General features: G+C 35.5%; 116 protein-coding genes, 3 other RNA genes, 2 pseudogenes and 3 riboswitches (2 of these 124 cut by a window edge). Of the genes and pseudogenes, 27 read left to right on the forward strand and 94 right to left on the reverse strand.

Annotation, left to right across the window (positions count from 1 at the left end):
* Window positions 1-46: the 3' portion of a flagellin gene (locus tag AABL52_RS18590; protein WP_341518170.1), read on the forward strand. Its footprint begins 755 nt before the window's first position; 46 of the gene's 801 nt are visible here — the last part of the coding sequence; the start codon falls outside the window, past its left edge; it ends in the stop codon at window positions 44-46.
* Between the two features lie 92 nt (window positions 47-138).
* Here the strand turns inward: AABL52_RS18590 and AABL52_RS18595 are convergent, their stop codons facing one another.
* The 22 genes and pseudogenes from AABL52_RS18595 to AABL52_RS18700 form a co-directional block, all read right to left on the reverse strand.
* Window positions 139-1,086, reverse strand: a complete 948-nt coding sequence (locus AABL52_RS18595; RefSeq protein WP_341519736.1) for a DNA-binding domain-containing protein — start codon at window positions 1,084-1,086, stop codon at window positions 139-141.
* A 585-nt stretch (window positions 1,087-1,671) separates the two neighbouring features.
* A complete protein-coding gene (locus AABL52_RS18600; RefSeq protein ID WP_000075956.1) occupies window positions 1,672-2,580 on the reverse strand; it encodes a chemotaxis protein in 909 nt (302 codons plus the stop codon).
* Window positions 2,581-2,700: 120 nt separating this feature from the next.
* Window positions 2,701-3,186, reverse strand: coding sequence for a LysR family transcriptional regulator (locus AABL52_RS18605; protein WP_341518171.1), 486 nt, complete (start codon window positions 3,184-3,186; stop codon window positions 2,701-2,703).
* A 250-nt stretch (window positions 3,187-3,436) separates the two neighbouring features.
* Window positions 3,437-3,772 carry a DUF3964 family protein gene (locus AABL52_RS18610; protein ID WP_341518172.1) on the reverse strand — a complete coding sequence of 112 codons (336 nt, stop codon included), beginning with the start codon at window positions 3,770-3,772 and terminating at the stop codon, window positions 3,437-3,439.
* Window positions 3,773-3,821: 49 nt separating this feature from the next.
* Complete coding sequence (flgE, locus tag AABL52_RS18615; RefSeq protein ID WP_000588329.1) at window positions 3,822-5,051, reverse strand: flagellar hook protein FlgE; 1,230 nt, start codon at window positions 5,049-5,051, stop codon at window positions 3,822-3,824.
* A gap of 16 nt (window positions 5,052-5,067) precedes the next feature.
* Window positions 5,068-5,646, reverse strand: coding sequence for a flagellar hook assembly protein FlgD (locus tag AABL52_RS18620; protein ID WP_341518173.1), 579 nt, complete (start codon window positions 5,644-5,646; stop codon window positions 5,068-5,070).
* A gap of 3 nt (window positions 5,647-5,649) precedes the next feature.
* Window positions 5,650-6,756, reverse strand: coding sequence for a flagellar hook-length control protein FliK (locus AABL52_RS18625; protein WP_341518174.1), 1,107 nt, complete (start codon window positions 6,754-6,756; stop codon window positions 5,650-5,652).
* A 10-nt stretch (window positions 6,757-6,766) separates the two neighbouring features.
* Window positions 6,767-7,177, reverse strand: a complete 411-nt coding sequence (locus AABL52_RS18630) for a cytoplasmic protein (RefSeq protein ID WP_144564736.1) — start codon at window positions 7,175-7,177, stop codon at window positions 6,767-6,769.
* A gap of 117 nt (window positions 7,178-7,294) precedes the next feature.
* Entirely contained in the window at window positions 7,295-8,599 is a 1,305-nt protein-coding gene (gene fliI, locus AABL52_RS18635; RefSeq protein WP_098237480.1) for a flagellar protein export ATPase FliI, read from the reverse strand.
* Complete coding sequence (locus AABL52_RS18640; RefSeq protein ID WP_340420870.1) at window positions 8,596-9,282, reverse strand: FliH/SctL family protein; 687 nt, start codon at window positions 9,280-9,282, stop codon at window positions 8,596-8,598. The genes fliI and AABL52_RS18640 overlap by 4 nt, the downstream gene beginning before the upstream one ends.
* Window positions 9,269-10,273, reverse strand: a complete 1,005-nt coding sequence (gene fliG, locus AABL52_RS18645) for a flagellar motor switch protein FliG (RefSeq protein ID WP_063263684.1) — start codon at window positions 10,271-10,273, stop codon at window positions 9,269-9,271. The genes AABL52_RS18640 and fliG overlap by 14 nt, the downstream gene beginning before the upstream one ends.
* 13 nt (window positions 10,274-10,286) lie before the next feature.
* The gene (locus AABL52_RS18650; RefSeq protein ID WP_341518175.1) at window positions 10,287-11,861 is read right to left on the reverse strand and encodes a flagellar M-ring protein FliF C-terminal domain-containing protein; all 1,575 of its coding nucleotides are present in this window, start codon (window positions 11,859-11,861) and stop codon (window positions 10,287-10,289) included.
* 22 nt (window positions 11,862-11,883) lie between these two features.
* On the reverse strand, window positions 11,884-12,183 hold the full coding sequence (gene fliE, locus AABL52_RS18655) for a flagellar hook-basal body complex protein FliE (RefSeq protein ID WP_000701677.1): 300 nt from the start codon (window positions 12,181-12,183) through the stop codon (window positions 11,884-11,886).
* A 17-nt stretch (window positions 12,184-12,200) separates the two neighbouring features.
* Window positions 12,201-12,614, reverse strand: a complete 414-nt coding sequence (gene flgC, locus AABL52_RS18660; RefSeq protein ID WP_000484669.1) for a flagellar basal body rod protein FlgC — start codon at window positions 12,612-12,614, stop codon at window positions 12,201-12,203.
* A 20-nt stretch (window positions 12,615-12,634) separates the two neighbouring features.
* Window positions 12,635-13,106, reverse strand: a pseudogene (gene flgB, locus AABL52_RS18665) (flagellar basal body rod protein FlgB).
* 316 nt (window positions 13,107-13,422) lie between these two features.
* Complete coding sequence (locus tag AABL52_RS18670) at window positions 13,423-13,695, reverse strand: flagellar biosynthesis protein FlgG (protein ID WP_340420871.1); 273 nt, start codon at window positions 13,693-13,695, stop codon at window positions 13,423-13,425.
* A complete protein-coding gene (gene fliS / locus AABL52_RS18675; protein WP_073517848.1) occupies window positions 13,685-14,053 on the reverse strand; it encodes a flagellar export chaperone FliS in 369 nt (122 codons plus the stop codon). The genes AABL52_RS18670 and fliS overlap by 11 nt, the downstream gene beginning before the upstream one ends.
* A gap of 22 nt (window positions 14,054-14,075) precedes the next feature.
* Window positions 14,076-15,473 carry a flagellar hook-associated protein 2 gene (locus AABL52_RS18680; protein ID WP_341518177.1) on the reverse strand — a complete coding sequence of 466 codons (1,398 nt, stop codon included), beginning with the start codon at window positions 15,471-15,473 and terminating at the stop codon, window positions 14,076-14,078.
* Window positions 15,474-15,492: 19 nt separating this feature from the next.
* Window positions 15,493-16,356 carry a flagellar hook-associated protein 3 gene (locus AABL52_RS18685; protein WP_001266399.1) on the reverse strand — a complete coding sequence of 288 codons (864 nt, stop codon included), beginning with the start codon at window positions 16,354-16,356 and terminating at the stop codon, window positions 15,493-15,495.
* 41 nt (window positions 16,357-16,397) lie between these two features.
* On the reverse strand, window positions 16,398-17,696 hold the full coding sequence (gene flgK / locus AABL52_RS18690; protein ID WP_341518178.1) for a flagellar hook-associated protein FlgK: 1,299 nt from the start codon (window positions 17,694-17,696) through the stop codon (window positions 16,398-16,400).
* Window positions 17,697-17,713: 17 nt separating this feature from the next.
* Window positions 17,714-18,166, reverse strand: a complete 453-nt coding sequence (locus AABL52_RS18695; RefSeq protein WP_341518179.1) for a flagellar export chaperone FlgN — start codon at window positions 18,164-18,166, stop codon at window positions 17,714-17,716.
* A gap of 16 nt (window positions 18,167-18,182) precedes the next feature.
* Entirely contained in the window at window positions 18,183-18,647 is a 465-nt protein-coding gene (locus AABL52_RS18700; protein WP_073517845.1) for a YaaR family protein, read from the reverse strand.
* Window positions 18,648-18,790: 143 nt separating this feature from the next.
* Here AABL52_RS18700 and AABL52_RS18705 point away from each other — a divergent pair, with 143 nt between their 5' ends.
* Both AABL52_RS18705 and AABL52_RS18710 read left to right on the forward strand, forming a co-directional pair.
* On the forward strand, window positions 18,791-19,288 hold the full coding sequence (locus tag AABL52_RS18705) for a flagellar motor switch protein FliG (protein ID WP_341518180.1): 498 nt from the start codon (window positions 18,791-18,793) through the stop codon (window positions 19,286-19,288).
* Between the two features lie 39 nt (window positions 19,289-19,327).
* Window positions 19,328-20,110, forward strand: coding sequence for a CheR family methyltransferase (locus AABL52_RS18710; protein ID WP_341518181.1), 783 nt, complete (start codon window positions 19,328-19,330; stop codon window positions 20,108-20,110).
* 33 nt (window positions 20,111-20,143) lie between these two features.
* Here AABL52_RS18710 and AABL52_RS18715 read toward each other — a convergent pair whose 3' ends face one another.
* The 7 genes from AABL52_RS18715 to AABL52_RS18745 all read right to left on the reverse strand — a co-directional run bounded on the left by AABL52_RS18715 (window position 20,144) and on the right by AABL52_RS18745 (window position 28,293).
* Window positions 20,144-20,860, reverse strand: a complete 717-nt coding sequence (locus tag AABL52_RS18715) for a hypothetical protein (RefSeq protein WP_341518182.1) — start codon at window positions 20,858-20,860, stop codon at window positions 20,144-20,146.
* Between the two features lie 27 nt (window positions 20,861-20,887).
* Window positions 20,888-22,234 carry a transglycosylase gene (locus AABL52_RS18720; RefSeq protein WP_341518183.1) on the reverse strand — a complete coding sequence of 449 codons (1,347 nt, stop codon included), beginning with the start codon at window positions 22,232-22,234 and terminating at the stop codon, window positions 20,888-20,890.
* A gap of 29 nt (window positions 22,235-22,263) precedes the next feature.
* Entirely contained in the window at window positions 22,264-23,910 is a 1,647-nt protein-coding gene (locus tag AABL52_RS18725; protein ID WP_341518184.1) for a flagellar motor switch protein, read from the reverse strand.
* A gap of 188 nt (window positions 23,911-24,098) precedes the next feature.
* Complete coding sequence (locus AABL52_RS18730; protein WP_098237472.1) at window positions 24,099-26,111, reverse strand: chemotaxis protein CheA; 2,013 nt, start codon at window positions 26,109-26,111, stop codon at window positions 24,099-24,101.
* A 129-nt stretch (window positions 26,112-26,240) separates the two neighbouring features.
* On the reverse strand, window positions 26,241-26,609 hold the full coding sequence (locus tag AABL52_RS18735; RefSeq protein ID WP_000940577.1) for a response regulator: 369 nt from the start codon (window positions 26,607-26,609) through the stop codon (window positions 26,241-26,243).
* Between the two features lie 150 nt (window positions 26,610-26,759).
* Complete coding sequence (locus AABL52_RS18740; RefSeq protein WP_000977946.1) at window positions 26,760-27,437, reverse strand: OmpA family protein; 678 nt, start codon at window positions 27,435-27,437, stop codon at window positions 26,760-26,762.
* Window positions 27,438-27,459: 22 nt separating this feature from the next.
* Window positions 27,460-28,293, reverse strand: a complete 834-nt coding sequence (locus AABL52_RS18745; RefSeq protein ID WP_097843325.1) for a flagellar motor protein MotP — start codon at window positions 28,291-28,293, stop codon at window positions 27,460-27,462.
* Window positions 28,294-28,465: 172 nt separating this feature from the next.
* On the opposite strand from AABL52_RS18745, the gene AABL52_RS18750 reads away from it, so the two are divergent.
* Window positions 28,466-29,068, forward strand: a complete 603-nt coding sequence (locus AABL52_RS18750; protein WP_000400772.1) for an HD domain-containing protein — start codon at window positions 28,466-28,468, stop codon at window positions 29,066-29,068.
* 25 nt (window positions 29,069-29,093) lie between these two features.
* On the opposite strand, the gene hfq is transcribed toward AABL52_RS18750, so the two are convergent.
* Both hfq and AABL52_RS18760 read right to left on the reverse strand, forming a co-directional pair.
* On the reverse strand, window positions 29,094-29,282 hold the full coding sequence (hfq, locus tag AABL52_RS18755) for an RNA chaperone Hfq (protein WP_000400659.1): 189 nt from the start codon (window positions 29,280-29,282) through the stop codon (window positions 29,094-29,096).
* 53 nt (window positions 29,283-29,335) lie between these two features.
* On the reverse strand, window positions 29,336-29,554 hold the full coding sequence (locus AABL52_RS18760; protein WP_341518185.1) for an aspartyl-phosphate phosphatase Spo0E family protein: 219 nt from the start codon (window positions 29,552-29,554) through the stop codon (window positions 29,336-29,338).
* A gap of 239 nt (window positions 29,555-29,793) precedes the next feature.
* On the opposite strand from AABL52_RS18760, the gene AABL52_RS18765 reads away from it, so the two are divergent.
* The 6 genes from AABL52_RS18765 (at window position 29,794) to AABL52_RS18790 (ending at window position 34,438) form a co-directional block, all read left to right on the forward strand.
* Window positions 29,794-29,913, forward strand: coding sequence for a YjcZ family sporulation protein (locus tag AABL52_RS18765; RefSeq protein WP_098872753.1), 120 nt, complete (start codon window positions 29,794-29,796; stop codon window positions 29,911-29,913).
* A 166-nt stretch (window positions 29,914-30,079) separates the two neighbouring features.
* Window positions 30,080-30,547, forward strand: coding sequence for a VOC family protein (locus AABL52_RS18770; RefSeq protein ID WP_340420881.1), 468 nt, complete (start codon window positions 30,080-30,082; stop codon window positions 30,545-30,547).
* Between the two features lie 7 nt (window positions 30,548-30,554).
* Window positions 30,555-31,769: an MFS transporter gene (locus tag AABL52_RS18775; protein ID WP_341518186.1), complete on the forward strand. Its 1,215-nt coding sequence runs from the start codon at window positions 30,555-30,557 to the stop codon at window positions 31,767-31,769.
* Between the two features lie 128 nt (window positions 31,770-31,897).
* Entirely contained in the window at window positions 31,898-32,347 is a 450-nt protein-coding gene (locus tag AABL52_RS18780; protein ID WP_000459091.1) for an ArsR/SmtB family transcription factor, read from the forward strand.
* 19 nt (window positions 32,348-32,366) lie between these two features.
* Window positions 32,367-33,587, forward strand: a complete 1,221-nt coding sequence (locus AABL52_RS18785; protein WP_340420883.1) for an MFS transporter — start codon at window positions 32,367-32,369, stop codon at window positions 33,585-33,587.
* Window positions 33,588-33,712: 125 nt separating this feature from the next.
* Complete coding sequence (locus tag AABL52_RS18790) at window positions 33,713-34,438, forward strand: sulfite exporter TauE/SafE family protein (RefSeq protein WP_098259031.1); 726 nt, start codon at window positions 33,713-33,715, stop codon at window positions 34,436-34,438.
* A gap of 145 nt (window positions 34,439-34,583) precedes the next feature.
* Here the strand turns inward: AABL52_RS18790 and AABL52_RS18795 are convergent, their stop codons facing one another.
* The 6 genes from AABL52_RS18795 to AABL52_RS18820 form a co-directional block, all read right to left on the reverse strand.
* Complete coding sequence (locus AABL52_RS18795) at window positions 34,584-35,195, reverse strand: hypothetical protein (RefSeq protein WP_000361345.1); 612 nt, start codon at window positions 35,193-35,195, stop codon at window positions 34,584-34,586.
* Window position 35,196: 1 nt separating this feature from the next.
* Entirely contained in the window at window positions 35,197-35,742 is a 546-nt protein-coding gene (locus AABL52_RS18800; protein ID WP_002071176.1) for a sigma-70 family RNA polymerase sigma factor, read from the reverse strand.
* Between the two features lie 187 nt (window positions 35,743-35,929).
* On the reverse strand, window positions 35,930-36,514 hold the full coding sequence (locus tag AABL52_RS18805; RefSeq protein ID WP_000709441.1) for a DJ-1/PfpI family protein: 585 nt from the start codon (window positions 36,512-36,514) through the stop codon (window positions 35,930-35,932).
* An 86-nt stretch (window positions 36,515-36,600) separates the two neighbouring features.
* A complete protein-coding gene (gene nfsA, locus AABL52_RS18810; protein ID WP_341518187.1) occupies window positions 36,601-37,335 on the reverse strand; it encodes an oxygen-insensitive NADPH nitroreductase in 735 nt (244 codons plus the stop codon).
* Between the two features lie 229 nt (window positions 37,336-37,564).
* The gene (locus AABL52_RS18815) at window positions 37,565-37,882 is read right to left on the reverse strand and encodes a DUF4870 domain-containing protein (protein ID WP_000678049.1); all 318 of its coding nucleotides are present in this window, start codon (window positions 37,880-37,882) and stop codon (window positions 37,565-37,567) included.
* Between the two features lie 147 nt (window positions 37,883-38,029).
* Window positions 38,030-38,608, reverse strand: coding sequence for a YdcF family protein (locus tag AABL52_RS18820; protein WP_000727384.1), 579 nt, complete (start codon window positions 38,606-38,608; stop codon window positions 38,030-38,032).
* Window positions 38,609-38,768: 160 nt separating this feature from the next.
* On the opposite strand from AABL52_RS18820, the gene AABL52_RS18825 reads away from it, so the two are divergent.
* The gene (locus AABL52_RS18825) at window positions 38,769-39,434 is read left to right on the forward strand and encodes a DUF421 domain-containing protein (protein WP_000923941.1); all 666 of its coding nucleotides are present in this window, start codon (window positions 38,769-38,771) and stop codon (window positions 39,432-39,434) included.
* A 35-nt stretch (window positions 39,435-39,469) separates the two neighbouring features.
* Here AABL52_RS18825 and AABL52_RS18830 read toward each other — a convergent pair whose 3' ends face one another.
* The 4 genes and pseudogenes from AABL52_RS18830 to AABL52_RS18845 all read right to left on the reverse strand — a co-directional run bounded on the left by AABL52_RS18830 (window position 39,470) and on the right by AABL52_RS18845 (window position 42,236).
* Complete coding sequence (locus AABL52_RS18830; RefSeq protein WP_341519737.1) at window positions 39,470-40,825, reverse strand: MATE family efflux transporter; 1,356 nt, start codon at window positions 40,823-40,825, stop codon at window positions 39,470-39,472.
* 131 nt (window positions 40,826-40,956) lie between these two features.
* Complete coding sequence (locus tag AABL52_RS18835; RefSeq protein WP_341518188.1) at window positions 40,957-41,802, reverse strand: MerR family transcriptional regulator; 846 nt, start codon at window positions 41,800-41,802, stop codon at window positions 40,957-40,959.
* 201 nt (window positions 41,803-42,003) lie between these two features.
* Window positions 42,004-42,159: pseudogene (locus AABL52_RS18840) on the reverse strand (zinc ribbon domain-containing protein); the annotation flags it as partial.
* Window positions 42,135-42,236 (reverse strand): helix-turn-helix domain-containing protein, encoded by a 102-nt coding sequence (locus tag AABL52_RS18845; RefSeq protein WP_000599306.1) that lies wholly within the window; start codon window positions 42,234-42,236, stop codon window positions 42,135-42,137. The gene AABL52_RS18845 and the pseudogene AABL52_RS18840, both read right to left, overlap by 25 nt.
* Window positions 42,237-43,080: 844 nt before the next feature.
* On the opposite strand from AABL52_RS18845, the gene AABL52_RS18850 reads away from it, so the two are divergent.
* The gene (locus AABL52_RS18850) at window positions 43,081-44,244 is read left to right on the forward strand and encodes a cation:proton antiporter (RefSeq protein ID WP_098873124.1); all 1,164 of its coding nucleotides are present in this window, start codon (window positions 43,081-43,083) and stop codon (window positions 44,242-44,244) included.
* 63 nt (window positions 44,245-44,307) lie between these two features.
* On the opposite strand, the gene AABL52_RS18855 is transcribed toward AABL52_RS18850, so the two are convergent.
* From AABL52_RS18855 to AABL52_RS18890, 8 genes are all read right to left on the reverse strand, one after another.
* The gene (locus AABL52_RS18855) at window positions 44,308-44,586 is read right to left on the reverse strand and encodes a DUF3986 family protein (RefSeq protein ID WP_341518189.1); all 279 of its coding nucleotides are present in this window, start codon (window positions 44,584-44,586) and stop codon (window positions 44,308-44,310) included.
* Window positions 44,587-44,668: 82 nt separating this feature from the next.
* Window positions 44,669-46,018: an aminotransferase gene (locus AABL52_RS18860; protein WP_141552780.1), complete on the reverse strand. Its 1,350-nt coding sequence runs from the start codon at window positions 46,016-46,018 to the stop codon at window positions 44,669-44,671.
* Between the two features lie 180 nt (window positions 46,019-46,198).
* Window positions 46,199-47,749: a solute symporter family protein gene (locus tag AABL52_RS18865; RefSeq protein ID WP_071721936.1), complete on the reverse strand. Its 1,551-nt coding sequence runs from the start codon at window positions 47,747-47,749 to the stop codon at window positions 46,199-46,201.
* Between the two features lie 2 nt (window positions 47,750-47,751).
* On the reverse strand, window positions 47,752-48,093 hold the full coding sequence (locus AABL52_RS18870; RefSeq protein WP_341518190.1) for a DUF485 domain-containing protein: 342 nt from the start codon (window positions 48,091-48,093) through the stop codon (window positions 47,752-47,754).
* A gap of 247 nt (window positions 48,094-48,340) precedes the next feature.
* Window positions 48,341-48,970: a sterol desaturase family protein gene (locus AABL52_RS18875; protein ID WP_341518191.1), complete on the reverse strand. Its 630-nt coding sequence runs from the start codon at window positions 48,968-48,970 to the stop codon at window positions 48,341-48,343.
* An 82-nt stretch (window positions 48,971-49,052) separates the two neighbouring features.
* Entirely contained in the window at window positions 49,053-49,346 is a 294-nt protein-coding gene (locus AABL52_RS18880; protein WP_000286363.1) for a hypothetical protein, read from the reverse strand.
* Window positions 49,347-49,365: 19 nt separating this feature from the next.
* A complete protein-coding gene (locus tag AABL52_RS18885; RefSeq protein ID WP_340421033.1) occupies window positions 49,366-49,998 on the reverse strand; it encodes a LysE family transporter in 633 nt (210 codons plus the stop codon).
* Window positions 49,999-50,136: 138 nt separating this feature from the next.
* Complete coding sequence (locus tag AABL52_RS18890; RefSeq protein ID WP_340420886.1) at window positions 50,137-50,865, reverse strand: YqcI/YcgG family protein; 729 nt, start codon at window positions 50,863-50,865, stop codon at window positions 50,137-50,139.
* Between the two features lie 266 nt (window positions 50,866-51,131).
* On the opposite strand from AABL52_RS18890, the gene cspB reads away from it, so the two are divergent.
* Together cspB and AABL52_RS18900 are read left to right on the forward strand one after the other, a co-directional pair.
* Entirely contained in the window at window positions 51,132-51,329 is a 198-nt protein-coding gene (gene cspB / locus AABL52_RS18895) for a cold shock-like protein CspB (RefSeq protein WP_001161731.1), read from the forward strand.
* A gap of 119 nt (window positions 51,330-51,448) precedes the next feature.
* On the forward strand, window positions 51,449-51,697 hold the full coding sequence (locus AABL52_RS18900) for a DUF2564 family protein (protein ID WP_000534395.1): 249 nt from the start codon (window positions 51,449-51,451) through the stop codon (window positions 51,695-51,697).
* Window positions 51,698-51,730: 33 nt separating this feature from the next.
* Here the strand turns inward: AABL52_RS18900 and AABL52_RS18905 are convergent, their stop codons facing one another.
* From AABL52_RS18905 to AABL52_RS18915, 3 genes are all read right to left on the reverse strand, one after another.
* Window positions 51,731-51,907: a zinc-finger domain-containing protein gene (locus AABL52_RS18905; protein WP_000358801.1), complete on the reverse strand. Its 177-nt coding sequence runs from the start codon at window positions 51,905-51,907 to the stop codon at window positions 51,731-51,733.
* Between the two features lie 12 nt (window positions 51,908-51,919).
* Window positions 51,920-52,579 (reverse strand): ribonuclease H family protein, encoded by a 660-nt coding sequence (locus tag AABL52_RS18910; protein WP_341518192.1) that lies wholly within the window; start codon window positions 52,577-52,579, stop codon window positions 51,920-51,922.
* A gap of 148 nt (window positions 52,580-52,727) precedes the next feature.
* Window positions 52,728-53,216 (reverse strand): QueT transporter family protein, encoded by a 489-nt coding sequence (locus tag AABL52_RS18915; RefSeq protein ID WP_001026476.1) that lies wholly within the window; start codon window positions 53,214-53,216, stop codon window positions 52,728-52,730.
* Between the two features lie 6 nt (window positions 53,217-53,222).
* Window positions 53,223-53,267, reverse strand: a riboswitch (PreQ1 riboswitch).
* Between the two features lie 132 nt (window positions 53,268-53,399).
* Between AABL52_RS18915 and AABL52_RS18920 the strand changes: the two genes are divergently transcribed.
* The 3 genes from AABL52_RS18920 (at window position 53,400) to AABL52_RS18930 (ending at window position 55,649) form a co-directional block, all read left to right on the forward strand.
* Window positions 53,400-54,272 carry an aldose 1-epimerase family protein gene (locus tag AABL52_RS18920; protein ID WP_341518193.1) on the forward strand — a complete coding sequence of 291 codons (873 nt, stop codon included), beginning with the start codon at window positions 53,400-53,402 and terminating at the stop codon, window positions 54,270-54,272.
* Between the two features lie 71 nt (window positions 54,273-54,343).
* The gene (locus AABL52_RS18925; protein ID WP_000573873.1) at window positions 54,344-54,730 is read left to right on the forward strand and encodes a reverse transcriptase-like protein; all 387 of its coding nucleotides are present in this window, start codon (window positions 54,344-54,346) and stop codon (window positions 54,728-54,730) included.
* 13 nt (window positions 54,731-54,743) lie between these two features.
* Window positions 54,744-55,649, forward strand: coding sequence for a DMT family transporter (locus AABL52_RS18930; RefSeq protein WP_341518194.1), 906 nt, complete (start codon window positions 54,744-54,746; stop codon window positions 55,647-55,649).
* A 2-nt stretch (window positions 55,650-55,651) separates the two neighbouring features.
* Here the strand turns inward: AABL52_RS18930 and AABL52_RS18935 are convergent, their stop codons facing one another.
* Window positions 55,652-55,912: a DUF6123 family protein gene (locus tag AABL52_RS18935; protein WP_001195212.1), complete on the reverse strand. Its 261-nt coding sequence runs from the start codon at window positions 55,910-55,912 to the stop codon at window positions 55,652-55,654.
* A gap of 182 nt (window positions 55,913-56,094) precedes the next feature.
* Here AABL52_RS18935 and AABL52_RS18940 point away from each other — a divergent pair, with 182 nt between their 5' ends.
* The gene (locus tag AABL52_RS18940) at window positions 56,095-56,655 is read left to right on the forward strand and encodes a cysteine hydrolase family protein (protein ID WP_341518195.1); all 561 of its coding nucleotides are present in this window, start codon (window positions 56,095-56,097) and stop codon (window positions 56,653-56,655) included.
* Window positions 56,656-56,688: 33 nt separating this feature from the next.
* On the opposite strand, the gene AABL52_RS18945 is transcribed toward AABL52_RS18940, so the two are convergent.
* Window positions 56,689-57,549, reverse strand: coding sequence for a GNAT family N-acetyltransferase (locus AABL52_RS18945; RefSeq protein ID WP_341518196.1), 861 nt, complete (start codon window positions 57,547-57,549; stop codon window positions 56,689-56,691).
* 122 nt (window positions 57,550-57,671) lie between these two features.
* Between AABL52_RS18945 and AABL52_RS18950 the strand changes: the two genes are divergently transcribed.
* Window positions 57,672-72,704 carry a DUF7507 domain-containing protein gene (locus tag AABL52_RS18950; protein ID WP_341518197.1) on the forward strand — a complete coding sequence of 5,011 codons (15,033 nt, stop codon included), beginning with the start codon at window positions 57,672-57,674 and terminating at the stop codon, window positions 72,702-72,704.
* A gap of 72 nt (window positions 72,705-72,776) precedes the next feature.
* On the opposite strand, the gene AABL52_RS18955 is transcribed toward AABL52_RS18950, so the two are convergent.
* The 6 genes from AABL52_RS18955 to AABL52_RS18980 form a co-directional block, all read right to left on the reverse strand.
* Window positions 72,777-72,917 (reverse strand): FbpB family small basic protein, encoded by a 141-nt coding sequence (locus tag AABL52_RS18955; RefSeq protein WP_001228045.1) that lies wholly within the window; start codon window positions 72,915-72,917, stop codon window positions 72,777-72,779.
* Between the two features lie 338 nt (window positions 72,918-73,255).
* Window positions 73,256-74,122, reverse strand: coding sequence for a 5'-3' exonuclease (locus AABL52_RS18960; protein WP_341518198.1), 867 nt, complete (start codon window positions 74,120-74,122; stop codon window positions 73,256-73,258).
* 131 nt (window positions 74,123-74,253) lie between these two features.
* Complete coding sequence (locus AABL52_RS18965; RefSeq protein WP_000964972.1) at window positions 74,254-74,979, reverse strand: cation-transporting P-type ATPase; 726 nt, start codon at window positions 74,977-74,979, stop codon at window positions 74,254-74,256.
* 343 nt (window positions 74,980-75,322) lie between these two features.
* A riboswitch (M-box (ykoK) riboswitch) is annotated at window positions 75,323-75,488 on the reverse strand.
* Window positions 75,489-75,616: 128 nt separating this feature from the next.
* Window positions 75,617-76,003 carry a DUF350 domain-containing protein gene (locus tag AABL52_RS18970; protein ID WP_000606861.1) on the reverse strand — a complete coding sequence of 129 codons (387 nt, stop codon included), beginning with the start codon at window positions 76,001-76,003 and terminating at the stop codon, window positions 75,617-75,619.
* The gene (locus AABL52_RS18975) at window positions 75,996-77,234 is read right to left on the reverse strand and encodes a glutathionylspermidine synthase family protein (protein ID WP_341518199.1); all 1,239 of its coding nucleotides are present in this window, start codon (window positions 77,232-77,234) and stop codon (window positions 75,996-75,998) included. The genes AABL52_RS18970 and AABL52_RS18975 overlap by 8 nt, the downstream gene beginning before the upstream one ends.
* 3 nt (window positions 77,235-77,237) lie before the next feature.
* Window positions 77,238-77,549, reverse strand: a complete 312-nt coding sequence (locus tag AABL52_RS18980) for a hypothetical protein (RefSeq protein ID WP_098259175.1) — start codon at window positions 77,547-77,549, stop codon at window positions 77,238-77,240.
* 83 nt (window positions 77,550-77,632) lie between these two features.
* Between AABL52_RS18980 and AABL52_RS18985 the strand changes: the two genes are divergently transcribed.
* Complete coding sequence (locus AABL52_RS18985) at window positions 77,633-78,082, forward strand: hypothetical protein (RefSeq protein WP_341518200.1); 450 nt, start codon at window positions 77,633-77,635, stop codon at window positions 78,080-78,082.
* 157 nt (window positions 78,083-78,239) lie between these two features.
* On the opposite strand, the gene ssrS (AABL52_RS18990) is transcribed toward AABL52_RS18985, so the two are convergent.
* The 5 genes from ssrS (AABL52_RS18990) to AABL52_RS19010 form a co-directional block, all read right to left on the reverse strand.
* Window positions 78,240-78,423: non-coding RNA, 6S RNA (gene ssrS, locus AABL52_RS18990), on the reverse strand.
* Between the two features lie 21 nt (window positions 78,424-78,444).
* Window positions 78,445-78,627: non-coding RNA, 6S RNA (ssrS, locus tag AABL52_RS18995), on the reverse strand.
* A 116-nt stretch (window positions 78,628-78,743) separates the two neighbouring features.
* Window positions 78,744-79,577, reverse strand: a complete 834-nt coding sequence (locus tag AABL52_RS19000; RefSeq protein ID WP_341518201.1) for a sulfurtransferase — start codon at window positions 79,575-79,577, stop codon at window positions 78,744-78,746.
* A gap of 2 nt (window positions 79,578-79,579) precedes the next feature.
* Window positions 79,580-79,852 carry a YpbS family protein gene (locus AABL52_RS19005; protein WP_000451812.1) on the reverse strand — a complete coding sequence of 91 codons (273 nt, stop codon included), beginning with the start codon at window positions 79,850-79,852 and terminating at the stop codon, window positions 79,580-79,582.
* A gap of 21 nt (window positions 79,853-79,873) precedes the next feature.
* Window positions 79,874-80,341 (reverse strand): GNAT family N-acetyltransferase, encoded by a 468-nt coding sequence (locus AABL52_RS19010; RefSeq protein ID WP_000117693.1) that lies wholly within the window; start codon window positions 80,339-80,341, stop codon window positions 79,874-79,876.
* A 72-nt stretch (window positions 80,342-80,413) separates the two neighbouring features.
* On the opposite strand from AABL52_RS19010, the gene AABL52_RS19015 reads away from it, so the two are divergent.
* On the forward strand, window positions 80,414-80,668 hold the full coding sequence (locus AABL52_RS19015) for a DUF3931 domain-containing protein (RefSeq protein ID WP_000369740.1): 255 nt from the start codon (window positions 80,414-80,416) through the stop codon (window positions 80,666-80,668).
* 3 nt (window positions 80,669-80,671) lie between these two features.
* Here the strand turns inward: AABL52_RS19015 and AABL52_RS19020 are convergent, their stop codons facing one another.
* Window positions 80,672-84,331, reverse strand: coding sequence for a dynamin family protein (locus AABL52_RS19020; RefSeq protein WP_341518202.1), 3,660 nt, complete (start codon window positions 84,329-84,331; stop codon window positions 80,672-80,674).
* A 549-nt stretch (window positions 84,332-84,880) separates the two neighbouring features.
* Here AABL52_RS19020 and AABL52_RS19025 point away from each other — a divergent pair.
* Window positions 84,881-86,044, forward strand: a complete 1,164-nt coding sequence (locus AABL52_RS19025; protein WP_016134028.1) for a DUF418 domain-containing protein — start codon at window positions 84,881-84,883, stop codon at window positions 86,042-86,044.
* 15 nt (window positions 86,045-86,059) lie between these two features.
* On the opposite strand, the gene pbuX is transcribed toward AABL52_RS19025, so the two are convergent.
* The 13 genes from pbuX to AABL52_RS19090 form a co-directional block, all read right to left on the reverse strand.
* On the reverse strand, window positions 86,060-87,382 hold the full coding sequence (pbuX, locus tag AABL52_RS19030) for a xanthine permease PbuX (RefSeq protein ID WP_016134027.1): 1,323 nt from the start codon (window positions 87,380-87,382) through the stop codon (window positions 86,060-86,062).
* 3 nt (window positions 87,383-87,385) lie between these two features.
* Window positions 87,386-87,979, reverse strand: a complete 594-nt coding sequence (locus AABL52_RS19035; protein ID WP_000866498.1) for a xanthine phosphoribosyltransferase — start codon at window positions 87,977-87,979, stop codon at window positions 87,386-87,388.
* Window positions 87,980-88,085: 106 nt separating this feature from the next.
* Window positions 88,086-88,187: riboswitch (purine riboswitch) on the reverse strand.
* A gap of 116 nt (window positions 88,188-88,303) precedes the next feature.
* Window positions 88,304-89,050: a type I methionyl aminopeptidase gene (locus AABL52_RS19040; RefSeq protein WP_341518203.1), complete on the reverse strand. Its 747-nt coding sequence runs from the start codon at window positions 89,048-89,050 to the stop codon at window positions 88,304-88,306.
* A gap of 154 nt (window positions 89,051-89,204) precedes the next feature.
* The gene (locus AABL52_RS19045; protein ID WP_341518204.1) at window positions 89,205-89,678 is read right to left on the reverse strand and encodes a GNAT family N-acetyltransferase; all 474 of its coding nucleotides are present in this window, start codon (window positions 89,676-89,678) and stop codon (window positions 89,205-89,207) included.
* Window positions 89,679-89,724: 46 nt separating this feature from the next.
* A complete protein-coding gene (gene ypwA, locus AABL52_RS19050) occupies window positions 89,725-91,242 on the reverse strand; it encodes a carboxypeptidase (protein ID WP_341518205.1) in 1,518 nt (505 codons plus the stop codon).
* 100 nt (window positions 91,243-91,342) lie between these two features.
* Complete coding sequence (locus AABL52_RS19055) at window positions 91,343-93,280, reverse strand: ATP-dependent DNA helicase (protein WP_000493698.1); 1,938 nt, start codon at window positions 93,278-93,280, stop codon at window positions 91,343-91,345.
* Between the two features lie 138 nt (window positions 93,281-93,418).
* Entirely contained in the window at window positions 93,419-93,601 is a 183-nt protein-coding gene (locus tag AABL52_RS19060) for a DUF3921 domain-containing protein (RefSeq protein ID WP_000376890.1), read from the reverse strand.
* Between the two features lie 61 nt (window positions 93,602-93,662).
* Entirely contained in the window at window positions 93,663-94,802 is a 1,140-nt protein-coding gene (locus AABL52_RS19065; RefSeq protein WP_000521222.1) for a THUMP domain-containing class I SAM-dependent RNA methyltransferase, read from the reverse strand.
* A gap of 180 nt (window positions 94,803-94,982) precedes the next feature.
* An RNA gene (rnpB, locus tag AABL52_RS19070) (RNase P RNA component class B) lies at window positions 94,983-95,373 on the reverse strand.
* An 87-nt stretch (window positions 95,374-95,460) separates the two neighbouring features.
* Window positions 95,461-95,796 carry a cell division regulator GpsB gene (gpsB, locus tag AABL52_RS19075; RefSeq protein ID WP_000622428.1) on the reverse strand — a complete coding sequence of 112 codons (336 nt, stop codon included), beginning with the start codon at window positions 95,794-95,796 and terminating at the stop codon, window positions 95,461-95,463.
* Between the two features lie 97 nt (window positions 95,797-95,893).
* Window positions 95,894-96,448 (reverse strand): DUF1273 domain-containing protein, encoded by a 555-nt coding sequence (locus tag AABL52_RS19080; RefSeq protein WP_016088607.1) that lies wholly within the window; start codon window positions 96,446-96,448, stop codon window positions 95,894-95,896.
* A 56-nt stretch (window positions 96,449-96,504) separates the two neighbouring features.
* Window positions 96,505-96,948, reverse strand: a complete 444-nt coding sequence (locus AABL52_RS19085; protein ID WP_016088608.1) for a CotD family spore coat protein — start codon at window positions 96,946-96,948, stop codon at window positions 96,505-96,507.
* A gap of 156 nt (window positions 96,949-97,104) precedes the next feature.
* Window positions 97,105-97,608: a YppG family protein gene (locus AABL52_RS19090; RefSeq protein ID WP_016134021.1), complete on the reverse strand. Its 504-nt coding sequence runs from the start codon at window positions 97,606-97,608 to the stop codon at window positions 97,105-97,107.
* Window positions 97,609-97,784: 176 nt separating this feature from the next.
* Here AABL52_RS19090 and AABL52_RS19095 point away from each other — a divergent pair, with 176 nt between their 5' ends.
* Window positions 97,785-97,976: a YppF family protein gene (locus AABL52_RS19095; protein WP_088083495.1), complete on the forward strand. Its 192-nt coding sequence runs from the start codon at window positions 97,785-97,787 to the stop codon at window positions 97,974-97,976.
* Window positions 97,977-98,002: 26 nt separating this feature from the next.
* On the opposite strand, the gene AABL52_RS19100 is transcribed toward AABL52_RS19095, so the two are convergent.
* Together AABL52_RS19100 and AABL52_RS19105 are read right to left on the reverse strand one after the other, a co-directional pair.
* Complete coding sequence (locus AABL52_RS19100; RefSeq protein WP_341518206.1) at window positions 98,003-98,347, reverse strand: YppE family protein; 345 nt, start codon at window positions 98,345-98,347, stop codon at window positions 98,003-98,005.
* 15 nt (window positions 98,348-98,362) lie between these two features.
* The gene (locus tag AABL52_RS19105) at window positions 98,363-98,605 is read right to left on the reverse strand and encodes a hypothetical protein (RefSeq protein WP_001252039.1); all 243 of its coding nucleotides are present in this window, start codon (window positions 98,603-98,605) and stop codon (window positions 98,363-98,365) included.
* Window positions 98,606-98,690: 85 nt separating this feature from the next.
* Between AABL52_RS19105 and AABL52_RS19110 the strand changes: the two genes are divergently transcribed.
* Window positions 98,691-98,867, forward strand: a complete 177-nt coding sequence (locus AABL52_RS19110; RefSeq protein WP_340420899.1) for a phage portal protein — start codon at window positions 98,691-98,693, stop codon at window positions 98,865-98,867.
* Window positions 98,868-99,024: 157 nt separating this feature from the next.
* On the opposite strand, the gene AABL52_RS19115 is transcribed toward AABL52_RS19110, so the two are convergent.
* Window positions 99,025-100,050, reverse strand: coding sequence for a DUF2515 domain-containing protein (locus tag AABL52_RS19115; protein ID WP_341518207.1), 1,026 nt, complete (start codon window positions 100,048-100,050; stop codon window positions 99,025-99,027).
* Window positions 100,051-100,153: 103 nt separating this feature from the next.
* Between AABL52_RS19115 and recU the strand changes: the two genes are divergently transcribed.
* Window positions 100,154-100,756: a Holliday junction resolvase RecU gene (gene recU, locus AABL52_RS19120; RefSeq protein ID WP_016088614.1), complete on the forward strand. Its 603-nt coding sequence runs from the start codon at window positions 100,154-100,156 to the stop codon at window positions 100,754-100,756.
* 65 nt (window positions 100,757-100,821) lie between these two features.
* Entirely contained in the window at window positions 100,822-103,509 is a 2,688-nt protein-coding gene (locus tag AABL52_RS19125) for a PBP1A family penicillin-binding protein (protein WP_341518208.1), read from the forward strand.
* Between the two features lie 23 nt (window positions 103,510-103,532).
* On the opposite strand, the gene AABL52_RS19130 is transcribed toward AABL52_RS19125, so the two are convergent.
* The 10 genes from AABL52_RS19130 to panB form a co-directional block, all read right to left on the reverse strand.
* Complete coding sequence (locus AABL52_RS19130; RefSeq protein WP_064056764.1) at window positions 103,533-104,051, reverse strand: YpoC family protein; 519 nt, start codon at window positions 104,049-104,051, stop codon at window positions 103,533-103,535.
* A 3-nt stretch (window positions 104,052-104,054) separates the two neighbouring features.
* The gene (nth, locus tag AABL52_RS19135; RefSeq protein ID WP_000933021.1) at window positions 104,055-104,702 is read right to left on the reverse strand and encodes an endonuclease III; all 648 of its coding nucleotides are present in this window, start codon (window positions 104,700-104,702) and stop codon (window positions 104,055-104,057) included.
* A 15-nt stretch (window positions 104,703-104,717) separates the two neighbouring features.
* A complete protein-coding gene (gene dnaD / locus AABL52_RS19140; RefSeq protein WP_000728533.1) occupies window positions 104,718-105,425 on the reverse strand; it encodes a DNA replication protein DnaD in 708 nt (235 codons plus the stop codon).
* 121 nt (window positions 105,426-105,546) lie between these two features.
* A complete protein-coding gene (aspB, locus tag AABL52_RS19145) occupies window positions 105,547-106,734 on the reverse strand; it encodes an aspartate transaminase AspB (RefSeq protein WP_000761547.1) in 1,188 nt (395 codons plus the stop codon).
* 18 nt (window positions 106,735-106,752) lie between these two features.
* Entirely contained in the window at window positions 106,753-107,256 is a 504-nt protein-coding gene (locus AABL52_RS19150) for a DUF5590 domain-containing protein (protein ID WP_000758747.1), read from the reverse strand.
* Window positions 107,257-107,263: 7 nt separating this feature from the next.
* Window positions 107,264-107,434, reverse strand: coding sequence for a YpmA family protein (locus tag AABL52_RS19155; RefSeq protein ID WP_000358355.1), 171 nt, complete (start codon window positions 107,432-107,434; stop codon window positions 107,264-107,266).
* A gap of 250 nt (window positions 107,435-107,684) precedes the next feature.
* Complete coding sequence (gene dinG / locus AABL52_RS19160; protein WP_341518209.1) at window positions 107,685-110,489, reverse strand: ATP-dependent DNA helicase DinG; 2,805 nt, start codon at window positions 110,487-110,489, stop codon at window positions 107,685-107,687.
* Between the two features lie 128 nt (window positions 110,490-110,617).
* Window positions 110,618-111,001 (reverse strand): aspartate 1-decarboxylase, encoded by a 384-nt coding sequence (panD, locus tag AABL52_RS19165; RefSeq protein WP_061679513.1) that lies wholly within the window; start codon window positions 110,999-111,001, stop codon window positions 110,618-110,620.
* Between the two features lie 12 nt (window positions 111,002-111,013).
* A complete protein-coding gene (panC, locus tag AABL52_RS19170; RefSeq protein ID WP_341518210.1) occupies window positions 111,014-111,862 on the reverse strand; it encodes a pantoate--beta-alanine ligase in 849 nt (282 codons plus the stop codon).
* Window positions 111,862-112,698 (reverse strand): 3-methyl-2-oxobutanoate hydroxymethyltransferase, encoded by an 837-nt coding sequence (gene panB, locus AABL52_RS19175; protein WP_000853116.1) that lies wholly within the window; start codon window positions 112,696-112,698, stop codon window positions 111,862-111,864. The genes panC and panB overlap by 1 nt, the downstream gene beginning before the upstream one ends.
* A gap of 406 nt (window positions 112,699-113,104) precedes the next feature.
* Here panB and AABL52_RS19180 point away from each other — a divergent pair, with 406 nt between their 5' ends.
* Window positions 113,105-113,494 (forward strand): cupredoxin domain-containing protein, encoded by a 390-nt coding sequence (locus tag AABL52_RS19180; protein ID WP_341518211.1) that lies wholly within the window; start codon window positions 113,105-113,107, stop codon window positions 113,492-113,494.
* A gap of 26 nt (window positions 113,495-113,520) precedes the next feature.
* Here the strand turns inward: AABL52_RS19180 and AABL52_RS19185 are convergent, their stop codons facing one another.
* Window positions 113,521-114,501 (reverse strand): biotin--[acetyl-CoA-carboxylase] ligase, encoded by a 981-nt coding sequence (locus AABL52_RS19185; RefSeq protein ID WP_001192030.1) that lies wholly within the window; start codon window positions 114,499-114,501, stop codon window positions 113,521-113,523.
* On the reverse strand, window positions 114,486-115,343 hold the 3' portion of the coding sequence (locus AABL52_RS19190) for a CCA tRNA nucleotidyltransferase (RefSeq protein WP_341518212.1). 336 nt of this gene lie beyond the right edge of the window; 858 of the gene's 1,194 nt are visible here — the last part of the coding sequence; its start codon lies off the right edge, out of view; the stop codon is at window positions 114,486-114,488. Before AABL52_RS19190 ends, AABL52_RS19185 begins: the two co-directional genes overlap by 16 nt.

The raw sequence follows: 115,343 nt of genomic DNA on the forward strand, positions 1-115,343 counted from the left end.
AGCAAATCAAATTCCGCAAATGGTATATAAATTACTACAATCATAATTGTCATTTCACTCTTTGAAACGATTCCACACAAAACAAAAGGGAAATACATATAAACTATGTACTTCCCTTTTATTTTTCACTTAATACTTCTATGGCGCTACCGTCATAACTTGTCCTCTACGGTCGATCCTTATTTTCATTTTTCCGTCTTGTGCGTTATATAACCCTAGTTTATGTAATTCTAGTTTGCATTCTTGTACGAAGGTTGGTAATTTACGAATTTGATCGACATCCGAGCTTTTAATGAAATACGTTAAATGTTGTGTCATATTTTTCACATCTTGCACAAGCTCTTCTTTTTCTCGTTTTAACCTTTCATTTTCCAATTGTAGTGCTCGTAATTCTCTTTCTAGACTACTTCTATTAGACTCTTCTTTAAAGTGTCCTGCAGCCATGCTAGAAAGCTTATAAATCCCTTCCATAAACTGATGTAGTTCATCTTCTTTTCTTTCACTATGTTGACTAATTGTTTCAAAGTTATCAACGATACCTGATATAACTGTTACGAGGCTTTTTTCATTCTCTTTATGTTGTACTTCCTCTTTTAATACATAATTGTTTTCTTTTTTCATTTCTACGATTGTTTCTTTTACAGGTGTATATTTTCGCTTTCGTCCAGGTTTTTGTTTTTCAATATTTTCAAACGGTATTTCATGTTTTTTTAATTTGTAATACGTATTTTGTAATTGACTTTCTGTTTTCGGGAAAAGATTGAGTTCGTTTTTACTAACGTATTTTGAAATATTAATAATGTTTAAACCGTGACGTTGGCAAAATTGATACACTTCATATAGCAACTCTAGTTCAGACTTCAGCCATGTAATAGCTGATTTTTCATACGCTCGCATCCCGCCATTTTTTTCTATATCTATTTGAAATAATACCATTCTATTATGTAAATCAACTAGTTCTTCATACTTTACTTGGAATTGTTTTTCTATTTTTTTAAATTCCGCTTCTAGTTGCATATCGTTCATTTTATTATTTGACATGTTTTGTAAGAGACTTAATACATTGATTGCTGTGTGGTGATACATAACCTGTGCCACTCCCCCTCATCCTTTCGCAATTCTCATCTGACTCCCATGTCTTTTCAGAAAATAGCAATTTTTACATATCCATATTATAACATTTCGAAATTATCTGTCAAATAATAAACATACAAAAACGTATAGAAAGTATAGTAATAGAAAAAAGGATTTTTCAATTAATATGTATAATTGCATATTAATCACATTTAATTATATTATATGGTATTTAGAATGTAATTTCACCGAAAAAGTTTGCGTTATCACGAAATTTTACTAAAATAATCCAAAGATACGTTTTCTTATATTTTCAAATCAAAAATCTTCAAATGAAGATTTTTCATACATACAACCACAAACACTCCAAAAACATTCCATCTTTTTACCTATACAGAGTATAGAACAATAAAAAGGAACTAACCAATACTACACATGGCTAGTTCCCTTCTCTCCACTAAAAGAATAGAGTTGTAAATAGTGTCTGCAAATCCTCGATCAAAGTCTCACATCGCATGGGGCTCTATTAAGCACTGACCGCACCACACATGGCTAGCTCTTCTATTCCAGCTAAAAAAAGCGCTTTTCCAAACTCTTTTACAACACTAACTTATCTACTAAGCCAATTAACTCTTGAATATCTGGCTTACTTACTTGAGCATTTGCTCCTACAGCTTCGCCTTTATGGAATAATTCATTTGTAATTAAAGAAGAAAAAATAACGATTGGTAAACGATTCGTTACTTCACCATCTTTAATGACTTTCGTTAAATGGTGTCCATCCATTTTCGGCATTTCAATATCCGTAATGAGCAAGTGAATATGTTCAAACATTTTTTCTCCTTGCTCTTTTGCTAGCTTTTCAATTTGTGCTAATGCTTCTGCACCATTGCTGAAGAAGTTCATTTTCGTATATCCAGCTGATGATAATGTTTCTTCTAATATTTGACGAAGCATTGCTGAATCTTCCGCAATATAAATCACTTTTTCAGCACGATCTGTTTTTTGCTCTAATCCTGCAAGTGATTTATTATCATAACCAGTGTTGCTAATTTCGCAAACAATCTTTTCATAATCTAATAGTAAGATGATTTTTCCATCTAGTTTTACAATACCAGATGTCGTTTCTTCTAGTCCCATAGATAATGAAGCTGGTTCATCAATTTGTTCCCATGAAATACGTTGAATACGATGCACTTCATCCACACGGAAAATAACTTTCATTTGGTTTAATTCTGAAATGATAAATTTCGTTTGATCAAGTGGCTTTGTCGATTTTAAATTAAGAGCTGTCGCTAAGTTAATAACTGGTAAAATTTCACCACGTACTTGAACAACACCTTCAACTGCATGATGAGATTCTGGCACAGTTGTAACAGGGAATGGATTAATGATTTCACGTACTTTCATTACGTTAATACTAAATAGGTTTTCACCAACAGTATATGTAACAATCTCTAATTCATTTGTTCCGCTTTCTAATAAAATACTTTGTGCTTGTGACATAAAGGTGTCGCTCCCCTTTCATTATTTCCGTATATCTAATTATTAAGCTTTATTAAAACGAAAAAGTCAACTACCTATATAAAAAATATAGATAGTTGCATGATTTATTTAAAAAGGCGATTAATCTTGTATAAACGAAGCAAGTGCCTCTAATAACACTTCTTGGGCTCCTACAATTTCTGTCGGCATCGCTTCCCATTTTTTCGAAAGCTCTGTTTCTACTCTTATTCTTAACTCTGCGTTCATTTGTTCTAGCACATATTCTTTCGTCGCTATATCAACATCCAGTAGCGCGAGCGCATATAGTTCTGGATCATTTATTTTTTCAAATAATCGTTTTATTACTGCCGGTGCTATATGTTTTAATTTTTCAATATGAATTTCTTTATCCGAAAATAGTAACTCATATTGAATAAACGTAACATTTTCTTTAATCACTTTAAAATAGCAATTATTTTTTTTATCATTTACAAAATAACCGTTCGGATCAGCAATTATACTCTCTACTTTACGAATTAAATCTGGCAAACTACTCGCCGACATTACAGTCCGCTGCTCAACCTCACTGGGCGAAATGAATGTAACGCGATACTTATTCTGCGCCATCCTCCTCACCTCTCCTCTTATAAAAATCTATCATCACAAACGATCCAAAAGGCACTGGTCTGCCATAAAACGATGAACCATCCCAGTAACCTTCCATAGATCCATTTTGCAACTACACTTCACTTACCTCTTCTTCAACTAACCTAGCAACTCTCCATATCTCTGGTCTTAAACAACGGTCGTGCACCTACTAAGCACTGACCGCTACCACACACCGCCAGGCCCTCTCTCAAAACCTAAAAAAAGGCTTTTAAGAACTCTTCAATAACTCGATGTTATTGAACCAAAACGCTATCTGCTGATCCGCAATATCCGGCAACGTAACGAAAAACTCACGGCACTTCATCTCATCTTTAAACAGTTGATACTTCCAAACCTCATCGCTACCAACACTTACGAAATAAAATTCGTGAATACGGCCGATGATTGCTTGTTTTTCACCAAATGAGTACGGAGGGACTTGTTTAATTTCAAATTGATCTGGTAAATATACATGCTCTTCTCGTTCCATTTTTAACACTTGCTCGGCAAGTTCACGTTTATTTTCGAAAAAAGGCAATTGTAAAATTCGCTCTTGTCTTGTCATACGAATAAAAAACCCTTTCTACTACTTTACAATTTTTCTTTATTATATATTATCGAATTAAGTTTACAACTTCATTTAATACTTCATCTGATACTTTAATTACTTTCGCATTTCCTTGGAATCCGCGTTGGTATAACATTAAGTCAACGAATTCTACAGATAAATCTACGTTTGCACCTTCTTGTGCACCACCACGTACTTTACCTGCGCCGTTTTGACCAGATGCACCAAGTGCTAAAATACCTGTTGTATTCGTCGCTGTATAGTTACCATTACCTGTTTTCATTAGTCCGCCTTCGTTCGGGAACATCGCAACAGCTAATTGACCAGCTGACTTCATACTTCCATCAGAGTATTTTACCATTACGTATCCACCGTCAGCAATAAAGCAATCTTTAACAGTTGCTGCTGCTCTACCGTCTACATCTGTTACTGATAATGTTTTATCTGTCGGATGGTTTGTTAATTGACTAAAATCTAAATTTATCGTTCCGCCGTTAAACGGGATAGCTGCTCCTTGTTGTACCGGGTCTGGGTTTCCAACTTTATCAAATTTCAAAGTACCTGTTGAACCTGCCCCTGTAACCTCTTCAAACTTTGGATCTTTTGCCGAGTCATTACGTCTTTGCACTTTATACGTATACTCGTGGTCATTCGTTTTCGTAAATTCTACACGCATCGTCCATGTATTACCCGCATCATCATAAAACGGTAAATCTTGCGTAATTTTACTTTCATTCACCGGGATATTCCCTTTAATTGTACCCTTCGTTGTTTGAATACCACCAATTGCTGTTCCCATCGGAATTTGCAATGGTCCTGGAATGCCAGATAAATCAACTTCACCTGTTGCTGCATTTGCAGGATATGCAAATACGTATTGACCTTCTGTGTTCGTAATATAGTAATTTGAAGATATCCCAAACGTACCTTTACGAGTAAATTCCATATTCCCGCCTGCTGAATCACCTACTACGAAGAAACCATTACCTTCCATTGCCGCTTGTGTTTTACCACCAGTTAACGTAATTGTTCCGTCGCTATAGTCTGTAACCGTTCCGCTCATTTTCACACCGTTACCGATACTTTTTGGATTCGTTCCAGCGTATTTATTGTCACCTTTTGAACCGATAGAATTGTTATATAGTAAATCATCAAACATAGCTTTTTGTTTTTTATAACCAACCGTTTGTGCATTGGCGATATTATTGGAAGTTACACTTAATGCATTTTGTGTTGCATTCATTCCTGTAATACTTGTATATAACGCTTTAATCATAACGTATGGACACTCCTTATAAATTTGTAGTTTTTTCTTCTTCAGTTACTTTTTGATCGTCCTTCTTTGCATCTTCTGGATTCGTTTCTCCAATTGGTTTATCAGACACTCTCTCAACGAAACGAAGAGATACAACCTTATTATCAATAACGAGCTGTACCTCATTATTTTCTGCGAGGCGAACTGTCTCTACTTGGCCAGTGACTTTTTTGCCATCACCGTCAACACCTCTTACATATTTCCCTAAAAACTTCATTCCACCATCAAGCGCTGTTGAATACATTGTCGATTTTAAAGAGTCTACTGCTTTCGTCATATTCTGTACTTGTTCCATAAGAGATAATTGCGCTGTTTGGTTCATCATTTGATTCATATCCATCGCATTAAATGGATCTTGATGTTGGAAACTCGCTAAAAACAATTTTAGAAAATCATCTTTCCCCATTACACCAGGCGTCTTTTGTTCTCCTGCTGATACTCCATTCGTTTGCCCTACTGCCGGTTGTGCACCGTTAACAGATGCGTTCCTATTCTGCGCTCCTGCTTGCAACGGAATATGATTTGTACTCGTTGTATTTAATCCAACTGTTGGCACGCTTTATTCCTCCAATAATCCCGCAAATTCTTTTGATTCTTGTTTCTCATGTTTCGTACTTGCTAATTGCTGCTTTTGCCTTTGTTCTTGTTCTCGCTGTTCTTTACGATTTTCATCTTTATCTGAATAGCTAATTTGAATATTGATTTCTTTTTCTTTTAACTTCAGTCTCAATTCATCAAAAATGATTTCCACACGTTTTTTCGCATCGTGTTTTTCCATTTCTATGTGAACATCAATTTGATCTCCATGTTTTTTCATAAACACTGTTAAAGTACCAAGTTTTTCTGGATTTAACTGAAATAAAACACGTTCTTGTTTCACTACAAACTTTTGCAGCGCCTCTACTTGTGCTTCCATTTTCTTTCCTAAGTCAGGCAATGAAACTTTCTCAGCACCACTATTTGATTTCCCTATAGGATCAGTACTCGCCGCTTTATTTAATAACTCCGCACCCGCAGAATTTGAATCGTTGAATACATCACCTTCTGGCAACTCTATCTTTACATCATCGCTCTCAGCTGTCGGAAGATCTACATCTTTAGACTCTTCTTGTTTCTTTGCAATATTACAAGTCTCTGTTTCTACGACTTTCAATACTTGCATCATTTGCTCCGGCATCTTCACTTTATCTAATATCATTTGCATTGTATCTTCTAAACATATAGCATTTTTGATATTCATATTGGAAAGGAGTTCTTGTAATTGTTGTAATTCACCTGCGGGTAATTCGTTAAGTTTTATATTTCCATATTCTTTATATAGCTCTTGTATTTTTTGTATGTATTGATATAACAATTCTGGCTGCACACGTAATTGCTCAATTGCAACCATTTGCTCAGATACAGCTAATAATAACTGTTCTGTCTCTTTTTTTTCTTCTTTCTTTACATTAGGCTCTTCTTTCGTTGCCGTTTTTTTAGAAAGAATGTTTTCTTTTCTATCTTCTGGTGCATCTTCTCGCTTTGTTTTCTCCGTTTTCGGCTGCTGTTTATTTTCCATCCTCATCGCACGATCGAATGAAGAATCTTCACTTTTGGATTGTACTTCTAGCCCTTTGTCTTTTTGCGGAGGTAAACTTTGTTGCACCGGTAATACAGACTGTATCACTACATTCACCTCATCCATTCATACACATTTTCAAATCAAGAAGCATTCTTTCTTCCTGCTTTTCTCGTACTTTTGCAAGCTTTCTACAATCTTCTTGATACATCTCATCAATGACACGTTCTTTTTCTTTTACTTGTTCTAAAAGGCTTTCATTTTTTCGAATAAAATCTTCTGTTTTTTTAATTTTCCGATTCCATTCTTCTATTCTTTCAGGTGAAAACGTATGTGAGGAAAGCATACCAGCCATAATACGTTGCCCAGTTTGTACGACTTTACTACGCGATTTCACAACATATAAATCATATTCTTTTTTTTGTTCTATTTTTCTTTTTTCAGCTGTTAATTCATACACTTCTTTCAAAATCTGTTCTTTTTCTTGATTTATTTGCAATTTTATCGTGTCGTATTGCTGCTTATCCACCTGTTTTCATAGCCCCTTCCTATTATAACGCTCTCTTTTTCTATTATATAGTTTTTTTACAAAAAAATCTGTGAAATATTAAAAAACAAAAAAATAAGACCTGCAGGGCGCGAGGTCTTATACAATATGGTGCACTGCTTGAACGATATCATCAAATTGGAAACGATCTGATCGACCTTGTTTTAAAAATGAATTTATACCTTCTACTTTATTTTTACATTCAAAAACATAAGCATTTTCTTCATTTTCTTGAATCGTTCCTAATTTGAAATATAATTCATTTTCTTTATAAATAGATAAAATTTTTCTCATTTCATTTGCCAGTTGCCAATGGGTTGGCGAAACGATTTCTTCCATAATCCTACTTACTGAATCTAGCACTGAAATAGCAGGGTAATGACTGAGCGTTGCAAGCTCACGTTTTAATACAATATGTCCATCTAATATACCACGTGCTAAATCTGGTACAGGACCGTTTAAATCGTCTCCATCAACGAGTACAGTATAAATACCTGTTATAGACCCCTTTTGCGTTTTCCCGGATCGCTCTAACAGCTTTTTCATATAACTTTCCATTAAGAGTGTTTTACCACCAATCGGTAACTCTTTAACGGCAATATCAACACTTCTACGCGCATCAGCAAAACGAGTAACAGAGTCCATCATAAGTAATACGTTATTGCCTTGGTCTCGGAAGTATTCAGCGATAGATGTTGCAAGCTTAGCTGCGCGAAGTTGCATAAGGTGACTTTCATCTGACGTCGCTACGACAACGACGCTTTTCTTCATGCCTTCCTCACCTAATTCTTTTCGAATAAAGTCTTTTACTTCTCGGCCACGCTCTCCTACTAAACTAATAACGTTTATATCTGCTTTTGCATTTTTGGCAATCATTCCGAGTAAAGTAGATTTACCAACACCTGATCCAGCGAAAATACCAATCTTTTGACCGATGCCAATTGTTAGCATAGAATCAATGGATTTAATTCCGGTTTCAAATACATCAGTAATCTCTTCCCGTTCAAATGCATGAATAGGCGGAGCATCTAACTTTATTTTTTGCAACGGAATATTTTCAACGTTCTCATTTAACACTTCGCCATTTGCACTTAACACTTTTCCGAGTAAATGATTTCCACGAGGGATAACAACATCTTCATCAATTAATGTAACGGAATCTCCGTAACATACCTTTTCTGTCTGTTCAAATGGGAGTAACATATTGTTTTCTTTTTCAATCGCAATTACTTCACATAAGACGCTATGTTCTCCAACGAGACAAACATCTCCGATTTTCGCCTTTGGCCCTTTTGCTACGAAAAACTGCTCTTGTACACTATGAACTTTACCGACTTTCGTATAAAACGGCGTTTCAATAAATGTATTCCATTTTTGGTTTTCATTCATTAACAATCGATTCATACATTTTGCTCCTCAAACAACTTCTCTTCTTCCCATTTCTGGCGAAGCTTCGCAAATATAGGTGCAAATTTAAATTCAAAGAACTCTTTCTCTTCTTCTAGAACAAATTCACCGAACTGTAAGGAGAAATCGTATTTCCATTCTACTAATTGTAGTAACCAATACTCTTTCGTATTTTCCTTCTCTTCTTGAATACGTTCAAAAGTTTCTGGATGTACGGTAATAACTAGTTTTTCAAACGAAGTAGGCAATGTTTGAACGATGCCCGTTAATATAGGTAACACATCAAGTAATCTAGCATCTACTGCTTGATTCACAATTTTTTCTGCTAGTTGAAAAGATTGATCCCATAACAATTCCGTCCATTCGTATGCTGTTTCTTGTTGTTCTTGTTGAAACTGCGTATGTGCCGATTCTATCTCTTTCATCTGCTGCTGAACATGCATTCGAAATTGTTCTTGATCATGTAATAACTGCTGACGTTCTTGTTCTAACATTTGTTGTTCTTGCCTTAGCTGAGTCATTTCCATATGTAACGATTGTTGCTGCGCAAGAAGCTCTTCATGATCTACTTGGATTTCTTCTTCTACGTGAGCTACTATTGGTTTTGGAAATTGTAATTCATACGTTTCTTCAGAAAAAGAAACAGAATTCTTCGGAATTCTGTTTTTAAATAAGGACATCATCTTCACCTCTTTGAACGATAATTCTTCCTTCTTTCTCTAGCTTTTTCACCGTACCTGTAATTGTTTGCTGCGCTTTCTCAGCATCCGTCATCTTAAGCGGTCCTAAGCCATCTAATTCTTCTAGAATCATCTCTTTACGGTTTGAAGACATACATGTAAATAGTTTCTCTTTAATTTCTTCTTTTGCAATTTTAAGTGCTTTCGCAATGACACCGTTATCTGTAATTTCCTCTAATACACGGCGAAGTGCAAGATCTTCAAGACCAAGTAAGTCTTCAAAGACAAACATATTTTCTTTAATTTTTTCAGATAACTCATAATCAACTTCATCCAGCTTTTGAAAGACTGTTTTTTCAACGCCTCGTGAAACGTTATTTAAAATGTTCACGATTGTTTTTAAGCCATCTGTTTTATTAATTGCACTAAATGCCATATTATTTAATTTTGCTTTTAATAACTCACCAATTTGATTAATGAGTTCACCGTCAACTTGTTCTAGTTTCGCAATACCCATTACCGTTTCTACTCGCTTATGATCTGGCAATCTCTCAATTAACTGCGAAGCAAGCTGCGGTTTAATGTAAGAAGCGATAATTGCAATTGTTTGTGGTGATTCATCATTCAGCACTGTAAGAAGTGGCTCTAAATCTGTAAGTGAATTTAAAAATTCAAATGGATTATCTTTGTTATACCAAAGGTCTTCCAATAATTTTTCAAGCTCATCTTCTGGCATATTTTTAAATATGCGACGAATGTACTCTTTATCTGGAGTGACTAAGTTCAATTCTTTTACATTAAGTTCATATAAGAATTCCCCTAATACATTCTCTAACGTTTCCGGTTTATATACACGAAACTTCGCGATTTCACGAAGTAACACTTCTTTTTCCTCAGCCGTCATATATTCAATGACTTTCGCTGCCACCTCTTCATTTAATGTACGAATGAGGATGGCAGCTTTTTCTTTGGAGGAGATTTCATCTAACATCGTTGTTCCTCCCTTACTGTCCGTTTAACCATTTTTTAATTACTTTTGCAGTACCTTCTACATGTTCCTTCGTAGCATCCTGTACTTGTTCATCTAACGTCGGTTCTTTCGGTTCTTCTGGTTCAGGTTTTGGCTCTGGTACTATTTTCTCTTCAGGAATTTCCATAATACTTTCACTACTTGCAGCAACTTCCTCTTCTGCTAAGTATTCTTCATATTCCTCTTCTTCTTTCTTTCTCTTACGTCTTGCTAAGAAGAACCATAATAGACCAACGAGCGCTAACACGCCTCCTGTAATTCCACCGATTAACCACCAGTTCATACCACCTGCTTCTGGCTCTTTCTTCTTCTCTTCTTTCGGTTGATCAAACTGAACAGTTACAACATTAACTTGACCATTTGTAAAGTTGCCATTTGGATCAGCTTGAAGTCCAGCCGCTGTACCAATTGCTTCTTTGAAAGTTGTCATATCAATTCTTCGTTTTACTAACGTATCATTATCTACCCATACAACAACATTTGTTTTCGTTAATTCTGGATGTTTCTTAATCGTTTCAACTGTTTTATCTATTTCATAGTTTTCAATTTTGTTACCATTTTTATTATCGTAGACGATTTTACCATTTTGATTATTGTTCGTACCGTAGTTTGGCACTTCGCCGTTTGCTGTAATACCAGCACCTTGCTTCGTATCTGCTCCTTCTTGCGCAGTAGAGCTTTCTTCTTGCTCTTGTTTACTACGAAGTACACCTTTATCACCATACTTTTCTGACTGACGTGTGACTTCGTCGTAGTTCACAGATACTTTCGTATTCACTTTATATTCATTCGGCTTAAACATCGTCATTAATGTTGCATCGATATCTTGCTTTAATTTACCTTCAATTTGGTGTTGCATCTCTACTTCTTTCTCATAAGAAGAGGAACTACTAGAATGTGCTTCATCTGCTCCTTTTGAGATAACACCTTTTTTGCTATCGATAACACTCACTTCTTCGGCTTTTACACCAGGAACTGCCGCACTAATCATTTGCTGTACACCCGCAACTTGATCAGCCGTTAATAGTTGACCACGTTTCACACCAACTGTAATCGCCGCTGTCCCCTTTGCTTTTTCTTCATCAAAAATTGTCTCTTTTTCAGGTAATGTAATTTGAACATTTGCTGTTTCTATCGCCGCAAAGTTTCTTACAATATCTTGCTCCAATTGCTTTTTCGTACCGACAATTTGCTTCATTTTTTTATCTTGCTCACTTGAACCGAGCGAGCTTTCTAATAAAATTTCCTCACCGCTTTTTGAATTAAACGGTAAGCCCATTCCATTCATTTCTTTTCGAACCCACGGAGCATCATTCTTTTGCACACGAATCGAACCATCGGCTGCTAATTGGTAATCGACACCTAGCTTCGATAATTCTGCTGTAATCTCTTGCTTGTCTGCATCATTTAAATTTTGATATACAACAACATATTTATCTGGCAAGGTGAAGTATAAAAGTGCTCCTGTTACAATTGCTAAAAGCGCAGCACCAATGACTAACTTATGCCACGTTTTTAACGATTGGAAAACATTTTTTAACTTTTCCATTTAAACACACCCGTCCATTTTCCTAAATTTGCATATTAATTAGTGACTTATAATTTTCAATAAGATTATCACGTACAAGAGCAGCCGTTTTCATTTGAGACTCAGCTTTCTTTTGCTGAATTAAAACGTCATGTGTTTCTCCTACCCCTTTTGTTAGTAAATCATAAACCGCTGTTTGCGCATTGTTTTGTGTTTGATTCATATCTTCCAATAAATCGATAAACTTCTTCCCTTCGACTACAGGTGTTTCTGAAGTTTTCGGTGCACCAATTGACTGAATCGCGCCAAATGGCTGTGTATTTAACATTGGTTGGATTTTCATCTTCCCCTATTCCCCCTCTATCCTCGGCCGATTTCTAAATCTTTATCAAGCATTTTTTTATTCGCATTTAATACACTTGTATTTGCTTCGTACATTTTTTGAGCAACCATTACATTCGTCATTTCAGCAGTCACATCTACATTCGGATAACGTACATATCCTTCTTCATTTGCATGCGGATGCGTCGGATCATACACTAAGTTTTCAGTTTTGTCCGCTTCAATACTTTTTATTTTCACTCCGTTAGTAGGTGCAGCGTCTAACATATTTGCAAAACTATTATTTGATTCAAGTACTACACTACGGCGCTCATACAAATCTGCCCCCGGAGCTGCCGTTGTATTTGCATTTACAATATTATTTGAAGTAACTTCCATCCATTTTCTCGCTGTTGTCAGCCCTGATCCACTTGCATTAATTGCCTGAAACATCGTTGTCTCTCCTTCTACTATTAACGTCCACGCGCTGCTTGGTTAATTGCGTATTGTGTATTAATCGCGTTAATTGAAACACCATATAATTGGTTTGCTTTCATTAAATCTAGCATTTCCGTCGTTACATCCACACTATTTCCATCTTTATTCGTTTGCATTGATTTCGTTTGAATCTTTGCATAAGTATTTTTCGTATTTACTGTCGGTAAGTGCATTTCATTCGTTTGATATAAATCTGGATTGCTGTTTAAATCCGCAGCATTACTCTTATATAATGCACTACTTTTATTCATTTGCTCAGCAAATGTAACGTCTTGTGCTTTATAGCCAGGTGTATTCGCATTTGCAATATTACTAGAAACAGTATTTCGTTTCGTCACTAAATAATTCATATAATGGCTTACATCACTCACTAAATCTGGCATACTCCACACCCTTCCTTTTTAACTTATCATTTTGAACATAATGACCCACTGATGGAAGTTTCACTTCATTATTTAATTTCTTATATGTATTTATTAAAATATTAACTATTATGTACCCTTACATATTTTATTCCATTTTTACATTGTTGTCTTTAGAAAAATACAAAAATATAAAAAGAATATAAAAAAAACTGTATACGCGTAGTAATCTATATAACATTTCAATGTATTTACGATGAGCCAAATCCTATTTTTATATTATTTAGATTACTCCTGTTTTTTTACAGCCATAAAATGAAACCTCAATCAGCGGAACTATTTATTTACACGAAGGAATGGATCCCCTTTTAAAAAGGGGGATCCGTTCCCACACATTATTATTAATATTTACCGTAAAATGAATTTGCTTTCATTCGCCCATCATTTGTCATAATCATTTCTTCCAAAATCTTTTGCTTATCACGAATATGCTGTGCTGCCTTAATGATGAATGGGCTTACTTCTGCCGCAACTCTCTCGCGCGTTTCTTCATCCAATGTCATCATCCAGCGATTTAACATCGCACTCTTCTCAGCAAACTCTCCATCTGACACTTGCAATTCACCGATTTCATTAAAACAGCCGACAAATGCTCGATAAATATCATTGTTCATTTTCAAGCGCTCCGCGGTAACCGTCTATTAAATCTTGCAATACTTTTACAATCGCATCCATATCTTTCGCTTCACGTGTTACTTTCATCGTTTGAATTTGAACGCTAATCCAGTCATATAAACCATAAAGACTATCATATAAATCTTTCGTAATCTCAGGATTTAATTGCAGCTTTAATTCTTCAAAAATACGTTCCAACTTTTCAAGAAGTGCATCTCCTTCTTGTAGTTTAAAAGTATGTAACAGTTCTTCTAAATTACGAAACTCTACAATACATCTTTCATAAATAAAAATTGTATTTTTAATTGGATTACTCGTCATAATATCATTTTGCATATAACGTTGCCATGCTTGCATACGATCACTTCCTCAACTATCATTAATCATCACTTTTTTGTTTTGTCATTGCTTTAATTGTTTTTAGTTGGCTATCAAGCTCAGCTAGTGTACTTTCTAGCTTTTGATACTTCTTCACAATTTCATCTTGCTTTTGCAAGTTTTGTGCTTCAATATCTTTTATCTTTTTATCTAAATCACTTACACGTGAATCAATGCTTTTTACTCGTTCTCCAACTACACCTTTATCACCAAATAATTTCTCAAGTGGTTCTTCCATCATTTTTCCTAATCCGTTAGAACTAAAGAAAAATTGCTTCGCTGCATCCGGCTTCTCTTTTAACGCTTTCGTTAATGCTTCGTCATTAACTTCCATCGTTCCATCTTGCTTTAATTGAATACCAAATGAGAATAAGTAATTACCATCTTGAGAAAATGTTACGACGTTATTCATCGCTTGGCGTACACTTTGCATAATAGTTTGCCCTTGGAAAGCTCCGCCTTTTCCAGCAAAGATATCTATTGTAGAAACAGCTTTATTATAATCCGCTACCATCTTTTTAATAATATTTGATGCATCTGTTACGTTTGAGTCACTTACTGTAAACTTCAGTTCTATCCCTTTTGCTTTCGCCTCTGTTGTCTTCGGATCAACCTCTGTCTTTTCACCATCTGTTTTTTCTTCTACTTTTTCCTCAGTTACTTTTAATAATTCGATTTTCACACCAGGAAGAGCTTCAATTGTATTAGTAGAACTTTTACCTGCTATACCATTAATCGTATATTCAGCATTTTGCGCACTATTGATTTCATGAAGCGCTACGCCGTCATCATTAGCTAAACCTATTTTTTGAAACAATGAAGATTTGTTCCCCTCAAAATTAATTACTCCATCTTCGCCTTCTTTTTTTGAGGTCATGAAAATTTTATTCCCAAGTGTATATGCTGATACGCCGTAATCTCCATCATTAATTTTATTAATTAAATCTTTATATGTCATATCAGATGTTACTTTTAGTTCTTTACCACCTAGTTTTAGTGTTTCATCACTATTAATCTTGGCATCTATATTTTCAATTTGGTCAGAAGCTATTTGATGACGCTGCGCAAGCTGTGTAATCGTCATATTAAAAGTTCCAGCAATCGCACCGCCATCAGCTTTTACATTAATATAACCGTCTTGTGATGTTGTTACCTTTTTCTCATTTCCTTTAAAAGCCGCTAAATTTTTAAATGTTTGCGTGAAAGAACTAAATTCTGATTTTAAACTTGTATATAAAAGTTTATCTTGTGAAAGGCTATTCTTTTCATTTGTATACGGCGTTTTTCTCATATCCAGCGCATTCATTTCTAATTCAACGAAATTAGAAGTATCGATCATGTTATTTCCAAGGTTCCAAATCTGTTGTCTACCGCCAATACCTGTTAACGTTCCTGCCATATTTCTCACTCCTTATTTTTTACATGTAGTCTAAAATACTCGTTTTGCTCATCGTGCTAACCGCTTTAAGCGTCGCTTCATACGTCGCATTAATATACGCCAAATCAGAAATTGCTACAGCTAAATCAACATCTTCAATTTCTTTACGATTTTCTTGAAGCGCTAGATTTTGCTCGCTTAAAATTGTCTTAAACGTATCTACAGTGTTCATCGTTGCTCCTACTTCTGTTGTACGATTAATAACACCATCCAAGTTTTTCTTATTTTCCGCTAAAAACGGCTGTAACGCCTTTTGATCACCACTTTGCATCGCGTCTTTCATCTTTACTAACGTTTGAATAACAGGGGTTAGTAAGTTCTCGCCATTACGAAACGCTTTAATTTCATAACCATCATTCAGCTTCCACATTACATCTTTTTCGCCGCCCTGGTATGTTCCATCATCTGCAAATGGAGGTTTCTCTGCACTATCTCCACCAAACAGATAGCGACCTTGCTCTTTCGTATTCGCTAAATATACAACTTGTTTTAAAATTTGATCGATTTCGGCACCGATTGCCTTTAATTCTTTTTCACCATTTGGTCCATTTAACGCTTGTATTGTTAATTGATCTGCTCTCGTTAAAGATTTCACAATACCTGATAATGTAGTTTCTGTCTGACTTAGTACATTTTTAGAATCCGCTATATCTTTTTGCATTTGTTCAATATTCGCCAACGAATGTTGAATCGCGAATGATTTACTTGCTGCAAGTGGATCTTCGCTCATAAGAAGATTTTTCTTGCCTGAAGTTACTTGATTTCGATGATATTGCTGCTGCACATTTAAATCCATTAGCTGATTCTTTGCCCAGTTTGCATTTTGAAATGTAGATACTCTCATTTCTATCTCCTCCTTACTTATTTTGAATCAATTACTATTCCCTATCGGATAATCGAAAACAGACTATCAAACACTTCATTCATCGTAGAAATAGCTTTAGAGTTTGCTACGAAGTATTTTTGGAAGGCCATTAAATTTACCATTTCCTCTTCCATGTTCACGCCTTCGACACTCATCTTTTCTTGCTGAATACCTTCTAATAAATCTCCATGAATTTTTTGATAACCATTCACTTCACTTTTATCAGATGCTACCTTAACGATGAATTGGTCTAATGCTTTTTTATATGAAAGACCATCTTTATAATCGTCATCTGTAATTCCTGCCAGTTTATTTGCAGTTTCAGCAGATATTTTCATTTTCGAAAAATCATTCGCGAATTCCGGATTTAATTTCAACTCTTTCGCATAATCTCCAACGAAGAAATCTTTTCCCATCACTGTATTTACTTCATTTTTCATTGAACTCATTAAGTCTTCAAGATTTTTCTTATAACTAGCAATCTGTCCTTTCGTATCAACCGCTGATTTTATTGCACCACTAGTTAACGGGATTTCCGAGCCGTATATTTCAACTGACATTGGCTCTTTCGTTTTATTTAATTGGAGCGGATATGTATCTTGTCCATTTACTGTTAAAACACCATTCATTCTAACACTTGCGATATTAGGATTCATAGATTCATAAGATACTTCTATATTGGCGTACTTTGACATTTCTGTAACGATGCGGTCACGTTCGTCTAAAAGTTGATTCGGTACTTGTGTACCAGCCTGCCCAATTTTTTTATTCGCTTCTGCTAAACTAGCAGCAAGACGATTAAATTCATTAACATGTGCTTCAATATCTTCTGTCGTCTGCGCTTCTACTGAATCTAAGTTTTTCGCAAGTTTATTTACCTGACTTGTAAACTTCCCAGTTTCAGAAATTAGCGTATCGTAATAGTTTGATTGATCTGGATTTTTTGCAACTTCTCGAAAAGCATTAAAAAATCCATCCATTAAACTAGATAGTGAATTTTTCCCTGTCGTTCCTACCATAGACTCTACTCGTGATAAAACAGAATTCTTATAATTATAGTAAGCGAGCTGAGATAATTGGTCGTTAAACTGTTTCGTCTTCACTTCATCTGTAATACGATCAACACCTAACGTTTGCACACCATAACCAATTCTCTGTTCCGGCGTATGCCCATTACTTGCTCCAACAGAACCGAAATTCACCGCTTGACGTACATATCCCGGTGTATGAATGTTAGACAAGTTTTGTTTCGTCGTTTGTAATCCCATTTGTGCCGCTAGCATGCCCGATAACGGGGTATTATAATCAGATAATCTCATAATGCTTCACTTCCCCTTTACAATAGTTCGTTCATAAAGATTTGCGAATTATTGTTTCGTTCTAAGTTATATTCAGAAACGGAATCCACAATACTTTCTGTAGTTTTTAATAGTACGTTTAAGTAATATTGATTTTTTAAAAGAATCATTTTTACATTCTCTTCTAATTCAGTTAAGTTTTTTTGTAATTTTTCTATTTTTTCAATTTCTTCATGAGAAAAATACGAAAATAACGCACTTACGCGAAATGATTCCACTCCTTGTTCTTTACAATACTGAACAACCATTTCTTCAAATGAATTTGATAACTTTTTTAAACCATCAATATACTGCAATTGCTCTACTTGCAGTTTTTGAACCGCATTTACATTTTTATGTTTTAAATGCTCATATATTTGTTCTCCAAGCGTTTGAATGTTTTCATATGCTTTTTGAATAATAACGAGCTTTTCATATAATTGTATATACATATAGCTTCCTTCCCTTTTACAAGACTAAATTTACAATTAAACCGTGGATTTCTCCAATTTGATTTAACATTTCTAAATGTCCCGTTTTTGTATTAATTAAATTCATAACATCTTCTAACTCATTCAATCCCACTTCTGCCTGCTTTACAATCGTCATTTTTTGGGAATATCCATAACGTGGATGACGAGACATGACATCTTTATATTGCAATACATTATCAACGTAAAAATTCAAAAATGATTTTACTGTATTTTTGTATTCCATTACGTTATCAAGTGTTAATTCCATTTCAATTTTCTCTTTAATTTCTCCAATATTATCAACAAACGCTTCCATTTGTTCTAACAATTTATCTTTTTTCGGATCTGCATGCAAATTATCCGAAAATGCAAGTCCTGTCCTGACATTTGCTTCTTTCGGCATTTGAGTAGCAGGCGGTATATGCGATAAAATTGGATTATGCGAGATAGAACGCAGCATATATATCACCTATTTATTTTTTTATTTCTTCCTAAAGTTAATCGTAAAATCTAGTTATTTATAATTATACTCTGAACACTAATATTTTGCAGTTATTTTTTATAGAAGATATGTTACAATTTAGCATGAGGTGGCACAATTCTATGAATATTTTTCTTTGTGGTTCAAATCAATTAACAGCATTAGATCAAGAAGAAATTAAAAAATTTTTAACTGACTATGCTCACAAACATAAAATTTACATATTATGTTATAAAACTATTGAAAATGAGGTACTTCGTTTTTTCGTCGAAAACGAAAGACTCGCCCAAAATTTATGCCTTTACACGCTACAACCGTTACAAGCAGTAACAGATGAATTTCAAGAAATCGTTGATTATTTAAAAAAACACGGAGCCGAGTATGTTGCTTTTGATCATCCTTCCGACTCTATTTACCGATCAGATTATATGTTTTTTGTTAAACAAATTATTGAAGATACCGATTTAGTTCTCTGTTTTTATAACGGAGACAAACATACATCTGTCATTCCCGTTGATATTGCAAAAGATGCCGGGATTGATGCTGTCATTTATGATTTACCAGGTTTACATGAAAAGCAAATGAAAAAAAGCTTTGAACAAAAAATTCGTATGATGTAAAGGGGGCGGCACAATATCGTTATTGTGCCCAGTGTAAATATGATAATTGAACAAGATTATGATCATTTTATCGCTAGTTTCAAACAACAATTCAATATGGATATCGCTTCGTATAAACAAGATAGAATGCGCCGTAGAATCGATGCTTTTATTTCAAGAAAAGGCTTTGAAAACTACACTACTTTTTTAAGTACTTTACGTGTCGATCAAAGCTTATTTTTAAGTTTTATTGACTATATTACAATAAACGTTTCAGAGTTTTTTAGAAATAAAGAACGTTGGCAAACGTTAGAAACGAAAGCACTACCAAAATTACTCGAACAAAATAACGGAAAATTGAAAGTATGGAGTGCCGCTTGCGCTGCCGGTGAAGAGCCATATACACTCTCTTTAATTTTAGCGAAACATCTATCTCCATTTCGCTATGAAATACTAGCAACGGATCTTGATTTTCATATTTTAGAGACTGCAAAACGCGCTCAATATACGGAACGTTCTTTAAAAGAATTACCTAGCGATTTGAAAGAGCGTCATTTCACAAAAGAGGATGATATATACTCATTGCATCAAAACATGAAGCAAAACGTCACGTTCAAACAACATGACCTGTTAATGCAGTCGTTCGATACAAATTACGATTTGATTATTTGTCGTAATGTAATGATCTATTTCACAGAAGAAGCAAGAGTTAAACTTTACGAAAAGTTTAGCCGTTCTTTACGAAAAGGCGGTGTGCTATTTGTTGGTAGCACAGAACAAATTTTAACACCCGAACGATTCAATCTTCAGCGTTTTGATACATTCTTTTATGAAAAAATATAAAAGAGGTCGTCACAATTTAATGTGACGACCTTTTTATATAACTCGAATTAAAATAATACAAACAACCCATATAAAGAGAAACAGAAACGTCATGGACCATTTATGTTCTTGCATCGTTTGTTTCAACGCCTGTGATAATTGTGTCATATTCATTTCTGCAAGTGCTCGCCATACACTTGCATCCCGCTCTTTAGCTGTGCGATCCGTGACACTAATTAAAATGGTTTCATTAGATAATTTCGTTATATACGCAGTAATAACCGTTACCATTAAATTTATATTTCCTTCCGACGAATCACTCTCCACGTTAGAAAGGAGTGCACTTACATCTAGTAACGGAATATGTACCTTTCTACCAAATGATAGTTGTACTTCAGCGAAATCATACGTTCCATCTAGCAAAGGCAGTTCTTTTATATGTGCCTGTTTCACAAGCCCTTGCAAGCTTCTCATTATTTGTTCATATACTTTTTCGGTTTGCTTTCCTTCTCCAGATAACACGTGTAACTTTTTAAAAAGTTGTAACACTGTATCCATCTCTTTAGAAAGCATTTCTTTCACAATCTTTCCGTCACCTAAGCTAGCAAGTAAAATTCCGATTTCATTATTTTTCATAATGATTTTGGAATGCCCAGTAAACACTAGGTTACTACGTTCTCGTTCTTTCTGAATCTCATGTTCTGAAATAGCTGCAGGCTGTTTTAATGGTTGTAGCGTCTTATTTTCAATTGTCGTACGTTTAATTTCCATTTAAGCGCCTCCACTACGGTGAAATAATTAGCCCCATTCTTTATTACTCTTTAAAACTAAAAACAGTACGAATAACCCTGACATAATCGCAAACACATTAGAAGCTTGCACTCCTTGTTCGCTATTGTCTTCCTTTTTCTTTTGTGGTTCTTCTATTTGTTCTTTCTTTTTCGAAACAACTCCATTGTCATTTCTACTTTTTTTCTCTTTTTGAGCCTTTCCATCACTTACTTCCTTATGATCCTTCAATGGCTCTTTTATAAAGTAAGTAACATCTTCGTTCTCTTTCAGCGGCTCTTTTATAAAATCGTTTATTTTCTCGTCTTGCTTCGGTATTTGAACAACTGACGGTTTTTCTTCCTCTAGCGGTACCTCTTCTTTCGAGTCTTCCTGCTTCTCAGGTTCTTTCTTATCTTCTAATTTATCTTCATTCTCTCGTTCTTCTACCTTTTTATCTTCTTCTGTTTTTTGCTCCAAAACAGAAACGATATACTCACTTGCCTCAACCCGTTTATTGCCGGCCGCATCCACTACCTCTACAAGTAGTTCGTATGTGCCGATTGGCAACGCATCCGTTATTTCAAATACTTTTTGCCATTCCATATCGCGCTTATTGTAATCTAATAAAATTGTAATCTCTTTATTGTCTTTCCCTTTTAGCGTAACTCGAACTTCTTTCACAACCGATTCTGCGTCTGCCGCCTTAACTCGTACATGTATAGAATCGCCTTGTTTTCGTTCAATTACGTTATCCTTCACCTCGTCAACAGTAACTTTATGCAACTTTGGTAACTCTTTATCTATTGTTGGTGTTTCATTATTTATACGAATAAGAGGAACTTTCACTTCATTTTCTAAAAGCTCTTCTTTCTCATTTTCTTTATAACTTTGAACGAGCTGCAGGTTCCAATCACCTTGCAAATCAAAAATCCCGACCTTATAGTTAGCAATCCATCGCTTCGTTTCTTCTTCATAGTTAAAAGATATCCTTCTTTCTTGCTCATACGGATTGCTGTTTTTTGGCAACTGCAACATACCTTTTATACTTTGAATATTTTTCTCTTTTGGCTCTACAACAATCCGCACTTCTTCGCCAACCTGTAATTCTTGCTTATTTACTGTAATAACCCCTTGATCTGTCTCTATCTTTTTTTCGGTTTCTTGTTCATTTTTTTCTTCTTGTTGTTCCTCTTTATCTTGCTTCATTTCCACTTGTTCTGGCTGTTCTTGAACTTCCTTGTTTTCTTCTTGCACATTCACTTCATTTATACTTTGCTCTGGCACATTTTGCTCTTCTGCCTGACTTTGCAGCGGGAAGAGCAAACACACATGTATGCATAGCCAGCATATTAGAAAAAACTTTACGTTTTTCATCCGCCTGTTCAAACTCCTATTTCAACGCCTTATAGTGATTTCGTCACTTTCACTCCGAAAAATCCATCTACATTTACAAGTTCACCATATGCCACCAATACATCATTTACATAAATTCGAATTGGTTCATCAATATCTTCATCTAAAACAACGGCTTCATTTTCTTGTAAACTTAATATATCTTGAATTGTTTTCACTGTACTTCCAAATACAAATTTCACGTTCATTTCTACATTTTGTAGAATGGATGTATCCATATACACTGGCTCAATTTGTTTCACTTCTTTAAATTCAATCGGTTGTACAACAGGTTCTACAACCTCTTCTTCTATTTCTTCCTCAGCAATCTCTTCTTCTGCTTCCACCATTGGATATAGCAGTCGTCTTACCATTTCTTTCGCTTCTGAAATTGGTAAAATTTGATACATTTTTGATTGAAGCAGGTCGCCGATTTCAAGATTGAACGTAATTTGGACAAGCTCATCCACTTCCATTGCTTCTCCCAAATATTCCATCTCTTCTTTTAATGTAACAAATTTCACGTCTGGCGGTGTCATGTCCATTTTCTCTTTAAACATTTCTGACATCGCTGTTGCAGCATGCCCCATCATTTGGTTCATGATTTCTTTAATACCGCTCAGTTCTAATTCACTAAGCTCTTTCTCTGGGTCAATCTCCCCTGTTCCCATCATCATTAAATCTACCATTGTCAAAGCAACATCTTTCGTAAATACGAATACGTTCTCATTTTTTAGGCCTTCGACAAAATCGACATTTAAAATAACAAAAGGAACTGGTACTCCGTCATAATGACGAACATTAATCGCTTCTACATTTGGTGTACTAATCGTAACCGGTTGATTTAATAGCGTTGATAATACAGTTGAGGCTGAACCGATAGAAATGTTCGCAATTTCCCCAAGCACATCTTTCTCTTCTTGCGTTAACTGCTCTTTTTCAACATGTTCTTCTACAATCTCAGCTTTCACTACTTCTGCCGGCTCGTCTTGCTCTTGCTCTTCCGCTTCACCAGACAATTGTAGTAATTTATTTATCATCTGTTTTGTATGTTCAACTGAAACAATTTGTACAAGTTTAGAGTTTACAAGATTATCTATTTTAAGGTCAAATGACACTTTAACAATCGTATTATTTCCAGTTATTCCAGAGATTTTCTCCATCTCTTCTGATAGCTTTACAACTTTAATTGTCGGCGGAGACATGTCTACTGTATCTTGGAAGAATTCCGACATAGACGTCGCTGCGAATCCCATCATTTGGTTCATCGCTTCTTGTACAGCACTTAGCTCTAATTCGCCAAGCTCTTTCCCTTCTTCCACTTCACCTGTCCCCATCATCATTAAATCAGCAATCGATAAAGCAACATCTTGCTGAAGGACAAGTAAATTCTCCATATCTAACCCTTTTGTAAAATGAATGTTTAATACAACATGAGGAACCTCAACATCACTTGTATCATATAAGTCCACTAACTCTACATGAGGAGCAGTTATACTTACTTGCCTATTTAAAATTGTTGATAATACTGTCGAAGCTGAGCCAAATGATATATTTGCGATTTCGCCAAGAATATCACATTCTTGAGGCGTTAAAAGCTCCTTTTCTTTATCTAGCACAATTGTGCTCGTATCCCCTTTTGTGTGTTGCTCAGGCATTTTCCCTGCCTCCTCATTTTTGTTTTTCTATCAAATGAATACACTTTAACTCATTCTATTTTAACAAACTTCCTACACTAATCATAAATATGTATTTATTTCCATTTATATATTAATTTCCTTATATTCGCATAGTTAACAAAAAGCTCCCCAATTGCATACAAGTGGGGAGCTTTCCTTCATTCCTATTATAAACCTTCTGGGTTTAAAATGAGGACCACTCGTCCATCGCCGAGAATCGTCGCGCCAGAGAAATAGTTCGAACTATCTGCAAAGAAGTCGCCTAATGACTTTAAGACTATTTCTCTTTGACCGATAATTGTGTTTACAATAAGTCCATAACTACGATGTGTATTACGAACAATTAACACAGGAACCATTTGACTATCATATGACCCAAACGCCTCATCTACTGTTTTTTCACCAAATACAGTACTTAAATGCTTCACTTCAATAATTTGATCACGATAGTTTAACACGTCTTTTCCTTGTACGGATTGGATGTCTTCTCTCTTAATTCGAATCGCTTCGACAATGTTACCAAGAGGTAGAGCATAGCGCGTGTCATTTGTTTGAACAAGCATCGATTGAATAATAGATAATGTTAACGGAAGCTCAATTCTAAATGTACTTCCTTTTCCTTCCTCTGAATCAATAATTAAATGCCCACCTAGACTATGAATTGTATGCTTTACAACATCTAATCCAACGCCACGTCCTGAAAGATCCGATACTACTTCAGCTGTACTAAATCCCGGTTGGAAAATGAGATCATACACTTCACGATCTGTTAATTTATTTGCCTCAGATTCTGTTACAACACCATTTTTAATCGCTTTTTCTAATACTTTTCCTTTATGAATACCATTTCCGTCATCCGTAATTTGAATAACGACATGATTTCCACTATGAAACGCTTCTAATTTAATCGTACCTGTCTCATTTTTTCCTGCATCACGACGTTGTTCAATAGTTTCAACCCCATGATCAATCGCATTACGAATTAAATGAACGAGTGGATCACCGATTTCATCAATAACAATTTTATCTACTTCAGTGTCTTCACCTGTAATTTGTAAATCGATTTTTTTCCCTAAATCTTTCGCTAACATACGTACCATACGAGGGAAACGATTGAAAACAGTTTCTATCGGTACCATACGCATATTTAATAGTACATTTTGAATATCTTTTGAAATATCACCTAATCGATTTAAATGCTCAATTAACTCCTTGTTTTGAATCGTTTGTGCCAATTCATCAATACGCCCACGTTCAATTACACTTTCTTCAAACATATTCATTAATCGTTCAATTTTTTCTAATTGAACACGAATGGAACGATTCTCACCTTTAGCATTTTTCGTTTTTGCAGCGCTTTTCGTTGTCGTAGCACTTGCTGGTTGCTTCGCTGCCTCAATAGGTGCTTCGACCTGCGTAACTACATCCGGTTGGATCATTTCTTCTACTTGCACAACTTCTTCTGTAGCAAACTTCGAATCTATTTCCTGTAAAGATTCTCCTTGTTTCACTACTACTTTCTCAATTTCAGAAACGTGAAGCACTACCTGTTTTAATTCTTCTACACTACGATCCGTATTCATAAATACTGTGAACTCAAATCCGAAAGCATCCGCTTCGATTTCTTCAATACTAGGAACCGTTTTTTGTATATCACCTATATTTTGCAGAGCTTCAATACACATAATGGCACGTACTGCTTTTAAAATAGCTTGCTGTTCAACAGTTATATGCACTTCATGAGAAACTACATCATCTATGCTTATAGACTCTTGCTCTACATGTTCCGCAATAGTTTCTACATTTCCGTTCAATAAAGCTTCTAATTTATTTTTCGTTGAGACTACATCAATATTACCCATTCCGCCTTGTTGCACATCTGCAACCATTTTCTCTAAATTATCAATGCACTCAAAAATCACATCAATAATATTTGCATGTACAACTATATTCCCATGACGAATTTCATCTAAAACGTTTTCCATTTTATGCGTTAAATCCGCCATTTCCGTAAATTCCATACTCGCAGACATACCTTTGAATGTATGGGCTGAGCGGAATATCTCTCCTACTACACCCATATCAGCAGGATTCTGTTCTAAAATTAGCACATTTTCATTTAGCGACTGCAAATGTTCTTCCGATTCCTCAAAAAATATATTTAGCAGATCTGTTTGCATTTTCATCCCCTACCTGTCTAACAAACATTTCATTTATGTATAACAATTTAGTGTTTTAAAACGAGAAAAAAGGGGGCCACACCTCTTTCCGTTATCACTGTTTTGATTCCTTGTGGCGCCCCTTTTATATTAGCTGTTTGCTACTTTTGTTAAAGCTTCGATTACACGATCTGCTTGGAATGGCTTTACAATAAAGTCTTTTGCTCCACCCTTAATTGCATCTAAAACCATACCTTGTTGTCCCATTGCTGAACAAATAACAACCTTTGCACTTGAATCAATTTTCATAATTTCTTTTAATGCTTCAAGTCCGTCCATTTCCGGCATAGTAATATCTAATGTTACAATATCAGGTTGAAGTTCTTTATATTTTTGAATCGCTTCTACCCCATTCTCTGCTTCTCCGATAACCTCAAATTCAGAATTACTTTTTAATAGGTTTTTAATCATCGTTCGCATAAACATTGCATCGTCTACAACTAAAATTTTATGTGCCATTCTATTTGGTTCTCTCCTTCTATGTATAAATATATCTTAATATTTCACCTTATCATTCTCACTCATTATACAAAATAAAACGATAAAATTTAATATTTTTTTAAAAGAATTTCTGTATTTTTATTATTTTATTACTAAAATAAAAATATACTATTCTTTAATATAAATGACAACGCGACGGTTTTTCTCCCAATTTTGCGGTGAATCATTTGGTACGACTGGTTTTGTATCTGCATATCCTACCGCAGCTAACCTTTTATCCTCCACATTATACACTTCAATTAAATGGTGGATCATATTAGCCGCCCTCGCTGAAGATAATTCCCAATTAGAAGGAAACTTCTCGTTATGAATCGGTCTACTATCTGTATGCCCTTCCACAACAATCGGGTTTGGTACAGATTGAAAAAATCCGACTAATTGACTAATGATCTCTTTTGCTTCAGGTTTAACGTTCGCATCACCCGTATCAAATATTAAATTATCTACTATAACAACGCTCACTCCCGTATCCTCTCGGTATACATTTACTTGACTAATACCGTTACTATCTACATATGCTTTTAACTTTTTGTACAAGTCATCCATTCGCTTTTTTGAGATCATTTTTTCATCATTTTTTTCATGTGAAATATCTGGTATTGTATTTTCCATTACTTTTGCATCAACTTGCTCCACGTCACTAAACTTTTCAAGCATCTTTGATAATTTTACTGTATCTTGCTTTGATGTAGCAACTAGTAATACAAAGAAAGTTAATAATAACATCGTTAAATCTGTAAAAGTCGTCATCCAACGAGGCGATCCCTTTTGCGGTCGTTTCATCATAACCATAACACTCCTTGCAATATTAGGCTGCTCGTTTTACTTTTTTCATCTTTGTTTCATATACATATGTATCTAGTTTCAACTTTAATTTAGAAGGAATTTGTCCACGATACAATTCTGAAATTGCTTCAATAACAAACTTCTTCTCTGTATATAAATCTTCAATACCACGATACACTTTTTCAGCAAGAGGGATTGCAATCATATTTGCAAGTACTGATCCATACAATGTCGTTAACATCGCAACTGCCATCCCTGTACCAATTTGCGATGTGTCTTGCAAGTTTTGAAGCATAATAATAAGACCGATTAAAGTCCCTATCATGCCCCAAGCTGGAGCGAAATCACCAATTTTATCTAATAATGTCGCTCCCTTTCTTAACTCATACACTTCCGTTTCAACATCTTTCATTAATACTTCTTTTAATTCCTCTTCATCATAACCACTTAACATAAGTTGAATTCCTTTTTGAATAAAAGGATTGTCTACTTGCTCTCCATCAACTTCCAAAGAAAGCAACCCGTGTTTTTTAGACTTTTTCGAAAAATCAACAAACAAATCCGTTAACTGTTCTAAATCTTCTTCTCTTCTATGTAAAACAGTAAAAATACTTTTCGTATATTTTTTTATTTCTCCAAATCGATACGCCACAACAATTGTCGCTGTAGTTCCCCCTATGACAATTAAAATAGATGAAACATCTAAAAAGTTTTTAAAAGCTTTTATTCCGCCGCCGCCAATCATAATTGCCGCTATCACTATGGCAAAACCTACTATAATGCCAACTGGGCTAGAAATGTCAAACTTCCTTTTTCTTCTTTGTGGTCTAGCAAATCCTTGATTTTCGTCTCCCATATTCCTGCCCTTTCCTTTTCATTTTTATAAAACATTTTTTTATTTTAATAATGCGTTTTCACATATAATGTTTATTATACGCTCATCATCTATTTATCGCAATATACTCATAAAATTGACACATTTCATTTCCATATTAGAATTATAGTATGGAAATATGAGGAGGATCACGATGGAACACAACATTTTACAAGTCATTGCACTAGCAGAAAAACTAAAATATGAAATGCGACATAGCTGGCTTTCTAACGGACGTCAAGAAAGTGTTGCTGAACATACATGGCGCATGTCTCTAATGGCCATTTTAGTTGAGCCTTATTTAGATCAAAAAGTAAACATTGAAAAATTACTTAAAATGGTTATTATTCACGACCTAGTCGAAGCTGAAGCTGGTGATATTCCTGCTTTTGATACAATGAATAGTCATGAATTACAATTACAAAAACAAAAAAATGAGCAAGCAGCAATTTTAAATATTAAACGAACATTAAAAGGTTCCCTCGGTGAGGAATTATATGATTTATGGATGGAGTTTGAAGCGAAAGAAACGTACGAAGCAAAAGTAGCTAATGCACTTGATAAGCTTGAGGTGAAAATTCAGCATAACGAAGCTGATATTGATACGTGGCTACCAATTGAGCATAAAATGACATTCCAAGTAGCAAAGCATACAAACTTTGATTCTTTCCTATCTAAATTACAAAAAATGATTGAACAAGATGGAGAAAAAAAATTACTCGCTGCCGGCATTGACGTGGAAGCTTGCAAACGATAATAAAAAGACACTCAAATTGAGTGTCTTATTTCATTATCGTTGATACAGCCTGCTTATAAATCAGTTGTTGTTTTCCATCAACTAACATTAAAATAGTAAATTTGTCTATCGCAACAACTTCTCCTACTATTCTAACGCCACTCTTTAAAAATATTGTAACAATACCTTTTTCTTCTTTTATTTGCTTATATAACTCTTCTTGTAAATGTTCCAAATACTGTTCTCTCCTTTTTGTACAATATCTTAATATAAAAAACTTCAAATTATTTATTTATGTACTTTATCTTTTACATTCATAAACTTATTAATAAGTTTATCTAAATCTCGGCTAAATAACAAAACTTTATCATGTTCCAATCCGTGCCTAGCAACGAGTTGAATTAGCTCTTTCTTTTTGTTTTCTATTTTATTGTGTAATTTTCCCATCTCCATCTCTTTACTAAAACTCCCTTTTCCCATAATATTACTTGTAAAATTATAGTACAAATCCTCTCATAAAAAAATATAAAAATGGTTTTTTTTACAATTTTTATATTTTCCCATGAACAAATCGCAAAATATGTAACGATTTCTTCACATATCCCTAGCCCAACATACAATCAAAATGACCATACAGGCATTTGTCTAATTACAAAAGAGACTGGCTCCTTTTCCATACAAAAAACATACTGTATATAGTAGTCCATGAATTATATAGATTAACTTTCTCAAAAGGAGGAAAACATATGAGCTATGGTGGAAGTTGCGCTGGTTTCGGCGGTGGATTTGCTTTGCTTATCGTACTATTCATCCTTCTAATCATCATCGGATGTAGCTGTTGGGGTGGCGGCGGATTCGGATACTAATATATCCTATCCTTAACAAATGAACGAAAAACTATACGAAAACAGCTCATATTTGAGCTGTTTTTTCATACTTTCGTATGAAGTGATATCCCTCTTTTTTGCGATTTTAACTAATAAAAAAACGTTTACTATGAAATTAAGAAATACTTTACTAAGGAGGATTACAATGATTAAAGGTCTTTACGAAGCACATTTACCTGTCCGTACCCTAGAGATATCAATACCTTTTTATGAATCACTTGGACTGAAATTATATAAAAGAGGAGATGATATTGCTTTCTTTTGGATTAAAGAAAATGAAAGTTGGCTCGGTCTTTGGGAAGGCACAGAATACAAAGTTAATTATCATCCCTCTTTACGACACATCGCCTTTCAAGTAAGCTTACATGATTTAGAAAATGCGATTCATTGGCTAAATCAAAAAGGTATTTCAGCACGAAAAGATTTCGGAATGGAACCAATTGAACCGATTGTTTTTCCAGAATTAGCGCATGCCGCCGTATACTTTAACGATCCTGACGGAAATAGTTTAGAATTGATTGCACAATTACCTGTTGGACTCCCTACAGCGGAAAAAGTGTATGTAAGTGAGTGGAAAAAACAAGTTCAAGCATCATCATTACATAAAGATTAATCTCGTTATGTCAGTCTCTTATTCAACACTTCTAAAAACAAACAAAAACTTCAAAAAACTATTTTACGCTCAAACATTAAGTGTACTTGGAGATTGGTTTCATACTGTAGCTTTATTAACATTCATCTATAGCATAACGGGATCTCCGTTTATGATCGCACTCACTTTTATAAGTAAAGGATTGCCTCAACTTCTGCTTAGTCCTTTCATAGGCGGGATTGTAGATCGTTTTTCTAAAAAGAAGATTCTGATTTTTACCGATACTTTACGAGGCATAATCGTCCTTACTTACTTATTTGCACTATATGAAATTGAAATTATTTTCATTTCTAATATATGTTTATCCGTACTTTCTTGTTTATTTGAGCCGGCTAAACAAGCAACCTTAAAAAATATCGTACACCAAAATCATTTCGTAACTGCTAACTCTCTTTCTAGTACAATGAATAGTTTTATGTCTATTATGGGGGCCTCTTTAGGCGGAATCCTTGCACAATCTTTACATATTGAGTTCGCTTTTTTAATCAACAGCCTGTCATACTGTATTTCAGCCTATTTTATTTATAATATGAGTGTCCCTTCTCATGATAATTGTAGCAAGAAAAAAGCATTTTTTACTGATATAAAAGATGGGTATACATACATATTACAAACAAAAATCATTTTAACATTAATTCTTGTCGGCATTTCATGGGGCATTATCGGAGGCGCTTATCAGCTACTTCTAACGATCTATGCCGAAAGAATTTTCAGCACTAACATTGGAATTTTATATACGGTTCAAGGGGCTGGGCTTATGATTGGAAGCCTCCTCGTTAATCTTTATATGTCTCATAATAAAGAAAAAATGAAAAAAGCATTTGGTTGGGCCTATTTCCTACAAGGAATTTTCTTTCTCGGATTCATTTTGTCCGATCAACTTATTATCGGTATCATTACTCTATTCTGTATGCGCATAGCGGGAGGAATCATCGTTCCACTTGATACGACATTACTTCAAACTTACACGAAGGACAATATGATGGGTAAAGTTTTTTCATTCCATTATTCCATTTACGGATCTCTTATTCAGTTATCAATATTTTTTACAGGATGGCTTTTAGAAGTTCTTTCTCCGCAAGTTATTGGTACCTTGTTAGCTATATGCTGTATTTTTATGAGTTTTATATGGCTGTTCTTGTTTTATCGAGGGAAACTTAATGAAGAATCTACTATCACTTAATAGCATGTTTATGTACATGCTATTTTTATTTATGTCGAAATTTAAAGGAAAAAGGCGATTTATTTCCCTTACGTTCTATTTTTTTAGAATGTACAATAAATTTAGATTATAAGAAAGGAGATGCCATAATGTTTGACGATAGACTTACTATTTCAGCTGAGCAGCAGAAGCTCATTTCCAATGCAACTCGCATTCAAATTCTTCACCTTTTAAAAGACGAAGCACTCACTGCAAAGCAAGTAGCTACTAAACTAAATAAATCTGCTGGTAGTGTTCATTATCACGTTCAAATTTTATATGATGGAGGGTTACTTGAATTAGTAGAAACGAAAGAAAAACGAGGAATTATTGAAAAATATTATAAAGCAAAAGCTGCTCATTTCTATATTGAAGAAAGCGGCACAGAAGGAACGAATACAGGTAGTCATATTGTATCTCATTTATTTTTAACTCCAGAGGAATTACAACAGCTTACGTGGGAAGTTTCACAAGTTTTATTACGCTGGGAAAACAAAACCGCTCGTCAATCAAACTCTGAAGAGGAATACGCTATTTCCTGCAAGATTAAAAAACAATGAAAGAAAGGGCCATTTGTTCATGAAAAATAAATTATTATTATTGTCGGGAACAGGGATTTCCCGTTTAGGTGATTTTATGTATCTCATCGCTCTCAACTTAATGGTGTTAAATAGCACAAACTCCCCTGCTGCTGTAGCAGGATTATGGATTGTAGGTCCAATTGCCACCGTTGTTACAAAAATATGGTCTGGTAGTATAGTCGATCGATTAAACAAACGGTCCATTATGCTCATCACAGATATAATTCGAGCAGCTCTTATTGGCTGTATTCCACTATTTGATTCTATTTGGGCCATTTATATTTTTATCTTTTTGACTCGTATTGCCACATCATTTTTCGATCCAGCTTCATTTTCTTATAGAACAATGCTCATACGAGCTGAAGAACGCACTCAATTCAACGCTTGGAATAACTTTTGTACAAGCGGTGCTTTTATTATCGGTCCAGCCCTTGCTGGAATACTTCTCACCACGTACTCAGCATCCTTTGTTATTTACTGCAACTCACTTTCATTTCTACTTTCTACCATTCTCATTTACTTCTTGCCAAACATTACACTACAAACAAAGCAAAACGAAGAGGTTGCAAATACTTTCGTACAAACATTACGAAGTGATTTGAAACAAGTTTTTTCATTCGCTCGAACGGAAACTTACATCATTCTCATATTCGTTTTATTTCAAGCTACTATGCTTGTTTCTATGGCACTCGATTCACAAGAAGTTGTTTTCACAAATCAAGTACTGTTTTTATCCGACATGGAATATAGCATGCTTGTTAGTATAACTGGTGCTGCTTACGTTTTCGGTTCATTTCTTGTCTCTCTCTTTGCCAAACGATTACCAATTCAGCATTGTATCGGATTCGGTATGATTTTCACAGCAATAGGCTATGTAATTTTCGCCTTTTCAAATTCATTTATGGTCGCGGCAGGCGGTTTCATTTTACTTGGCATTTCTTCATCATTTGCTGGTACTGGCTTTATCACATTTTATCAAAATAACATCCCTGTACATATGATAGGACGTATCGATAGCGTGTTTGATTCCATAAAAAATTTCATCCAAATCTTTTTCATTTTAGCAATTGGAGCATCCGCACAATTTCTTTCCGTTCAAATTACTGTAATCAGTAGCTCGTTACTCATTCTTTTCCTTTCCTGCTTATTAGCAATCCGGGTAATGACCCCTTCACGAGAAAAATATTTTAAAGCTACCGGGTCATCATTGGAATATTAACTGCAGCATAAAAAGCGGCTATTTAGCCGCTTTTTCCCCGTATTAAAGGACAGTAAGCCCTCACTGATTAAAGTTTCACTTTATGTTAAAATATGTATTGGATCTGATTATGTAGGAGGGCTATTTTGGAGATTATATTCATTTTCATATGTATTATATTAGTAGCTTCTATTTTACAAACAAGTACAGGTTTTGGCTTTTCTATTATGGCAACACCTTTCTTACTCATGCTATTTCTACCACAAGAAGCTATACAAATAAATATCATTTTATCATTAATTATTTCCATATCACTCATCTGGAAAATAAGAATGGACATTGATTTTATTCTACTGAAAAGATTAATTTTCGGCAGTATAGTTGGTGTTCCTTTTGGTATTATCATTTTCACTTCTATTAACATCAACACATTTAAATTAGCAATTAGCATCCTACTCTTACTATTAACGTTGATGCTAATATGCAACTTTAAGATTCAATCAACAAAATCTAGAGATTTCATAGTTGGCGGATTATCTGGTCTTTTAACGACAAGTATCGGTATGCCAGGCCCCCCCCTGTTACTTTACTTTACAGGAACTGATACGAAAAAAGAGAAATTAAGAGCAACCACTTTAGCTTTTTATCTATTTATATATTTCATTAGTCTACTAACTCAAATACTCTTTACTGGCACAAACAAAACAATTTGGGAATCAAGTTTTTATGCTATCCCTATCGTATTTCTAGGTTTATATATAGGTCAAATTATTTTTAAATGGCTCAATCAACGGATTTTTAAAATATTTACGTACATCCTTTTAAGTTGCACCGGTATGTATCTTCTTATTGAAAGTTTGCATTTGTTATAAGTAAGTTTTTCAAGATAATAGATGCTTTATATTATTACGTGCGGTGGAGTAGTTTACATCATAAAAAACATATTTTAGAGCTACAAAATCATAAATAAAATACTAACTAAACGATAAAAAGCGGCTATTATGCCGCTTTTTATATTCACATTAAATATTTTAAAACTAAAATCCCACCTATTACTATTACAAAGACATTGAAAAAAATCATCCAACGTTTTTCAAATTCCTTATATCTCTCTTCTTTCACTCCATATTGTTTTAGTTTTTCAATTAAAATTGTTAATTTTTGATTATACTCTTCACTTCCTAATTGTATATAATTGTTATTTATTTTAATTCCATATACATTTTTCATTTTTTTATGTTGCGAAACTGCTTGAATTGAGTTTATTAGTACATTGTATTCATTCAACTTTTTAAAATAACAATCTAACGCTACAATTTGTAACCTTGTATTAGTTAAAACAATGTAATAATAAAAAGTAGCACCTGCCGTGAATATATTCGGTATAACTTTAGAATTAACAAATCCTCCTTCTTCCACTAATATTTCACACTCGATTTCTTCTCCTTCTTGTAACTCTTTCCGAACTGATTCTTCCAACATTTGCACCGTTAATTTCTTCAATAATTCCCCGTTTTTCACATAATACTTATCTACATTTATAGACTCATTCGCTTCTTGCTCTAAACGTGCAATTTCTTCCTCTGAATATTGGAGCTCATTTAACATAGATAATAATCTTTTATCCATATTACACACTCCCTTTCCACAGTTTTTGAATTTTTTTCTTCCCACGAGAAATTCGATTGTATATATAATCCGCCGTCACTTTTAATTCTTTCGCAATATCGTCAATGGAATATCCATCAATATACCTCTTCAAAAAGATATATCGATCTTTCTTATTTAAATCTTGAACTATTTCCATAATCTCTTCTTCTTGTTCTATTTCATACCTATCATGAATACCTGTATCTATTTCTACGTCTTTATCGATTTTATTCTCTTTATATATTTTCTTTTTATATTCCAATGCCTTTAATTTAGTAATACCAATCATCCAAGATTTTAAGTTTCCCTTTTCTGTATCAAATTGTTCGATATGAAACCAAATGACAGTAAATACATCGTTATAACAATCATCCACATATTGTTTCTCCATAGGGGTACTTAATGATTTATGAATAATGTATAAAATTAACTTTCCATATTGATCAATTACTTCTTTCAAAGCATCTTGATCACGTTTTTTCATAGCTATAATTAAATCCTCTTCAGAATCGAAAATCATAAACATCTTCCTTCCTCAATTCCCCTTTAGCAGCTGCCTTTACTTACTATTGGTATTTCATTCTCATTTTCTATCACTTTTGTAAAAATTTCTTAATTTTTATTTCTATGTATAATGATAATAAATAAAATACCTAAGTTCAGAAAGGAGTATCTACATTCTGAACTTAGGTATTAACAATTAAATTATTCACTTATACTAACGTTTCATCACAAACCTCTGTTACATTTTTAAAGTATTGCAAGTTCTCCTTCGCTTCAGCTTCATTAAATAAATTGAGCTGCTTCATTATTTCAGTAGCAAATTCAACGTACGCAGATCCTACCGCTGTTATTATTTTTCCATCAACGGTTACATCTTTATTTTGTTTATATTCCCATTCATGTAAATGCGCTAATTGTTTTTCATCTCGTGTTAATGATGTTGAGAATTTCTTCTTATTAAGTACTCCTGACGCATGCAGTAAAGATGTCCCTGCACAAATACCTGCTATCCATTTATTTTGCTTATGTAATTCGTTCACGATAGATAACAACTTTTCATTTTCTAAATGATCAAAAATATGTCCTCCTGGTACAATAAACACTTCATAGTCTGCTACTTCAATATGCTCAATAGAGACATGTGGTTGACACAAAAATCCACCTTCTCCTGTAACTGTTTTTCCGTCTACAGTTGCTGTTATTATTTCAAATTCCTTACTTATCAAAAATAAACTCGCTATATTCACTTCAAATTCCGCAAATCCATCAAATAAAAAGATTAAAGCTTTTTTCATAGTATCTCCTCCCCCTATACTTATTCGAAGATAATCCTATTTCTCCTCCAAAAAAGGCAGACCTACATGCAGGTCTGCCTTTTTACTCATTTCTTATTAAATCCTTTTTCACTTAAAAACTCTTTCATATGCATTCTTTTTTCTTTAGCCATAAACGAACTCATTGATTCCGTCCATGTTACGTTTTTCTTATTTGATGATCTTTCTTTGTAATACGAACTCATCGTTTCATCGTATTCGTTTAATAATTCATCATATTTCTTTTCATTATACCCATTTTCATGAAGGATTGCTGCTACTGGTAAACGTGGTTTCACTCCATGATCTTCATCTGGTACACCAACTGTCATTCCGAATACAGGATATACTTTATCTGGTAAATGAAGCAATTCACTTACTTCCCTCGGATTATTACGAATACCACCAATATAACAAATACCGTATCCTAACGATTCTGCTGCTAGTGCTAAATTTTGCGCGAAAAGTGAAGCATCTACCGTCGCAACGATAAAATCTTCTGCTCCTTCATGCTTTATTTCTGTACCATGCTGTTCACATGCCATTTCAAGTCGTTTTAAATCCGCACAACAAACAAAGAATGCTGCGCAGTCTTTCACGTGACGATTTCCGGATAACTCTGCTAGTTTAGCCTTTAGGTCTTGATCTGTTACATATATAACAGAATACGCCTGTACAAAATGTGAGGAAGCGGCATGCTGCGCAGCTTGTACCATCCTTTCTACTACATCTTTCGGGATTGATTCTTCTTTATATTTACGAACTGAAACGTGTTGCTCCATTTTATATATAATCTCGTTCATGAAAAACACTCCTTTTTTCTCTTCATAATGAAAAATTAACACATCTTTTTCAATATTCACAACTTATAAGCACAAAAAGAGCAATTCTTTTTGAATTGCTCTTTTTAAAACGTCTATCAATACGGTAAATGAAATTATATCGACGATTCCTTGCACAACATCAACCATTCTTCGAATATATCGACTTACCGACAAATACCGACAAACTTACATCGAATTATTCCTTATTTTACGCTGTTTTCAAAACTTTAATACCTTTTACGATATTCCAAATGAAGTAATAAATCCCTACAAGTATGAACACCGCATATGTGATCATCATTCCAATTCCAGCACCATCAGATTGATTGAAGCTTAAGCCATATATGCCGGATACTGCTAAGCCACCAAATAAAACCGCATACGGGAAAATGTGTGACCAAAATGCTTTTTTCGCGTGGTATTTCACTTCATCCTCCGCAACGAAGTATACGATAATTGGCAGTAAAAATGGTGCAAAAAAGATACTAAAGTAACATAGTGAAGATAATATATTATTTCCTTTCATCCGATTCACCTCTAAATGTTTTTGTTATCTTCATTATGTCAGGAATCCATTCTAGAAACTATCGCTTTACCTTTCATAAACATGACATCTTTGTAAGATTTTCATCAAAAATAATCCCGCCTGGATTTCGAGGCGGGATTATTTTTTCTATATTCGATTCATAAACCAATATTGCGTAATGGCTAAATACTCTCGTATATTCGATGGAATGACAATTCGCTTCGGTGTTTCGGCCGGAAGACCTTCTAATTGTAACCCTTGTTTTGCTGCTATTTTTTTCGCTCTAAACATATGGAAATCGTTTGTTACGATCATTCCTTTTTTCATATTGTCTGGAATTAACGGTTTTGAGAATTTAATATTCTCATCTGTACTCGTTGATTTATCTTCCATTATAATGCGGTCTTCTGCAATTTTTTGTTTCATTAATCCATTCTTCATTGCTAATGCCTCTGAAATATCTTCCCCTTTTCCTTTCCCTCCAGATACTATAGCAATCGTTTTCTCATGTGATTGTAAATATTCAGCTGCTTCATCAATACGATATTGCAATGAGTACGATGGTGTCGTTCCGTTTACTTTCGAGCCTAATACAATTATATAATCCGCATCGTAGGTAGCATTCATTTGCCCATGCTTATATATGTTATATTGTAAAAATCCCGCATAAACGGCGCAAACCATTATAATTCCTATCATATACTTAATAATTTTTTTCTTTTTCATATCCATATACTCCTAAGTTCTTTGCTTCTTTCATGATAATATCCATTTATTTGTTTGTATACAGACAAATTCCAATTCACCCTAATTTATCCTCCGGAAAGTAATATTTATATTTCTTTCGGGAACAGTAAGTACAACTTTGCACGAAGGAGTGTCCCTATTGCTTCTCTTTTTATGTAACGTATCGTTCTTTTTCATCTTATTTTTACTATCACTTAAGATGCTCGGTAAGTCAGCTTTAGCACAACTAACTCCTCATGATTTTGGTGCTATTATCTTTTTATCTTATTTAGCTTTTCAGGCCATACCAGTCTCTGGTGCTTTGCAAGCTTTTCTCGGTATGGTCGTTATTACATGTTTGCATTTGCTTCTTACAAAATTAAGCTTACTAAACAAACTAAATCGTTTCATTCTCGGACATCCTATCATTTTAATTAAACATGGTGACATTATTTTTGAGAACTTACAAAAAAGTAGATATCCAATTGCTGAACTACTTTCTAACCTTCGCGTCGCAGGATACCCAAGTGTTCATGAAATTGAATACGCTATTTTAGAAGCAAACGGAGCCATTAGTATTTTACCAAAGCGTGAGCTTGTACCATTAACTCCAAAAGATTTGAACATAGATGTTACGTATGCCGGATTACCAATTGCCCTTATCGTTGATTCGCAAATTCAATACGATAACTTAAAGTTAATTCATAAAGACGAAAAATGGTTATATAAAGAATTAAAAGAAAAGGGCATCACTAATATTAAAAGCGTTGCTTTCGCGTCTGTTCAAGAAACAGATGGATCTTTTGCGATTAGTTTAAAAGAATAGAAAATCCCCTTAATTTCTTAAGGGGATTTTCTTCATTATATCGCTTCTTTCTCTCCCGCCATATTTAATGGAACAGGATGTTTCATACGATTCATCGTAAATACGATAATCGCTGTCAATACTTCAGCTACTGGCATAACGAGCCAAATTCCATTTATCCCAAATAATTTTGGCATAATCCATAATAATGGAATAATAAATAATAACCCTCGGCTTATTATAATAAGCACTGATTTTGTCGTTTGTCGCACGGATTGGAAGTACTCTCCATACACAATGTTATAGCCTAAAAATACATATTGGATAAAGAACAAGCTAATACCCGTTAATGTTAACTCCAATAACTCTGGAGATTGGACATCAAATAGACCAATAATATATTTCCCGAAGAATAATCCGACAATTATTGCAATACCACCAAGTACTACCGCAATTTTTACAGCGAACTTTAATCCTTCGCGCAATCTCTCTGATAAATTTGCGCCGTAATGGAAACTAGCGATCGGTTGTAATGCTGCTCCAACACCGAAGAATAGTAGTAATGTCATCGCATGAATACTATTCACCATCGCATAAGAAGCGACTCCAACTTCTCCTGCATATTGAACGAATGCGATATTAAAACCAATCGTTACAATCGCTACTGTACTTTCTGCTGTAAAGCTCGGGAAACCGATAATCATAATTTGTTTAACTGTATCCCATTCAAAATGGAATTTCGTCCACTTTAAAATACTACTTTTTCTAAAGAAGTGCGTTAATAATACAAGAAAACCGATCGCTGCCGAAAGAATAGTCGCTGAAGCAGCACCTGTTACGCCCCATCCAAAGATAAAAATAAAGATGTAGTCAAACACTATATTTAATACAGCCGTTACAACTAGACCTGCCATCGCTAAATTAGGATTTCCATCATTTCGTATAAATGTACTTAAAATATTTTCTAACACGTATATCATTCCAAACGTTAATAATACGTGTAAATAGTCTAACGCATACGGTAAAATCACTTCGTTTGCACCGAATAAGTATGCTATATCTTCTATTCTCCATAAGCAAATCGCTGCTAACACACCTACGATCATTACTGCTACCGTCATGGATTGCGTAAAAATAGACCTTGCTCTTTCTACTTTATTTTCACCTAGTGCAATGGAGTATAAAGTTGCCCCGCCCATTCCAATCCATAATGAAATAGAGAAGAAAATTGAAAAGGCTGGAATAGCCACGTTTACTCCTGCTAAACCGTTTGCTCCAACTCCTCTACTAATCATAACCGCATCAATCACAATATTAACTGACATTAATACCATTCCAAGAACGGCTGGTATTAAATAAGAAATAAATAAACTTTTTATCGGTTTTTCTCTTAACTTTTCTGTTGTTTCCATCATATAAATGCTCCTTTTTTCAATGCTCTGTTCACAGTTTAAACCTTAAAGTTACTTGAAGGTCAATAGAGAATTTGAAAAATAGGTAACTTAATTATTCTGTTTGATGTCAATTTGTAATGATACGAGTTCTACATCTTATTGCTTTGTTTTTTCATGATAGGAATTTGAATTTCAGTTACTTGCTCCTCTGGATTTTCTGTTACAGACCAATCAATCAATGCAATCTCAATTGCATCTCCACTTACTTCGTATCCTTCTTGATCAATATATTTCATTAATTTCTTATATGTTTCATCCGTTTCTTCATATGGGCCGTGATGATATACACAGGCAAACATACCTTCTTTAATTTCATCTGAGCTATGTACTTGAAAAGGCATGTAATCTAAAAGAATGAAAACACTACTATATGCTTGAAACTCATTTTGCATTAATCCTTTTTTCGCAACTGTTACACCGATATCTCCAGAAAATAAGCTATCATCCATTTGTCTCATATTTTTTTGCAGCGAATGAATATAGTACTCAAACATATCATCTGTCGTATTTGGGGCAACAGCAATGGCTGTAATTTTCCTCTGCGGGATTTCTTTAATTACCATTTGTTCAGCTTTTGCTTTTGTTGCTTCCTCAATTAAATGAATTTTATGCTCCATTTTCGCCAAAGCATACTCAATTTCTCTTTGTTTTTTCAACATCATTTCTTGTTGTTTTTCCAATAAATTGAGTGCATATGCTGGATTTCTTTCATCAATATATTTCTTAATTTCCTTTAATGGAATATTTAATTGGCGTAAAAATTTAATCGTATCTAATAGTGAAAATTGATCGATTGTGTAATAACGATAATTCGTTTGCGGATCTACAGTAGACGGATGAAAGATACCTTTTTCATCATAATAACGTAATGTAGATTCTGCTATATTATGCATTTTTGCCATTTCTCCAATTGTAAAACGTTTGTTTAATAACATATTCCCTTCTCCAATTCATTAATAGCGTAGCCTTATTTCTTCTTATTATATAGTGATTCCGATACGATAAACTTAACTAAATCTATACAATTCAATCAAATTTACACAAGTTAGTGCTTCATCGTGTTCTCGCAGCCCCAAAGGGACGAGGGGTATAACACTCCACACGAGGCAGTATCGTTACCTCCTATTATCAAGCATTTATTTTACCCATCTTGATAAATTTATCGCAGCATTTACATCCCTATCGTGATGGCTATTGCAGGAAACACAACACCACTCACGTATTTTTAAACTCCACTGTCCTTCTGATTGAACTGAATGGTCGTATTTTACGCCGCAACATGAGCAAATCTTGCAGCACCAGCATGGTTTCTAAGCACTTTTTCTTGTTCAGGCGTTGGAATCAGTCTGACCTTCTTCGCCAATATCATCAGAATGTAACTCCTTTAATGAAAGATTTGTTCTTCTAAATCGTAGCGTGTTCCACCAGCATTCTCCTGAGACTACTCGGATGCAAACCTGTTAATTCTGATACTTGACTAACTCGTGAAAATTTCATTATTATTCTCACCTCATTGAATCTAACGTAGCACGTATGTTCGATAAATTCAATGAAGTTTGATAGATTCAATAAAATTTATCTTGTTCAACTAAGGATGCAATTCCTTAGCCAGTTCTCTTATGAACTTCTCCTGTTTTCACATGAGCGCAGACTATATGTTTATCTACTTAGAGATAGAGGATTTTTCCACCACCATAGGCTTGTGATGTACTCTCGTCAGTTATACAAAATAGTCGTTGAACATTGATCTTATCAATATTAACTTAGATGATTCGATGCGGAAGACCCATTGTTCTAATGTTTAGGATTTAACCTTGCACGATCTGATTGATTTTTTCTGCTTCCGCGACATTCACGCTCGCTATTTCTAGCCACGTTGTAGTTCAATCAGCTTTAGGGATTGCCCGCCCTCACTACTAGCCAATCACTTGACTAGTAGGGCTTACTGATATATTTAATTAACTTTCGTTATACTTGGTTAAATACATCGTAACAGTTAGTTACCCTCCATACCTAAATCGAATCCTATCATGAAAATCTGCTATTTTTTCATTGATTTTTCATACATTTTATTATATATTAATTACAGGTTCAAATTACGAGTTCAAAAGAACTTGTAATCAGACCCTTTGTTTAATGGGTTTTACATATTTTCATTAGGCAAATTCCGAGAAATCGTAAGATAAAAATAAAAATGATGAGGAGAGGATCCGATGGATTTCGAATTTTTCTTTCAAATTGCACTTATTTTATTAAGTACAAAGCTTGCTGGTGATCTTAGTGTTAGACTAGGTCAACCTTCTGTACTAGGTAAATTAATTGTCGGTATCGTTATCGGTCCAGCTATATTAGGTTGGATTGAAAATTCAGAGCTTCTAACACAATTAAGTAATGTCGGTGTTATTCTTTTAATGTTTATGGCTGGTCTTGAAACAGACTTAGAGGAATTAAACGCAAATCGTAATTCTTCTTTAGCAGTTGCACTGGGAGGTATCGTTCTACCATTCGTAGGTGGTTACGTTTCTGGTCTTGTTATGGGGATGGAACAAGGAAATGCTGTATTTTTAGGATTACTTCTATGTGCGACAAGTGTTAGTATTTCCGTACAAACACTTCGTGATTTAGGAAAGATGAAAACACGTGAAAGTACAACTATGCTGGGCGCGGCTGTATTTGATGACATTCTTGTTGTTATTTTATTAGCATTTGCAATGAGCTTCTTAGGTACAGACGATGTTAACTTAACAATGGTTATCTTGAAGAAAGTTGTATTCTTCGCTTCTATTATTTTAATCGGATGGAAAGGTGTACCTGCAATCATGCGCTGGTTATCACCGCTGCGCGTATCTGAGTCTATCGTGAGCGCGGCTCTTATCATCTGTTTCTCATTCGCATATTTCGGTGAATTATTAGGAATTGCGGGTATTATCGGTGCTTTCGCAGCTGGTATCGCTATTTCTCAAACGAACTACAAACATGAAGTAGAAAAGAAAGTAGAACCAATCGCTTACGCTATGTTCGTTCCAGTATTCTTCGTAAGTATCGGTATGAATATTACATTTGACGGTATTGGCAATCAAATTTGGTTCATCTTAGCATTAACAGTAATCGCTGTATTAACGAAACTAATTGGTTGTGGCTTAGGTGCACGAATGACTGGATTTGACGCTAAGTCTTCTGCAATTATCGGTTCTGGAATGGTTTCTCGTGGTGAAGTTGCACTTATCATCGCAGGAACAGGACTTTCTTCAGGTCTACTAGCACAAGATTACTTTACAGCTATCGTTATTGTCGTTATTTTAACTACAATGATTACACCACCAATGTTAAAATACACTTTTGGTGCAAAAGATAAAGCAATGAAAGCAAGTAAATAAGCTTTCTACAATAAAAAGAGATTACTATCTTATAAGATAGTAATCTCTTTTTTCATTTTATCTTTAAACAATTCCGTTCGTTTTTAACCAATTTTCAAACATAATTCGTGATTCTTCATCATCCATATCATTACTAAATGAATACACCTTAATACCGTAATCATCTATATGTTCACCTAGTTTCATTTGCTCCACTTTTTTGTAAAAATCGGTTACCTCATAATGCGGAATATAAGCATCCCAAACTGGCTCATTTATTCTTTTGTACGCCGTCACTTCTAAATCATATCCATCTTCATAATATCCGATGTGATAATGTTGATTAGGATCATATTTCTTCATAAAAATTCCCCTCCCTTTGAAAATTTATCATATTTCACATAATAAACAAAAGCGAGCTGTATATTACAGCTCGCTCGATTCATTAAATACGTTCCATCGCTGTCTTCAACGTCCCAACAACAAAGGCAATTTCTTCACTTGAAATAACAAGTGGTGGCGCTAATGTTATGACGTTATTATATCCTGCTGTTGTCATACCGTTTCGTCCTATAATTAAGCCTTTTTCTTTACAAGCATTTACAACACTTGCAATTTTGTCGTTATCAATTGGCTCTTTTGTCTCTTTATCATTTACTAGTTCAATTCCAACTAGTAGACCTTTTCCTCTAATATTCCCAACAAGTGGATGTTCTCCAATTTCTTCTTTTAATTGCTCTAATAAAAGCGAACCCATTTGTGCAGATCGCTCAATTAAATTTTCATTTTCCATAATCTCTAAGTTTTTAAGTGCTAATGCACAAGCTGCAGGATTTCCACCAAATGTATTAATATGACGGAAGAATTCATATTCTCCCTTCCCTTTAAATGCTTCATATATTTCTTTTTTCACAGCTGTCGCTGATAACGGTAAATATGCACTCGTAATCCCTTTTGCCATCGTAATAATATCAGGCTTTACATCATAATTCATAAATCCAAATGCTTTTCCTGTACGTCCGAAACCGCAAATCACTTCATCGCTAATGAGCAATGCACCGTGTTTTTGACACGTTTCATGAATAGCTTTCATATAGTCTTGTGGCGGCATTAATATGCCTCCGCCCGTAATAATTGGTTCCATAATAAAAGCTGCAATCGTTTCACTTAATTCCCATGTCATAACACGATCTACTTCTTTTACACATTCTACATCATAAATGTTCTCTGCTTCTATTCCAGGCATACGATAACAATCTGGCGGCGTTACATGTAAAAATCCTGAAGCAAATGGCTCATATTGATATCTACGCTGCGCTTGTCCCGTCGCTGCCATCGTAGCCATTGTGTTTCCATGATACCCGCGGTAACGTGACATAAATTTATAACGATGCGGTTCACCTTTTTGCGCATAGTATTGCCTTGCTATTTTAAAAGCTGTTTCGTTCGCTTCCGAACCACTATTAGAGAAGAAAATAACATACTCTCCTCCAAGCCACTCATTTAATTTTTCAGCAAGCTTTATAGCCGGTTCATGCGATTGTGACATCGGAAAGTATGATAATGTTTGTAATTGCTTATAAGCCGCCTCTGCAAGCTCTTTTCTTCCATATCCACTATTCACACACCAAAGACCGCTCATACCATCTAAATATCGTTTTCCTTGTATATCTTCAACCCAGCACCCTTCTGCTTTTGCCCCTACCATTGTACTATTTGGACTAAAGGGACGCATTCCGTGCCAAACATATTGCTCATCTTTTGCTAATAATTCATCAGTCTGTTTCGTTTTCATCATTTCTTCCACCTTCCATAACAACTTATTTTTCACAAAAGCTGCGCTGGTGCCATGATGATTTAATTTTCTCCCTACTTATTTTCATTCCACAAAATTAAGACAAAATCCTACTTACACTACAGTAATATTTACAAGAAAAAAAGAGCTTTTCTTATATATCGAAAAGCCCTTCTCTTTTTAATGGGAAGATGCATCACTAATACCATGACCAGTATTAGATTTCACAAGAATCTCATCAAATTTCGCTGCATCTTCTTTCTTACTAGATAACACGGTTCCTAAATATGCAGCAAGGAATCCAAGCGGAATTGAAATAATTCCAGGTGTCGTATATGGGAAAATCGCTTCCCCAACAAATATAGCTTTTCCAGCTACAGGGTTCCAAACATTTGGACTTAACGCTACGAGAACAATTGCTGATACAAGACCAACAATCATACCAGAGATAGCACCTGTTGTATTGAAACGCTTCCAATATATTGTGAATAATATAACTGGTAGATTTGCACTCGCTGCAACTGCAAATGCTAATGAAACTAAAAATGCTACATTCAATGTTTGAGCAAATAACGCTAGTATAATGGATAATACCGCTACTCCAATAGACGCATAGCGAGCCATTGACACTTGCTCTTTTTCCGTTGATTTCCCTTTGCGAATGATTTCATTATAAAAATCATGTGCGAATGCTGATGCGGCTGTTAATACAAGTCCCGCCACTACAGCTAAAATCGTTGCAAAGGCAATTGCTGATACGAAAGCAAATAAGAAATCTCCACCTAATGCTTTAGCTAATAAAGGTGCTGCCATATTACCAGCAGGATTCGCTTTAATAATCGCCTCATTCCCTACAAATGCCGCTGCCCCAAATCCTAAGAAAATTGTCATAATATAAAATGCGCCAATTAACCACGTAGCGTATACAACAGATTGACGTGCTGTTTTTGCATCACGTACTGTAAAAAAGCGAACAAGAATATGTGGTAATCCAGCAGTACCAAGGACTAGTCCTAAATTTAAAGAAAGTGTATCAAGACCATCTTTATACTTTACTCCTGGGTTTAAAAATGAATCTTTTAATGGCGTAGCTGTTTTCATTTGAGCGAACATTTCAGTCACACTAAAATTAAATTTTGAGAAAACGATAACAGAAATAATAAATGTACCAGCCATAAGTAATACAGCCTTAACAATTTGTACCCAGCTCGTCGCAGTCATTCCGCCAAAAATAACGTACACTGTCATTAATGTACCAACGATTAAAACGGATGTCGTATATTCGATCCCTAATAATAATTTAATAAGTGCACCAGCCCCAACTAATTGTGCAATCATATAAAAAATTGAAATCGTCATCGTATTAAGCGCCGCAACGCCGCGAACTTTTTTCGCATCAAAACGCGCCGCAATCATATCTGCTAACGTGTACTTCCCTAAATTCCGAAGTGGCTCTGCAACTAAATATAATACAACTAAGTAAGCAACTAAGAAACCGATACTATAAAAGAACCCATCAAACCCAGTTAACGCGATCGCTCCGGCTATACCAAGAAAAGACGCAGCAGACATATAATCTCCCGCAATGGCCAGACCATTTTGCCAACCAGTTAATCCCCCTCCAGCTGTATAAAACTCACTTGCATTTTTCGTTTTCTTCGATGCAAAATAAGTTATGACGAGTGTACCAAGAACGATGATTAAAAATAGTGCAAATGCAGTTGTATTCAAGGTCAGCCCCTCCCTTTTTGCATATCTTGTAGAATGTTTTGCGAGATTTTATCAAAGGATTCCGCTTTTTTGCTATAAATCATACATAATGACCACGTCATGATAAATTGTGCAAATGCAAACACCCATGCCCACGTAACATCCCCAAATGCTGGTGTATTGAGCACCTTTGAATACGATGTTAAAATAGGTAATGCAATAAAAAAACTTAAAAAGAAAATACTCATCGGAACGATAAACTTCTTTTTCTTATTTAATAGCAATTGAAATTCTTCTGACTGAACAACCTCTGTATAATTGACCTCATTTTGTAACTTACGTGCTGACGTATCATCTCGTTTCATTCTCCAATCCCCTCTCTTACTAGAAATACAATTCCCCCTTGCATAGCTAAAGACTAAATTTTATAAATATTCAGAAACTTATTTTCATTTTAGACAATCCATACATTCCTGCAAAGATTTTTCGATAGACATTTTTCGGCATTTTCCCCTAAGTTTTTAATATACTTTTTCACCATAAAAATTACGCACTTCAATTCCGTACCAGCCAAGCTTTCATACTCGTTATAACAAAATAAAAAAGTAGTGCTTATCGCACTACTTCTGTCTTTTTCTCTTTTTCTAAATTACGAGCTGTTTCGCTTAATTCAACGTCTTTTCCATCTTTAAGCGTTCCAAATATGAAATCGAATACTGGATTTGAAACACCGAACCAAAACTTTTCATTTTTATAATGGTGTAATATGTGCTGTTTTTTGAGCCATCGCCCAAACTTAGTGAACGGACGAATTGGTTTATGTGCAATATAATGTTTCCATTCATAAACGAGAAGCATAATAATCATTCCGATTCCAAATGAAAGTGTAATAGTAACACTTTTTGCTATAGCGTATGATATAAGTAAATATATAGTAAAGCTTGGTATGCTAAACCATACTGGCAAAAATAAAAGTTTTAAATCATCTGGATATACGTGATGATCATAATGTAATCTTCTTAACATTTTTAATAAAAATACGTTTTTAGGCGGTTTTAAGTGAAATAAAAACCGATGTGTCCTATATTCGTTAAGCGTATAAAAAACAATTCCAAATAAACACGCCAACATACCGATCCATGTGAAAAATTGCATTTTTAAAATAATGATGAAAATAAATAAAATACTATACATAATAACGATATCATGTTGTAAAAAGAACTCTTTCCCCACTCTCTTCATCTTCCTTCCCCCTTTTCCAAAAAAACAGCCGCAACATATCGTTACGACTATTTCTTTTATTTTTTATTTTATTCTATTCACTTTACAAATTTGCCTGCTGCTCTATTGTCGAGAAAAAATTGTTCGATCCAAATATATTTTGCTTTGGAATAATATGTTCCACCGCAAACACTGTTACTTCTCCTCTTTGAACCTCTCCAATAATGAGCCCAAATATTTCATGATTTACCGCAAACGTCGGTTGCTTTGTTTGTAGTAATCTTGCTGCATTATGAAATACCGCTTCATATAGTGGATTCCTATCAGTAATTTCTTTTCGGATTTTTGGTGCTAGCGTAATAATAATTTCTTTTCCGTCAATAGTGGTTCGATACATAAAAATCTCCCCTTCAATCTTATGTGAACAACTGTAAAGCTTTGTATGCAAAATGGATAGAATATCCTACTAAAATAATACCTGCTCCGGCTGTTATATAGCCAAGTGCTTTTTGCTTTAATAAAGTTCTGCCAAAATGGACAGAAAAAGCGATATTTAAATTCCATAAAATAATACCAACGATAATACAAAGGCTGTACAAAAAGGCTTCTTGTTTCGTTACCTTCGTAAGCAATGAGCTAAGTGTACTTCCGTATATACCAAACCAAAAAACAAGATTTAATGGATTGGATATCGCAATTAAAAAACCTGCCATAAACGATTGTTTAAGACCACCTACCTCTTCCTTTTTATATTCCATATTCGTGTGGAAAATTCCTTGTTTTACACTTTGAAATCCTAAATAAAATAATAAGAAAAACCCTGTGCAATACATAAAAGCTTGTACATATGTATACATAAACACAGAAGATAAGCCGAAATAAATGAGAAGCATAAACAAAATATCTGCAGTCATTCCACCAATTCCAACAACCCACGCATGCCAAAAACCTCGTTCAATTCCTCGTTTTAACATTTCAATATTAATCGGACCTACCGGCGCAGCTAATGAAATACCTAATACAATTTGTTGTATAATCGCTCCAAACATCGCTCTATCCTTTCTACTTCCTTTACTATTAAGTAATGATGTAATGATTAAAAATAGACTAGCTTTCATCAAAATATTTACTACTAAAATACCCTTTTTTATCCAAAATATGCAAAAGAGCCATCCGGTTGATGGCTCTTACTTTTCTAACTTATGAAGAAAAGGACATTTTCCTTTTATCGGCTCTACATCGTCTCCTATGAAGTATTGTTTCCATTCCCGATGATCTAGATCACCATAATGACTAATGTTAGGATGCTTCGGCAGCTGATCCCACTTTTCAACTCGATCTCGGACCGTTTGTCTTGAATATGCTCCTTTAGGACGATCTCCTTCTAATCCATCAAAGATGGTGCGTGGTTGAAACCCAATAACGAGAGAATTTCCTAAATGCCTAGTTTTTCGTTGTTTATAAGCTGGCGCATTTCCAAATGCGAATATCGGTTCACCACCAAATGAAAATTCCCATAAGTAATGGTCTGGGTCTTCAGGAATTTGCTTCGGCCATGTTTGATCATCGTTTTCATGTAAATATTGTAGTACTTTCCAAAAGTAATCACGATAATATTCCAGTGATTGTTCCTCACATTCCGGTTCTACAAAAAGAAAAAATCCTCTTCTTACAATCGGTCGCTCATTCATTAACTCTAAAAAAGATAACATTGTATGTGGCAAATGACTCCAATCATTATGAGAGAGAAATGAATAACGAAGTTCATTCTTTTTCAAAGCTGTTAAGCCGAAATAGCACGGGAAAGTTGGTTCTAGCACGACACTCGAAAAATTTTGAAATTCTTTTGTAACCCAATTTGGTATGTCCGTTCTCGTTCTCATTCCTTCATTATCTAATAAATAAGACTCATTCATTCTTTCTTTCACCTCATTATGTATAGCATTCAATTAAGAATATTACATACTCGGCCTGTCCTATACCTATTTAAAAATTCAGCTGAAAAATTATTTAAAAATACAAAAAAATAAAATCGCTTACTTGACTAAATTCTACCAATTCGTGTATATTTAAATTAATCATTTAGCAGAATATTCAAGATTATAGCATTTTTAGTTTATATTATCTTTCAAATGAATTTCACTAAATGAAAAAAGCAAATGTTTTTAGGAGGAATTGTAACATGCAAGGAAAAGTAAAATGGTTTAACAACGAAAAAGGTTTTGGATTTATCGAAATGGAAGGCGCTGACGATGTATTCGTACATTTCTCTGCTATTCAAGGTGACGGCTACAAAGCTTTAGAAGAAGGTCAAGAAGTATCTTTCGATATTACTGAAGGAAACCGCGGACCTCAAGCTGCTAACGTAGTAAAACTTTAATCCAACATATAACAGGAGGTTACCTTACTTGGTAACCTCCTTTGTTATTCCTTTGTATATTTCCGTTTTACAGAGCAAAAACTATGTGAAATGCGCAATATACAAAGGAGGAAGTAATAATGGGATCAGAAGTAAATGATTTTGAAGAAGTAAAATTCCGTGTAGAAACAGCACAAAAAATGGTAGGATCAGCGACAATTTCAATGGATCCAGATACATTAGAGCATGCTACTACTGCTGTAGAAGCCGCTCGCTCTCAGCTTGAAATTATGAAATCTGTGGCAACAGATTTAGATGAGCCATTTTTAATGAATGAAGAAAAAAAATTAAGCAAATGCGAGCATCAACTAAACGAAGCTAGACACTAAAAAACATCCAGAGAACTTTCTCTGGATGTTTTTTCATGACAACTGTTCTCCATACTTTTTCAATGTTTCTCCAACTGTACATTGCCTGATACAAAAGGAATGAGCGTAATACTTACTATTTGTCTTTCGATTATGTTCTCGCAAGAAACACCCTTCACAATACGTTTCTAATAAGTCATTTACCTCTGTAATGAGTTGCTTTTTATCCACCTTTGCACCTCTCTATTCGGTTATTTCTTTATGACTATCAATGACTGTTCCTTCTAATGCTTGCGTAGCTAATTGATGCGCTTCTTTATTTTGTTTTCTAGATATTGGCTCACATACAAGTTTTAATTTCATTTGCTTCGCTTTTTGTTCAATTTGATCTAAGTAATGATTTAAATGCTCATCATAACAAGGCCATTCTCCAGCCAATTGCTGCAGTACAACTTGAGAATCGCCGCGAAGTGTAACTGCTTCATACTTAATTCCGAATTCCTCGAGTATATTCATACCATATAGTAATGATGCATATTCCGCTTCATTATTATCATATATACCTTCTATATATGCATTACGGCGAATTCGGTATTTTGTATTTCCTTTTTTATAGTATACACATATACCTACTCCAGCTTCTTTCGTCTGTACATCATAACCGCCATCAAAATAAACGAGTATTTCTTGGGGCTCTTCCTCCACTTGTTTACTCAGCTTTTTCATTTCCTTTAATGACCATTCTGCATCCATTTCATCATAAAATGATAGTTCTTTCACTCTTCCTGTTTTCTCGAAATCATCTGCAAATTGTATTACATCTTCTATGTTCATATAATCTGTCGTTAATTCCGTCTGCAAACCTCGCTTTGTTTTATACAACCAATGAATTTTATATTTCATACTAGATTCCCCTTATATAAGACTTCTTATATGTAGCCAGCTAATGAAAGCCTCACTTTATTTTATTATATTGTATCAAGAGTCACAGCATTATATTCAATGTGATTACATACAAAAAGAGCTATCCCTTTAGGAATAGCTCTTTCATCTATTGCATAAATCTTTCAAATTGTACTCGCTTATTAATCCAGTACATGACAGGCATACCGATCGCCATGACAACAAACTCACCGACTGCACATGTTAACCAAGACAACATAAATGGTAAACCCAATGCAAGATGAAGTTCAATTGCAATCATAAACATTGTAATTGTAAAAATAACTGTATTAAAAATCATACGAGCCCAAACACCTTTAATAAATCGCATAGAAATAATCGTTGCAACTAATGCAAGAATAGATTGCCCTACTCCAAATACTAAATCGTAAGCGATCATTGGTGAGAAAAAGAGATTTGTTAAAAATACACCTAATACAATTCCGTAAATTGCTTTCTTATTAAATACAACAAGATGATTAAACATCTCTGAAATACGAAACTGTACATTCGTAAAGCCAAATGGCTGAATAAGCATAGAAACAGCAATATATAATGCCGCTAAAATACCATTACCGACTAATGTTCTAATATTCATGACAAAATCTCCTTAGTTTTTTTACGTGGGATGGTTTCGAACCACGTTATTCGTTTTTTAAGCAACAAGATTATATTCTACGCAATACACACTCTTTCGTCAATAGATTCCTATCATTAACTACCTTTTTTCTTTTAGACAACGTATAATAAAATATATGAAAGTTTTAGGAGGTTTCACTTCATGACAGCAACAATTCAAAATGAAAAAGTGATCGTTTCCATTTCTGACCAAGGTGCAGAATTACAAAGCGTTCGCTTAAAAGAAGATAACACGGAATATTTATGGCAAGGCGATTCTACTTATTGGGGGCGCCGCGCACCAATTTTATTCCCAATTGTCGGCCGTTTAGTAGATAATACATACTACGTAGATGGTGAACCATATTCTTTAACACAACATGGCTTTGCTCGTGATCTTACATTCTCCGTAAAAGAACAAAGTGAAACGAAAATCACTTATATTGTAACTAGTAATGAAGAAACATTAAAAAAATACCCATACGAATTCGAATTACTCGTTTCTTATGAGCTAGACGGACAAATCGTTCATGTAACATATGAAGTAAATAACCCTACTTCAAAAGAGATGTTCTTCTCAATCGGAGCACATCCTGGTTTCAACTTCCCCTTATTAGAGGGCGAATCATTTACAGATTATCATTTATCATTTAATGGTTCTGAACGCTTAGAAACAAGCGTATTAGAAGGACCTTACCTTTCAAGTAAAAAGCAATTAATCGCTGAAAATACGAATGAATTACCACTTACATATGATTTATTCAAAAATGATGCACTTATTTTTGAAAATATGAATACGGATGAAATCTCTATTCGTTCTCATAAACATAATAAATTTGTAAAAGTAGAATTTGACGGATTCCCATTTGTCGGCATATGGACACCAGGCGAGAATGCACCTTTCTTATGTATTGAACCTTGGTACGGAATTGCAGATGAAGTAACTCCAGTAAAAGATTTCAAGGAAAAAAAAGGAATTCAATCTTTACAAGCGAATGAAATATTTACATGTCGTTATAGTATTACAATCGGCTAACTTACTCTATCCCCTACTTAAAAGGAAACATATAAGTAGGGGATCATCTTATCATTTGGAGGTTTCTCATTTTGATTGAAGTATATATTGATGGTGCATCAAAAGGAAATCCTGGTCCTTCTGGTGCAGGCGTATTTATTAAAGGGGTTCAACCAGCTGTACAATTATCATTGCCCCTTGGGACAATGTCCAATCATGAAGCAGAATACCACGCTTTACTTGCGGCATTAAAATATTGCACGGAGCATAATTATAACATTGTCTCTTTTCGTACAGATTCGCAACTTGTTGAGCGAGCTGTCGAAAAAGAATACGCAAAAAATAAAATGTTTGCACCACTATTAGAAGAAGCACTGCAGTACATAAAAAGTTTCGACCTCTTTTTTATTAAGTGGATTCCAAGTAGTCAAAATAAAGTTGCTGATGAGTTAGCTAGAAAAGCTATCTTACAAAATTAACGGGGGTATGGGTGTGAAAAAAGATTGGATTGCTCCTCTTGCTTTATTATTTGTCTCTTTTATTTGGGGAGCTACATTTGTTGTCGTTCAAAATGCTATGTCTTTCGTTGGTCCATTTACCTTTAATGGCATTCGCTTTTTATTTGCTGGAATTATTTTATTATTCGTTCAAATGATTTTCGTAAAAAAAACATCAAAACAAGATATAAAACAGAGTAGCCTCGCTGGATTAATCGTTGGATTCTTCTTATGTGTTGGCTATGTGTTACAAACATTCGGCTTACTTTATACAACTTCTTCAAAAGCTGGTTTCTTAACAGGGCTTAGTATCGTTATGGTACCCATTTTGTCTTTTATCTTTTTAAAACAAAAAGCTACCATTTTTATCGTAATGGGCATTGCTGTAGCAACAACAGGTTTATACTTATTAACGGCTGGTGATTCTTTTCAATTAAACATTGGAGATATACTCGTTCTCGGTTGTGCAGTCGCTTTCGCTGCTCATATTCTCGTTAACGGCTTCTTCTCTAAGAAAATATCACCTTTATTATTAAGCACGTCGCAAGTATTAGCTGTCGGCATGTTTTCTTCTATTTGCGCCTTTTTGTTTGAAGATTGGGAAAAATTATTTTCAATGGCACTATGGACGAATTCTTCCTTTTTATTTGCTCTATTTTTAACTTCCCTATTCGCGACATCCATTGCTTTTTTCATTCAAACATCAGCACAAAAACATACGTCTCCAACGAGAGTAGCAATCATTTTCGCAATGGAGCCCGTTTTTGCTGCCTTAACAGGCGTTCTCGTTGCAAACGAACAACTTTCTATTTCTGCTATTATCGGATGCCTATGTATTTTCCTAGGCATGGTTTTTGTTGAATTACCTTCCAAAACAAAAAAAGAAGCGCAGGCTGCATGAAGTTACGCTTGTAACTTACGCATAAAAGCCTTAGCGCTTTTTTTATCTGTAATTTCTTCTTCTTTCAATCGTTCTAATAACGCAACAAAATAACTCCCATCAAACTGTAATTGATGTTTAATTGTCGCTTCTATTGCTGCGTTCACAATTCCATCAGATGCACCAGTATATCCTTGTCCGAACATAATAAATCCTTGTGCTTCCTCTGATAATTTAAATCCTTTCGTATGTAAGAATGAAAGATAATCTTCTACTGTTTGCATGTTATTCCCACCTACTCAAAAATTCTCCATCTCCTATCATACATGTTTTTACACGCTATGAGAATGAAATTTCTTTGACAACTTTGTAAATCTATCGTCTACTGTATAGACAATAGAGGATTTCCTTGCAATATGAATGAATATGTATAGTGGAACTTATTTCATATTAAAGGGGAGACACGATGAAACAAGCATTATTAATTATCGATGCGCAGCAAGAATTAATGGATGGGAATGAACAAGAAAAAGAAGTTTTTCATAAAAAAGAGTTATTATCTACACTAAATACAGCCGTACAGAAAGCGATAGATGCAAATGCCCTTATTGTTTTCGTAAGAGATATCGATGTTGCTTCTGGCAGCGGAGAAGGATTTGAAGTACATAATAAAATTAACGTACCTCAGTCTGCAATCCTTATTAATAAAGCAGCAACAAACGCATTCTATGGCACTTCTTTACTCGAACTTTTGAAAGAAGAAAAAATTAACCATATCGTTATCGGTGGATGTAAAACAGAACATTGCATCGACACCGCTGTTAGAACAGCTACTGTACAAGGATTTGACGTTACATTAATTAAAAACGGTCATTCCACAACTGACTCTAACGTATTATCTGCTGAGCAAATCATTGGTCATCATAATAAAACTCTACACGGTCATTATAACGTTGATCATTTTTCTATGGTGAGAGATATCGAGGAAGACCTCTTTCAACCAACTCACGACCAATATCGTGATTAATAAAAAGAATCCTTCATTCAGAAGGATTCTTTTTTATCCAAAAATTTGTGCTGCAATGCTATATAACTCATTATTCCTTTTTAATAATTGATTGCTATTTTTCATCATTATTGGTGGTGTATTCACCTTTTGAAAACCAGCACTCTCTAACTCTTTCAGAAAATCGTCCTTTCCTTTTGGTACATCCATTCTTAATCTCCCATCATGCCCTCTTGCTAAAGCATGTACTATTCTCATTGCCATTGCATCATTTTTAGCAACGATCGGTCCTATTATTTTATTTTCTGGCGTTTGTATACTTATACCGTATCCTACTACATTTTCTTTTGTATCCTTTACAACGACACACTGATCACTTTGCACAATTCTTTGTTTTAAAAACTCGTTTCGACTTGTTCCAAATGCGCCTTCATCTATTTTTATTATCTCTTCTAAATCCTCCTCTTTATAACCCATCATATATTCTTCAGCTTCTGCACATTTATGATTCGCATTGTACGAGTTACATATGTATTTAGAAACATAGCTTACTGCCCTAAATCCTAGTTTTTCATATAACGGCTTTCCTTCATCCGTAGCAATAAGCATAATGGGAGTTTGAACCGATACGCTCTTAATGCATGAATTCGTTATCGCCTTTCCAATCCCTCTCCCCTTATAATCTGGATGTACAATGACCATTCCGATAGACGTTAATTTCTCCCCATATAATATTATTGCCGCGCTAGCAATTAGTTTCTCCCTCTCATTCCACACACCATATACGATACCTGAATCAAAAATAGTCTCAATTTCTTCTCTGTTATAATCCCACCCAATATAAGAAGCTAATGCTACAATATCGTCTATTTGTTCTCTCCTAAGACGCTCCACCCTAATTTCCAATTCAAGCATATTCCATCCCCTTATCTAGACATTTAAATCATTATTCCCAAATCAACTTGTACATGTTTCACTTTATCTGTCACACACATATCCTATTTTGACCAAGACTATATTGTAAATGAGGTGACAACATGCCCATTACGAATCGATTTTCTACCACCACAAACGGCGCACTCGCTATTACAGGAAATACTTTAGGCTTAAGTAAAATTAGTAATCAAAACCGTGCTGGTACAATCGGGGCAATTGGTGCATTCGCAACTACGAATACCGCTTTACAAGTACCTACTTTTCCTGCTGGTACAACGTTAAACTATACACAAAATAGTTCTACCGCTATTTTAAATATCCCTGCTGGTAGTACTATTCTTTACGCAGAACTTGTTTGGGGTGGCAACTATTTATCTCGTGATCAAAACATTACGAATGTTTTAGGAAACCCTGTTTCTTTTACAACACCTGTTTCAACATACTCAATTACGCCTTCTGCTGTTACAGCTTCTAATCAAACATTCGTTTCCGGATCCGTCACATTTGGATTCTATACACGTTCTGCAGATGTAACATCTCTCGTTCAAGCTGGAGGATCTGGCTCTTATACAACCGGCTCTGTCCCTGGACTTGTGGACCCTATAGATGCTTCTAACGGAACAATTAATTCGGCTGGATGGACACTTATCGTCGCTTATCAAAACGGAACATTGCCTGCAAGAAACTTGACGATTTATGTAGCAGGTAACCGTGTTTCCGCAGAAACTGGTAGTGCCGATGTATCTGTCTCAGGATTTTTAACACCTTCAGGGGGACCTGTAAGCGGGAGGTTATTTTTAAGTTCTACGGAAGGGGATGCTGATTTAACTGGGGATCAAGCATTATTCGGACCAAATTTCAGTTCATTAAACGCTTTATCTGGGCCAAATAATGCGATAAATAATTTCTTCGGTTCTCAAGTGAATAATGCTGCTGGAAATTTAGATACAACTGGAACATTTGGCACACGAAACCAAAGCGCTTCTACAAGTACAAATATATCTGCAGGAAGACAAGGCTGGGACATTACTTCCATTGATATTTCTCCTTATTTAACAAACTCCCAAGTGTCCGCCGCAATCCGTTTAACAACTAACGGAGATGCATATATGTTAAATACAGTCGGCTTACAAATTAATATAAACTCACCAAATATACAAGCAACGAAAAGCGTAAATAAAAGTGTTGCAGCAATTGGAGATATTCTAACTTATACAGTTACTATCCCTAACACCGGGCTCCTTCCCGCCAATAATGCTATTTTTATAGATAGTCTCCCTAGCGGTACTTCTTTTATACCCGGCAGTGTAACAGTAGATAACGTACCACAAACAAATGCAAATCCTACCGCCGGTATATCTCTTGGAACGATTAATAATAGTGCTTCTCGTACAGTAACTTTCCAAGCAACTGTCGTTTCTCTCCCAAATCAAAATCCCATCTCTAACACTGCTAATATTACATTTCAATATACACCGATCGCCGGAGGAACAACTTTTAATGGTCTTGCAACAAGTAACTCTGCAGGAACACAAATTAACCTCGCAGATATTAATGGCACAAAATCAGTTAACAAAATATTTACCGATATTGGCGAAACGTTAACTTACAGTATTGCCTTAGCTAATATAGGAAATATCGCTGCAACGAACGTTATATATACGGATCCGATTCCTAGCGGGACTACTTTCATTCCGGGAAGTGTAACTGTTAACGGAGTTACTCAAGCTGGAGCAAATCCCGCTAATGGTATATCCATTGGATCCATTGCTGCTAATTCTACGACTACTGTTTCATTTCAAGTATTCGTTCCTTCTATTCCCCAAACAAATCCAATATTAAATAGTGGCACAACAACATATCAATACATTCCTGTACCAAATCAACCAGCAGTAAGTGGGACTGATACGACCAATATCGTATCTACTCAAGTGAATAATGCTACTGTAACTATGACGAAAGCAGTAGATAAAAATTTTGCAGATATTGGTGATACATTAACTTACACCGTTTCCTTTACAGGTACAGGTAATACGACTGCGAATAACGTTATTTTTACAGATGTCATTCCCACTGGCACAACTTTTGTTCTAAACAGTTTAACAATAGATGGCACGACACAAGTGGGCGCAAATCCCACTAACGGTGTGAACATTGGATTGATCACAACTGGCTCAACAAAAAATGTTTCGTTTCAAGTAGTAGTAAACACAATACCCGCGTCAAATGTCGTATCTAATGGATCGAGCGCTTCTTATCAATATACCGTCAATCCAAGCCAATCACCCGTTACAAAAAACATTTCTTCTAATCTCGTTTCCACTCAAATTAACAATGCGAATATAACATTAACAAAATCAACAAACAAACAATTTGCTACAATTGGCGAAACGATAAGTTATACAATCCTCATTACAAACAGTGGAAATACAGCCGCAACTAACGTGCAACTAACAGATCCACTTCCAAATGGAACGATATTGACTCCTGGTACTGTAACACTAAATGGAGTTTTGCAAAATGTAAATTCTCTCGTCGCTTTACCTATCGGAACAATTCCTGGCGGAGCTACTTTTACTCTTTCTTTCCAAGTAACAGTCATTAATATTACCGCCCAAAATCCTATCATTAATAATGCTTTCGCTTCTTATCTATATACTGTTAATCCAAGTCTGCCACCAACTTCAAAAACAGCAAATTCTAATTCTGTTACATCGACAATTAGACTAGCAAACCTTCAAGCTACAAAGTCTGTAGATAAAACATTTGCGGAAGTTGGAGATGTATTAACTTATACCTTTGCTCTTACAAACGATGGAAATGTTGCGGCGAACAATGTAGTACTATCCGATTCAATTGCGAATGGTACTGCCTTTGTACCAAACAGTGTTACAATTAACAATGTTGCTCAGCCAGGTGTTACACCAGCTAGCATCAATATTGGTAGCATCAATGCAAATACTACAATTACAGCTTCATTCCAAGTATTAATAACTAGCATCCCAAATCCAAATCCTATTTCAAATAGCGCTTCTATTTCCTATAACTTTATCGTGGATCCAAACGCTTCACCTGTAAGTAAGAACACTACTTCAACCACTACATTTACTCAAGTAAACGATGCAAATGTCATTTCAGCAAAAACAGTGGATCGGACGTTTGCTACTGTTGGGGATGTATTAACTTATACTATTCTTTTAACGAATGCAGGAAGTGTTACTGCTGATAGCCCTACTTTTGTAGATACAAATCCAGACGGTACTACCTTTATTCCAAACACTTTCCTTATTAATGGTGTACTCCAAAATAACGCTGATCCAAACGTCGGTGTTCCGTTACCTTCCATTCCTGCTAACGGTGAAATTACTGTTTCTTATCAAGTAACCGTCACTGCTTTACCTACACAAAATCCAACAACAAATTCATCTAGTACACAGTATAGCTTTATTCTAAATCCAGGCGATCCACCAACTATAGAAACCTCTTTAAGTAACACTGTAAGCACACAAATTAATTTAGCAAATGTAGTTATTGTCAAACAGGTAGATTTAACTATTGCTGATGTTGGGCAACCAATCACATATACAATTGCTTTAGCTAACCCTGGGAATACTCCAGCGAATAATGTAGTCGTTACCGACATACTCCCTCCTGGTACGACTCTTGTACCAAATAGTATTTTTATAGGCGGTGCTTTACAGCTAGGTGCTGATCAAAGTGCTGGTCTTCAAGTTGGGACAATTCCCGCAGGTGGAATTACAACCATTGTTTTTCAAATTAGTGCAAATAGTTTACCTTCACCAAATCCAGTTCAAAATAGTGCTGCACTACAATATAGCTTTATCGCAGATCCAAATTTACCTGCTGTTGTTAGAAATGCTACTAGCAATATAGTAACAACACAAATTAATACCGCTAATATTGTTGCTACGAAAATTACAAGCACAAATTTCGCTGATGTTGGCGATGTCATAACGTATGCTACAATTTTAACGAATAACGGCAATATCCCTGCCTCTAATGTAACGTTTACAGATATCATTCCAGCTGGTACCATCTTCCTTCCTAATACTGTAACGATTAACGGCGTCCCTATAGCAAATGCAAATCCTGCTAACGGCATTTTGATCGGTACGATTGGGGCAAATTCATCACGTACCGTTTCATTCCAAGTTTTTGTACCAACTATTCCTGCTGTAAATCCAATTACGAATCAATCAGGCACTACATTCCAATACACGTACGATCCATCCAAACCAGCCATCATGCAGATGGTGGCCTCTAACACTGTACAGACAACTATTAATAACGCTACGATTACCGCTACAAAATCTGCGGATAAACAGTTTGCGAACGTAAATGATATTATTACGTATACGACTACTTTAACGAATATTGGGAACACACTTGCATCAAGTATAGTATTTACAGATGCCATTCCAAGCGGGACATCTTTTATTCCAAATAGTGTAACAGTAAATGGTACTACGCTCTCTAATGCAAATCCAGCAAATGGCATAGCAATTGATCCGATAAATCCTAATGCAAATACAACCATCTCGTTCCAAGTGCAAGTAAATTCCATTCCGAATCCGAACCCTATCCCGAACCAAAGTAACACAACGTACCAATATTTCTTAAATCCTAACTTACCTCCAACATCCTCCAATGCGTTAAGTAACGTAATAACAACTCAAATTAATAACGCTACAATCATCGCTACGAAATCAGTAAACACACCGACTGCTGCAATTGGAGATATCGTTACCTATACGATTGCAGTTACGAACACAGGAAATATTCCCGCTAGTGCAACTGTTTTAACGGATGGACTTGGCGCAGGGGCTTCATTTATCCAGAATTCTGTAACTATTAATAATGTTCCACAGCCAGGATTAGATCCATCACTTGGTATTCACTTAGCAGATATTCCTCCCGGAGATACTATATTCATTACTTTTCAAGCACAAATTTTAGCGATACCACCTAGTGGCACATTAACAAATAATGCTCTTGTAAATTATGAATATAACGTGAATCCAAACCAATCACCAGCTGTTGGTAGTACCATTACGAATACGACGGTTACTCCAATTATTGATGCTACTCTATCTATAAATAAAACTGTCAATTCAACATTCGCTACTATTGGAGATACACTCACTTTCACTTCTACCATTATTAATTCCGGGAACACTACCGCAAACAATGTTATTTTTACAGATTTACTGCCAGATGGTACGACGTTTATCCCAAATAGTTTTACAGTAAATGGAACGACTATTCCTAATGCTAATCCACAAAACGGTACCAATATCGGTAACATAAATTCAAATGCATCAGTTATACTCAGCTTTCAAGTAAACATTACAACGATCCCAAATCCGAATCCAATTCCTAACAGATCATCGCTTCAATATAGCTTTATTGTTGATATAAATGAACCGCCTGTTTCACGAACAGTTCAATCCAATAAAACTTTTACACAAGTAAATACTGCCTCCGTAATCGCAACAAAAACTGCAAGCAGTGCATTTGCTGCTGTTGGAGATACAATTACGTATACAACTACCCTCACTAATAGCGGAAATACTACCGCAAACACACCTGTTTTTATCGATATATTACCACCTGAACTTTCATTCGTTCCTGATAGCTTACAAATTAATACCATCCCACAACTTGGATTTAGACCAGATAGTGGGGTTTCTTTAGACCCCATTCCAGTTGGAGGAACATCAACAATTAGCTTTCAAGCTACCATTGGCTCAATACCAGCTACAAATCCTACGTTGAATCAATCCAGTACGACGTATTCTATCATTGTGGATCCTACCCAGCCGCCAGTGACAGAAACAGCTACAAGTAATCCAACTTTAGTGCAAATTAACGAAGCAATTATTCAAGCAACAAAAAGTGTCGATCGTCTATTTTCTGACATCGCACCCGGAAATTCATTTTTAACTTATACAGTTTTATTAGAAAATATAGGAAACACAACTGCTACTAATATCACTTTTACAGATCCGATTCCAAATAATACAGTATTTATAGAAGATAGCGTTCGAGTAGGTGGGGTTTTATTACCTGGAGTAAATCCGGCGAATGGGATACCAATTGGGGATATTATTGCAGGAGATTTTATAAACGTCACCTTCCGTGTGCAAGTAGTTAGCATCCCAAATCCTATTTTTACAATCGGACCTGGGGGACCAAACTCACCCGTTGTAAACGGAGCTTCTATTAATTATCAATTTATGACAGGACCTAATTTACCACTCGTTTCACGAAGTACAACATCTAATCCGGTTTCAACACAAATAAATTCCGGAGAAATTTTGGCAATTAAATCTGCAGATAAAACTTTTGCAAAGATCGGGGATACACTTTCCTATACAATTTCATTAAGCAACCCTGGAAATGTCACTTCACAAAATATACTTTTCACGGATATTTTACCTGATGGAACGACATTTATATCTGGTACTCTTGTAAATGATTCTGGTGCTCAGCAAATTGGAAACCCCGCTAACGGAATTCAAGTTGGAAATATAAATCCTGGCAGTACGATTGCTATTACGATAAACGTACTTGTAACAAACATTCCAAGTATAAATCCAATTTCAAATTTTAGTTCTGTACAGTATTCACATGTGATCGATCCTAGCCAACCTGCCGTATCACAAACGAATATATCTAATACTGTTTCGACAACTATTAATAGTGCTATATTAACTACTACAAAAAGTGCTGATAAATCCATTCTTTCTGTCGGAGATACGATTACGTATACAACTACTATTACAAATACAGGAAATACTGCAGCAACGAATATTACTTTCACAAGCGCTATTCCAGCCAACACTACATTTATACCAAATTCGGTCACAATCAATGGTATGCAGCAACTTGGTGCACGGCCAGCACTTGGAGTCAATATACCCAATATCGCTCCTAGCGAAACAGTAACCGTTACTTTCCAAGTAACTGTTATTTCTATTCCCCCTTCAAGTTCAATTATGGATAACGATACAATTTTATACTCTTATACCGTTGATCCAAGCGCAGCTCCTGTTACTACTTCTACTTCAACGAACAGCGTTACAAACCCTGTACTAGATGCTATGATAACGATGATTAAATCAGTTGATCAAACACTTGTAACACTAGGTGATACTATTACCTATACGACACTTTTAACGAATAGTGGGAATACAAATGCTACGAATATTACGTTCACTGACCTTATTCCAGACGGTACAACGTTCGTTTCGGATAGTGTCACAATAAATGGCATCACACAAATTGGTCTTAATCCTAATACAGGTATTACAATTGGATCAATTGCTCCTAACAGCTCAATAGCAATAGCATTTCAAGTTACCGCTACTTCTACTCCTGTTCAAAATCCTATTGCCAATTCGGCTAGTGCTTCTTACACCTTTATCACTGACCCTAATGCCCCTATTGTTTCAAGGAATGTTACTTCAAACACAGTGTTCACTACAATTAACACAGCTATCATTCTTTCATTAAAACAAGTCGATAAATCCTTTAGTCGTATTGGAGACACACTCACCTATACTATTACTTTAACAAACAATGGAAACTCATCTGCACAAAATGTTATTTTCTCAGATACAATGCCGAGCGGAACTACATTTATTGCAAACTCATTTTCTATTAACGGGGTTTCTCAAAGTGGTGCGGACCCATCGAACGGTGTAAATATTGGGCCTATAACAGCTGGGAATACAGTAAATGTTTCATTCCAAGTAACCGTGGACTCATTACCAACTGAAAATACAATTGTAAACTTCTCATCGACATCGTACCAATTAGTCTCACCGCCTGATGCAGAAACTTCAATTAGCAATCCTGTTTCAACTCAAATTAACGAAGCTATATTATCCATGACGAAAAACGAAAGTGTATCCTTTATAGACGTCGGGCAAACTGCTTTTTACACTACTTCTATTTCGAATATAGGAAATACAGATGCAGCCAACATTGTATTCACAGATGTATTACCGAGCGGACTCACATTTGTTCCTAACACATTAACTGTTGATGGTGTTTTACAACCTGACGCGAATCCAAATACAGGTGTATTACTTGCAACACTTCCACCAAATGAAATATATAGTATCGTATTTCAAGTTACGGTTAACAGCATCCCACCTATTAACCCTGCACCAAATATAGCATCAACGACGTATGAGTTTACTGTTGATCCAGGGAATCCGCCAATATCGAGTGCAGCTACCTCCAACACGACACTTCTTCAAATAAACAACGCAAATATTATTAGCACAAAAACAGCAGCTCTTACTTTTGCGGATGTTGGTAATACAATAACATTTACACTTAACCTTCCTAATACCGGGAATGTGGCTGCAACTGATGTTACCGTTATCGATATACTTGATAGCAATTTAAGTTTCGTTCCAAACAGTTTCACAGTTAATGGGCAAACCATTCCAAACGCTGATTTATCTACTGGTGTAAATATCGGTTCCATTAATGGTGGAAACACATCAATCGTCACATTCCAAGCCATCGTTTCAACCCTCCCAATCAACAATCCTATTTCTAATTCGGCTCTTACCACTTACCGTTATATTGTTGATCCAGATCAGCCGTTCATTTCAACTTCTAATCAATCTAATACAACGACAACACAAGTTAATAGCGCTATCCTTACTGCACAAAAAAATTCAAATGTGGAAGCAGTAGATATTGGGCAAGATATTGTCTACTCAGTTACGATTACAAATAGCGGAAATGTTAGTGCGACGAATGTTATTTTTACCGACCTAATTCCAGACGGAACTTCCTTTGAACCGAATAGTTTTACACTTAACGGAACTACCATCCCAAATGCAGACCTAATTACAGGCGTTCCAATTGGTGATATTGGGCCAAACGAATCTGTCATTGTAACATTTCATATTAGTGCCGATGAAATTCCGCCTATAAATCCAATTACCAATCAAGCTAGTGTTAGTTTCCAACACATCGTCAATCCAGCTAATCCTCCTGTTTCAAAAAACATTACTTCAAATAGTGTTACAACAACAATTGAAAGTGCTATTTTAACTACTACTAAAATCGGAGATAAAGCTTTTGCAACGATTGGTGATACAATTACGTATACAACTACGATTACGAATACAGGAAATATTCCTGCTAATAACGTTATTTTCTCAGACCCGATTCCATCGTGGACACAATTTGTTGCAGGATCAGTTATTGTTGATGGCACACCATTAGCATCTGCTTCTATCATTGACGGTATTGGCATAAATACAATCATTCCAAATCAAACTGTAACAATCATGTTCCAAGTTCAAATCACAAGCAACCCAACAACGTTCACACCTGAACTCCAAAACTTAGGATTTGTGAACTTCCAATATAACGTAGGAAATGCATTACAGGCCCAGCCTGGCAATGTGGAAACGAACGTCTTCGTTACTTCTATTAATTCAGCGATACTTTCAGCTGTAAAAACTGCTAATACAGCCTTTGCAAATATCGGAGACACGATCACTTATACGGTCCTTATTCAAAACAGCGGCAATACAAACGCTACGAATCTAAATTTCTCAGATCTTATTCCAGCTGGAACGACCTTTGTTGAAAATAGTTTTTCTGTAAATGGAAGTATCATTCCAGGGGCAAATCCAAATAACGGGGTTAATATCGGAACCGTGAATGCTGGTAGTTCCTCAGCCGTTACGTTCCAAGTCATAGTTACATCTACTCCACCTTCGAACCCAATTACAAACGTTGCAGCTATTCAATACGAATTTATAGTTAACCCGACCTCTCCTCCTGTTACAGGCACAATAACTTCTAATAGTGCTTCCACACAAATTAATAACGCGACTGTTACAACTGTTTTAGAAGCAAATCGTACAATCGTATCTATTGGAGATATCATTACGTATACAGCAACATTAACGAATACTGGAAACTTCCCTGCAAATTCTGTATTACTCATTAATGGAGTTCCTGAAGGGGCATTATTTGTTCCAAATAGTGTCACGCTTAACGGGATTTCACTTCCAGATGCAAGTCCAACTCTCGGTATTCCAGTTGGTATTATCGCACCAGGTGATTCTGCTACTATTACGTTCCAATTTCTTGCAAGTTCTATTCCACCGCAAGGAGCGATTATAAATCAAGCACTTACAAGTTACACGTATATTGTCGACCCAAGTCAACCTCCAGTTACAGCAACATCTTCATCTAATACGGTAAATACAGCTGTCGTTGATGCATCGCTATCTGTAATTAAAAATACAGATTCTCTCGTACAATCTACTGACGGTACAATCACTTACACTGTAGTCGTTCAAAATAACGGAAATACAACTGCAAATACAGTTACTTTAACAGATTTGGTCCCAGAAGGAACTGCATTTATTCCGAATAGCGTAACCATAAATGGCGTTTCAGCCCCAGGTGCTGATCCAAACGTAGGCATTTCCTTAAACGCCATTGCACCTTCAGAAATCGTCACCGTCACATTCCAAGTTATCGTTCAATCCATTCCAAGCGTGAATCCAATTTCTAATATAGCCCGTATTGACTATACTTTTATCGCCGATCCAACTGCTCCTATCATCTCTCGAACCATTACGTCTAATCCAGCTTTCACACAAATTTCGGATGCGAATGTTCTTTCTTTAAAAGCTGTCAATGCACAACAAGCAACAACCGGTGACATTTTGACCTATACGATAACGCTAGAAAATACCGGAAATATTCCAGCTACTAATCTCATATTTTCAGATACGCTTCCAGAAGGGACTACATTCATAGAAAATAGTTTTACACTTAACGGAGCAGCTATACTTGGTGCAAATCCAAATGCAGGCGTTACTTTGCCTAACCTAGTAGCAAACGCTACTCACCTTATTTCGTTCCAAATTCTTATTAACGATTCATTCTCGCAACAATCGATTACAAATCAATCTAATACAACATATACAATTCAACCAGACCCAGGGCAACCGCCTATTACTGAAACATCTACAAGTAATATTGTCATTACAAATTTCGTGCAAGCACAATTGACAGTTACAAAAACGTCCAATCCAATCACTGTAGATATTGGCGGAACTATACTTTATATTTCTGAAGTGAAAAATACCGGAAATGTTGACGCAATAAATATTACTTTTACAGATGCTATTCCAGCTGGGACTACATTCGTTCCAGACAGTGTCACAATTAACGGTGTACTTCAGCCTGATGCAAATCCTGAAAACGGAATACCAATTGGAACGATTCCACCAAACAGTTCCAAAACGATACTATTTCAAGTACAAACAAATAATCCACCTACTGAAACCGAAATTGTAAATCAATCATCTGTAAATTACCAATATGTAAGTATTCCTACAGCTCCACCAGTGAATCGCTCTGCAAATTCTAATATTGTTACAACATCACTTCAAAATGCAAATATTATTTCTGTTAAACAGGCGGATGTTACTTTCGTATCCATCGGGCAAAATATTACCTACACAAATACACTACAAAATATAGGAACTGTTCCAGCTAACAATACGTTGTTCATTGACAACATTCCAGAAGGTACTATATTCATTGAAGATAGCTTATCAATAAATAATGTTATTCAGCCTGGTGTGAACCCTGAAAATGGAGTAACCCTCGGCACGATACAACCAAATGAAACAGTCACTATTTCATTCCAAGTACAACTTACAAATATACCAGAGGGCAACACAGTCATTAACATTTCAGACACTTCGTATGAATACCAAATTGACCCTAGTTCTCCGATTATTCAGCGTAGATCATTATCAAATGCAGTAAATACTGAAGTGCGGACGGCAAATGTGAGTGCAATTAAATCCGCTAACAGATCTATTACACGCACAGGTCAAATCATCACATATACAGTCGCAGTTACAAACGCTGGTACAGTACCTATTACAAATACTCTCCTAATTGACGCAATTGCTGCTGGCACTACATTCGTTCCAAATAGCATCCTTGTAGACGGCATACCAAGACCTAACGAAAATCCGATTACCGGTATCAATCTTGGTATTATTCTTCCAAATAATACGATTATTGTTACGTTCCAAGTAAATGTAGTCTCTGCACCTTCTCAAAATAACATTAATAATATCGCCGTCATCCACTATGAGTATCAGCCAGACCCAAGCTTGCCACCAATTTCAGAAACGACATCTTCCAATACTACAAATATACAATTTATTGATGTGATTCTTATCGCTACAAAATCCGCTAATACAGTATTAGCTAATATTGATGAAACCATTGAATATACAGTACTCATTCAAAATAACGGATCCACTACAACTAACTCCATCTTTTTTACAGATACTATAGAGGATGGAACAGTATTTATTCCGGGAAGTGTAACAGTTAACAACACTGCACTTCCTGCAGCAGATCCAAATATCGGCTTTTTCACCCCTAATATTACGCCAGATCAAGTGACTACAATAACGTTCCAAGTTTCCGTTACGAATTTACCTGCTGTAAACCCAACACCTAATACTGCAAACATCGTCTACGATTTTATTTTCAACCCTGACTTTGCACCTATTCAAAAATCTACTACTTCCAATACTACTTTCGTCCAAATTAATGACGCTGATATCGTTTCACTGAAAACAGTTGATTTGACCTCTGTAGCAATTGGTGACATTTTAACTTATACAATAACTTTAACGAATACAGGAAATACGGATGCTACTTCTGTTGTATTTACAGACAATATCCCTGATGGAACAACCTTTATAGACGGTAGTGTTTTAGTAAATAATATCCCTCAGCTTAACGCGGATCCAAGTACTGGTATACTTGTAGGAACGATTGCTCCTAACGCTTCTATCCTAGTCACGTTTTCCGTTACCGTGGTATCTCTTCCAGCTAGCAGCCGTATCCAAAACCAATCCACTTCTCGTTATACCATTAATGGTGAAGAACAAGTATCGACTAGTAATATTACCTTCACTGAAGTTATTTCTGCTAATGTAATCGCAACAAAAACAACACCTATCCAATATGCTGACCTACAAACGATTATCCCTTACACCATTTCCATCACAAACAATGGAAATATACAAGTAGAAAACATTATCGTTACAGATATCATCCCAGCAAATACGAGCTTTATAGAGAATAGTGTTATTGTGAATGGCACCGCTCGTCCAAATGACAATCCACTTAACGGGATACAACTTGATAACATTCCGCCTAATACGACAGCAACTATTCTATTCCAAGTACGGGTTACTTCAATTCCGCAAACAAATCCAATCTCTAACACGAGTACAATTGAATACCAATACACGTTACCAGATCGACCACCTATTACCGAAACTATTATTTCATCAGCTGCCGTAACAACAATTAATCATGCGACTTTGAATAGTAGTAAAACTGTTGACCTTGCATTTGCAACAGTCGGTGACACGTTAACGTATACGATTACACTCAATCAAACTGGTAATGTTGCAGCAAATAATGTAACCATTCAAGATATGATTCCTCAAGGTACTACATTTATAGAAAATAGCGTCATTGTAAACGGAGAAGCCCTTCCGGGAGTTAATCCAGTAAGTGGTATACCAATTGATACTATAACTGTCGGCGGAAACGCTGTCGCTTCATTCCAAGTAACCGTGACTTCGATCCCAACACCAAATGAATTGACGAACCAAGCCATTACTACTTTTAACTATATAGTCAATCCAAATAACGTACCTGTTACGAATACAACTACAACAAATACCGTCACAACGATTGTCCAAAATGATAATGTCTTTGCTATTAAGTCTGTTGATGTAACGAATGCCTTACCTGGTCAAACTGTAATGTATACAATCACAATTACGAATAGCGGTAATGTAACGATTGAAGATCTTCTTGTCATAGACACGGCACCAGTAGATACAACCTTCGTTACGGGCAGCGTTACGATTAACGGAATCAATCAGCCTAATGCAAACCCTGAAAATGGTATTACATTAGGAAACCTTGCTCCTAATGAGTCTACTATCATTACTTTCCAAGTAACAATATCTCCTTCGACTCTTCAATCTGCAATTAATAACGATGCTTCTGTTTCCTATACTGTTACCATTGATCCGAATGAACCGCCTATTACAATTACAAAGCAAACAAATGTCGTTACAACAACAGTAGTTGATCCTATGGTTCGTATTAACAAAACAGCCGACACATCTATTGCCGTTATAGGTGATATGATTACATTCACATTAGAGGTATTGAACCATTCCCCGATTCCTACGATAAGTACTTCTATTTTAGATACCATTCCAACTGGTACAACATTTATAGAAAACAGCGTAACCATTAACGGCACTCCTGTTCTAAATGTCCGTCCAGACACTGGTATGAATATCGGTGCTTTACCAGCTGGCTCCGTAGCAAAGATAGCATTTAAAGTTCTCGTCACGTCTATCCCTTCAAACAGCACAATTATCAATTCTGCTTCCGTCACAGCCGCCTTCCAATTGACACCACAGGACCCAATTATTACTTTCATTGACAATTCAAATATCGTTCGTATACCAGTTCAATTTATAACTGCAACAGTAGTGAAAGATGCTTCCGTCAGCTCAGCTTATTTAAACCAATATTTTGATTATACGGTGCGTATTACAAATACTTCTGATATTTCACTTTCAAATGTTTCATTACAAGATACCATTCCACTAGGTTTACAATTTATGAACGGCACTGTCTTTATTAACAGCGAACGCTCTCCACTAGCGAATCCGAATATCGGTTTCCTAGTCGCTACTAATTTGGAACCAAACGAAACAATTATTGTATTATTCACAGTACAAGTGATAAGTCCACCTGTTAATAATGAATTCAAAAACACGGCGAATATTTCGTTACAACTTCAAGTCTCGCCTACCGATCCACCAATTACAGTAACCGTTACAAGCAACGAAAATATCGTCACCTTTATTTCAGAAAATCCAAATGAAACACTTCCAAATTTAAACTGCTTCTTTGACGGGGAACGTTTTATACGCATTACTCCTCGAAATATACGAAATTACTTTTGGACTTGGATTTGGTGGAAATAATAAAAAAGAAAAAGCTTGTAGTTTGGATAGTATCCAAACTACAAGCTTTTTTCATAGGCCAAATTATCTTACTCAATTACTAGCAACTCTGTATGCTACATGTCGTTTCTCAATTCTTTCTTCAATTTCTTTCATATTTTCTTTATTATTTAATAGTGATTGTTTATTTTCAATTAATAATTGTTTAAAAGATTTTCTCACTTTTTTTCTCATTTTCATTTTCCTCCTTGGGGGATGGTTTATATAAAGTGAAACTTTAATCAGTGGGGGGTTCTTCATCCCCACTGATTATCAGCCCTCACCAATCGGACTTTTATGGGCAGTTGATCCCACCTAAATTCTTTGCTTTCGCTGAATTTTGAGGTGGGGGTCTTACTGCCCATTAAAGCGGGATAAAAGATAAAGAATTATCTGGTTGTTCTTATAATAATTGATTGTTGTGAATTCTATTTGAACTTCATATGAAAATTCCGTTTATTTTCTGACAACTTTGTGAACATACAAAAAAAGAAAGACCGATTCATTTTACTTGTAATCGGTCTTCCTAGTATTTATAGCATATTGATTAATATTTCAGGTCTTCCCCAATTCATTTCTTCACAAACGAATCTAAGTTTTTCTTCATCCATTGTGTGTAATCCTTCTTCTAGTGAACATGAAATTGGAACTTCACAGTGAATTTGTGCTAATTGTAATGAAATATTTAAGTTCTCTAAATCACTTTCAATCTTTGTACGCTGTGCTTTCGTTAATGATGATACATTTTCTAGTACAGTTGCTACTGTTCCGTGCTCTTGAATCAGTTTATACGCTGTTTTTTCCCCGATACCTTTTACACCTGGGTAATTATCGCTCGTATCTCCCATGAATGCTTTCGCATGCACGATTTGCCAAGGTTTCACACCTTTTTCTTCCATGATCTTCTTTGGTGTATAATATTCGTAATTTCCGATACCTTTGCGCAAGAGCATAACTGTAACGTTCTTATCAACAAGCTGAAGTAAATCCGTATCACCTGTTAAAATATATACTTCTGCTTCATTGCAGTATTGTTTTGCAAGCGTACCGATACAATCATCCGCTTCATACCCTTTCATACCGATAACTGGAATAGACAATTTCGCAGTCATTTCTTGTACTAAATCAAATTGCGGAATTAATTCTTCAGGCGGCGCTGCACGATTCGCTTTATAATTTGAGAACGATTCTGTTCTAAATGTCGTACTTCCCATATCCCAGCATGTTACGATATGTGTCGGTTCAATTGCTTGCATAGCTGTTAATAAATGTTTCATATAACCATGAATCCCGTTTGTAGGGGTACCATCTTGTCGTTTCATAAATTGTCCGTAGACACTTGTTGCGTAAAAAGCACGAAATAATAGTGCCATACCATCAACTAATAATACTTTTTTCATAATCCCTCTCCTACTACAAAAAATAATAACCCCACGTCATCACGTAAGGTTATATAAATAGATTACCATTCTACGTTTTTTCAACTTTGTCTATTATACATTGTTTTTGTATATTTAGCATCATTTACACATTAAGACATTCTACTACAACAAGTATGAAGAATTCCTGAATACGTATTTTTCCCAGTCGAAACAACTACAGCCTTTGCGTTTCCGCCAACAATATACGTCCCTTTGAAACATACGTTTTCAAGTTCAAGTGGATTATAGTCTTTCATTCGTTTTAAAGGAATAAATCTTTTGCGCTCAAGGTGATAGCAGCTTTCAAATTTCTCAATATTTGTATCTTTTCCTGTTAGCACAGATTCATTTACCAATAAATCATTCGCATAAATGATACGTACATCTGCTGGTACTATATCACCTTCTGAAAGAAAAATCATATCACCAGGAACAAGCTCTTGTACTGGCAAATTCATCATTTTTAATTCACCGGTTAACCCTGTTACACTAGAACATTCTACTCGAGACACAGTAATTTTCTCACATTGTGATCCATCACGCACATGTTGTTTTGAAAAACCTGGAATCATTCCACTTAGCTTCATCATTACTTCCGCAATACGCGCTCTTTTTGAAGTTAATTCATTTCGGCCGTATACTTGAATGCGTTTTTGCGCCTCTTTCATAGATAATCCGTCTCTTGTTGTTTTAAAATACGCAAATACAGATTTTACATCTCTCGTTGCGATTTCAATTAATAAATCTTTATTTTTTTGAAGCATTGTTTGTTCTTTCATTGATTTTTTACTTAATTTATATGACGTGTTACCCACAGTTTTGTTTGCATATAACATATTATCGTCTCCTCCTGTACAACATAGGAAGAAACGCTTTGTTTCTCAATTTATCCACTTTACCTTAACAGTGTCTAGCGCTTAAGCATGCATATAAACGCTACATTATGATAAATATAGAGGGAGGAACAAGTCGTTTCCTGCCTACATCATATATTTTTGAATTGAAGTATATGGGTAACGGAACCGAGTCAGAATTTGACATGCTCCTCACCTCCTCGTTTAATTTTATAGTTTATACTATGAAATTACTCATAGCTTTGTAACAAAAAGACCCTTACTCTGAAAAGAGTAAAGGTCATGACATACACAAATAAACGATTCCTAATACAATTAGAAATCTACGGACCTCTCCCTCGCCGAGTTTTAGCACTGTATAGCATAGGTACATTACCAGCTACGTTAAGAAAAACCTTAATTCGATCATTCCTGTTGACCCATTGGCGTCTCTCGACATTTTTGGGCAGTAGCATTTCTCTATACAGGAGCCTCACCTAACAGAGACTTATTTTTTATTACATAGAAAATGTTACTCTTATTTAAAATAGATGTCAACAGTAGCCTACAATTTTTTCGAAAGGTATGGCAAACTAACGTATATAAAAATAAAAAACTTTACGTTTGAGCGTAAAGTTTTTTAATAAGTTATACAACCTGCAATTACAATCCCAATGGAAAGCGATAAAAACATAAGAAACAGACCGACTGCTTGATTATCTTCTTCAAGACTTTTGTTTATATTAAAGCGTGGTGTAAGCCACTCAGCTAAATAATAAACGATAATTTGAGCCAAAATACCAACTGCTCCCCACGAAACCATATCAAGAAGTGAAATGGAATTAGCTGCTGTCGAATACAAAACAATAGCTAACCCAAGTAATCGTCCTCCAAGCACATAGCTTACCGCCTTATTTCCTTGAGCCATTAACTTAAATTCTTTTACTTTCGTTGTCACTTCCATTAGGAAAAGACCAATGCATAAAAGTCCCAGTGTTACTGCTAAATATAATAAAAAATTAATCATATACTTTCCTCCTTTTTATCCCTACCGGTAAATAGTACGATTCATTCCCCGTAATTTTTTCCCCAGCGCGAATACCGATACTACTCGCTTTTCCAGCAATTAAAAACGAACCAAACACATACGACAGTTTCTCCATCCCTTTTTCTGTTTCCAAGGATACGACTGGAAGTTCTATATATTTTTGAAATATCGGCAGTGACGCTTTATACGTTTGATGTGCATTTTGCATCATAATATTTTCGTCCTTATCACGAACGGTAATTGTGTCCCCTTCTCTACCAAATGAAGGTTTTTGAACGAAAGAACCTTTTCCTAAAAATAAATCTCGTTCTAAATATGTAGGTAACATATATTCTTTAATCCACTGTTGTTCCTCATTTGTATAAAAGGCCTCTTCTTCTGCTAACCCCCAAATCAGACACTGAATTGATTTGGGCTGAAGTAAAAATGCTGACAGAGGATTTATTATAAAAAGCTTTCCGGCTTTTACAAGTTGCAACAGTTCCACACCTACCAAGTCTCCTGTTTCAGGATCTTGATCCTCAATTAAATCTTCTATCGGATATGTTTGACGATATAAAACATCAATCGGTACTCCATCGCTATCCACTAAAGCATCTTTTGTAATTCTAAGTTCTGACATTGGCACTACTTTATTTTCAACATGGCATAACTGACTCAAATACATAGTCGTATTCCAATCCTCAATATGTTCATGATGTGCTGTAAAAACAACATTTGGGTTATCTATTCCCTTTGTCACTTCCATAACGGCTTTTGTAACACCAGAAGATAGCAATCGTTCTTGATCCAAGTTTGGATCATCGTAGCCTAGTTTTCCGCAAACTTTTCCATTCATTTGAAAGCATTCCATAATAAAAGTTGGCGTATCACTATTAAACTCAAGCATTTTAATTTGGTTATCATCTGTTAATACGAAATCAAATCGCGAAATAACAGATTCAGGATATAATCCTTTCATTCTAATGAACGCTAGGCTCGCAGGAGGAAACCCAAGTTCAAGAAACTGTTCGTCACTTAAATTACGCAAAAGTTTAGCAGTCTTAAAAAATATTTTTCCCATTCGTTCAGTCGCTACTTGTAATTGTTTCATAGTCTCATTTGTTATAGAGAAAACATGAAACAAACTATACTCACATTCATATAAATCCGACCAGAAATCCGGATATTTCGAATAAAACTCTTTTCGTTCCCTTATGTATTGCGACATATGTTAGCCCCCAAATCCTCCCTTTGAACCGCTCCCAATTCCACCTTTAAATTCCGCAGACGATTGATACGATTTAAACGCCGATGAATTTTTAAAAGCTGATTTATTTTGATAGTATCTCCCACCATAGAAGTAATGCCCACGATAACCTGAACTACTATCATCACACTGCCATACCCCAAGTTCATCATCCCAATCCCAATCTGAACAACTATTATCATTCGGTTTTGGGGGAAGATCTTGTGCGCAGCCAAATAAGGTGCCAGTCATTAAAGACGTTATGACACCACCTACTAGCCATTTCGTTTTTGTCACCTTCGCACTCCCCTTTTTAAATTCTATTCCTATTATATAGGATGGCATGATAAAGTAGAAGAAAAAGGAAGAAGAGGGATAAAATGCGATTAGAATATCGACTTAATGATGAAACGAAAGGGTATCCTGCTTTATGGAATTACACAAATATTTCTAATTCTGAAATCATCGCACGCATGACTTGTGAATATTTTATAAAAGATAAAAATACATATGTTGTTACTGCAACTTCAGTCGATCCAGACGGAACAGCAGTTATATATCTTCAGCAAGAAACTTTTTCTAACGACCCTTCAGATCCCACTTACTTCAACATCGGTTTTGAAATTAGAGAGCTAAAGGATACGAGTTCAAACTTGATTGAAAGTCAAGATGTATGGAACTATGAAGAAATTTTACCATCTCTTCATTCAGATATTATATATATTCAGCGCGACGGCATGCATATGGAGTTCACTTTAGATTCAAGAGAGATTGATGAAGACAGAAAGTGCTATATTTATTATGGAAATTTCACAGGTGAATCGAGATAAAGTGAAACTTTAATCAGTGGGGATTTTCTTCATCCCCCACCTAACTTCTTTGCTTTCGCTGAATTTGGAGGTGGGGGTCTTACTGCCCATTAAAGCGGGATAACATGGATATATGTATGCAACAAAAAAACCTTACGTATAAAACGTAAGGTTTTTATTTAGCCCCACATATGCCGTTCTCTCTAGATGTCCATAAACCTGCTCTCACAGGTGGATGCTCTCACAAATGTTTGTAACTTCCTTCTTAAAAAGATGGCATGTTAGCTACATTTAAATATTGAACTTCCATATTAAACTTATTGGTTTAAGACATACATAAGCTACGTACACCGTAGGAATTTTATATAATGTTAGTTGAAATAAGACCCCCGCACGTGCCGCTCCTCGTAAATGTCCAAAAACCCGCTACTCGCAGGTGGATGCCCTCACAGTTACCGTACATCTTCCTCCACAAGGAAGGCTTGATGATGGTCGCTAAATATTGAGCTTCCGTATAACTAACATCGGTTTTAGACATAAATAAGTTACGTACACCGCAGGATGTATTATTTACTTGTCGTTATATTATCACATTGTTTCCAATGTGTAAAATACAAAGTTTTTCGAGCAATTTCTTGCTTGTGACCTTATTTTAATACAAATTATTTTTGCATGCAAGTGATTAATCTTCTTCTTTTGCAATTTGATTTTCTGGATAAGAAATCCAATCACTCCAGCTACCTGCATACAATTTAACATTTTGGAATCCAGCCAATTTCAATGCAAGGATGTTTGGACATGCTGTAACACCAGAACCACAATATACAATTGTTTCCTTATCTTTCGCAAGATTTTGGAATCGTTCTTGTTGCTGAGCTTCACTCTTAAATTGTCCTGATTGTACAATTCCATCCTTCCAAAAATAGTTTACTGCTGTTGGAATATGTCCCGCTTTTGGATCCACAAGTTCCTCTACACCAGCATACCGTTTTGGCTCTCTAGAATCAATTAACGTAATATCTGCACCTGCATGAATATTCTCTTTGACCGTTCCCATCGTTACAAGCATATGATCTTGTACATTTGCTTTGAATGCTTTTCGTTTAGCAACAGGAATTTCCGTTGTTACCGGTAGTCCATTCTCTTTCCAAGCTGGAAATCCGCCATCTAATATATATACTTTCTCATGTCCTACATAGTTTAATAACCACCAGAGACGAGAAGCATTTGCACCCGCTTCACTGTCATATGCAATTACTTTCGTATGTTCATCAATACCAGCTTGCGAAAGCTTGTCTGCAAACTCCTCAATATTCGGCAACGGATGGCGACCACCATGTTCTGTTACAGGACTTGATAAATCTAAATTTAAATCAAAATATAACGCATGAAGAATATGTTCTTCCTCATACTTTTCTCTACCCCAATTAGGATTCGCTAAATCAAAACGACAATCGATTATACGGACGTTCTCATCTTCTATATGCTCACGTAACCATTCGACTGCAACTATCATCTTTAACGACCTTCTTTCTCTTGCAAACGACTTACATACTCCATAACCATTTCTTTTGTAACATATTTACGCTCTAGTGTAACACCATTTTTTGCAAGAGCATTAATTTGTTTTGTTACAACATTAATGACATCAACCGAAAATTCTTTCCCATTTGACGCAAGAGATACGGCTGCTTCAATAGCTGCTTCACGCTGCGCATCTAATTGTAAACATGCTTTCACACTTTCATTTTGTTTACGAGAATGTGCTGTAATTGCTTTATGTACTTCCATCTTCTCTTCCCCCTAAATAAGTTATACGTTCTGAGTCAATTCCATTGCAAGCCGAATCATATCACGGCATACAATCCCATTTTCAATAATCTCTTCTTCATAATGCTTTGAAAAGTAATCAAAATCAATAGAAAAAATACGAAATCCACATTTTTGATATAAAGCAAGTTGTGAAACACTAGAATTGCCTGTACCAACTTCAAGTTTTGACATACCATATCCTTTAGCAGTTTCTACAGCATGACTTAATAGCTTCTTCCCAATCCCTTTTCCTTGCAAATGCTCTACAACCGCAATATTCATAATTTCCATCGTCTTCGGCCTTGTTTCCAAAAGAACATATACACCTATAACTCTCTCCTCTTGCTTAGCTACATATGTTAAGCCTCTTTGTACATATGCATCAATTTGCTGCTCACTTGGATCAGCAAGCAATAATAAAGGTTTCGGTATAGCTTCTTTCGAAATAGACTCTATTACTACACTCATAAAAAATTCCCCTTTCCCTATTGTTCTAATCCCTCCTTGTCTACCATAAGTAATAGAAAGGAGGGATTCACCATGGACAACAATGAGAAAAAATGCAACGTCATCTCTATTGATGGAAAGAAGAAGAAAAGCGACACGTATTCCTATCCAAAATTAGTAGTAGAAAACAAAACATATGAATTTTCTTCATTCGTCTTATGCGGTGAAACACCAGACGGCAGACGACTCGTTCTTACTCATATGATTTCTACCGATGAATTTGCTGGGTTTGTCAAATCTTTAGATACAGTACTGCAAAAGAAAATCGAACGAATCTTTTTCTCATAACGACTAGATCACATAAATTTCTTTTTCAATCTCCACTAATTGTTTTTGCAATTGTTTTTTACTTTGTTCATATAGTGATACATCAATCGTTTCAGCCAATGCAAATAATATACTTTCATAGTAGTTCATCACATCTTGCTGCATCACTTTTTGGAATAAGTTCCATTTCATATCCCATTCTTGCTTATAATGATGAACAAATAAATCTTTTTCATCAGCTACATAGTTTGATACGAAAGGCTCTAATACAACTTTAGCCTCTTCTTGCATGAAAGCTTTATCATTTTTTTCAAAAAAGCTTTTTTCATTTTTAAAATGTGCCAATGCTTTTTTGAAATCTTTTATTTCAACTGAAGGGAACGGTTCTTTATGTGTAATATCTTTATATTCATAATCCACTGTTCCACTCATAGAAATTGATTCATTTTCTACTTTACAGTTCACCACAATTTCATTCTTTGCACGTTTCATCGCTTCATCTATCCATTTTTCAAGGCGTAATGATGTCGCACGCATTTCTTGTAATAAATCATGCTGAATAAATGCTACTAATTCCATAACGCACTGCTGCAACTGTACTTTCACATTTCCATCCGTTCGCAGCGATGCTGGATTAATAAATTCAGTAAACACATCGTTATAGCGTAGGAATAGACGCTGTTGCACGTAATAAAGCAATTCTTTCACTTCATTTTGCATCGCCTGCTCTTCAGCAAGCACACTATATGATGAAATAATATGAAGTAGTTGATCACGCTCTGCTTCATATTTTTTCGTTTGCTTCTCTTTCTCTTCATTCCCCTGCTTTGCACCATTTATCATATTTACTAAAAGCTGATCTGCTCCTTGCAATGCACCATATAAAGCATGAACAGATACGAGCATTAAATCTCTCATCATAAAGGATGTAAATGATTCCTCAAACTTCGCAATCCCAGAGTTTTGTAATATACCGTATTTTTCTTTTTCAATATCCTTTCCTTGTTTCTCTTCAAGCGCACATAAACTTGAAATTGCAAATAAACGCGGATTTCTAATACCGTATTGCAGTAACTGGTCTGCGATATACCCTTTTACCATTTCAAGTTCTTCTTCAGACTCTGCTAAATCGGCCGCATTAATTAAGAAGAACATTTTATCAAGAGCAAACGTATCCTTTACACGACCAAGCTGGATTAAAAATTCACGGTCAGCACGAGAGAACACATGATTATAATATGTTACAAATAAAATAGCATCCGCGTTTTTAATATACTGGAACGCAACGTCCGTATGGCGAGCGTTAATGGAATCCGCTCCAGGTGTGTCTACAAGCGCTACTCCTTGCCTTGTTAAAGCACAATCATAATACAGCTCCATGTACTCAACAAAACATGATTTTTCTTCATTCGCTACATAATCAGAAAACTCTTCTAATGTAACTTGTACTTGCTCTCCTAAATGAGCAGAAACCGTATCATACCCTTTTTGTACCGCTCGTAAAAAGCTAAATGTTGTTTTTTGCTTCCCAGTTGGTGAAGGATATTTCATAACTTTATCAATTTGTGCTAACGCTTCATCTAACGTAGTAATCTCAAAATGAAACAGCTTATAAACAGCTTTCATATCTTCTAATAGAGCTTGCTTTGATTTAAATTGAACGATTACTGTTCCGTGTGGTTTTCCCTCTGTAACTGGCAAAATTTGATTAATCGTTGCCGTCGTCGGATTTGGTGACACAGGAAGTACCTTCTCACCAAGCAATGCATTGGCAAATGATGATTTCCCAGCACTAAAAGCTCCGAATAACGCTACTGTAAATTGTTTCGTTTCCACACGACGCCTTTTTTCTATTACCTCTTGCTGTACGTGTTTCAGCGCTGGCAATGGCTCTAATATCGTTTCAGCTTTCTTCACTTTCTCTAATATACGCTGAATATTTAAAGCTGCCGTTCCTTTTATCTCTTCCTCACGAGCCATTACGTTACCGTTTACGCTTTCCTGCTCTTGTAGTGTGAATTTCTCACTAACAATTTGTGTTTTACTTTGCAATATCTCCTCTATTTGCAATCCTTCTGGTGTAGCAATACGCTCGTGCCAAACATTTTGCAAATAACTTTCATATGTCTCTAAATTGTTACTGTATTGCAATTTCGTTTCTTTTGCCGTTTGCAACATCGTATATTTTTCTATCTCTTCTTCAATACGAGCAACTTCTTCCTTCACCTTTTGCTTTAAAACGACTGCACTTTTATCAAAAATTTGTCGTGCTTTTGTAAAATAACGTTTCTTCAGTTCATTCGCTACATCCGCTGTATAAAGAAGTAAGTAATCACCCGTGAAACCTGCACCTTGTTTAATGACTTCGGCTAACATTTCTGGTCCAAAAGCAATTTCTAATGCATATATGTCTTTCCCAATTTCCTCTGTAAACAATCCTTCTTCTTTTAAGAAGGTAACAATAAATTCTTTCACATGGAAATCAAGTTGCGTTTCAACAGTCTTTTGCAAGGCAGAATAAAAAGCATCTAAACGTCTCTGTTTTTCTTGCTCCGTCTTTCCTTTCGCAAATAGCAAACCGACCTTAAACTTAGTTAATTTCGTTTCTAAATACGCATTTGCCAATTCTCTCATTTCAAATGGCATTAAATACGCGTTATCTAATATAGCTTGTAAGCCTTTTATAAATTCGTGTCTCACATGAGATTCTTTACTAGCCTCGCGATGTTTAGTTTCCGTTAGCTCTTCTTTCTTTTCAACTATCGCTGAAATGGAAAGCGGTGATGCTAACTCTTCCTCATATTTCAAAAGAGCTTTTTCATTTTCAGAAAGAATAAACGAGAAATGTTCCCCCATTAAATATTCTGTTTCTCGCTCCATTCCATCTCTGACATACCGCTCTTTTTCTTTCATAATAGAAGTAATTAATTTTTCTAAGCTTCCAATTTCATTATGTGTATGGTTCATCATTCGTAATGAAGTATAATACACTCCATCTACTTCAATATCCCAGTTAGAGAACGATTGTTTTACACTATCTTTATAATCCTCAAACGATAATTCATTTTCTTTATGTTTATCTATTTGATTTACAACGAGATAAACCGTTTTATTACGTTGTTTCAATTCTTTAACAAATTGTAAATTCACTTCCGATTGGACGTGATTATAATCCATCATATAAAAAATTACGTCTGCTAGATGCAGCGTTGATTCTGTCGCTAGTTGATGGGCATCATCTGTTGAATCAATCCCTGGTGTATCAACTAACATAACACCCTCCGGAATTGGCGCATCATTCCGATAAATGTGAACACCAATTACCTCATCACCGTCTTTACAAATTTGTTTTAACTCTTCAGCTGAATATGCACCGTCATACTCGTACTGTTCTCCAGATTTAACCGTTACAACAACACGATCCATCCCTTTTTCAATTTTAACAACGTTAGCGCTTGTCGGAATTGGACTTGTTGGTAATAACTGTGCTTTATATAGATGATTCATCATCGTTGATTTCCCTGCAGAGAAGTGACCGCAGAACGCTATCATAAGCTGCTCTTGCTTATATTTTTGAATCACCTCAAACAACTTTAAACTATTCTCTGCATCGCCGTGTTTTTGCCACTCTTCATAAAAACAAACAAGTTTTTTCATACCGTTTGTCTGTACTATGTTTGTCATCCCCTTGTTCCCCTTTATCCAAGATGTATATACTATACCCGCTATTTGCGAGCTCGTAATCAGTGAGAGTTACCCCTACCCATTGATTACAGTTTCACTTTACTATCATACTAAATTTTCAGCATATTCTCATTAAAAATAAAAAATCCCTTTCATTCTTTTTACAAATGAAAGGGATTTTATGTCATATCACTCATTTTGCTGTTCCTACTCCATTTAAAACATACTTTGCAATAACTGCATATACAGCAACTGTACCTGCTACTAATGCATATACCATACTCATGCACCAACCTTTTTTTGATAATGATTATCACTTTTGAATACATTTTATCATTAAAGAGAATCATTATCAACACTTTTCATAAAGAAAGCCCCTTATAAGAAGGAGCTTTACTGCCTGTTTTGAAGAAGGTTAAAACTTGTTGTGCACTCTTATTATATCTCATACTACGCAACTTAATAGTTAAAAAAAATGGAAATCTACCCTATACCCTCCATCTTACATTTTGTATAATAAAAGGGAATTACTTAACAAGGAGGAAAATAATGACACAAAATATTGCGCAAGGCGAGAGGATACACTCCATCGATATTATTAGAGGAATAGCTGTACTCGGTATTTTTCTTGTAAACTGGCCTGTTATCGCTGGGATTGACTCACGTGATCTTTCAGGAATTTATGAGGGGCTAGATAGCTATATCCGTCTGTTTTACGATATGTTTATTCAAACAAAGTTTTATACTATCTTTTCATTTTTATTTGGCCTAGGCTTTTACATTTTTATGACTCGCGCTGAAGCGAAAACAGATCGACCAAAAACTTTATTTGTTCGTCGCTTACTTATTTTATTATTATTTGGTTTCTTACATTACGTTCTTTTATGGGACGGAGACATTTTACATACGTATGCAATCGCTGGATTTTTCTTATTTTTATTTTATAAGAGAGAACCTCGTACCATTTTAATATGGGCAATCGTTTTATTAAGTATTTTTCAGTTTCTTATGCTAATTGCTAGTATTGGGATTGCCTTCATACCAAAGGAGGAACTTGGGTTATCCTTACCAATCATGCCACTTGAAGACTGGGTGTCACAAATACAAAATCGTTTCCATGCATTTTATGCTGATGGAATTGAACTAAACGTATTCATGCTCCCAGAAACAGTTGGGCTATTTTTACTTGGTTTATATGCCGGCAAAAAGGATATTTTCCGCCGTACGAAAGAATTAGATCCAAAGCTTAAAAAATGGCAAATTATTATGTTCATTTTAACATTGCCAATGTGGTTCTTCATGGTCCGTTATTTCTTATCAAAACCATCTTATGAACCAATTTATATGCAGGCCTTTACAATGTTTAGCGGAAAGACATTATTCATCTTCTACATTTTCACGCTCATGCGCTTATTACAAAAAGAAAGATGGCAAACATTATTACGACCATTCCAATACGTTGGACGAATGGCGTTAACAAACTACATTTCACATACAATCGTTACGTTACTTGTATTCGGACTATTGTTCAAAAATGATTATCTTGCTCCATTATGGGTAGGACCACTATTCTGCATCGGTTTCTACACATTACAAATCTTTATTAGCCGCTGGTGGCTATCACGTTATCAATACGGACCACTTGAGTACATTTGGCGTCTTGGTACGTACGGGAAAATGATGCCACTTAAAAAGAAAAGCAAGGTCTCATAACGAGACCTTGCTTTTTTACGCTTCCCTTACTGCACTTTGCATAGACACTGGCTCTTCTTTTACTTTCGCTTTACGCTGCGGCACCATATTAAATACAATATTTAAAAGTACTGCTGACGCACTTCCAAGTACAATTCCGTTATCTGTTAAAATACGAATGTTTTCAGGAAGTTGTGAGAATAATGTAGGAACAACTGTAACCCCAAGCCCAATTCCTACAGAACATGCAACGATTAATAAGTTTTCTTGTTTACCAAAATCAACGCTACTTAACATTTTAATACCATATGCCATTACCATACCGAACATCGCTAACATTGCACCGCCAAGTACTGATTTCGGAATGATTGTTGTAATCGCTGCGATTTTTGGAATGAACCCAAGAACGATTAACATACCACCACAAGTATAAATAATAACGCGATTTCTTACTCCAGTTAATTGAACAAGTCCTACATTCTGAGAGTATGTTGTATATGGGAACGCGTTGAAAATACCACCTAACACCATCGCTAATCCTTCTGCGCGATAGCCTTTTGTTAATTCTTTTTCACCAATCTTTTTATTGCAAATATCAGATAATGCAAAGTAAACACCTGTCGCTTCTACAATCCCTACGCAAGCAACTAAAATCATAGTAATAATTGGCGTCAATTCAAACGTTGGTGTTCCGAAGTAAAATGGCTGAATACCATGGAACCAATCAGCCTCTCCAACTGCTTGCAAGCTTACTTTCCCCATAAATGCCGCAACGATTGTACCGAACAATAGACCTAGTAAAATAGAGATCGAACGAATAAATCCGTCAAAAAAACGATACATAATGATGATAAATAGTAACACACCAAATGCTAACGCTAAATTTTCAAGACTACCGAAATCCTTACTTCCTACTCCTCCAGCCATATCATTAATTGCTGCTGGAACAAGTGTAACTCCAATTACGGTAACGACAGATCCTGTTACAACAGGTGGAAACAGTTTTACAAGCTTTCCAAATAATTTCGCAAAAATAACAACGAATAACCCGGCAGCAATAATTGCTCCATAAATAGAAGATACGCCGTATTGTTTTCCGATTGCAATCATCGGCCCAACTGCTGTAAATGTACAACCAAGTACAACTGGGAGTCCAATACCGAAAAAGCGATTTGATAATGCTTGTAAAATTGTCGCAACGCCGCACATTAATAAATCAATTGAGACTAAGTATGTTAACTCTTTTTGATTTAAACCAAGTCCGCCGCCCACAATAAGCGGAACGATAATTGCGCCAGCGTACATAGCAAGCATATGCTGCATACCAAGCGATGCAATTTTAAATGGATGTTGCTTCATTGCTTATTTCACCTCCGCAGTTTCATGCTGTACAAATGTAACTGTGCCGTTATCAAGTGATGCAATTTCTGCTAGTGACTCAACACGAACTCCTTGCTCACGAAGCTTCTTTCCTCCATCTTGAAATGCTTTTTCAATAACAATACCAATACCTGCAATACTTGCTCCTGCTTGCTCTACTAAACTCATTAAACCTAAAGCAGCCTGACCGTTTGCTAAAAAGTCATCGATAATTAAAACACGATCCGTTTCATCGATATGATTTCGAGATAATGAAATTTCATTCGTTTCTTGTTTCGTAAATGAGTATACGTTTGCAACGTACATATTATCTTGTAACGTTAACGATTTACGTTTTCTTGCAAAGATTACTTTTACACCAAGCTCTAATGCAGCCATAACTGCTGGTGCAATGCCTGAAGATTCAATCGTCACGATTTTTGTAATGTTCTCTTCTTTAAAACGGTTAGCAAATTCTTTTCCGATCTCTTGCATAAGTACTGGGTCAATTTGATGATTTAAAAATGCATCTACCTTTAATACGTCACCAGATAAAACCTTTCCTTCGTTCAAAATCTTTTCTTGTAATACTTTCATGTTTGTTCCCCCTCTTATGCAATAAAAAACTCCAAAAGCCGCCACCACTCGTTACAAGTGAGAGACGCGCTTTTGGAGTTTCGCAAAAAAGAATGCTAAACAAGCAAATATATTCGTCCTCACTCATAGTCAAAGTATTTACGGTACTTCGGTAGAAACTTGCAGGCCATATCCCCGCGATTATATGAGTGTAGCTAACTATTTATTTTATAGATGGATTATAACGCACTTTTTATACTTTGAAAAGCATTTATTAACAAAACACGTACAAATTTTATAAAAATATCATTTTCGTTCGATTTTTGTAAACTCTTACATATTATTTCAAAGTGTCGTTAAAATGATTGGACCATCTTTTGTAATCGCAATTGTATGCTCATATTGAGCTGATAATTTACTGTCCATCGTTCTTGCAGTCCATCCATTTAAATCTACTTTCGAATAGCGCATGCCTACATTTACAATGGGCTCAATTGTAATTACCATTCCTTCTTGTAGCTCAGGTCCTTGTCCTTGTTTACCAAAATGAAAAATTGCTGGTTCTTCATGAATCTCTTTACCGATCCCGTGTCCTGTAAAGTCTCTTGCAACAGAAAAACCTTCCTTTGCTACATAGCTTTCAATTGCATAGCCAATATCTCCTACATGATTACCGATTACTGCCTGGTCAATCCCTTTATACAAAGCATTCTCAGCTACTACTAATAACCTTTCTGCTTCATCAGAAACTTTTCCAACTCTATACGTCCAAGCAGAATCTGAAAGACCACCATTTAAGTTTACTACCATGTCAATTGTTACAATATCACCCTCAGTTAAAGGAATATCGGCCGGAAATCCATGACACATTTCATCGTTTACAGATGCACATATCGCATATGGATACCCGTTATATCCTTTCTGCTGAGATATTGCACCATGCTTTTCTAAATATGCTTCAACAAACGTATCAATTTCTTTTGTCGTAATACCTGGTTTCATCATTTTCGCAATTTCCCTATGACATGAGGCAAGTAATTCCCCTGATTCGTGCATCAAATCTATTTCATTTTTCGTTTTAATTGTAACCATGCTACCTCTCCTTGCTAAACTACTATTTGCTACTAAAGTTCAATCATACACATCCTCTGTCAAAATTTCAAAACTCCCAATTACAACAAGTACAAAAATATGTATCATATATTTTTAAATCAAAATAAAAAAAACAGAAGACCCCCTCTGTTTTTTAGTTATTTTTACATATATAACTCATCCTCAAAAACTCAAAACAACTACCATTCGTCTTCTGGACAAACGTCCCAACTGCTTCAAATCCTGCTCTTTTATACACTTTGATTGCTCTCTCATTAAATGTCGCTACTGATAATGTTATATAATTGCAACCATATTGTTCTTTACTAAAAGCTAGTCCAGCTTTTATGAACTGTAATCCAAATCCATTTCCAGTTATATCAGGTTTCATTCCAAGACCTATATCAACCGCTCCATCACTTATTTTACAAACAGTTAAAAAACCAATTAGAGCGCCATTTTCCTTCACAGAAAATGTATGATCCCCTCTACGGTCTCCCGCTAAAAACTCAGCTAAATCTTCTTCATCTGCCTCTATATCGTAAAAGGAATATTTCCCTTCATAATGCCAGTTATATGCAATTTCTTCTGCTTCTTCTTGCGTCATTACTGTATATGTATAAATCATTCTTCCATCCCCTTTAAAAAAAGAGCTGCAATTAAGCAGCTCTTTTTTATAACTCATAAATTTCTTTATACTTCGCTTCTAAATAATCCGCTAAGTAGTTTGCATTTAACCCTTCACCTGTCACATCTTTTAAAATTTCAAGTGGCTTTTTCGTTTTACCGTATTGGTGAATATTTTCTGTTAACCATTCACGAATTGGTGTTACATTTCCTTCTTCTAATAATCCATCAAAGTTCGGAATGTCTTTTAACATTCTTTGCTTAAATTGCGCTGCATACATATAACCAAGCGCATAAGATGGGAAGTATCCAAATGAACCACCAGCCCAGTGAACATCTTGCAATACACCTTGTGCATCGCTTTCCGGACGAATTCCTAAATATGCTTCCATCTTATCATTCCAAGCCGCTGGCAAATCCTTCACTTGTAATGTACCATCAAATAATTCTTTCTCAAGTTCATAACGAACCATGACGTGAAGCGGATATGTAAGCTCATCTGCTTCTATACGAATGAATGATGGCTTCGATTCGTTAATCGCATCATAAAACTCGTCTACCGATATATCATTGAATTGACCATCGCTATACTCTTTTAATAAATCATAATTTTTCTTCCAGAATGATTTATTACGACCGATAAAGTTCTCAAAGAATAATGATTGTGACTCATGAATACCCATAGAAGTTCCACTACATAGCGGTGTACCTTCGAATTTCTCTGCAATATTTTGTTCATATACAGCATGGCCACATTCATGAATTGTTCCAAACACTGCCATACGGAAATCTTTTTCATCATAGCGTGTTGTAATACGAACGTCCCCTCTATTTAATGTAATCTCAAATGGATGTACCGTTTCATCAAGACGACCTGCTTCAAAGTCATAATTTAATTGCTTTAATAGCTCTAATGTAAAATTCTTTTGTTTTTCTTTTGAAAAATGTTCTGATAAAGCACTTGTCTTTAATCTCTTTTGCGATTCCGATATTTCTTTTACGAGCGGAACGATACGCTCACGAAGTTGACCAAATACATGATCTAACACTTCTACTGTAATACCTGGCTCATACATATCTAATAATGTATTATATTTATATGTTTCGTAACCCCAATATGTAATGAACTTCTTTTTAAATTCAACTATTTGTTCTAAATAAGGACGGAACATTTCGAAATCGGATTTTTCGCGAGCTTCTTCCCACACACTTTCCGCTTTCGCTTCTAATTTCACATACGCTTCATATTCCGCTTGTGGAATTTTTTTATTTCTATCATATTCTTTACGACATTCTTCAACCATTTTCTTCGTCGTTTCAGAAAGCTTATCTTCACGTATTAAAGCTTCAAGTTCTGTTAAATAGTTCCCCATCTCATCTGAAGTCGACATTACAAATACTTCTGATGAAAGCATACCAATTACTTCCGAACGCTGGTCTACACCTTTTTTAGGCGCACCTGTTCTTAAGTCCCAAAACATTAAGCTTAATGCTTCTCCGTAATTTTGTATCTTTTTCACATATGTTAAAAATTGTTTTTCTACTTCATATGTAGCTACTGTCATCGTATAAAACCTCCCTTTTCTACCTCAAACTTAATTCGACATGGAAATCTAAATTCCTTTTATAATAGAAAAAAAGCTTGGCAAGCGCCAAGCTTTCTCCTTATAATTCTTTACCTTCTACTGGTAGTACGTTTTTCACCGCTTCTATCACTTTCTCATCTTCTGTATCAGATAAGAAGATTGATATAGCACCTTTATCGTCGCTCGTACGAATTAAACGCCCAATCCCTTGACGAAGACGTAAAATCATATATGGTACATCTACATCCCAGAATGGATCATTTACATGTTTACGCTTCGCTTCAAACACTGGATCGTTTGGAGGGAATGGTAATGACCAAATGATAACATGAGATAATGATGAACCAGGAATATCTAAACCTTCCCATAAATGAACGGCACAAAGTACAGTCTCTTCTTCATTTTGGAAACGAGAAACGAGCTGACTAATTTCTTGATCCCCTTCATATAGGAACGGAACTGACATTTGTTCTTTACTAACATATTCTTTAAACGCTGCAAGTTCTTGTGTTGTACGGAATAATACAAGTGTACGTCCATTTGTTTTCTGTATATTTTCAAGTGTATATTGACACTTTCTTTCCCATTCATTTTCTTTCGTATGCGATAGTAAGTTTACTGCCATTTGCTCCTCATAATCAAACGGTGAGGCAACTGAGAATGATAAGTAATCTTTTACCCCTAGGCTATTTGCTGTAAATGCGAATGAATCGTTATTAGATAATGTAGCAGAAGAGAAAATATACGGGATTTTCTTCGAGAATACTTTCTCTTGTAATACTTCTTCTACTGCACGTGGCATAATCACTAACGTGAAGGCTCCATCACCTTCTTCACCCCATGTAATTACATTTTTCTCGTGCATGAACAGACGAAGTGAATGTTCTAATACATCTAAATGTTCATCAACGATATTTAAATCATACGTGTTTACTGTATGCATTTCACTTTCAAATACTAATGCATCGCCGACTTCACCAATTTTCGCATAAAGTCGCTTCGCTTCAGCAGTTACTTTTTCTGTCACAGTAATTTCTAAACGATCAGAACCAGCAATTTCTTTTTTATTTTCTTGTAACACGTCAAAGAATCGCTCTGTTTGCCAAATTGTTTCTTCTACTAAATGCGCAAACTCTTCACGAATATCGTTTTGCAACAATCTCGTTAAAAGTTGCTCCATCATCGTCTGCTTTAAACGATACGTTAAAGCTTTTTGAGCTGCATATTCTACAAGATGTCCTTCATCGAATACAACGCAGCTACTTTCTGGTAATAACGGTATTTGCCCTTCACGTTTACGAGCATCGTACGTCCAAATATGATCCATATAGAAATCTTGAGAACAAATAATTAAATCTGCCGCTTTACGATAATGTTCGCGGGAAAGAGTTTGACCACAACGATGACGAGAATCACAAGTGAAGCAATCTTGGAAGTAATCCCAATTTACTTTTGACCATTCCTCATCATTTAAAAGCGGAAATTCTTTTCTGTCACCATAGTGAGTAAAGTTTTGCATCGTACCATGGTCGAATACAAACTGCGGTAATTCGTAGTATACATCTTCAATTACTTCTGGAGCTCGTCCACTCATAACATCTTCTAGTTTACGTAAACATAAATAATTATCCATTGATTTCGCAAGTCTTACATCAACAGATAGTCCTAATGCTTCAGATAACTTAGCGATGTCCCCTTCTTCTTTCACAAGCTGCTCAATTAGCGTTTCATCAGCACAAGCGATAATAGCTGGTTTTCCAGTATAACGCGCATAGCAAATTGCATATAGAAGATATACAATTGTTTTCCCTGTTCCTACACCCGCTTCTGCGAACATTACTTTCTTTTCTTGGAAAGCACGCTCTAATTGAAACGCCATAAAAATTTGTTCATCACGCTCTTCAAAGCCTTTTTCTGGAAGGATATCGTAAAACACATCTCCAATCCATTCATTCAACTTATCATAAAAATTATCTTGTTTTCCTACTTCAAATGGTAATCTCTTCTCAGTAAACATCCTTAGCCTCCAACCAAAAAGTTTTTCTATAAAAAGATATAGCAACTGCTACTCATATGTGTGCAGCCACTTTCCCCTGTTGCCATACATAGAAATACACGAAAAAAAATTTTCCTTTCGAAAAAGGAAAATTTTTTTCTATATTAATGACTTTAAATACCGTTTATCAATCGCTGTTTCGTGTGAAAGAGCTGACAAATATTCTTCTTGTGCTTTTTGTATTTCATCTACAATCGCACCTTGGCTACCCACTTCTTTCCCGATCTCATCATACGTACGATGAATAGCTTTTTGAATCATCGATAATTGGAAACTATCCATATCAAGTCCTCCTTTACGCATTACATAATAGCCAGTATATGCGCGCTGGAGGAGTTTTATACTATGAGTTACGCGGTGGACGTTTTCCGAAGTATTGGTAGTAATCTGTACGGATAAATCCATTAAACAGTTTACGTTTCTTCGATGCATCTTTTCCGTAACATTTTTCAAATGCTTCGTAACTTGTTAATACATACGCTGACCATGTGTCTAATGGGCGGAATACTTGTCCCATTTCTTTGTACAATTGTTCAACGAGTGCTTTTTCACTTAAACGTTCTCCGTATGGAGGATTCGTTACAACATAGCCATAATCCTCTTTTGTCGTGAAATCTTTTACTTGCATTTGTTTAAATGTGATTAAATCACCTAAACCTACTTCTTCAGCGTTATCTTGAGCAACTCGGATCATACGATGATCGATATCTGATCCAATGATTTGTAGTGGTTGATTGTAATTCGCTAAATCTTCAGCTTCTTGACGAGCTTCACGCCAGTTTTGTTTACCAATCCAGCCCCACTCATCTGATGCAAAGCCACGGTTAAATCCTGGTGCGATATTTTGTCCAATTAATGCTGCTTCAATCGGAATTGTACCTGATCCACAGAAAGGATCCACGAAAGGACGATCTGGCTTCCAGTTTGTTAATTTAATTAAAGACGCAGCTAATGTTTCTTTTAAAGGAGCTTCCCCTTGATCCATACGGTATCCACGTTTATGAAGCCCAACACCACTCGCATCAATTGTTAATGTTGCAATATCCTTGAGCATTGCAATCTCAATACGGAATAACGGACCATCTTCTTCAAACCAAGTTGTACGTTTATATGTTGTTTTTAATTTTTCAACGACAGCTTTTTTAACGATACGTTGGCAATCCGAAACACTGAACAACTCAGATTTTAATGATTTACCGATTACAGGGAACTCTCCATTCTCTGGAATATAGTCTCCCCAGTTTAATGCTTTCGTTTTTTCAAACAGCTCATCAAATGTTGTCGCTTTGAATTCGCCAACTTTAATTTTCACACGGTCCGCAGTACGTAACCATAAGTTCGTGCGACAAATCGCCTTTTCATCTGCTTCAAATGTTACTTTGCTGTTTTCCACTTGGCATTCATAACCAAGATCACGAACTTCTCGAGCAACTAATGCTTCAATACCCATGGCCGCTGTTGCGATTAAAGTAACTTTTCCCATTTGCATTCACCTCTTATGTATAGTCAAACAATAATTAACAGCAATTTGTCCTATTAATTATTACATTTTACGAAGAATTTTCTCATTAACCATTTTAACTCATAATTTATAACTTCATACAAATAAAAAGCCCTCCTCTAACAAAGGAGAGCTGAGTTATTTCATAGTTGGTTCATAACGTTCTGTAAGCCATGTTCTGTTCCTTTGTACTGCAAACGGCCCACGCCTCGTACTCCGGTGGCAATCATCTATCTACAGGTTATACAACCTGTCCTTTCCCATCGTTCATTTCCTTGGAAAAGATTCCCCTACCATTATTTGGGTTTCTCGCTCGTGGGGTTTACCTCGTTCCACTCCTATCATTTCTTCAAGGACTTCGTCACTGTGGCACTTTAAAGGTAGTCAAACCATATCCGAAAGGACTTAGGTTTTTTCCCTGCCGTTAAACCAGCCTTACAGCCAGAATACCCTAGCTTATGACTTGGCTAGGCACGAACACTACAGCCATCTCAGGCCGTGCGAGCATGGACTTTCCTCTACAACGTTGGCGTTGCAGCGATTACCCAAACGTTATGACATCCATTAGTATAGTGGAAACAAAAAGATTTTGCAATGTTTTTTTCTATGTAAAATGCTTTAACCTTTTTACCACCTTTAATTACTCGTATAACTTACTTCCAAATACAGCTTTTTCTAAATTAGATAGACGTTTTAAAATATCCGTATTCGTATTGTTATATACAGGTTGTGCAACTGGTGTTTGTACCGGTTGTTGCGGAACTTGTGTTGCCGCTACTTTCTGTTCTTCTAATTCACGTTTCAAACGAACATTTTGTTGTTTTAATTGATCAAATTCCTTATGAAAGGCTTCATAATCTTTAATAATCATATCAAGAAACTTATCTACTTCTTCTTGTTGATAACCTCTCATACCTGTTTTAAATTCTTTTTCTAAAATATCTTTCGCTGTTAATTTAATTTTATCCGAAATCATTTTCTTCACCTCAAATTTTTGCCAAAGCTTTCATTAACTAAATTTTTTCAGAAACAATGCTTTTTGTCAATCAAATATACGAGTACTATATTACATATTACTCTGCATTATTCCACTGTTCCTCTTCCATTATATCTTGTAAATCAGAAAAAAGAATGAAATAACTGTGATAATTTTCTATTTCTCCTTTTTTCTTAGCTGCTTCTACAATATATTTAGGGCTTCCAGGCTTTTCTTCATCATATACAGCTAAAAGTGCATCGCTTTTTTCAATAAAAAATTGATTCTTTAATTTAAATTGCTCTGGACTTTCATACTTCCGTTTCGTAATACTATCAATGTGATCTGCTTGCGAAAGAATAAATTCGTAATATTCACGGTTATCTTCCTTCCAATTTTCTTCTTGTTCTAAAAAAGGAGTAAATACCGCTAATTTTAAATCTGGATATTCTACTTGAATTTCAAAAACAACTTCAGCAGCCCATAATTCGACTCCTAACTGGCCGCTTATAATCACCCACTCCAAACCATCTTCTACAAAAGCAGTTAATTTACGACGCAGCGCCTTTTTTATACATTCTACTCCTGGATGATCATTTTTAAATATGCCAAGTTCAAATGGCTTATATCCTGTTACAGCAACAACTTTCATATCTACACCTCAACTACAAAAAAAGAACTAGCATTTCGCTAGTTCTAACATATCATTTACTTTTTAAATATTCCACCAACGTTTGGTCCAATATTCGGACCTACTGGTGATACATTGTTTGGTAAAAATGGTGATACATTTGGTCCTGGTCCAAATGGTGACACGTTTGGTCCTGGTCCAAATGGAGATACTTGATGTCCAAAATGTCCATGATGTCCATGATGTCCATGATGTCCATGACCACATGGTCCACATCCGCCGCCAAATCCTGGGTCAACTGGATCTACAACATTTACATTTGAGTTTGTTTGTGGGAAGAAGTTTTGGTTTTTAATTTGTTGATGATGTACATGTGTTGTATGTGTTGGGAAAATGTGTGGCACCACCGTTGTTGAAAAAGAATGTGTTACACACTGTTTCGTCGGATGAATGACAGGAGCAGTTGTACAGATAGGTCCTACAGGCTTATGCCCTCCAAAACAAGGATGACAATGATGCATAGTTTTTTCTCTCCTCTCTCGTTAAAAAAATCTGACTACACTTTACAATATGAGAAGAGAGGGAAAGCCGTTTGTTATATATACCCATTTATTCCAAGGAAATTTGTCTAGCCTTCTGCTTTATACGTAATGCTTTTTATAGACAACCCTCCAAAATTACTTACCAAAAAAACCTCCAACTTGCTTTACAATACCTGTCACTTGATTCATCGCATTCATCATTTGTCCAGCAGTATTCATCATTTTATTTACATCATAGTTACCATCTGAGTTTTTAAATTGGGAAACAAAACTAGAAAATTGACTCGGTTGCTGTTGTTGTTTTTGTTTATTCTGCGTCGGGTACGGTTGTTTTGGTGGATAAAACATTGCTTGTTGATTTCCATAGGGAGATGGTGGTGGCATATAGTATTGTGAATTCATATAGGGTTGCTGTTGTTGATCCATATAGGGCTGCTGTTGTTGATTCATATAAGGTTGTTGCTGTTGTTGCTGTTGATTCATAAACGACACTTCAAATGGCTGGTAATAATTTTGATTTCCATAATGAGGCTCGAAAGGATACATATTATACCGTAAATATGTATCCGTATTATATTGGTACATATTTTGCTGTGTATATGGATTAGCTTGCTGATATACGTTTGATTGTTGAAACATGCATTCTCTCCTCCTTCACATAAGTTTCTACATATATAATATGTACCAGTAAAATAATATGTGTGACGGAGTATCTGTCTATTTTTGTCGGAAGTTTAAATTTTTAAAAAATTAAAAAAGAAAACCCTTCCATGCTATGATAATGAAGAAGAAGATTCTCATGGGGAGGAATCAACATGGTATTAGGGGATTTAAAACAAGCGTTTTCTCAAAAAAAGGGGTATTACACAGAAAATGTAAATGAATTGTTAGACTTTGCGAGACATTGGTATCTCGAAGGAAAAATAGGCATTTCAGATTACCGAATATTAATAAAAGAATTAGAAATAAACGGTGCAACAAAACCTTCAACAATGACAGAAGCATAAAAAAAACAAGAGGGTTTCCCCTCTTGTTACTTACATTGCTCAATTATATTTTGCAAAGTATACGAAATGGCTTGGTGTGTTTCAAAGAATCGCTTACCTTTGCCTTTATTTACAAAACATTGCAATACATTTGTTTGTAAATTATCGTACACTTGATCAATTTGCTGTACATGTATATACTTCGGGTTTTCTTCCTTAATCCATTTATAAGCTAATTCTTTCCACACTTTTAATTCCTCATCTACCATATCTACAAATGGTTTCATATCCTTATAAAAATCATACTCAATCATTTCTCTTTTTTTCACATTCGCTTCATTATTATACTGCATGAGTTTTTCTGAAGATTGTATCAATTCTTTATACTTCATTTTATTCCCACCTTATTATGCACTCACTACGACGTTTTGAAATGCCTTCACCCAATTCCCTTTTTCTTCGTGATGCACTAATTTGTTTTCCATATGTTCAATATGCATTTCTGTTATTTCTATCTTATTGCATATTTTTTCACTCTTATCTTTCAATGCATGATTCATTCTAATCCCTATATTCATTTCCAGCAAATCGAGAGAACTTAACATTTGATCCATTGTTTTCATTACATCTTCCTTCTGAACCATCGCCATATACAAAACGCCCCCTTCTTTGCTTTTCCTTTGTCATGTAATTTCGCCGAATGATTCCTCACTCCTGCCCACATGACAAAACTAGTTGTTATTCGTCAAAGAAATCATTTTGTATGTCATTGATAGAAATGGTAACAATACAAAAAGGAGGTGTATGGAAATGGCAAAGAACAAAAACGAAAAAAAGAAAAAACAAAACAAACAAAATAAACCCGAGACTGGCAATCCAAAGTTAGATGGTCCTAACTTCCCTGCTACATAAAGTGAAACTTTAGCACTTTTACAAAAAGCTAATTTCTGAAGCATCCTTAATCTCTTATGTTCATTACGTTTTGAGATTAAATTTTTCACACACATGGCAGGATTACTTCACATTAAGAAGTCCCGTCTTCATTTATGAAGACGGGACTTCTTTTCTATTATATCACGAACTCATCCATCCTTTTAACAAAACGATTTACAATAGAAGCAACATAGATTTGCTCCCTCTTTCTTTTATACCATTCCGTTATATCAACTTCACCCTTATACTCTTCCAGTAAAAACAACTCATTTATTTCCATATCTCTACAAAACCAATCTCTCATGCTTATTTCCTTATGTGCGACGACAGGATAAACCTCTCTAAGGACTGGCGTACAAGATTTTCTAGCTTCTCTTACAAAACATTCATAATCTGCTCTTGATCCTGTGTGTATAGTTTGCAATGCAAACCTATGGAATAAACTTTTATAATTCGGATGAAACAGTAAATCCGCTAATTTTTTCCCTAGTTCTATACGCTTTTGTAACGTTTCAAATTGATAAACTGAAAAACCATACATCCTCCCTTCAACGGTTGGAAAAATAACGGCACTAATATGAAGCATTTCTTGTAATTTAAAAAGTGCCGTATGGAATACATGTTTTTTAAAATATGTATTCTCAATAACTGGTTTTTGAATTTTATTTTGCTCATTTATAATAAGCGCTGTCATGAGCCTATTTCTATCTTTTTTCTCCCAAAAATATATCCATTCTTTTTCCATAAAAATTGATACATTGAAATATTGTAACAAATAGAATAGTGGTATCTGCCTCCTCTTACTTTCTTCGTATAACAACAGCTGAGGAAATGCATCTAAAAAAATAATCCAATTAGCTTCTTCATACGTCAAAAACAAATGTTGTTTTACTGTTTGAGGTAAAACAGTAGCATAATACCTCCCTTTTAAATCAGTCATATTCCATCCCGCATTTCTCGAAACCATACTCGCTAAAAAAGCCCACCTAATTTCACTATTTCTTACATAATATTCTTGATAAGACAGTGTACGAGAAATGTTGTCCATATTAGCTATTTTCATTTCCCTCTTAATGTTGGAAACGATTGTTTTTTCTTCTTCTGTACAAATCATATTTTTACGATTTTGTGTAATTTTTTCATAATCATTCCATGTAAACATGAATAAGTCATCATACCTTTCTTCAAAAATGTCACATCTTTTTTCATTTTTTGTTATAATCACCTTTGTAAGTAATTCTTAGCAAGTTGGGAGTGGACACACTATGACCATTCGTTACCCAAATGGAAAACGGTACAATCAAGCTTCACAACCTCAAAAAACACCAATTAAAAAACATACTTATAGTAATAGAGGTATGTCCCTTGAAGAGGAATTGAATGAAACAAATGAATATTACTTAACCCATAATATTGCATGTGTACATAAAAAACCTACACCTCTTCAAATTGTAAAAGTAGATTACCCCGCTCGAAGTGCTGCAGTGGTAAAAGAAGCGTATTTTAAACAACCTTCTACAACAGATTACAACGGTGTATATAAAGGGAAATACATCGATTTTGAAGCGAAAGAAACAAAAAATAAAACCAGCTTTCCACTTCAAAACTTCCACCTTCATCAAATTGAACATATGAAGCAAGTAATCGCTCATAATGGAATTGCATTTGTTATTATTAAATTTACACTTTTTGATGAACTTTATTTATTAGATGCAAAACATATTATTGCATTTTGGAATCGACAAAATACTGGTGGACGGAAATCGATTACGAAAGAAGAAATAGAAGAGCATGGATCTTTATTATCATGCGGTTATCACCCTCGGATTGATTATATCCGTGTACTAGACACGGTTTATTTTTCGTGATAGAGTCATCACTAAGGCTCTTTTTTCGACTTTTGGGGAGAGAATGAAAGGTAGGAGAAAGTATAATGTCAGATAATTATCGTTCTCGTACAGAACGAAATCATGTAAAAAATCAAAAGCAAGAAACAAATAAAGAAAAAAAACCAAAGAAAAAAGGCTCCTTTTTTAAAAAATTCCTTATAGGTTGTCTACTTCTTGGTATCGTTGGTCTTGTAGCTGGCGTTTCCGCTTTCTTTGTTATGGTGAAGGATGCTCCAAAATTAGACAAATCAAAACTGGTCAATCCTTTATCAACAAAGTTTCTTGATAAGAATGGGAACTTTTTCTATGAATACGGTGCTGAAAAACGAACCCACGTCACTTATGATCAAATTCCAAAAGTAGTTGAAAATGCATTCCTTGCAACTGAGGATTCACGTTTCTATGATCATAATGGAATTGATTTTAAACGAACGACAAAAGCAGTTATGGAAAATGTCACTGGAGGATTCGGATCTCAAGGTGGTAGTACGATTACACAACAAGTAGTCAAAAACTATTTTCTAACGATGGACAAAACTGCAAAGAGAAAAGTACAAGAATGGTACCTATCTTACAAATTAGAGCAACAATACTCTAAACATGAGATCTTAGAAATGTACTTAAATAAGATTAACTTAGGTAACCGTTCGTACGGTATTGCAACAGCAGCCAAAAAATATTATGACAAAGATTTAAAAGACTTACAGTTACATGAAGCTGCAATGCTTGCAGGTTTACCCCAAGGTCCTAATATTTATGATCCAACAAAAAAAGACAACGTTGAACGAGCTACACAACGTCGTAACGTCGTATTATCATTAATGAATCGACATGGTTATATAACAAAAGATGAAATGAATAACGCAATGAAAATCCCTGTAACTGAGGGTCTTCAACCATCTTCAGAAGTAACTGAGATGAAGTATCAAGCATTTTTAGATGCTGTTGTAAAAGAAGTTGAAAAAGAATATCCCGATATAAATATCGGTTCAGATGGTTTAACGATCCATACAACACTTGATCAAGATGCTCAAGATTACGCAGACAAGATTATGGATGGCAATCTTATTAAGTATCCGAACGATCAATTCCAAGGATCATTCGTATTTATGGATACACAGTCTGGAGAAGTTCGAGCAATTGGAGCTGGGCGCAAAGAAAGTAAATCTACTTTCAAAGGTCATAATATGGCTATTGATTTAAAACGCCAAGTTGGTTCAACAATGAAACCAATTTTCGACTACGGTCCAGCAATTGAGAATTTACAATGGTCTACATACCATCAATTAAATGACTCAGAATATACGTATTCCAATGGTAAAAAAATACGAAATGCAACAAATAGTTACAAAGGTGACGTTTCACTACGTGAAGCTTTGAAAAAATCATTAAACATTCCTGCTTTAAAGACAGCCCAAGCGGTTGGTCTTCCTAAGTCACAAGCGTTTGCTGAAGGTTTGGGTATGACATTTAAAGACGGCAAAACGTATGAATCAACAGCTATCGGTAGTAACGATAGTTCTCCTTTACAATTAGCAGGAGCATATGCCGCATTTGGTAATGACGGTGTCTATAATAAGCCTCACTTCGTAAAAGAAGTCATCTTCCCAGACGGGAAAAAGAAAAACTTTAAACCGAAAGAAGAACGTGCAATGCACGACTATACAGCTTACATGGTGACTGACGTTCTTCGTGACGTAGTAAGACCTGGTTCTGGTGGTACAGGTCCAACAGCATACGTTTCAGGTATAGACGTAGCAGGTAAAACAGGAACACAAAACTTTGATGAAGACGTTATTAAAAAATACGGCATCCCAGCTGATGCAAACAGAGATAGCTGGTTCGCTGGATATTCACCGCAATATACAATGGCGGTGTGGACTGGTTACGAAAAAGATGGCCCAGAAAATTACATTGGCGATCGCTCTACTAGAATTGCGCAACAAATGTTCCAAGTAATGATGAGCAAATTCGCTACAGATAAATCTCGTTTCGAACGCCCTTCTTCTGTACAAGAGCTAAATGAAGAATTGTACGTAAAAGGTGCTAAGAAAGATGCAGTTAAACAAATTAAAGTAGACGCACCTAGTGGTCTTAATGTCACTTTCGATGGTGCTAGCACAGTTACACTAAACTGGTCTGGTCCAGCAGAAGTTGATGCGTATGCAGCAAGCTATAAAGCGACTGACGGTTCGAGTGGTAGCTTATCAATAAGTGGTACGACAGCTACTCTTGGTGGTATTAAACCAGGCGTTACTTACAGCTTCTCTGTAGTAGCGAAAAAAGGTACAGGAACGAGCCCTGCAGTTGGTGCATCCTTCACTGCGCCTGGTGGAACTCCAGACGCGAAAAAAGCTGAAGATGAGGCTAAGAAGAAGGCTGACGAAGAAGCTAAGAAAAAAGCTGATGAGGAAGCACAGAAAAAGGCTAATGAAGATAAACTAAAACAAGAAGAATCTAAGAAAAAAGCTGATGAAGAGCAGCGTAAACAACAAGAGCAACAACAGCAACAAGAACAACAACGTAAACAACAAGAAGAAGCTCAGAAAAAAGCTGCTGAAGAAGAAGCCGCTAGAAAGAAAGCCGAAGAAGAAGCTGCTAGAAAGAAAGCTGAAGAAGAGGCTGCTAGAAAAAAAGCTGAAGAAGAACAACACAAGCAACAAGAACAACAACAAAATACCGGAGGAGATACACCTCACGCAGACGGAAATATTGTTACAACAGAGTCTTAATACAAAAAAAGAAGTCCTTTCTCTTAACGAGAAAAGGACTTCTTTTTTGTTATCATTTTCTTTACGTATAGCTTTTCTATTTCAATATACAACTGCGCTAACTGAATATAGGAATGATAATTATTCGGTTTCTTTATAATGAACGAATATCGCTCCATAAAATTAACTGGTTGTACTTCTAAATTACTCGTATAAGCTTTCAGTTCATTCAAACTATGAACAGGTTGCTCATTTAGCCAATATACAATCGATAACAAATGTGCCGCAAAAAGAATCATTGGACCTTCAACTTCTTGCTTATTTCTGTTTCGAAATAGTGTAGCAATGTCTTCATGCTTACTTTTCCACACTTTTAATAGTACAGGAATACTATTTTCAATTTCACTCCACGGCTCATATTGTCTTTCCATGTCATATATAAAGTAAGTATTTTGTATGATTTCTTCAAAAGATTGTTCTGTATGATACGCAATCGAATCTATACTTTCTTTAAAAAATGGTAAGCACCGAAATTCTTTCGGTATTTCTATAACTCGCTCCATCCTTTATTTCCCCTTCATTCGCTTCTTTCCTTCACGACATACTTCTAGTAAAGGGCACTCTTCACATTGTGGTCGCTGTGCTTTACAGTGATAACGTCCAAAGAAAATCATACGGTGATGTGTAACACTCCATTCATCCATCGGAATTTTCTTCATTAATGTCTTTTCTACTTCTAACACCGAATCTTTCCATCTACAAATCGCTAACCGTTTACTCACTCTCTCTACATGCGTATCAACAGCAATTGCGGGAATGCCATACGCTACCGAAACAACTACATTTGCTGTTTTTCTCCCTACTCCTGGTAACTTCGTCAGCTCGTCACGATCTTCTGGAACTTTTCCATCATAATCATCCAGCAACATTCGGCACAATTTTTGAATGTTTTTTGCTTTATTTCTATACAACCCAATAGAGCGTATATCTTGTTGTAACTCTTCTAGGGAAACACTTAAATAATCTTCTGGTGTTTTATATTTTTGAAATAAATTTTTCGTCACTTTATTTACAAGTGCATCTGTACATTGTGCAGATAATGCCACCGCAATTACTAATTCAAACGGATTATCATGAATTAATTCACAATGTGCTTCTGGATACATATCCGCCATTGTATCTAAGCAATAGCGAATTTGCGTTTTATTTAACATATACTTCCTCCTACATTACTGCTCCAACCAATTATAAAAAGGCACTTTCCCAGTAAATTTCGTCTCTTGTTTTGTCGTTTGCTGCGTTCGTTGTTGATTTTCTCTAAATTTTCGTCCTTGGTTTTGGGCTTGATCTACTGTTTTAATACCATTCTTTTTCCACTCAAATAAAATACGATCAATATATCGGAAATTAAGCTTACCACTCATTACAGCTTCCCTGAGGGCCGCTTGAATTAAATTCGGATGATGTTGATCTTGATCTTCCCACATACCCAACGTTTCACATTCAAACGGAGAAAGTGGTCTTCCAAATTCTTTTTCAAATACTGTATATAAATTTACTTGCAGTTGTTTTATTTCTTTTTGTTCTTCCTCTACTGATTCATTCATTAAGAAATGCAATATTTTTTCCCATAGCGGTTGTAAAGAATAGCTTTCACACATCATTGCTTCTGATTTTTGTCCACCTTCTAGTGATAAAAAACCTTTTTGAATCAATGCCTGAATGACTTCCATACATTTCATTTCAGTAATCGTCATCCGTTCTGAAATCTCTGACGGAGTCGGAAACGAATTACCCGATTCTAAAAAGGTGTGTACATGAAGTACAACCATAAATTCCATTTCATTTAACCCTAATTTTTTATAATGCATCATAAGTAATTTTGGAATTGCAATGCTTCCCTGCTCAAACCACTGTAACATCATTTTCTTTTTCATCACCAAACACCTCGCTCTCTAGTATAACACACCTTTCACTATTTCTTTTTGCCACAATTCGTCAAAAAAACCTTCCTATTATGTAGGAAGGTTTTTTGTATTGCGTTAATAAAATATACAATTAAGCTTGCACTTTACTTTTCATAAACGTATGAATGCGTTCTAATGCTTTCTCTACTTGTTCAAGAGAAGTCGCATATGATAAACGAACGTTATTTGGAGCACCAAATCCTGTACCTGGTACAAGAGCTACTTTTTCCTCTTCTAATAGAGCTTTTGCCCAATCATCAACATTTTCGTATCCTGATAAAGCTACAGCTTCTTTTACATTAGGGAATAAGTAAAATGCACCTTGTGGTTTAATGCAAGTAAAGCCAGGGATTTGAATTAATTTATCATAAATAATGTTTAATCTCTCTTCAAATGCTTGACGCATTGTTTCTACAGGTTGCTGTGAGCCTGCATATGCCGCTATTGCGCCGTATTGAGCGATTGAAGTAGGGTTTGACGTACTATGACTCGCTAAGTTCGTCATCGCTTTAATAAGCTGCTTATTTCCTGCTGCATATCCAATACGCCATCCTGTCATAGAATGAGATTTAGATACACCATTAATAATAAGTGTTTGTTCTTTTAATGCATTAGAAAGCTGGGCAACTGAAGTATATTCTGCTCCACCATAAATTAATTTTTCATAAATTTCATCTGAAACGATTAAGATATCATGCTCTAAACATACTTCTCCAAGCTGTTGTAATTCCTCTTTGCTGTAAATCATTCCTGTTGGATTGCTCGGTGAATTAATAATAACTGCTTTCGTTTTCTCTGTAATTGCCTCACGCAGCTGCTTCGCTGTAATTTTGTATTCATTGTCTTCCAGACCTTCTACATAAACTGGCTTACCACCAGCAAGCTTTACTTGTTCAGGATAACTTACCCAGTAAGGCGTTGGGATAATTACTTCATCTCCTTCATCAAGTAATACTTGGAATAATGTATATAATGCATGCTTTGCACCGTTACATACAATAATTTCAGATGGATCATACGCAATTCCTTGGTCACGTGTAAACTTTTTCACAATTTCTTGTTTTAACGCTTGTAATCCACCTGTTGGTGTATACTTCGTATGTCCTTCTAACATCGCTTTATGTGCAGCATCCATAATATGTTCTGGCGTATTAAAGTCAGGTTCTCCCGCCCCTAATCCAATTACATCATGACCTTCTGCTTTTAATGCTTGTGCCTTTGCTGTAATTTCTAAAGTTGCAGATGGTGTTAAAGCAGCTACTCGCTTTGCTAATTTCATTTGTAGTTCCCCCTACATCTATTTTTCAATGCTATATCGTTTTAAAAACTGACCATCTTGAAATGCAAGATTGTAGTAACTATAACGATTGTCATCATCAATATATGTAACTTCCCATAGTGGTATATTGTTTTCAACGCCTAATTTTACTTTTAAAATTTCTTTAGGCTTACTCTTGGGCTCCTTACTGTCATCTCCGACTTGTTCAATCGTTCTTTGTAAAGCATCTTTTTCAGAAATACCTTCGCTCTTTTTCCTTACTATAGTTTCCCCTTTTTTCTCAGGCACCCAAACGATAAGTTGTTCTCCTTTTTCATCTGTACCTTGTACGACTGTATATGAAGATTCTCCGTTATAATAATCAACAGATTTTACCTTTGTAAGCTTTGCCTTTTCTTTCGCAATTTCTACAGATTTTGCCTCTTTAGGGATTTTCTTTTCCATTGCTTTATTATAAACATACGCCCCATATATTCCGCTAGCAACGATTACGATAACGATTGCAAAGATCCACTTTTTCATTGTATCACTACGTTCTGTAAATCGTAAATACAGCTGTTTCTTTATCTTTTTCGTCTAATGCTAATCCGAACATGAGGTCCTGCTCTTTTAACGTACGATTCAAACTATCAACGATTTTATACAAGTCAGACGAATAATTAAGACGCGTCGTTGATAGGACTTCGATTTTCTTATCCATGAAAAAACTCCTCCGTTACACAAAAATTTCTAATTATAGAAGAACGCAATGCGGTTACAATAAGAGTACATTCTTTACAACCCCTGCTTCATCACCCATCTATTATAGCAGGACATGTACTGCAAAAAAAGGTTTCAAGTCGAAAACCAATACATTTTGTATACAAGAAGTAAAAAAAATAAAATTCCTCCTACCCACATTTTTTACGCCTGAAGTTTAAATGTACTTCAGGCGTATTTTTCTTCCAATTTTATTCAGTTGGTCGTTCTTTTAATTGTTCTAACAATTCTTCTAAAGGGCCTTCATAAAGCGGGACAGTTGGGATTGATTGTAAAAAACGTTTCCCATAAGAAGCGCTTGTCAAACGACGATCAAGTACAAATACCGTTCCGGTATCTGTACTTGATCTAATCAGGCGACCAAATCCTTGTTTGAAACGCAAGATTGCTTGCGGGAGTGCTAACTTAGCGAATACGTCTTCTCCTTGATTTTTTAACCAGTCTCCTTTTGCTTCCATCATCGGTTGATGAGGAGGTGTAAAGGGAAGCCGGACAATAACAAGACAACTAAGGGCATCTCCAGGTATATCTATCCCTTCCCAAAAACTACTTGTTCCTAACAAAATCGATTTGTCGAACTCTTGAAATTTACGAATGAGACGACTTCGGCTCTTATTATTCACACTTTGCGTTAATAATAAATAACCTTCTAATTCCTCATCATTTTTCAAATTCGCATACGCTTCTTTCAACATTTCATACGAAGTGAATAAAACGAGCATTCTACCTTTTGTAGCTTTCGCTATTTTTGCAATATGTGCCGACACAGATTCAATATATTCTTCATTACTTGCTTGCTTAATAAACGGCACATCTGTTGAAACCATTAATTTCATCTGTTCTTCAAAACGGAATGGTGACGGGACCTGTAATGTATTTGGAGCAAAATCATGTAAACCTAGCTCCTCTTTTATATAGTCAAATGAATCATTTACTGTTAACGTTGCTGATGTAAAAATAACACTCTTTTTTTGTGCTAAAAATTCATCCGCAAATCTTTCACCAATATGAACAGGCTGTGCATATAAAACCGTTGAATGAATTGTTCCCTTTGTTTCAGTCTCCATCCATGTCACGTATGAATTTTTTTCTAAAATGAGTAATTGTAAAGATTGTTCCATCTTTCTCAACAACTCAATTAAATGCATAAATTCACCTGTAACAACATGCATCTCCCATTCTAATTTACTTTGCAATATGTCAACTTGCTTCTCAAGTGTAGTCAACAATTTTCTTACATCATATACAAAACGATTTGTTAACTCGGTAATACTATCCCATAACTTACCTTTCTCTACTTCCGTGTTATATCGATAAATGAGTGGCATATTGCTTATCCCTTGTTCCTGCTTTGTTTGCTTAAAGATAAAAGCACGTAACATTTGGAATAGCTCATCCGCATCAAATTTCAATTCCTTCAAACTATGACTCACCATACGGAAAGTTGAACGAGAGGCTTGCTCTGATTTTTTCATCATTTTATATACTTTAGAAAGTACATCATCTGTTTCTAGCGTACCAAGTCGAGATAAAACTAGCTGGAAATACATACAGGAGAACTGTTCACCTAATGTTCTACTCGCCGCTTCCTCAATATGATGAGCTTCATCAAAGATAATATGTTCACATGAAGCAAAAAGTGGTTCTTCACTTGAAAAATCTTGAAATAATAACGCATGATTTGTAATAACGATATCTGCAAATAATGCTTTATTCTTTGCTCTTTGATAAAAACAACGACTATACCAGTTACTTTGCATTCCGCCTGGACTATGTACATCACTACAAATACGGTTCCAAAGTAACTTTCCGCCCTCAGGAATATTTAACTCATCCCGATCACCAGTTTCTGTTTGCAATAACCACACTAAAATTTTTGCCTTTGTGAGCGCCATATCATAATTTTTCTCTTCCTCTTGCAAAGCATATTCAAATTTATGTAGACAAAGATAATGCTTTCTTCCTTTCAAAAGAGCTACTTCAAATGAAAATGGCATTATTTTCTGTAATAATGGAATTTCTTTTTCTAATATTTGTTGTTGCAATTGTACTGTGTGGGTACTAATGATGACAGGTTCTTCTTTTTTCGTTGCAAAATAAATACTTGGAAGTAAATATGCAAGAGTCTTTCCTGTTCCTGTTCCTGCTTCAATTAGTGAAAATCTAGAATCTCTTAGTGCTGTATATATTTCCTTCATCATAATCTGTTGGCTTTCTCTTTTTTCAAACTTTGGCATATTCAATTCAAGTTTATCAATTGTCTTATGCAAAAAAGCATCAAATTTAGATGAACATGTTTCACTGAGATTTAAAGAATAATTCCGTTTTCGAAGTGCAATATTTCGATACACTTCATACCCCTCAGCCGCTTTTTTACCATGCATCATTTTCTTTAAAATATTTTCAGAAAGTACATCCGCTATATCACTTTGAAAAACATCACTTAATTCATAGAGCGATTGCAAGGTGACAAGTGGTAACTTTTCAATTTCATTTAAAAATTGTAAAAACAATTCCGCTGTTGCAAGAGCATCACTATCCGCACGATGCGGTTGATCGTGCTCTAGTTCATGTTGTTTCGCTAAATCACGTAATTTATAACTATCAGCCGTCGGCAAAAGAATTTGCGCCAACTCAACTGTATCAACTTTTGGACAATGTACTTCTGTATATCCCGCCTGCCTTAATTCTTCCGTTAAAAAATTCCAATCAAAGTGAACGTTATGTGCAACGAAAGCTGCACCTTGTAATAGCTCAACAACCATCGGGGCTACATCTTGAAATAACGGGGCTTGCTTAACCATACTCTCATCAATCCCTGTTAGTTCTGTAATAAATGGCGGAATCTCTCTCTTCGGATTAATAAAAGATGAGAAAATCTCTAATATCTCTCCATCTTCCACTACAACAGCTGCAATTTGGGTAATTTTATCCTTCCCATCCTTCCAGGAGTTCCCTGTCGTCTCTAAATCCACAACGACATAACGCTTACTCATATATGTAACACCTCAATTTCTTACCTATCAAACGCAAAATTATATAATGTTACTATACCACGTTTTATCTCATCTTAATGAAAAGATGCACAAAAAAGCTATCTCCGTAATAGAGATAGCCTTCTTACTTATAATATCGTACCCGCTTTTTCAGCACCTAACATTTCAATAATTTGATTCTCATCGTCTAATACTGCAATTTTCGGCGCTTGTTTATGAATATTTTCTTCTGCCACTAAACCGTAGCAAATGATAATAACTTTATCACCTGGCTGTACAAGCCTTGCAGCTGCACCATTTAAACAAACAACACCGCTACCACGTTCGCCCTTAATAACATATGTCTCTAATCGAGCACCATTATTATTATTTACGATTTGTACTTTTTCATTTTCTACAATATTTACTGCATCCATTAAATCTTCATCAATTGTAATACTACCTACATAGTTTAAATTTGCTTCTGTTACTGTTGCGCGATGTAACTTCGCTCTCATCATTGTGCGAAACATAGATGCTCCCCCTTATTTAACCGTTACTGTTATATTGTCAATTAATCGTACATTCTTGAATTTAACTGCAATTGCTAAAATGATTCGTCCTTCAATTTTATCTATTACATGCAGTGAAGGATAGGCATATAAATCAGCATAATCTACAATGCCTTTCGTATACGTCTCAATATACTCTTTCACAAGAGTTGTAATGATTTCTGCACTCAGTTCGCCTGCTTCAATTTTTTCTTTCGCTATACATAGACTGCGGTATAATTGAGGGGCCTCTTCACGCTCTTCTTTTGATAAATACACGTTACGAGAACTTTTCGCTAATCCATCTTCTTCCCTTACAATATCTACTGGTACGATCATAACCGGAATATTAAAATCAGCGACAAATCCTTCAATGACAGCAACTTGCTGTGCATCTTTCATACCGAAATAAGCACGCGTTGGCAATGTAATATTAAACAGTTTCATTAGTACAGTCGCAACTCCAGCAAAATGACCAGGTCTTTGTTTGCCACATAATACATCGGTACGCTTCACAACTGCTACTGTTGTCGTTTGTTCTGCTGGATACATTTCTTCTACACTCGGATAAAATAAATAATCTACACCGTTTTCTTTTGCTACATTTTCATCTCGATCAATATCACGAGGGTATCGATCTAAATCTTCATTCGGTCCAAACTGTAGCGGATTGACAAATACGCTTAAAACTACAATTTCATTTTCTTCTCTTGCTTTACGTAATAAAGTCGCATGACCTTCATGTAAATAACCCATCGTTGGAACAAAACCAATACTCTTTCCACTTGTACGAAGGTCGTTTGTAATTTGCTGCATCTCTTGCACTGTAGTTACGATTTTCATTATTGTTTTCCTCCGTATAACGCTAAGCATTCTTCCTCTTTCATTGTGAATGAATGTTTTTCTTCTGGAAATTGCCCTGTCTTTACTTCAGTAACGTATTGTGAAATCCCTCGCACAATCTCCTCTTGAACAGATGTATATTGTTTCACGAATTTCGGAACACGATTTACGCCGTATGAGATAAGATCATGATAAACAAGTACTTGCCCATCTACTTTTTTCCCTGCTCCAATTCCAATCGTTGGAATTGTTAGTTGCTTCGAAATTAATTCCGCTAACTGCATTGGCACACATTCTAGCACAAGCGCTATCGCACCAGCTTCCTCACATCTCTTCGCATCTTCTATTAATTTTTTTGCACTTTCAGCATCTTTTCCTTGTACTTTATACCCACCTAGTACTCCTACAGATTGTGGAGTTAAACCTAAGTGCGCCACGACAGGAATTCCCGCGTTCGTCAAGTAATGAATCGTTGATACTACTTCCCCTGCACCTTCTACCTTCAGTGCATGAGCACCACTCTCTTGAACGATGCGGCGTGCATTCACCATCGTATCTTGAGGCGACACATGATACGACATAAATGGCATATCAGTTACAATAAACGTCTCTTTCGCTCCTCGGCGTACAGCTTTCGTATGATGAATCATATCCTCTACTGTTACAGGTACTGTTGAATCGTATCCGAGCACCACCATCCCAAGAGAATCTCCAACTAGAATCATATCAACTTCAGCTTCTTCTGCTAATTTAGCAGATGGATAATCATACGCCGTTAGCATCGTAATCGGCTCACCTTGCTCTTTCATCTTCAAAAAATCTGTTTTTGTTTTCAAAAACTACTCCTCCTTTATGCAGGAGAGAGGAGATGGCCGAAATCATATAAAAACCCCTCTGGCCATAAAAGGGCAGAAGGGTTGTGTGTTAGTCGGCATTATTCATCCCTCTGTCCCAGTCCATTATTGGATCAAGGCAGAATCCAAGTTATTATTTTTTCGGATTGCTTCGAATCATGGTGCAGTTCGCTCTGATACTGCCCACATTCGAACTAATTATAGCAAAATCCAAAAAGGAATTACTACATTTTTTTGAAAAAATAATTTTTTATTCTCAATACGATATGTGAAATTTTTATAAATAACTCAATCATATAAAGGTAAACCTTTGTTTAAGCCCCGTATAACTCTTAAACTAATGATGCAGGTTAATGGAAGAACATACTTAACAAAAGGAGAATTGCGAATGTCTATGAACAAATGGTTATTTCGATTCACCGTTCTGCTTGTGATGATTGTAGGGCTGATAAATTTTAGCTCCTTCCATGCATTTGCCTCAGTTAACGTCGTAACACAACCTATCGATTCAACGAAAGTAATTGAGGTTGAATTAAACGATGATTACTTTCAGCCAAACGTCATCACGATTCCAATTGAAGAGTCAACAACATTGTTATTAAAAAACAAAGGTAAAAATGAGCACACCTTTACAGTGAAAAAACTTGGCATTGACGTCGTAGTCGAGTCAGGAAAAGAGAGAAATATTACCGTGAAACCTAAAAATACTGGTACATATGAATTAATATGCCGGTACCATCTTTTTAAAGGAATGGAAGGCAAAGTAATAGTCAAATAAAAAGAAGTTCCAAAAAGGAACTTCTTTTACTTAATTTCGATATCCGCAGAATGAATGTGATGTACTTTCCCTTCATGATCCTCCAGAAGCAATACACCATCCTCTGTAATTCCTTTTGCTACCCCTATAATTGTCTCTCTCATCGTTCGAGCGGTAATTTCTTTCCCGATGCTAACAGCGTAACTTTCCCAAAGAATTTTAATAACAGAGAAACCATTTTGTAAATACTCTTCATATAATTTTTCTAGTTGTAAAAAGATTTGTTGCATAAGCTCTGCACGAACAATTGGCTTACCGGACTCAATCGCTAAAGAAGTAGCAATATGCTGAATTTCCTCATCAAAATGTTCTTGCTTTTGATTCGCATTAATACCAATACCCATAATGACAGCATTAATTTTATCAGGATCCGCCTGCATTTCTGTTAATATACCTACAGCCTTTTTACCTTGAATTAAAATATCATTTGGCCATTTTATTCCTACGTTTACACCCGTGCACTTTTCAATTGCTTGTGCAACGCTAACAGCCGCTAACAAAGTAAGTTGTGGTGCATGATGAACCGGGATTGATGGACGTAAAATAATACTCATCCAAATTCCTGTTCCTTTTGGTGAATACCATTTCCTGCTTAAACGACCTCTGCCCGACGTTTGTTCTTCTGCCACAACAATGGTTCCTTCTTCTGCGCCTTCATAAGCAAGTTTTGCTGCAATATGCTGCGTAGATTCAACAGATTCTTCAAAATATACCGTTCTACCAATATGTTTCGTTTGTAACCCTAACTGAATTTCATTAGCAGTTACTTTGTCTGGCTTACCCGCAATGCGATAACCTAATCGACGCACAGCTTCAAGTTCATATCCCTCATTCCGAAGGTCCTCCATATGTTTCCACACAGCGGTTCTTGAACAACCAAGTTTATCACTAATCGTTTGGCCAGATACAAACGCGCCATCCGCTTCCGAAAAAACTTGCAATAACTGCTTTCTTATAGTAGATTGCATTCTTGCAGCCACTCCCTTATACACTCTTTCTCATTAACTACGTTTCCTTGTACGATTGCTTCCTCAATTTTTTGAATCATTTCAGCAACCCACGGACCGGGCTTTTTATTTGCCCAGTTTAATAAATCATTCCCAGTCACATTCATTTCTTGGCGACTCTTGATTGGCAATATTTCAAATAACGTTTGTACTCGTTTAACAGATGTATGATCATAGCTTTCAATCATCGCTTCATATACTCTTTCGGCCATTTCAGCGATATGAAGTCCCGTTTTATAAAGAAGGACTGTATCCCAATCCTTCTCCTTTCTCGTACGAATTGTTAATAAAACTGCGACGATATCTTTTATTTTTTTATTCGAAAACTTCCATTGACGTAAAAAGACAGATGGATGCTCTTCTCCAATACAATATAAGAAGAATGCCCATGCCTCAATGTCCGTTTCAAAATAATCCCAGTTATACTGCGTAGCTTTTAATAATCTCTCTTCTGACATTTGTAAATATGGCAAATGAGAAAATAGCTTCGTTTCTACTAATTCTTGCAAGCCCTTCACGCAATATGTACCAGTTAACAGTTTCTCAAATTCCACTGTAATTCGCTCAATTGCAATATGTTCCAGTAAATGTCCATATGTTTCAATTGCTTGTTTCGTTTTCATTTCTAAAGAAAAACCTAACGTACTTACGAAACGAATACCACGCATCATTCGCAGGGCGTCTTCTTGAAAACGATCCGCAGCATTTCCAACTGTCACAATTTCTCTCTTTTGAATCGCTTCCTGTCCAGCAAATAAATCAACCATTTCGCCTTCTTCTGTCATCGCAATTGCATTCATTGT

The organism is Bacillus paramobilis, from assembly GCF_038096195.1.
GTDB lineage: Bacteria > Bacillota > Bacilli > Bacillales > Bacillaceae_G > Bacillus_A > Bacillus_A mobilis.

Coding starts and splice junctions, on each gene's coding strand:
- AABL52_RS18600 (WP_000075956.1), bottom strand. CDS start 2,580: ATGTCACAAGCACAAAGTATTTTATTAGAAAGCGGAACAAATGAATTA.
- AABL52_RS18830 (WP_341519737.1), bottom strand. CDS start 40,825: ATGGAAACAACAGAAAAGTTAAGAGAAAAACCGATAAAAAGTTTATTT.
- fliG (WP_063263684.1), bottom strand. CDS start 10,273: ATGTTAGATGAAATCTCCTCCAAAGAAAAAGCTGCCATCCTCATTCGT.
- AABL52_RS18805 (WP_000709441.1), bottom strand. CDS start 36,514: ATGAAAAAAGCTTTAATCTTTTTATTTGATGGATTTGCGGAATTTGAA.
- nfsA (WP_341518187.1), bottom strand. CDS start 37,335: ATGAACGAGATTATATATAAAATGGAGCAACACGTTTCAGTTCGTAAA.
- AABL52_RS18940 (WP_341518195.1), top strand. CDS start 56,095: ATGAAACAAGCATTATTAATTATCGATGCGCAGCAAGAATTAATGGAT.
- dinG (WP_341518209.1), bottom strand. CDS start 110,489: ATGAGTAAGCGTTATGTCGTTGTGGATTTAGAGACGACAGGGAACTCC.
- AABL52_RS18680 (WP_341518177.1), bottom strand. CDS start 15,473: ATGGCAGGAACGTTAACAGGTATTGGCGGTAGACAACAGATTTGGAAC.
- AABL52_RS19115 (WP_341518207.1), bottom strand. CDS start 100,050: ATGTTTACATGGAATGATTATGAAAAAATTACACAAAATCGTAAAAAT.
- AABL52_RS18605 (WP_341518171.1), bottom strand. CDS start 3,186: ATGGCGCAGAATAAGTATCGCGTTACATTCATTTCGCCCAGTGAGGTT.
- AABL52_RS19150 (WP_000758747.1), bottom strand. CDS start 107,256: ATGAAAAAGTGGATCTTTGCAATCGTTATCGTAATCGTTGCTAGCGGA.
- AABL52_RS19000 (WP_341518201.1), bottom strand. CDS start 79,577: ATGATAGTTGCAGTCGAATGGTTACGTGAGCATATAGAAGATGAGAAC.
- AABL52_RS18890 (WP_340420886.1), bottom strand. CDS start 50,865: ATGAATGAGTCTTATTTATTAGATAATGAAGGAATGAGAACGAGAACG.
- AABL52_RS19105 (WP_001252039.1), bottom strand. CDS start 98,605: ATGGCGATGGTTCAGAAGGAAGATGTAATGAAAACAATGGATCAAATG.
- AABL52_RS18915 (WP_001026476.1), bottom strand. CDS start 53,216: ATGAATATTAGAACATTAGTCGGTAATGGTATTTTAGCGGCATTATAT.
- AABL52_RS18780 (WP_000459091.1), top strand. CDS start 31,898: ATGTTTGACGATAGACTTACTATTTCAGCTGAGCAGCAGAAGCTCATT.
- AABL52_RS19045 (WP_341518204.1), bottom strand. CDS start 89,678: ATGATTTATACATATACAGTAATGACGCAAGAAGAAGCAGAAGAAATT.
- AABL52_RS18770 (WP_340420881.1), top strand. CDS start 30,080: ATGATTAAAGGTCTTTACGAAGCACATTTACCTGTCCGTACCCTAGAG.
- AABL52_RS19040 (WP_341518203.1), bottom strand. CDS start 89,050: ATGGTTACAATTAAAACGAAAAATGAAATAGATTTGATGCACGAATCA.
- AABL52_RS18725 (WP_341518184.1), bottom strand. CDS start 23,910: ATGCCTGAGCAACACACAAAAGGGGATACGAGCACAATTGTGCTAGAT.
- AABL52_RS19010 (WP_000117693.1), bottom strand. CDS start 80,341: ATGAGTGTAGTAATAGAGTCTATTTCGAAAGAAGCTATACCGAAACCT.
- AABL52_RS18750 (WP_000400772.1), top strand. CDS start 28,466: ATGGAACACAACATTTTACAAGTCATTGCACTAGCAGAAAAACTAAAA.
- AABL52_RS18685 (WP_001266399.1), bottom strand. CDS start 16,356: ATGAGAGTATCTACATTTCAAAATGCAAACTGGGCAAAGAATCAGCTA.
- AABL52_RS19180 (WP_341518211.1), top strand. CDS start 113,105: ATGTCTATGAACAAATGGTTATTTCGATTCACCGTTCTGCTTGTGATG.
- AABL52_RS18920 (WP_341518193.1), top strand. CDS start 53,400: ATGACAGCAACAATTCAAAATGAAAAAGTGATCGTTTCCATTTCTGAC.
- AABL52_RS18610 (WP_341518172.1), bottom strand. CDS start 3,772: ATGACAAGACAAGAGCGAATTTTACAATTGCCTTTTTTCGAAAATAAA.
- AABL52_RS18835 (WP_341518188.1), bottom strand. CDS start 41,802: ATGTTATTAAACAAACGTTTTACAATTGGAGAAATGGCAAAAATGCAT.
- AABL52_RS18715 (WP_341518182.1), bottom strand. CDS start 20,860: ATGGAAATTAAACGTACGACAATTGAAAATAAGACGCTACAACCATTA.
- flgC (WP_000484669.1), bottom strand. CDS start 12,614: ATGTTTCAGGCAATTAATGCAAGTGGATCAGGGCTGACAACAGCGAGA.
- flgE (WP_000588329.1), bottom strand. CDS start 5,051: ATGATTAAAGCGTTATATACAAGTATTACAGGAATGAATGCAACACAA.
- AABL52_RS18970 (WP_000606861.1), bottom strand. CDS start 76,003: ATGATTAATTTTTTATTATATTTAGCAGTAACACTGGGACTTTTATGC.
- cspB (WP_001161731.1), top strand. CDS start 51,132: ATGCAAGGAAAAGTAAAATGGTTTAACAACGAAAAAGGTTTTGGATTT.
- AABL52_RS18985 (WP_341518200.1), top strand. CDS start 77,633: ATGCGATTAGAATATCGACTTAATGATGAAACGAAAGGGTATCCTGCT.
- AABL52_RS18740 (WP_000977946.1), bottom strand. CDS start 27,437: ATGATGAAACGACCGCAAAAGGGATCGCCTCGTTGGATGACGACTTTT.
- AABL52_RS18850 (WP_098873124.1), top strand. CDS start 43,081: ATGGATTTCGAATTTTTCTTTCAAATTGCACTTATTTTATTAAGTACA.
- panC (WP_341518210.1), bottom strand. CDS start 111,862: ATGAAAATCGTAACTACAGTGCAAGAGATGCAGCAAATTACAAACGAC.
- AABL52_RS18640 (WP_340420870.1), bottom strand. CDS start 9,282: ATGTCCTTATTTAAAAACAGAATTCCGAAGAATTCTGTTTCTTTTTCT.
- AABL52_RS18875 (WP_341518191.1), bottom strand. CDS start 48,970: ATGAAGAGAGTGGGGAAAGAGTTCTTTTTACAACATGATATCGTTATT.
- AABL52_RS18650 (WP_341518175.1), bottom strand. CDS start 11,861: ATGGAAAAGTTAAAAAATGTTTTCCAATCGTTAAAAACGTGGCATAAG.
- AABL52_RS18815 (WP_000678049.1), bottom strand. CDS start 37,882: ATGAAAGGAAATAATATATTATCTTCACTATGTTACTTTAGTATCTTT.
- AABL52_RS18785 (WP_340420883.1), top strand. CDS start 32,367: ATGAAAAATAAATTATTATTATTGTCGGGAACAGGGATTTCCCGTTTA.
- fliE (WP_000701677.1), bottom strand. CDS start 12,183: ATGAAAATCCAACCAATGTTAAATACACAGCCATTTGGCGCGATTCAG.
- AABL52_RS19085 (WP_016088608.1), bottom strand. CDS start 96,948: ATGCATCATTGTCATCCTTGTTTTGGAGGGCATAAGCCTGTAGGACCT.
- AABL52_RS19055 (WP_000493698.1), bottom strand. CDS start 93,280: ATGTTTACTGAGAAGAGATTACCATTTGAAGTAGGAAAACAAGATAAT.
- pbuX (WP_016134027.1), bottom strand. CDS start 87,382: ATGAAGCAACATCCATTTAAAATTGCATCGCTTGGTATGCAGCATATG.
- AABL52_RS18710 (WP_341518181.1), top strand. CDS start 19,328: ATGATAATTGAACAAGATTATGATCATTTTATCGCTAGTTTCAAACAA.
- AABL52_RS18775 (WP_341518186.1), top strand. CDS start 30,555: ATGTCAGTCTCTTATTCAACACTTCTAAAAACAAACAAAAACTTCAAA.
- AABL52_RS18845 (WP_000599306.1), bottom strand. CDS start 42,236: ATGATATTGGCGAAGAAGGTCAGACTGATTCCAACGCCTGAACAAGAA.
- dnaD (WP_000728533.1), bottom strand. CDS start 105,425: ATGAAAAAGAAAATGATGTTACAGTGGTTTGAGCAGGGAAGCATTGCA.
- AABL52_RS19035 (WP_000866498.1), bottom strand. CDS start 87,979: ATGAAAGTATTACAAGAAAAGATTTTGAACGAAGGAAAGGTTTTATCT.
- AABL52_RS19080 (WP_016088607.1), bottom strand. CDS start 96,448: ATGAAAGTTGTTGCTGTAACAGGATATAAGCCATTTGAACTTGGCATA.
- nth (WP_000933021.1), bottom strand. CDS start 104,702: ATGTTAAATAAAACGCAAATTCGCTATTGCTTAGATACAATGGCGGAT.
- AABL52_RS19155 (WP_000358355.1), bottom strand. CDS start 107,434: ATGGATAAGAAAATCGAAGTCCTATCAACGACGCGTCTTAATTATTCG.
- AABL52_RS19020 (WP_341518202.1), bottom strand. CDS start 84,331: ATGACAAACATAGTACAGACAAACGGTATGAAAAAACTTGTTTGTTTT.
- AABL52_RS18795 (WP_000361345.1), bottom strand. CDS start 35,195: ATGGATAAAAGATTATTATCTATGTTAAATGAGCTCCAATATTCAGAG.
- AABL52_RS18595 (WP_341519736.1), bottom strand. CDS start 1,086: ATGTATCACCACACAGCAATCAATGTATTAAGTCTCTTACAAAACATG.
- AABL52_RS18700 (WP_073517845.1), bottom strand. CDS start 18,647: ATGCTGCGTTCTATCTCGCATAATCCAATTTTATCGCATATACCGCCT.
- AABL52_RS19090 (WP_016134021.1), bottom strand. CDS start 97,608: ATGTTTCAACAATCAAACGTATATCAGCAAGCTAATCCATATACACAG.
- AABL52_RS19185 (WP_001192030.1), bottom strand. CDS start 114,501: ATGCAATCTACTATAAGAAAGCAGTTATTGCAAGTTTTTTCGGAAGCG.
- AABL52_RS19095 (WP_088083495.1), top strand. CDS start 97,785: ATGGTATTAGGGGATTTAAAACAAGCGTTTTCTCAAAAAAAGGGGTAT.
- flgK (WP_341518178.1), bottom strand. CDS start 17,696: ATGAGATTATCTGATTATAATACCCCGTTATCGGGCATGCTAGCGGCA.
- AABL52_RS19060 (WP_000376890.1), bottom strand. CDS start 93,601: ATGGATAGTTTCCAATTATCGATGATTCAAAAAGCTATTCATCGTACG.
- AABL52_RS18910 (WP_341518192.1), bottom strand. CDS start 52,579: ATGAAATATAAAATTCATTGGTTGTATAAAACAAAGCGAGGTTTGCAG.
- AABL52_RS18870 (WP_341518190.1), bottom strand. CDS start 48,093: ATGAAACGAGATGATACGTCAGCACGTAAGTTACAAAATGAGGTCAAT.
- AABL52_RS19065 (WP_000521222.1), bottom strand. CDS start 94,802: ATGGGAAAAGTTACTTTAATCGCAACAGCGGCCATGGGTATTGAAGCA.
- AABL52_RS18965 (WP_000964972.1), bottom strand. CDS start 74,979: ATGTTATATGCAAACAAAACTGTGGGTAACACGTCATATAAATTAAGT.
- AABL52_RS18950 (WP_341518197.1), top strand. CDS start 57,672: ATGCCCATTACGAATCGATTTTCTACCACCACAAACGGCGCACTCGCT.
- AABL52_RS18670 (WP_340420871.1), bottom strand. CDS start 13,695: ATGAACAATGATATTTATCGAGCATTTGTCGGCTGTTTTAATGAAATC.
- AABL52_RS19015 (WP_000369740.1), top strand. CDS start 80,414: ATGGACAACAATGAGAAAAAATGCAACGTCATCTCTATTGATGGAAAG.
- AABL52_RS18900 (WP_000534395.1), top strand. CDS start 51,449: ATGGGATCAGAAGTAAATGATTTTGAAGAAGTAAAATTCCGTGTAGAA.
- AABL52_RS19025 (WP_016134028.1), top strand. CDS start 84,881: ATGACACAAAATATTGCGCAAGGCGAGAGGATACACTCCATCGATATT.
- AABL52_RS19125 (WP_341518208.1), top strand. CDS start 100,822: ATGTCAGATAATTATCGTTCTCGTACAGAACGAAATCATGTAAAAAAT.
- AABL52_RS18945 (WP_341518196.1), bottom strand. CDS start 57,549: ATGCTTGAATTGGAAATTAGGGTGGAGCGTCTTAGGAGAGAACAAATA.
- AABL52_RS18705 (WP_341518180.1), top strand. CDS start 18,791: ATGAATATTTTTCTTTGTGGTTCAAATCAATTAACAGCATTAGATCAA.
- AABL52_RS18695 (WP_341518179.1), bottom strand. CDS start 18,166: ATGTATATACAATTATATGAAAAGCTCGTTATTATTCAAAAAGCATAT.
- AABL52_RS18800 (WP_002071176.1), bottom strand. CDS start 35,742: ATGTTTATGATTTTCGATTCTGAAGAGGATTTAATTATAGCTATGAAA.
- AABL52_RS18735 (WP_000940577.1), bottom strand. CDS start 26,609: ATGGCACATAAAATTTTAGTTGTAGACGATGCAATGTTTATGCGAACG.
- fliS (WP_073517848.1), bottom strand. CDS start 14,053: ATGCAAGCATGGCAACGTTATATGCAAAATGATATTATGACGAGTAAT.
- AABL52_RS18975 (WP_341518199.1), bottom strand. CDS start 77,234: ATGTCGCAATACATAAGGGAACGAAAAGAGTTTTATTCGAAATATCCG.
- AABL52_RS18955 (WP_001228045.1), bottom strand. CDS start 72,917: ATGAGAAAAAAAGTGAGAAAATCTTTTAAACAATTATTAATTGAAAAT.
- AABL52_RS19100 (WP_341518206.1), bottom strand. CDS start 98,347: ATGAAGTATAAAGAATTGATACAATCTTCAGAAAAACTCATGCAGTAT.
- recU (WP_016088614.1), top strand. CDS start 100,154: ATGACCATTCGTTACCCAAATGGAAAACGGTACAATCAAGCTTCACAA.
- aspB (WP_000761547.1), bottom strand. CDS start 106,734: ATGAAATTAGCAAAGCGAGTAGCTGCTTTAACACCATCTGCAACTTTA.
- AABL52_RS18855 (WP_341518189.1), bottom strand. CDS start 44,586: ATGAAGAAATATGATCCTAATCAACATTATCACATCGGATATTATGAA.
- AABL52_RS19130 (WP_064056764.1), bottom strand. CDS start 104,051: ATGGAGCGAGTTATAGAAATACCGAAAGAATTTCGGTGCTTACCATTT.
- AABL52_RS18960 (WP_341518198.1), bottom strand. CDS start 74,122: ATGAAAAAAGTATTATTAGTTGATGGTATGGCACTATTATTTCGTGCT.
- panD (WP_061679513.1), bottom strand. CDS start 111,001: ATGTTTCGCACAATGATGAGAGCGAAGTTACATCGCGCAACAGTAACA.
- AABL52_RS18880 (WP_000286363.1), bottom strand. CDS start 49,346: ATGTATCGAACCACTATTGACGGAAAAGAAATTATTATTACGCTAGCA.
- AABL52_RS18885 (WP_340421033.1), bottom strand. CDS start 49,998: ATGTTTGGAGCGATTATACAACAAATTGTATTAGGTATTTCATTAGCT.
- gpsB (WP_000622428.1), bottom strand. CDS start 95,796: ATGATTTCGGATAAAATTAAATTAACAGCGAAAGATATTTTAGAAAAA.
- AABL52_RS18745 (WP_097843325.1), bottom strand. CDS start 28,293: ATGGGAGACGAAAATCAAGGATTTGCTAGACCACAAAGAAGAAAAAGG.
- AABL52_RS18765 (WP_098872753.1), top strand. CDS start 29,794: ATGAGCTATGGTGGAAGTTGCGCTGGTTTCGGCGGTGGATTTGCTTTG.
- ypwA (WP_341518205.1), bottom strand. CDS start 91,242: ATGACAGTAGCTACATATGAAGTAGAAAAACAATTTTTAACATATGTG.
- fliI (WP_098237480.1), bottom strand. CDS start 8,599: ATGAATCGATTGTTAATGAATGAAAACCAAAAATGGAATACATTTATT.
- AABL52_RS18720 (WP_341518183.1), bottom strand. CDS start 22,234: ATGAAAAACGTAAAGTTTTTTCTAATATGCTGGCTATGCATACATGTG.
- AABL52_RS18860 (WP_141552780.1), bottom strand. CDS start 46,018: ATGAAAACGAAACAGACTGATGAATTATTAGCAAAAGATGAGCAATAT.
- AABL52_RS18730 (WP_098237472.1), bottom strand. CDS start 26,111: ATGCAAACAGATCTGCTAAATATATTTTTTGAGGAATCGGAAGAACAT.
- AABL52_RS18820 (WP_000727384.1), bottom strand. CDS start 38,608: ATGAAAAAGAAAAAAATTATTAAGTATATGATAGGAATTATAATGGTT.
- AABL52_RS18935 (WP_001195212.1), bottom strand. CDS start 55,912: ATGCAAACAGTAGAAGATTATCTTTCATTCTTACATACGAAAGGATTT.
- AABL52_RS19005 (WP_000451812.1), bottom strand. CDS start 79,852: ATGGAAGTACATAAAGCAATTACAGCACATTCTCGTAAACAAAATGAA.